Source organism: Trichlorobacter lovleyi (assembly GCF_015239775.1).
Taxonomy (GTDB): domain Bacteria; phylum Desulfobacterota; class Desulfuromonadia; order Geobacterales; family Pseudopelobacteraceae; genus Trichlorobacter; species Trichlorobacter lovleyi_B.
On sequence record NZ_CP058409.1, the window covers coordinates 568,528 to 683,870 of the forward strand.

Sequence of the window (115,343 nt, forward strand, 5' to 3'; positions counted from 1 at the left end):
CTGGGCCGGGCCGCCCTGCACCAGCCCCTCACTCCGCAGCGACTGCATCAGGTCGCGCATGGAGAGCCGTTCCCCCACGTTTTCTTCGTTGTACAGCTCGCCCCGCGGGTCGATCCCCACTGCCCCTTTGGCCACAATCCGTGCTGCCAGCGGGATGTCGGCGGTGATCACCAGGTCCTGGGCGGCGGCCTGTTCCGCAATGTAGTCATCAGCAACATCAGGCCCGTCATCCACCACCACTGAGCTGATCAGCCGAGCGTGGTGCTTGGCAAGCGGCTTGTTGGCCACCAGTATGACCGGCAGGTTCAGTCGTTCCGAGGCCCGGAAGACGATCTCCTTGATCACCCGCGGGCAGGCATCGGCATCAATCCAGATGGTCATAGCTGCAGCTGCCCGTTGTCAATGATTATCTCCTGGCTGCCGTCCGGCATCACCAGGGTCAGAGTGGGCTGGTAAAAGACATAATCCTCATGGAACGGGGCCGCCACTGTGCCGCCAAAGCCGGTGTTGTCCCCCAGGGCCAGGTGGATGGTGCCCAGGATCTTCTCTGCCTCCAGGACGTTATCGGGGCGGCTGGCCTTGTCGTTGGTGCCGATCCCCAGTTCTGCCAGGTTGCGGCAGTTTGGGTTTTCGGCAAACTTGGCCTCCAGGCGCTGCCGCAGTGGATCGTCCCCCTCAATACGTGCCACCGTGCCGTCGGCAATGGTCAGGGTCAGCGGGCTTTGCAGTTTGGCGGTGGGCCCCCATTCAATTACCATGGTGCCGTGGCTTTCCCCTTCCAGCGGTGCCAGGTAGGCCTCGCCGGCCGGCAGGTTGCCAAAGGCACCGTCTGCGGTCAGCAGGCCGTCATCCCCTTCGGCATGGCGCCCTTTTTTGCAGATATGCATTACCGTGCCGTTGGGGCATTCCACATAGACCCACTCGGCCCGGTTGACCGCTTCCACCAGGCGGTTGGTCCGTGTTGCCAGGGCATGCCAGTCCACGGTCATGGAGGTGCCGAACATGTCAGGATCAAAATGGGGCAGAGAGGCAAAGCGCGCTCCGGCATGGCAGGCCAGCTTGCGGAAGTTGGTGTGACTGCTGGAGTTGTTGGACAGGGCAATGATGATATTGGCCACAGCCTCTTTACCGGCTGCCACAATGGTACGGGCCCGCTCCAGCCCGGTAGGGTCAATGCTTTTTTCAAGCAGTGGTCCCATCAGGCCGGTGATCTCAAGCTGTGCGATGATGCCGTCGCCAAAGACGGCAGACCAGAGTGCCAGTGGCGGCTCTGCGCCGGAGGCCGGGGTGGCGGGAAAGTCCACAAAGGAGGCGTTGCCGTACTGCTGCGCGGCAAAATCGGCCAGTTCACGGGCTGTGGCATGCAAACGGGTGCGGCGGTCGCGGTCAGCCTCACTGATGATTTCATTACTGCGGATCAGGTCGCTGAAGACCAGGATTCGTTCATTGCTGCGATAGCCCATGTTGGTGCTGAAGAGTGATCTGAATGACGGGTGGTAGGTTTGCATCGCCGGTTACTCCTTTGAAAAAGTGTGCTGTACTGTACCACAAAATTTGTTTTCAGGAGCGACTGAGGCTGGTCATTCTGATTTTTTTTCCCTTGATTTCAGCGGAACGGTTATGGTAATCAGGCATACTGTATACAATTTGCGGACGAGTTTTTGTCTGTCAAAATAACTACTTAACGTATCGAAAATATTGGGTTTTGACGTAACCCGGAGGTGGCTGTGGCACAGGTCGTTTTTTCAACATGGGGTAGTTCAGTCGTTGACAACAGGAATGTCACCGGTGAACCGGCAGCAGCCAGTTATCGTCTGCCGGTGGCCTTTGACGGGCAGCAGCCGTTGCGGGCCTTTATGGGCTGGGACGGCATCATCGTCTTTGACAAGGATGTGGATGTTCCGGCCATGGCGGCTGAATATATGCAGCGGGTCCAGACCATGTACTGCTGCGGCAAGTGTACCCCCGGGAAAAAAGGGACCAAGGTGCTGGCCGATCTGTTGCAGAAGGTGATCAAGGGTGAGGCCAAGCCCGGTGATCTGGATCAGGTGGCTGACCTGAACGCCCTGCTGCAGAACTGCAAGTGTACGCTCTGCCCCAGCTCAACCAAGCCGGTGCTGGATGCCGTAACCTACTACCGCGCCGATTTTGAGGCGCTCTGTGATGGCAGCCGCAAGCCCAAGAACGAGCGGTACCTGCACAAGATCACTGCGCCCTGTATGGACAAGTGTCCGGCCCATATCGATATCCCCAAGTATGTTGAAGAGATCAAGAACTACCAGTACAGCGATGCACTGGCTACCATCCGTGAGAACATGCCGCTGCCCGCGGTCTGCGGCCGGGTCTGTCCGCACCCCTGCGAGACCGCCTGCCGTCGTAAAAATGTGGATGATGCCATCAATATCATGGTGCTGAAACGCTCTGCCTCCGATTTCGAGTGGATGCACAAGTTGCAGCATCCGGCCAACACGGTGCCGATGAAGGACAAGACCGTCGGTATTGTCGGCGCCGGTCCTGCCGGTCTGGCTGCTGCCTACTACCTGGCACTGCTGGGCTATCGCAGCACCATCTACGAAACCCTGCCGGAAGGCTATGGCGGCGGCATGGTTGCCGTGGGTATCCCGGCCTACCGGATGCCGCGCAATCTGTTGCAGCGTGATATCGACATCATCCAGTCCATGGGGGCTGAGATCGTCTACAACTGCCGTGTTGGCCAGGATATCTCCCTGGCAGAACTTAAAGCAAAGCATGCTGCCGTGTTCCTGGCTCCCGGCGCCCACCGCTCCAAGCCGATGGGGGTTGAAGGGGAGGATGCCGGCTATAAGGGCTTCCTAAAGGGGGGGATCGACTTCCTGCGGGATGCCTACATGCATCGCCCGACCGGTATGGGCAAGAAGGTGGTGGTGGTCGGCGGCGGTAACACGGCCATTGACTGCGTGCGGGTCGCCCTGCGTGAAGGTGCTGAGGCCTCCTATCTGGTCTATCGCCGTTCCCGCAAGGAGATGCCGGCCGATGTCTGGGAAGTTGATGGTGCCGATGAAGAAGGGGTGCAGTTCGAGTTCCAGGTGCTGCCCACCAAGATCATTGCCAATGCCGACAACCAGGTTACCGGTGTTGAGTGCGTGCGGATGGCCCTGGGTGAGCCGGATGCCTCCGGTCGCCGTCGTCCCGAGCCGGTACCGGGCAGTGAGTTCGTGATTGAATGTGATACCGTTATCCCGGCCATTGGCCAGGATATGGACCTGAGCTTTATCCCGCCGGATATGGGGATTGATATCACCAAGTGGAACACCGTGGTCACCAAGTATCTGCCGCTGAAGGATGCAGCTGGCAAGGCCCTGAACGACAGCATGGGCAATCCGCTCTCCCGCACCCTGATGACCGACTGTGACGGCGTGTTTGCCGGTGGTGACGCCGAGATCGGCCCTCTGACCGTGGTGGCCTGCGTCGGCAATGCCCATCGCGCGGCTAACGTGATGGCACGCTGGATCGAAGAAGGTAAGGCCTATCTGACCGAGCTGGAGATCTTTGAAGACCTGCTGACCTATCTGGGGGTGTATGACAAGAATGAGCCGGTTGCCTGGCTTGACTCTGCCGACCGCGCCAACCAGAAAGAGGTGCACGGTCGCGAGCGTGCCTCCAAGGGTAACTATAGCGAGGTTGAGCTCGGTTTTGCCGACTCCGTTGCCCAGGCCGAGGCAGATCGTTGTCTGCGGTGTTACCGCATGGCAATGGTGGCGCTGTAAGGGAAGCGGTTCTTTTCAATAGATTCGGATAAACAAATTTCACCAGCATAGGAAACTAAGTAATGGCACACACTGAATGCTGCGATACCAATAAGACCATCTCCCTGACCATTGACGGCACCGATGTCCAGGTTCCGGCCGGAACCACCATCCTGGATGCCGCCCGGAAGCTGGGGATCAAGATCCCGACGCTCTGCTGGCTGGAAAAGATCTCCACCACCGGTGCCTGCCGTGTCTGTGCCGTGCATGTGGAAGGGGTTGAACGTCCCATGACCGCCTGCAATACGCCGGTCAAGGAAGGGATCAAGGTCACGACCCAGTCTCCTGAGCTGGAGAAGATTCGCAAGAAGACCATGGAGCTGATGCTGGTCAATCACCCGCTGGACTGTCCGATCTGCGATGCGGCTGGTGAGTGCGATCTGCAGGATACCTGCTACGGTCTGGGTGTTGCCAAGCAGGAGTATGCCGCTGATCTGGAGCGCCTGCAGATTCGCTATGACTGGTCCCTGCTGGAGAGTGATCCCAATCGCTGCATTCTGTGTGAGAAGTGTGTCAAGGTCTGCCGTGAGATCACCGGTGTCGGCGCCATTGAGACCCAGTCCTGCGGTGATCGCGCCGTGGTTGAAACCGTCTCCGGTAAGCCGCTGGATTGCGACTTCTGCGGTAACTGCATCGCTGCCTGCCCCACCGGTACCCTGATCAGCAAGCCGTTCAAGTTTGCCGGCCGCCCCTGGTCCTTTGAGGTAAAGAACGGTATCTGCGGTTTCTGCTCATCCGGCTGTCAGATCGAGTATCACCTCCAGAACGGCAAGGTCGCCCGGGTCACCAGTGATGACCGTACCTACAACAACGGTAATCTTTGTATCAATGGCCGTTTTGGTTACAGCGCATTCAATGCCGCAGAGCGTCTGACCCAGCCGCTGATCAAAGGGGTTGATGGCCAGCAGAAACCGGCTTCCTGGGATGCTGCCCTGTCCACGGCCGTATCCGCCACCAAGGAGATCATCGCCAAGTACGGTGCTGCTGCCGTGGCCGGTATCGGTTCACCCCGGGTGACCAATGAAGAGAACTACCTGTTTGCCAAGCTGGTCACACAGGCAATCGGCTCCGCCAACCTGGATTCCGAGGCCCGCCTCGGCTATGCTCAGGCTCAGGAGCTGCAGGCAAAGCTGATCGGCATGACCGGTGCCACCAAACCGATGGATGCCCTGGAACAGGCCGGCTGCATCATTGTGCTGGGGTCTGACCTGAAGGCAGAATCAGCCGGTTTCGGCTATCGTGCCATCAAGGCGGCCACCAAGCGTGATGCCAAGCTGGTAATCGCCTCTGCCCGTCCCACCTCCCTGGATAAGTTTGCCAACAGCTCACTGCGTTACAAGGCCGGCTCTGAAGGCTTTGTTGCCCTTGGTCTGGCCAAGGCAGCCATCAGCCTGAACAAGGCCGTTGCCGCTGAAGGGCTGGAGGCCTTCAAACAGTCCGTGGCAGGCACCAGCTTTGATCAGATACAGGCTGCCACCGGCTTGACCGAGGCTGATTTTGTCGATGCGGTTTCGTTCATCAACGGACAGGTCGCTGTCATGTACGGTTTTGAGTTCATTCGCAGTGTCGATGCCGCTGCCGCCGTTACCGGTGCCCTGAACCTGGCGATCCTGACCGCTGCCGATCTCTATCCGATTGATGAGAAGAATAACACCCAGGGGATGCTTGATATGGGTGTCGTGCCGGGCGCAGGGGGGAAAGACCTGTTCGGCATTATTGACGGGATCGAAAAGGGCGAGATCCGCTGTTTGTACGTCGTGGGCTCTGATCTAATGCAACTGCCCAACCGTTCCAGGGTCGCAGCTGCCCTGCAGAAGCTGGAGTGTCTGGTGGTGCTGGATCTGTTCCCCTCCGCAACGGCCCAGCTGGCTGATGTGCTGCTGCCCGCTGCTGCTGCACCGGAAAAGTCCGGCAGCTTTACCAGTACCGACAACCGCACCCAGAGCTTCACTGCTGCAGCCACAGCACCGGGTGAGGCCCGCCCTGATTACATCATCCTGGGTGACCTCTATGCCCGTTTGAGCGGCGGTGCTGTTCCCAGTCTGGCTGCAGTGCAGCAGGAAATCGCCCCGGTTGTCAAAAAGCAGCTGGAAGCTCCGGTGCTGGCCTTTGCTGCGCCCCAGGCCCATGCTGCCGGTTCCATGACCCTGCTGATTGCACCGTTCCTGCGCCATAACGGCAGCTACACCAGCTGGTCGGCCAACAACCTGTTGGTTGCTGCTGAAGCCACGATCCTTTTGAGTACTGCTGATGCGGCAAAACTGGCTGTTGTTGATGGTGATAAGGTAACGGTATCTGCGTCCGGCGCTTCGGTTACCTTGCCGGTAGTGGTGCAGCAAGCTGTTCCAGCAGGTCTATCAATTGTGCCTAGCCACTTTCCTGGCAGTGGTATTACTGCCCTGATGAGCAAATTAGCGGTAAGTATGACTGTGACAATAGCAAAGGGATAAGATTCCTGAGTAGTGAGGGTTAGGTGTGTTAAGGCGCCGCATGTTACATGCGGCGCCTTTTTGAGTTTAAGAGGTAGTGAAGGTCTCATTCACAACAGGGGCGTGACCTATCTCCTGGTTGTCTGGTTAAGAGTCTTATTTTGTCGGATCAAGTAATAGAAAGTCAGATATAAATTTTGTGTAATAATGATGTGTTAGTGCTTGTGCTGGTGCTGATACGGAATTATTTGCAGCCATGCATTTGCCAGGAGGCAGTTGCTGTGGTATTAAAACATATTAATATTTAGATAAAATCAAGGTCGTAATGTTCAGTTAAAGAGGTGCATCCTATCTAACTGCCTGTCCTCGCCCCTCCTGGGTGAATCACATGGTTGCTAAAGGAGATTATCCATGTCTCACACATCCGGCCTTTTTAGCAAATTCAACCTAGTTACTGTGTTGGTAATTCTGTTTACTGGAATTATACCAGCTTTTGCCATCGATCAGCTGATGGTAAAAGCAGATCAAAAAACTAATCTGGGAATTATCACTACTCCGGTAGAGGCACAAGGGAATGGTACAGCATTAATCTGCATGGCCCGTGTTGCACTGTCTAATACCGGTGTTCGGGTTGTCGCAGCGGGTGGTCCGGCACTGATTACCCAGTTGCATCACCAGGTTGGAGACACGGTTAAGCAGGGTACAGCCCTGATAACGCTTTCAATGCCTGGTCTTGCCGAAGCTCAAAATAATCTAACTCAGGCAGAGCTCAAGGCCCGCCTGGCAGCAAACAACTCTCAGCGGGACGAGAAGCTTTTTAAAGAAGGGCTCATCTCGGAGTCCAGACTGCGCAACACCCAATCAGAGGCGCAATCTACCCAGGCAGGCCTGGTCGCAGCCCAGACTGCACTTGCTATGCTCGGTGCAGGGAAGGTTCATGGCAGTACCATCACACTCACCTCACCGATCAGCGGTGTTATTACCGAAGGTACGGTGGAGCCAGGCCAACGCGTTGATGCAGGAATGGCCCTGATCAAGGTGGCAGATCTGTCGACATTGCTGCTTGAAATCCCTCTGACAGTGACCCAGTCCCAGCAGGTTGCACCTGGGCAACTGGTTAAAATCCAGGGGTGTGCAGCGAGAGGGCGTATCACAACCTTGCTGCCGCACCTGAATAATGCTCAAAGTGTACTTGCGCGGGCCAGAATAACCGATCCCCAGAAAACATTGCGCCCGGGGCAATCGGTTGAGGTTTCAATAGCCGGTAAACAGACAGCTAAAACTGTTTCCGTACCTACAACTGCACTCGTTTGGAAAGGCGCTGCTGCATACGTTTTTGTAGAAAATGAGAATGGTTTTATGGTCGCACCAGTCCAAATAATACGTCGAGGCTCAAGCCACGCTGAGGTGAAAGGCCTGACAGCCGGTAACAAGGTGGCTGTACAGGGGGTCGCAGCACTGAAGGCACAATGGTTGGAGAAATAATATGCTCAAGGCACTTCATACCCTGACCGAATTTGCGCTGGATAGAAGCTGGCTTATACTTGTTTTGACTTTGTTTTTTGTGCTGGGACTTGGTATTTACGCCTTTCGGGAAATACCTATCGATGCCTTTCCCGATGTATCAACAACACAGGTCAAGCTAATTCTGAAGGCGCCAGGTATGACCCCAGAGGAGGTCGAGACCCGCATCACCCAGCCTGTTGAAACAGAGCTACTCGGTATTCCAAAACAAACCATTTTGCGCAGCCTTTCAAAAAACGCTCTTGTTGATATCACTGTCGATTTTGAAGAAGGTACAGACATTTATTGGGCACGCCAGCAAGTGGCCGAGCGTTTCAGTAATGTCAAGGGGGACCTTCCGGCAAGTGTCTCCGGCGGTTTAGCTCCAATTTCAACTCCACTCTCTGAATTGTTTATGTTTACCATTGAGGGCCCCCTCAGTCTGGCGGAAAAACGGTCCTTGCTTGATTGGACGGTGCGTCCGCAACTGCGCTCTCTGCCAGGTGTTGCGGATGTCAACGCCCTTGGCGGAAGGGTGGTAACCTTTTCTGTAACTCCGAAGCCTGCTGCATTGACGGCCCGAGGGGTAACGCTGGAGGAACTGCGCACTGCGCTGGAAAACAATACCCGTAATGATGGCGCCGGCAGGGTGAATGAGGGAGAAGAAACCTGGGTTGTTCGTATCAATGGTGGTGTCTCTACACTAGCCGGGTTACGTAGTATTGGCGTGAAGTCGGTCGGTAGTACGGTTGTTACCGTCGGTGATGTAGCTCAGGTGGAATTTGGAGAAATGACGCGTTATGGTGCTGTCACTCAAAACGGAAAAGGCGAGGCCGTTGAAGGGCTGGTCATAGGGTTAAAGGGGGTAAATGCCGGCAAACTGATTGCTAGCGTTAAGACTAAACTTGCTGAGATACAAACAACGCTGCCCAAAGGAGTGACCATTTCACCGTTTTATGATCGAGCTCAGCTTGTGGATCGCGCCGTTGGTACCGTAAGCAAGGCCCTGCTTGAGGCTGCAGTACTGGTGCTGATCTTACTGCTGCTCTTTTTGGGAAATTGGCGTGCTGCCGTTGTGGTGGCCCTGATATTACCGTTATCCGTTCTTGCTACCTTTGTATTAATGCGCCAGTTTGGGCTTTCGGCTAATTTGATGAGCCTTGGCGGACTGGCTATTGCCATCGGTCTGCTGGTTGACGCCGCCGTTGTCGTGGTAGAAAACGTAGTTGATCATCTTGGGCACCATACCGCTGCTGAGGGCGGCAATGAGAAAACGATGCGCAAGGTGCTCAGGGCCGTTCAGGAGGTATCCAGTCCGGTAACATCAGGCATTATCATCATCGCCATTGTATTTCTGCCGCTTCTTTCCTTGCAGGGGCTTGAAGGCAAACTCTTCAAGCCGGTGGCATTGACCATTGTCTTTGCGCTGGCGGCATCACTCCTGCTGTCTCTTACTGTTATTCCGGTGCTTGCAGCCATGCTGCTGAAACAGGCATCGCACAGCGAGACCTGGCTGATACGCAAGGCTCAGGCCGTGTACACACCTCTTCTCAATCGGGCGCTGGAGCGTCCCTGGCCTGTCTACGCCACGGCGGGGCTGCTTATGGTGGCTGCAGTTGCTATATTCCCGTTTATCGGGAAGACCTTTATGCCCACCATGGATGAAGGAGATATACTGGTGCAGCTTGAAAAGCTGCCATCAATCAGCCTTGAAGCGGCAACTGCACAAGACCTGCGGGTTCAGCAGGCTCTGATTAAAAACATTCCTGAAATCAAACGGATCGTTGCCCGTGCAGGTGCAGACGACCTTGGGCTTGATCCGATGGGGTTGAATGACACTGACTCATTTCTAGTACTCAAGCCGATGAAGGAGTGGCGAAAACGTGATAAACAGTGGCTAATTGGTAAGATTCGTACTGTCGTTGAGGGATTTCCCGGTATAGCCTATAACTTCACCCAGCCAATCGATATGCGAGTCTCCGAGATGCTTACCGGTTCACGTGGTGATGTTGCTATCAAGATCTTTGGCCCTGACTTGCCTACCCTGAACCGCCTGGCATCAGAAATTTTTGCGGTTATTGAAAAGGTCCCCGGCGCCTCCGACGTTTATACTCAGCAGAATTCAGGAGTACAGTACCTACAGGCTGAAATTGATCGTGACGCCATTACCCGTTTTGGTCTGAGTGCTGATAATATCGCGATGCTTTTGAGGACACAGCTTGAAGGCGATGTCATCGGAACGATTCAATATGAGGGGAGACGCGTACCGTTGCAATTGCGCGGACCTGTTGAGTTGCGGAATTCCCCCGACGCTCTGCAGCGAATCCGGCTTGTTTTGCCGGACGGACGCGAGATCAGCCTTGACCAGGTGGCCCACCTTACCCGGACCAACGGGCCGGTGGCGGTAAAGCGGGAAAATGCTGCCCGTTTTACTGTTGTCCAAAGTAATGTTGCCGGACGGGACCTGGTCAGCTTTGTAGGCGATGCTAAACTGGCAGTAGCCTCAAAGGTGAAGCTGCCATCCGGCTACAGCCTGACCTGGGGAGGCCAGTTTGAAAACCAGCAACGGGCCGCCAGGAGATTGATGATCGTTGTGCCGATTGCGTTGATGTTGATCGGAGGGCTTTTGCACGTGACTTTTGGAGATGCACGGCAAGCACTGCTGGTCATGATGAATGTTCCCCTTGCACTGATTGGCGGTATTTTTGCACTTGCGGTCTCTGGTGAATACATGTCGGTGCCGGCATCAGTTGGATTTATTGCCTTGCTTGGGATTGCGGTCTTGAATGGTGTTGTGTTGGTTAGCTATTTCAACCAGCTCCGTGATAACGGAGTAAAGGGTAACGATATCGTACGAGACGGTGCTCTGCGCCGTTTACGGCCTGTGCTTATGACCGCGAGCATTGCAGCCTTTGGCTTGGTTCCTCTGCTTTTTGCCACAGGACCGGGATCCGAAATTCAGCGTCCGCTAGCCATTGTTGTCATCGGTGGTCTGGTCAGTGCTACCTTGCTGACCCTCGTCATGCTACCGCTCTTATACCGTCAATTCATTCTCAAAGGAGATCCAGAATGGATGTCGTCAGACTGATCCTGCTTGTTGTTGCTGCGTTATCATTGGTAACAACGGCACAGGCAGATTACCTGCCTGCCGCAGCAGCGGCAGAGGCAGCACTATTGTCCTCGGCCCCGGTGGTCCAGGCGCGTGGTGAATTGGAAGCGCAGATTTTGAACAGCCAGAGTTTGCAGGGTGGGCGTGAAGAATGGGTGCTGGCGGCAGAGGCAGCTTATCGGCGTCTTCAATTGCCACCGCAAGAGAACCATACTGAAGGAAGCGTAAGTTTGTCACGCCCCTTGCGTCTCCCCTCAAGAGCACGGGCAGACCATAAACTGGCCAAGTCTCTTGTTGATCATAGTAAGGCACAATTAGGTGAGGTGTTGCACGAAAGCGGCAGACGATTGCTCACCCTATGGTTTGAATGGCTGGGTAAATACAGCCAGTCACAGCTCTGGCAAGCTCAGATTAAGTTGGGCGAGCAGCAACTTGAAACCGTCAAGACCCGCATAAAAGTAGGAGAGGCTCCCCGATCAGAACAGGTTAGCGCTGAAGCGGCTTTTGCGCAGATCCGCCTGCAGCAGCAGGTAACAGTCATGCAGGAACTGCAGGCGCGGAGGCAGCTGGGGGCAGAATTCCCTGGGCTGCAAATAGCTGCAGATGAGTTTTTGCCTCTTCCGGCAGACCCGGAGGGAACAGCAGAAAATTATGTAACCTTGGCCTTGGCGCATAACCACGAACTGATGCGTGCGCGTTATAAGGCCGATATGCTGCAGGTAGAGGCGGATCAGTTTGCTACGCGAGACAGTATTGACCCGAGTGTGGGAGCCTTCTACAAAAATGAAGGGAATGGCAGTGAGCATGTGTTTGGGCTGAACCTGGTGCTCACGCTGCCTGGATCTGCACGACGTTCCGATCAGCAAGCCGCATTACGTCTTGCCTCCGCCGCACAAAAGTCAAAATATCTCCTGGAACAGCGACTGCGCAGTGAAGCACTCTCACTTTTTGAGGCAGCAACAGCACAGACTGACAACTGGAGGCAGGCGGAACAGGCTGCCCAGGCACTGGCTGAAGCAGCCCGGTTGTCAGAACGGGCCTACAGTTTGGGCGAGGGAAGCCTTGATCAGGTTTTGCTTAATCGAAGGCTTGCAATTGAAGGGCAGCTGACGGCACTCCAGGCCCGGATCAGCGCCTTGGCAACACTCGCACGTCTTAAGCTTGATGCACATCAGTTGTGGTCACTACATCAGGAGATCGAATATCATTAGCAGATTTACCAGCAATCCTTAAAAAGCCCTGCCGTCTTACTGACGGCAGGGCTTTTTACACACATCTCAACGGGTTTATTCAGCTACTCGGCGTGATAGTATCGAACAGATTTGTTTCTGTTTTAAGTTGTCATATATCATTGGTATTCTTGTCTCAAAGCATGTAGGCTTTCACACTGCAGAAAGCAATGGTCATAAAAATATAGTGTTTCTAGAGTACAGGTAACAGCATACTGAGAGGGTCTCAACCCACAACGGGTACATGGGTAATCGCCGGTTTTCATGTCTGTGCCTTTTTAGCTGGTACAGGCTCATGCGGCTCAGCGTAACAGGTGGAGCGGAGATCCGGAACGATTATGCAAGAAATCAATGGTTGCAGTTGATGAACTGGCAGATCCAGCAAATACTGCGGCGCAGGCGCGGGGCAGAGACAGGGGCGATCCCGGCAGGGCGGGGTGGTGCGTTCTCGGTCTGCCTAGTCTACCCCAATCACTATGCCGTAGCCATGAGCAGTCTGGGTTTCCAAACTGTCTACAAGCTGTTCAATGATCAGCCGGATCTGGTCTGCGAGCGTGCTTTTCTGCCGGACCGGGATGAGCTGGACGCCTATCTGAAATCGGGGGATACGCTGGTGTCGCTGGAGAACGAGCGTCCGCTGTCCGACTTTGATCTGGTGGCCTTTTCAATCTCGTTTGAGCCTGACTTTGTCAACATTCCCCGCATCCTTAAGCTGGCACGCATACCTGCGTGTGCCGTAGACCGCACTGCTGGCGACCCGTTGGTGATTGCCGGTGGTGCCGCTTTTCTGATCAATCCTGAACCTGCGGCCGAGTTTTTTGACTTGATTACCTTTGGTGAGGGAGAGGCGCTGATTCCTCCCCTGGCTGCGCTGTTTGTGCGGCATGGCGCTGCACGAGAGCTGCTGCTGCAAGAGCTTGGCAGACTGCCGGGCAGTTATCTCCCTGCTGCCGGGGATGGTGCAGTGCCTCACCGGGTTATCGCTCCTGCTGCAGCCCCACCGGCCTGCTCGGTGTTGCTGACCGATGAAACCGAGTTCGGGAACATGTTTCTGGTTGAGGTCAGTCGGGGCTGTCCGCGCGGTTGCCGATTCTGTGCTGCTGGTTTTGTGTATCAGCCGTTTCGTCAGCAACCGCTGGAACTGCTCAAGGCAGCGGTGCTGAATGGCCTGCAGCACCGCAGGACGATCGGCCTGGTTGGTGCGGCCGTCTCTGATCACCGCAGTATTGAAGCGCTTTGTGATTTTATTGTTGAGCAGGGCGGTTCTCCCTCATTGTCCTCGCTGCGGGTGGACCGGCTAACGCCTCATATGCTTGAACTGCTGGCCAAATCAGGCCATCGCACGATCTCGCTGGCACCGGAAGGCGGGTCGCAGCGGATGCGTGATATGATCCGCAAGAACCTGACCGCCGACCAGATCCTGGAGGCTGCAGAGGCGGTTGCCCGGGCCGGTATCTTGAACCTGCGGCTGTATTTTATTATCGGCCTGCCGGGTGAGAATGACCAGGACCTGGAGGAACTGGTCAATCTGACAGCGGCTATCAAGGACCGGGTGGTTGAACAGGCCCGTCTGCATAAACGCCTGGGTGAAATCACCCTGTCGGTGAATCCGTTCATTCCGAAACCGTTTACGCCCTTGCAGTGGGCCGGCATGTGTCCGCTGGAGGAGTTGAAACGCAAGGTGACCTGGCTTGAAAAGCGGATCAGACCGCTTGCCAATGTACGTCTGAAGGTGGAAGACCTGCATGGCTGTGTGCTGCAGGCGCTGCTGTCGCGGGGCGGCCGTGAACTGACTCCCCTGCTGCTGCAGATGGCGGAAGGGTTGAACCTCAGGAAGGCTGCAAAGCTCTGCAGGATTGATGTTGAGGCCTGTGTTACCCGGACCCTTGCGCTTGATGACGAACTGGTCTGGGAAGTTGCCCCGGTTGCGGACAGGGAACGGCTGGTAAGCGAGTATCAGGCTGCAATGGAGCGGTTGGAGGAGGAGCTATGAAGCAGTGCAGTATCTGCGGTGCTGAGTATGATGAAACGGTTCCGCTTGACTCGGTTTTTCATGAGGCCGGTGCCTGGCTTGCCGAAGAGGTCTGGCAGGATGCCGGGCAACTCTGTCCTCGCTGTCTGGAAAACCGGGCGCAACTTGCCATGATGTATGCCCATGATTGCAACCAGTAAACTAGTTCTAGCGTAGGGTGCTGTCTCTGTTTTGGGGAGAGGTCGTTGCCTTTGAATTTCCTGTTGTCCTGGCTTCAGCCCTGCTGGCGTTGTTGCATATAACCTGGTCAACCTGCTGTCCCTAGAACAAAAAAAAGCGGCCTTCGAGAGCGAAGGCCGCTTTTTTGTATCTGTTCAGGGAGGTGCTAGTCCACCGATTTTCTCAGAAACGTAGGAATGTCATAGGCGTCTTCGTCATCAAAGGAGACCGACCCGACGTGGCGGGTAGGGCGGGGCCCCTCGGTCTTCTGGCGATCGCGGATGAAGGTCGGCGTATCGATGCTGACAACGGTATTCGGTTTGGCAACAGCGGCAATGCTGCTGAAGTTGCGGTTGCGCTCGGTCTCACCAAACTTGTCGCCAAAGCCGGTTACAATGGCCGTTACCTTGATGGTCTCGCCCAAGGTCTCATCAATCACCACACCGATGATGATATTGGCGTCCTCATGGACTTTTTCATGGACCGTCTTGTTGACCGCATCAAAATCGTCCATGGTCATGCTGGATGAACCGGTGATATTGACCAGTACTCCTTTGGCACCTGAGACGTCAATGTCTTCGAGCAGTGGCGACGAGATCGCCTTGACAGCAGCCTCGATGGCCCGGTTATCACCCTCGGCGATACCGATGCCCATCATGGCCATGCCACGCTCGCTCATGATTGCCTTCACGTCGGCAAAGTCGACGTTGATGAAACCTGAGGTGGTGATCAGGTCTGAGATGCCCTGCACCGCCTGACGCAGGACGTCATCGGAAGGTTTGAATGCGTCAAGGATACCCAGCGAACGCGGGGCGATGCTGATCAGGCGGTCATTGGGGATGATGATCAGTGAGTCGACATGTTGCTTCAGGGCGCGGACACCTTCGTCGGCCTTGGCCATCCGCTGCTTGCCTTCACGGGAAAACGGTTTGGTGACAATACCGACGGTGAGCGCACCGGCTTCACGGGCCGCCTCTGCAATGACCGGCGCTGCACCGGTACCGGTGCCGCCGCCCATGCCGGCTGCGATGAAGATCATGTCGGCACCACGCAGCATGTCAACCAGCTTGTCCTTGTCTTCCAGGGCTGCGTCGCGGCCGACATTGGGGTTGGCCCCGGCGCCAAGTCCCTTGGTCAGCTGACCGCCCAACTGAACTTTTACCGGTGCCTTCGAGGAGCGGAGTGCCTGGGCATCGGTATTGGCAACTATAAATTCCACCTTGTTCATGCCGCTGGTCACCATGGTGTTAACGGCATTGCCGCCTCCACCACCTACTCCGATGACCTTGATGACCGCACTCTGCTCGATGGTCTCGTCAAATTCGAACATCCGCTCCCCCTTGTGTAGTGTCAAGATAAGTTGTCAGGGCTGTCTTATGCTTGTGGTACGATCCCATAGCGCCCGGGTGTGTCTTAGAAAAACTCGCGGAACCAGCTTTTCATCCGCCGTGTGGTGGTGTTGAAGATGCTGTCTTCCGATTTGGCAGCTGGAAACTCGCGCGGTCCCTGGTTGCGGCTGCCGTAGACAATCAGTCCGACTCCGGTTGAATATACTGGTGAATTGACAACGTCGGTGAGCCCTCCGATATGTTGGGGTAGACCGCGTCGGACCGGCAGGTTGAAGATCTGTTCAGCCAGCTCAGGCATGCCTTCAAGTATACTCGATCCACCGGTAATTACAACCCCAGATGCAATGGAGTCTTCCAATCCTGATTTAATAATTTCACGATTCACTAAGGAAAACAGCTCCTCAACCCGGGGACCTAAAATTTCACATAACACGTTACGGGACAGTTCCCGCGGTTTGCGTCCCCCGACACTGGGAACTTCGATCTTTTCGTCCTTGCCCACCAGTGCGGACAGGCAGCAGCCCTGATTGCGTTTGATCTTTTCCGCCTCTGCAAACGGTGTGCGCAGCCCCACCGCAATGTCGTTGGTCAGCTGATTGCCGCCCAAAGAGATGACAGAGGTATATTTGATGGCGCCATCGCCAAAAATAGCGATATCGGTGGTACCGCCGCCGATATCAACCAGACAGACCCCCAGCTCTTTTTCATCGGCGGACAGGACCGCCTCCGATGAGGCCAGCTGTTCAAGCACGATATCGGCAACATCCAAGCCGGCCCGGTTGCAGGATTTGACGATATTCTGGGCGCTGGCAACCGCACCGGTGACGATATGTACCTTGGCCTCCAGTCGCACGCCGCTCATTCCCAGCGGCTCACGGATACCGTCCTGCTCATCAATGATGAACTCCTGCGGCAGGATATGGATCACCTCGCGGTCCATCGGGATGGCGATCGCCTTGGCCGCGTCAATCACCCGCTTGACATCCTCCTGCGACACTTCGCGGTTTTTGATGGCGATGACACCCTGGGAGTTGATCCCTTTGATATGGCCGCCGGCGATACCGGCGTAGACCGATTTGATTTCGCAACCGGCCATCAGCTCGGCCTCTTCAATGGCCTTTTTGATGGAAGCCACGGTGCTTTCGATATTGATGACCACACCCTTGCGCAGGCCACTGGAGGGGCTGGTGCCGATACCGACGATTTCGATGCCGTCTTCGGTATGGTTGCCGACAATGGCACAGATCTTGGTTGTACCGATATCCAGGCCAACGATCAGGTTGTCTCTTTTGGCGGACATGTTATTCCTCCCATGTAAGGACTGAACGAAGCTGTTCAGCCCTTTTTGACCACGATCCGGTCGCTGTAGTCCAGGTCAATGTACTGCAGCCCCGGCCGTTGAGTCATCAGATTCTGGTAAATACGTGCAAAGCGTTGCAGCTTTTTGTCGAAGTCATCGGTTCCGATTTTTACAGGCAGGGCACCGGCAGTGGTATACAGCGTAAAACCGTGGCCCCTATCGTAATGAATCTCGGATACATCCGCAAGGATAAATGATCCATGCTGTTTCAGTGCGGCAATCAGGTCACAGGCAGTTTTGAGCGCCTCTTTGGTGGCAGCCGGATCGCTGTTCAGATCATCTTCGACTATGCCGGTCACCACCGGGAAGTCGAGACTGTCCCCGAAATTAAGCGGTTTGAACGGTTCACCTTTATCATCCAGATAGTACAGCAGCCCCATGTTGATGACCGCTACAGGATGCCGTTCGGTGATGCTGACGGCAACGGTCCCCGGAAAGAAACGCTGGACGCGCACCGAGGCGACCCAGGGGTTGGATGAGACCTGCTGTCCGATGGTCTTGAGGCGCAGCGTCAGCAGATTCTGGCCCGCTGTGACGCCGGTCAGTGCCACAATCTCATCGTGTGTCAGCCGCTGCATGCCCCTGACTTCCACCTTCTGAACCGGGAAGGTGGTGGCCTTTGACAGCGCATGCATCGAGGCTGCCAGCAGACCGCCGATCAAAATCAGGAGACCGGCCCTGCTGCCGACCCGCATGAGCGGCAACAGATACTTGCGCAGGTCAACCGGCTCCTTCTTGACCTTCAGCTTGTTCGACGCCACTTTTTTGCCCTTGTGGCTGCCGATATGCCTCAGATCGGTCATCACCCCGCCTGACCCGTCTTGAGTGCTGCCGAGCAGGCGATCTGCTCCACCAGCGCCTCGAATGAAAGTCCGGCACCTTTTTGTGCAATTTCCGGCAGAAGCGACAGGGCGGTCATGCCGGGCAGGGTGTTGACCTCCAGCAGGTAGCAGTCACCGTTTTCCGTAACCAGAAAATCCACCCGGCAATAGCCGTCGCAGCCCAACGACTGATGCGCCTGCAATCCTTGCTGTTGTACTTTTTGGTAGAGCGGCTCGGCAAGGCGGGCAGGGAAAATATGCTCAGCCATGCCGTCACTGTATTTGGCCTCAAAATCGTAGAACTCGTTCTTTGGTACGATCTCGATGGCGCCGATCGGTTGATTCGCCAGAATGCCGACCTGGACCTCCTGGCCTTTGATGTACTTTTCCACCAGTACCAGCGTGTCATACCGGAAGGCGTCATCCAGGGCAGTCTGGAGATCCTCCGGCCTTTTCACGATGGCGACACCGACTGATGAGCCTTCCTGAACCGGCTTGACCACCACCGGCAGGCTGAACGGCAGCTGTTCAGCGCTGCAGCGATCTCCCTGCCTGACCGTTACGTAGGGTGTGATGGTCAGACCGGCAGCAGCAAAGGCCTGCTTGCTGTAGAGCTTGTGCATGGCAAGGGCACTGGCCAGCACACCGGAGCCGGTGTAGGGGATCTGCATCAGTTCCAGCAGTCCCTGAATACAGCCATCCTCACCGTACCGGCCGTGTAGTGCAATGAAGGCCAGATCGATCTTTTCATCCCGCAGCATGACCGCCACATTATGGCGCACATCCAGGGCCGTGCTGTCATAGCCCATTGCCAGTAAGGCCTGATGGACTGCCATGCCGCTTTTGAGCGAGACATCCCGTTCGGCCGACAGTCCCCCCATCAACACACCGATCCGCTTCTGTTTCAGTTCATCACGCGTCATTGCCCGCACTCCCCGCTGTCAAGCAGCTGCACTTCTTCCTCAAGCTCGATACCAGATGTCGCCTTAACCCGTTCCTTGACCGCTGCCGCCAGTGCCCGAAAATCTGCAGCAGTGGCATTGCCGCGGTTTATCAGGAAGTTGGTGTGTACGTCACTGACCTGGGCATTGCCGATACTGAACCCACGCAAACCGGCCTGATCAATCAGGCGCCAGGCCGACTCGCCGGGCGGGTTTTTAAAAAATGAACCGGCATTGGGAAACTTCACATTTTGTGTGGCCCAGCGCAGCCCCAGCTGTTCTTCCATCCTGCTGCGCACCGCCTGAAGCGAGTCTTCGGTCAGCTGTAACGTGACCGCGATGATCACGCTGTTGCCAGGCATCTCAAAACAACGGTAACCGTAGGTCAGCTGCTCACGCGGCAGTTCTCTGAACTGCCCCTGATCCAGCAGTGTCACGGTTTTCACGACACTGAAGATATCACTGCCGTGGGCGCCGGCGTTCATACGCACCGCCCCCCCCACGCTGCCCGGAATACCGATCAGGAACTCAACTCCGCTCAGGCCGAGCTCTGCCACCGCCCGTGCCAGGGATTGGTTGCTGGCCCCTGCCTCGATGGTTACAACGGTGTTGTCAAGTTGCAGCCGGTTGATCCGCTTCAATGAGATGGCGCAACCGCGGAAACCTGCATCGCTTGGCAACAGGTTAAAGCCGCCGCCCAGTACAAAACGCGGAATCTGCTGCTGATCCAGCAGCGCCACCAGTCGCTGCAACTCCTCCCGTGAATCGGGAATCGCCAGCAGGTCCACCGGTCCCCCCACCTTCAGCGAGACATGTCTGGCAAGTGGTTCATGAAACAGCAGCTCTCCCTTGAACCAGTCCCTGATATGTTCAAGACCGGCCTGCATCAGAGTCTCTTCACCAGCTCTTCACCGGCCTGCCAGATGTTGCCGGCCCCCAGGGTGATCACGATGTCGCCTTCTTTGATGATCCCGGCCAGGTAATCAGGCAGGTCGTTCCGGTCGGCAATGTAGGTCACATCCCGCTGGCCATGACGACGGGTTTCCTCGGCCAGATGCTCGGCTGAGACGCCGGGGATCGGCTGCTCACTGGCAGCGTAGATGTCGGTCAGGATCAACAGATCGGCATCATAGAAGCAGGTCACAAACTCGTTGAACAGCTCCTTGGTGCGGCTGTAGCGGTGGGGCTGGAACGCCACCACCAGGCGCCGCTCCGGCCAGCCGTTGCGGGCCGCCCCCAGGGTGGCCCGGATCTCGGCAGGGTGGTGGCCGTAGTCATCCACCACCATGATTCCGTTTTTCTCCCCCTTGACGGTAAAGCGGCGGCCCACACCGCCAAACTGGGCAAAACCTTCCTGGATCTTGTCGAACGGTACATCCAGCTCCAGCGCCACAGCGGTACAGGCCAGGGCGTTCAGTACATTGTGGGCACCCGGCATGTTGAAGCTGATCTCGCCCAGGCGATAGCCCTTGTAATGAGCGGTAAAGGTGGTTTGAAAACCGTCCAGCTTGACATGGGTGGCGCGCAGGTCGGCCTGGGACGAGAGCCCGTAGGTCATGAAACGCTTCTTGATCCGGGGGATGATCTCGTTAATATTGCGGTCTTCCTGGCACAGCACCGCCAGACCGTAAAACGGCACCTTGTTGATGAATGAGACAAAGGTGTCTTTAATCTGCTCCAGTCCGCCGGTGTAGTAATCCAGATGGTCGGCATCGATGTTAGTTACCACGGCAATGGTGGGAGAAAGGGTCAGGAATGAGCCATCGGACTCATCCGCCTCAGCCACCAGGAATTTGCCCTGTCCCAGCTTGGCATTGCTGCCCAAGGTGTTCAACTTGCCGCCGATCACGATGGTCGGGTCGATCCCGGCATGGGTCAGCACGGTGGCCACCATCGAGGTGGTGGTGGTCTTGCCGTGGGTACCGGCAATGGCGATGCCGTACTTCATCCGCATCAGCTCTGCCAGCATTTCGGCCCGCGGGATGACCGGCACCATGCGGCGCTTGGCCTCGATCACCTCCGGGTTGTCGCCCTGCACCGCCGTTGAGGTGACCACCACATCCACGTTGGTCAGGTTTTCTGCTGCATGGCCGATGCAGATCTCGCCACCCAGGCTGCGCAACCGTTCCGTGGTGTCGCTCTCACGCAGGTCAGATCCGGATACCTTGTACCCCAGGTTCAGCAGCACTTCGGCAATACCGCTCATACCGATGCCGCCGATGCCCACAAAGTGGATTTTTTCTATGTTTCCGTACATGGCTGTACCCCTTCCAGCATCTGGTCAACAATTACCCGGGCCGCATCCAGGCGGGCCAGGGCAGCGGCATTTTCACCAATCAGCTTCAGTGCGTCGCGGTTCTCCATCAGCCTGGCAATGGCGTCTGACAAGCCTTTGCCGCCGATCTCCTGCTCCAACAGCATTTCACAGGCCCCCTGTTTAAGCAGCGCCTCGGCGTTCTTGCGTTGATGGTCGTCGGTGGCATGGGGAAACGGCACAAACAGGCAGGCCTTGCCCAGTGCCGTTACCTCGGCAATGGTGGTGGCCCCTGCACGGCAGATGATCAGATCTGCCTGACGGTAGGCGGCTGCCATGTCGTCAATAAAGGGACGGACATCGGCCTCAAGGCCGTTTGCCTGATAGTCTGACCGGACCTGCAGCAAGTCTGCCTCGCCGGTCTGATGGATGATCTTTAACCGTCTCTGCTGCTCCTGACTCAACTGTGCCACCACCTGGGGCAGCGCGACATTCAGGGCATGGGCCCCCTGGCTGCCGCCAAAGACGAACAGCTGGAACGCTTCGCTCCGCTGTTTTTCCTGTCCGTTTTTGGACAACATCTCCAGGATCTGTCTTCTGAGCGGGTTGCCGGTCAGTAACGTGCACTCCCTGGGAAAGAACTTTGCCGACTCCTCCAATGAGATAAAGACCTTGTTGGCCACCCGTGACAGAACCTTGTTGGACATGCCGGGCAGGGCGTTCTGCTCATGGATATAGCGTGGAATCTCCATCCCCCGCGCTGCCATGACCATCGGCAGGGAGGCATAGCCGCCCACTCCCAGCACCAGATCCGGCTGAAACCGATGCAGGATTTTACGGGACTGGGCGTAGCCGTAGATCATCATGGCCGCCCCCTTCAGCTTGGCCAGGCTGCCTTTGCCGCGAATACCGGCGGCCGAGATCAACTCCAGTTGATAACCCAGACGCGGGATCGTGCGTGCCTCGATACCCCGTTCCGATCCGACAAACAGCACCTGATTGGCTGGATCTCGTGACAGAAATTCCTCCGCCACCGCAATGCCGGGAAAAAGGTGTCCGCCGGTGCCGCCACCGGCCACGATCAGTTTCATTTTGCGTCCTTCCCGGTCAGCGGGGCCAGTTTCAGCCCGGCTGAGATGTTCAGCAGAATCCCCACGGCAAACAGACTGATCAATAACGAACTGCCGCCGTAGCTCAGGAATGGCAACGCCAGTCCCTTGGTCGGAAACAGTCCGGTCACCACCGCCATGTTGACTACAGCCTCAATGGCAAACAGTACGGCAATCCCCAATGCCAAAAACCGGCCAAAGGTGTCCTGGGCTGCCATGGCGATCCGCATCGCCCGTTGCACCAGGATAAAGAACATGCCGATGATTACGATCACACCGATAAACCCCAGCTCCTCACCGATCACTGAGAGGATGAAGTCGGTGTGGGCTTCCGGCAGGTAGAACAGCTTCTGTTTGCCTTCTCCCAGCCCCTGACCAAAGAACCCGCCTGCGCCGAAGGCGTATTTTGACTGGATAATCTGCCAGCCGATGCCGGTCGGATCCTGTTCCGGGTTCAGGAAGGCCTTGATCCGTTTCAGGCGGTAGGCCGAGTGAACCACCAGATAGATCACAAACGGCATCGCCACCATGCCGCTGCCCAGAATGAAAATCAGCCGCGTGCCGGCAGCAAACAGCATGATGATGGTGACTGCGGCCAGGGTCAGGGCAGCTCCCATATCCGGTTGCTTCAACAGCAGACCCAGCAGGACCATCAGAACCACTATGTAGGGCAGAAAGCCTGCTGACAACAGGCGGATCCGGTCCTGCTTCTTGTCGATCGAGTAGGCCATGTACATGATCAGTGCGATCTTGGTGAACTCTGATGGTTGCAGGTTGAAACCGGGCAGCCTGATCCAGCGCGAGGCCCCCTTGACCTTGCCGCCGATGCCGGGGATCAACACCAGCACCAAAAGGATCAGACTGACGAACAGCAGCGGTACTGCCCAGCGCCGCCAGACCTGATAGTCAATCCGCATGGTCACCAGTGCGCCGACGCAGCCCACCAGCGCAAAGAGCAGCTGCCGTTTCAGGAAATAGGCACCGTCATGGAAGTTCTTGGCTGCCATGACCGATGATGCCGAGTAGACCATCACGATCCCGAAGCTGGTCAACGCCACCACCATCAGCAGCAGCACCAGATCATACTCTGCCAGCCTGAATGGTTTGCGCAGGGGCTCAAACATCGCCTAGAGTCTCTTTACCGCTGCAATAAAACGCTGGGCCCGCTCCTCATAATCCTTGAACATATCAAAACTGGAGCAGGCCGGTGATAACAGCACCACCCCACCCGGCGAGGTCAGGCCGGCGCTGAGCTGCACCGCCTCTTCCAGTGTTGCGGCCTTGTGGGTGGCAGTGTAGTCACCAAGCTCCTGTTGCATCCGCTCGGCGGCTTCGCCGATCAGCACCAGGTGTCTGACCCGCTGCTGCACCAGTTCAGCCAGCGGTGCGTAGGACCCACCCTTGTCCTTGCCGCCGGCAATCAGGGTGATGTTCTCAAAGCTCTCCAGTGCCTTGGCAACACTGCCGACATTGGTGGCCTTGCTATCCTCAAAGTAGCGCACATCGGCCACTTCGCGCACAAACTCCATCCGGTGGTGCAGCGCCTCAAAACGGTTCAGCAGTTCCAGACTTGCCTCACTCTGACACCCCAGCAGCAGGCAACAGGCCAGGGCTGCCATGATGTTTTCCAGGTTATGTACCCCCTGCAGCCTGAAACCTGCCACCGGGATACTCAATTCCTGGCCCTTGTGACGGAATATCAGCTCCCCTTCACGGCTGAAGATCCCTTCAGCAAGCTCATGTCTGCGGCTGAACGGAAACAGCTGTGCCTTGAGTGATTGGGCAGCCTGCCAGACCAGCTCATCATCCCGGTTGACCACGGCAAAGTCGTCTGCGCTCTGATTTTCAAAGATCCGCAGCTTGGCGTTAATGTACTCCTGATAGCTCCGGTAGCGGTCGAGGTGGTCTTCAGTAATATTCAACAGGGCCGCTACCCTGGGTTTGAACTGTTCAATCCATTCCAGCTGGAAGGAGCTGATCTCAGCTGCAACCCGCTCGACCGCCTCACCGGAATCAGGCAGGTCAATCAGAGGATCGCCGATGTTGCCACCCACATAGGTGGTGAAGCCGTTGGCCCTGAACAGCTCACCCACCAGGGTGGTGGTGGTGGTCTTGCCGTTGGTGCCGGTGATGGCCACCAGTGGAGCCGTGATAAAACGGCTGGCAAGCTCGATCTCGCTCACTACCGCTACCCCGGCTTCTGTTGCCTTACGTAGCAGGGGGTGCTCCTGTGGCACGCCGGGGGATACCACCACCAGATCCGTTGCCGTGAAGTCGGCCTCATCATGATGTCCCAGCACCAGGCGGATATCCAGCCCTGCCAGTTCAGCCAGCACTGTTGCCAGGGCAGTTGCATCCCTCATGTCAGTGACGGTTACCCGTGCACCCTGCTGTGCCAGAAAACGGGCAGAGGCCACGCCGGTTTTGGCGAGGCCCATGACGGTTGTTTTTTTATTACGTAATTCCATGTCAGCGCATCTTCAGGGTTGAAATGGCCACCAGGGCCAGAATAATGGTGATGATCCAGAACCGGACAATGATCTTGGGCTCTGCCACCCCCTTCAGTTCAAAGTGATGGTGGATCGGCGCCATGCGGAAGATCCGTTTGCCACGGTATTTGTAGGAGCCGACCTGGAAAATCACCGAAAGCGCCTCAATCACAAAGATGCCGCCTACAATCACCAGCAGAATCTCCTGCTTGGTCAGGACCGCAATCACTCCCAGGGTGCCGCCCAGTGAAAGCGACCCCACATCCCCCATAAACACCTCTGCCGGATAGGAGTTGAACCAGAGAAAGCCCAGGCCGGCCCCCACCATGGCCCCGCAGATCACCGCCAGTTCACCGGCGCCAACCACGCGGGGGATCTGCAGATAGGCCGAAAGGGTTGCATGGCCGGCAATATAGGCAAACAGCATGTAGGTGGCCGCATTGATCGCCACCGGTCCGATTGCCAGTCCGTCCAGACCATCGGTCAGGTTGACGGCATTACTGGCACCTACAATCACCAGGGTTACAAACGGGATGAAAAATATCCCCAGGTCCGGGTGGAAGTTTTTGAAAAACGGCACATACAGCATCTCGTTGAAGCCCGGGTTGATGTAGAGGAATGCCGCCACGCCGCCTGCCAGTAACACCTGCCAGAACATCTTCTGTCTGGCCGAGAGCCCTTTGGTGTTCTTTTTTACCACCTTGAGATAGTCATCCATGAAGCCGATCAGGCCGTAGCCCACGATGATGAACAGGGTCAGCCAGACATAGACGTTGGTCAGGTCGGCCCAGAGCAGGGTCGGCAGGATGATGGCCGAGAGGATGATCAGGCCGCCCATGGTGGGGGTACCCTGTTTTTCCAGATGGGACTCCGGTCCGTCGGTCCGGATTACCTGCCGTGCCTGCAGCCCCTCCAGCTTGCGGATGATCCACGGTCCCAGGACAAAGCAGACGATCAGGGCCGTGATCATGGCGTAGATGGTCCTGAAGGTCAGATACTTGAAGATGTTCAGAATCTTCAGGTTGGATGCCAGGGGATAGAACAGGTGAAAGAGCATGGTGTTAGTCCTCCTGGCGCTCTGCTGCCCGAAGCAGTGCGGCTATTTTTTCCATCTTCATCCCCCGTGACCCTTTGAGCATGATCAGGTCGCCGTTGCCTGCATGGGCACACATATCCCTGGCGATCTCTTCGTGGCTTGCTGCAGAGATGATCGCCTCTGAAGCCAAACCGGCCTCTGCTGCAGCACGGGCGGTCTCTTTGGTGAGGCTGCCCAGCAGGTAGAGCCGGTCCGCAACCGAAGCGGCCTGGATGCCCAGCTGGCGATGCAGCTCCAGCTCATCGCTGCCCAGCTCCAGCATGTCCCCCAGTGCCACGAAGGCGCGTCTGCCGCCTTTGATTCCCTGCAGGGTTGTCAGGGCCGCAGCGCAGGAGGCCGGGTTTGCATTGTAGCTGTCGTCAATCAGCAACCTGTTGTTGGACAGCGCTTCCAGATGGAAGCGCCCGGTGTAGGGAACGAATGCCTCGAGCCCTTCGGCAATCGTCTCCAGGCCGACAAGCTCCAGCAGGCCGGCAGCTGCGGCAAGGGCGTTGTAGATGTTGTGCTGTCCCAGGGCCTTGAGCTGCAGCTCGATACTGCCCTTGGGGGTGATCAGCCTGAATGCCTGCCCCTCCGTGCCGATGGTCTGAATATCTTCAGCACGCACCTCACCGCGTTTGATGCCGAAGCTGATCCTGCGTGCGGAGGGGTTCTGGTGGAGCGAGGCGATGCGGGGGTCGTCGGCATTCACGACCGCAAGGCCGCCATCCTGTATCCGCTGCAGCAACTCGCCCTTGGCCTGTGCCACGGCCTCGACACTGCCCATGCTCTGCAGGTGGGCCGGAAAGGCGTTGAGCACGATGCCGATTGAAGGGCAGGCGATCTCTGCCAGCCGATCAATTTCACCCGGCTCACTCATCCCCATCTCCAGCACTGCCCAGCAATGTTCCGGTTTCAGCTGGAACAGCATCTGCGGCAGGCCGATCAGGTTATTCAGGTTGCCGCTGGTCTTCAACCCCTGGTCAACCTGGCCGAGAATGGCAGCCAGCATCTCTTTGGTGGTGGTCTTGCCATTACTGCCGGTGACTCCGATCATGGTCAGGGCAAAGCGCTTCCGGAAGGCGGCGGCAAGATCCCCCAGTGCGCGCAGGGTGTCGCGTACCGCAATGCAGCTCAGGGTTGCCGGAGGTTGCTGCTGGTGCAGCCAGGACTCATTGCACAGACTGACCTGGATCCGTCGTTCTGCAAGCCCGTTGATATAGTCATGACCGTCAAAACGGTCTCCCCGTAACGGTACAAACAGCTCACCGGGCTTGATGGTGCGCGAATCAGTTGAGATACCGCTTACCGGCGCGGCATCAGGCCCGATCAATCGACCATGGGTGATGGTTGTCAGTTGTTCCGGGGTGAACATGTCAGATCCGCTCCCTGAATGCATTGGCTGCTTCCTCACGGTCGTCAAAGTGATGTTTGGTCTGACCGATGATCTGGTAGTCCTCATGCCCCTTGCCTGCCAACAGCAGGATGTCGCCCGGCCGGGCCAGTCGCACAGCGAGTTTGATCGCCTCACGGCGGTTTTCAAGCATGACAAATCCCTTGACGTCAGGGCTGACGTCGAGCTCGTTCAGGCTGTACTCACGCAGTCCCAGCGGGAGAATCCCCTCGCGGATCTGGCGCAGAATATCGTGGGGATCTTCGGTGCGCGGATTGTCGGAGGTGACAATGGCCAGATCGGAGTAGCTGGCCGCAACCCGCCCCATGATCGGCCGTTTGCCGTTGTCCCGGTCGCCACCGCAACCAAATACGGTGATGATTCTGGCGGTGGCCAGCTCCTGCAGGGTACTCAGAACATTTTCAAGGGCATCACCGGTGTGGGCATAGTCAACCAGGCAGGTTATCCCACTGCTGTTTTCCACCCGCTCCAGCCGGCCCGGTACCGTGGTGTGCTGTTCAATCCCCTGCACTATGGCAGTCAGGGGCAGTTTGAGCGCTATTCCGGCTGCAGCGGCAGCCAGGATGTTTGAGAGGTTGAAGCCACCCAGCAGCCGGGAATGAAACCGCTGCCCACCCTGCGGCGTCACCAGCAGTGCGCTGATGCCGTCAACCGATGAGGTCATCTCACGGACCGTCACCTCGGACCCGGGAGCCCGTCCGTAACGGATAACCGGGCAGGCGGCTGCCCGGATGAACTCCTCTGCTGCCGGATCATCGTTGTTAATGACGGCATGACGCAACGGCGTCCGGTCGTCCGGTCTCAACAATTCGCTGAACAGGCGCTGCTTTGCGCTGCCGTAGGCCTGCATGGTGCCATGGTAGTCCAGGTGGTCACGGGTCAGGTTGGTAAAAACGCCGACATCAAAGACCGAACCATCAACCCTGCGTTGCTCAAGGCTGTGGGAGGAGACCTCCATCACAAACGCCCGCGCACCTGCATCGGCCAGCTGGCGGAAGATGCCCTGCAGTTCAGTGGATTCCGGCGTGGTATGGCTGGCTTCGATACAGGTACTGCCAAAGCGGTAGCTGATGGTGCCCAGCACAGCAGCCGGCAGGCCGGCAGCACTGAGGATCCCTTCCAGCAGGTAGCTGGTGGTGGTCTTGCCGTTGGTGCCGGTGATGCCGATCAGCGGCAGGTCACGGGTCGGGTTGCCAAAAAAACCGGCGGCCATCAGTGCCATGGCCTGGCGCCCGTTTGCCACCTGTACCCAGGGAGTCTGCGCAGGTGCATAGCTCGTATCTTCCAGCACCACGGCGGCGGCACCGGCAGCAACCGCCTGGGAGATGAAGCGGTGGCCGTCAACCTTGCTGCCGTGCAGGGCGAAGAAGAGTGTGCCTGATGTCACCTGGCGCGAGTCACAGGTAAGTGCAGAAACCGTGACGCCCAGGTCGCCGTGACTGGCTTGTAGTGGTATCTCATGCAGCAGTTGTTCAAGTCGCATCTTGGTTCCTTATACTGCGGGTGCCAGGCGGACCCAGATTTCGTCCGAACCGTGGATAACCTGTCCAGGCTGTGGATGCTGCTCAATGACGCGTCCGCTGCCGCGCAGCTGCAGGTTGAGCTGGCGTTTTTCCATAATCTGGAGGACGCGGCGCATACTCATGCCCCTGAAGTCAGGCATGGCGGTTCCGGCACCGGCAACCTCGATACTGCCGCCCTCTTCGGCATCCGCTGCTGCCGATGTTTGTGCCGCTGCTATCGGTACTGCCTGCACGGTCGTTGATTTCGGCAGCTCACAGGCCTTGCCCACACCGGCGGCCTTCAGGTAGCACAGGGTATTGAAGGCGATCTCCCGGAATGCCGGGGCCGCAACTACCCCGCCGTAGGGGCTGGTAGCAGGCTCGTCGATTACCACCAGAATAGTCAGAAGCGGTTTCTCCGCCGGTACAAAACCAACAAACGAGGCGGTTCGTTTGGTGGCTGAATAACCGTGGCTGACCGGGTCAACCTTCTGTGCGGTGCCGGTCTTGCCTGCCACCCTGAAGCCGTCTATGGCGGCATTCGTGGCCGTGCCGCCTTTCTGGGTGACCCCTTCCATCATCTGGGTCATGGTCGCGGCGGTCTGGGTTGAGATCACCCGCCGGACCGTTTGAGGCTCAAAACGCTGCAGTTCCAGTCCGGCGCTGTCGGTAACCCGCTCCACGAGGTACGGTTTCATCAACAGACCGCCATTGGCCACTGCTGAGGTGGCAGCCACCAGCTGCAGGGCTGTGGCTGAAACCCCCTGGCCAAAGGAGATGGTCGCTATATCGGTGCCGTACCAGCGACTGACCGGACGCAGGCCGCCGGAGGCCTCTCCGGGCAGATCAATGCCGCTCTTGTCACCAAACCCGAACGCCTTCAGGTAACGGTGCAGACGGTCTTCACCCAGTTTCAGGCCGATCTTGGCTGATCCGATGTTGCTGGAGTATTTCAGGACCTCCGCAACGGAGACCCGCCCGTGCGGGTGGTCATCCCTGATGATCCGGCCGCCGAACGAGTACCTGCCATTCTCGCAGTTGATGCCATCCTGGGGCCTGACCAGCTTTTCTTCCAATGCTGCAGACAGCAGAAAGACCTTGAAGGTTGAGCCGGGCTCAAAACTGTCACTCACACAGCGGTTGCGCAGGTTAAGCGAGGGATACTGCCTGAATGAGTTCGGGTTGAAGGTCGGGTAATTGGCCATGGCCAGCACCTTGCCGGTCCAGGGGTCCATGACCAGGGCCATGCCGCTTTTTGCCCTGCTGCCTTCCACTGCCTTGGCAAGCTCTTTTTCGGTAAAATACTGGATGTTTTTATCCAGCGTCAGATACAGATTTTTCCCCGGGGCCGCATCCTGGACCACGGCGCTTCTGATGGCAACATCCCGTCCCAGGGCATCCCGCTCGGTCAGCAGATAGCCGGTTTTGCCCAGGATGGTGGTGTCGTAGCGGCGTTCAAGCCCTTCCAGGCCGCCTGGGTCCATGCCGGTAAATCCCAGGACATGGGATGCCATCTCAAAGTTGGGGTAAAAGCGTTTGTTCTCTTTGACAAAGCCGATGCCGGCCAGTTTGAGCTGCTTTATTTTTGATGTTGTCTCCGGCGGCAACTGACGGGCAAGCCAGGTGAAACTCTTCTCCGAATCCAGCTTGCGCTGCAGTTCATGCTGGGGGATCTGGATGAACGGAGCAAGTGCTGTTGCCGTTCCTGCCGGGTCAGTGATCCGTTTGGGCTCAGCGTAGAGCGAGTCCATTTCCAGTGAAACGGCCAGGGCTGCGCCGGTCCGGTCAAAGATCCCGCCCCGTGCCGGTGTGATCGGAATGGTGCGGTTGTGCTGCCGTTCTGCCAGTTTGATCAGCTGGTCGTGTTGAACCACCTGCAGATAGAAACTGCGTGCAGTGACTGCCAGGAAGCCGCAGGCAAACAGGCAGGAAACCATGATGATCCTGACCCGTGCCCACTTTTCCCTGTCGTTTTTCATACGCGGCTCCCTGCGCTTGCTGGTACAGCTGTCATTTTACCAGTATCACCTGCTGATCCTGGGGAACGGTCATACCTAAGTCCCGCTTTGCAATTACCTCGATCCTTGCAGGGGTTTTGAGGGACTCCGCCTCCAGTTTCAGCTGTTTCTGCTCCTGTTCCAGATCCTTCAGCTGACGGCTTGCCTCACCGATCTGCAGGTTGAGTTCAATCAGACGGAACCGTGACCAGACATGAAAGATGGATACAACGGTCAACAACAGCATGCAGACCATCAGGAATTTGACAATATCCATCCGGCGTGGCGCCAGATCAGTCCCCAGGTGACTGGGGAAGGTAAGTTTGGTGCTGTCGGTTTTTACCATGCCCATAGTGAGACCTCCTTCGGGAACTAGCCCAATTTTTCAGCTACTCGCAACTTGGCGCTGCGTGCGCGGGGGTTGCGGTCAGTTTCTTCTGGCCCGGCAATCACCGGACGTCCGGTCAGGATGCGTAGTTGCGGCTTTTTGTTGCAGACGCAGTAGGGCATCCTGGGGGGACAGGTGCAGCCGGTTGCTGCCTCACGAAACAGATGCTTCACGATCCGGTCCTCAAGCGAGTGGAAGGAGATCACGGCAATCCGCCCTCCCGCTTTCAGGGCTGCTATCCCTGCCCTGACCCCCTGTTCCACCTGTTCAAGCTCCTGATTGACGGCAATTCTCAGGGCCTGAAAGGTGCGGGTTGCCGGATGAATCCGCTCTTCGTGAAACCGGCGTGGAATCGTACCGGCTACAAGGTCAGCCAGTTGCAATGTGGTGGTAATCGGTGTTTCCTGGCGTGCCTGTACGATCCTCAGGGCTATTTTCTTTGCCCAGCGTTCCTCGCCAAACTCCTTGATGATCTGTTCCAGTTCCCCGGCAGAACAGTCCTGCAGCAGGTCTGCAGCAGAGTCGCCGCAGGAACGGTCCATCCGCATATCCAACGGTCCGTCAAGGCGGAAACTGAAGCCGCGCTCATCGGTGTCCAGTTGGTGTGACGAGACGCCGAGATCAAGCAGTAACCCGTCAAGGGCGCTGATTCCTTCCTGCTGCAACAGCGCAGTCAGATCCCCAAAGCTGCCTTGAAGCGGCCTGAAACAACTCCCAAAACGACGCAGCCGTTCAGATGCAGCGGCCAAGGCCGCCGGGTCGCGGTCAATACCGATCAACAGGCCATCCGGGCCGATCTTTTCCAGAATCAGTTCGCTATGCCCGCCGCCACCCAGGGTGCCATCCAGGTAGATGCCGCCGGGGCGGGGTGCCAGTTGCTCCATGACCTCCCGGGCCAGCACTGACAGGTGGTGAAATTCCTCCATCTATATGCCAAGTGCTGCAAGTGCAGCCGAATCCTGCGGGAAGTTGCGCTCATCCTGGGCATTGACACGTGCGTAGGTCTCGCTGGCCCAGATGTCGAAACGTCGGCCCATGCCAACAAAGTACAGATCTCGTCCAAGGTTGGCATGAATCCGGAGCGCGGGCGGGATCAGTACCCGCCCCAGCTTGTCGGCGGTACATTCCTGGGCCGGTCCCAATACCAGGCGTTTCAGGCTGTTCAGCTGTGCCAGCGGCAGTTCACCCTCATTGGCCTGGATCTTTTTCTCCAGTTCCCGCCATTCGCCCAGCGGATAGACGGAAAGGCCGCGGCCGTAACTGCCATCATCGAAATCCACGGGCGAGGCCTTGGTGACGACAAAACGCTCGTCACCAAACTCCGTAACCAAGACCTCCCGGAATCTGGCCGGGATGCTGGTACGCCCTTTCGCATCGATGGTAGTCAGGCTTTCGCCACCAAACATGGTCACCCTTTCGCTACTGTTTGCCACTAATTTCCACTTTTTTCCACTTTGCGGCAAAACTATACCAGTAGTCAAGCTGCTGTCAAGAATAAAACTTCCATTGTTTTACTTGTTTTGTTCCTGGAACCATAAACTTGTAAATTTCCAATTTTATGGTTCTTTTTGCCATTACAAAGATATGGTTCTCTATGGTGTTAGAAGTTCAATCGGTGTGTTGGATTGTTGTTGATAAACGGTTACTCTTGGCGTAGTTGATATGTAGATATACAACATTGGCCCTTCGGTCACTTTCATCTGGGATGCTGGGTTATTTGACCTCTATCACTACGATTTCAACATCCATGGCCATCACCACAACAACTTGGATCGTAAAGAGGGAGGAAAGCTCACGAAAATGCACCGACTGGTCATGCTTAAGCAGGAGTATAAATCTGTAAATCTGGTTCAGATTTTCGAAAATGCCGGAAGGAGGTGTTGAATCCAAGCCATGAAACGCCCCAAAATTGCACTCTTCGACCTTGACGGTACCCTAGCCGACTATGATGGCCAACTGCTGAAGGATCTCCAGAAGATTGCTTCACCCCATGAACCGCCACCGGTTCTTTATCAGGATATCCCCTACCTTGAAGCCCGCCGCCACGTCATCACCTCGCAGTCCGGCTGGTTCCGCCACCTTCCTAAATTTAAACTGGGCTGGGATGTATTGGAGATAGCCAAAGAGATCGGCTACTCGATCTCCATCCTTACCAAGGCTCCCTCACGGAAGCATGCTGCCTGGTCGGAAAAGGTAGAGTGGTGTGCCAATCACTTGGAAGAATACATTGACGGGGTTACCATCGCCCATGACAAGGGGATGGTCTACGGAGCCTTGCTGGTTGATGACTGGCCCGAATATGTAGAAGCCTGGCTGAAACACCGGCCTCGTGGGTTGGTGATCATGCCGGCGAATGGCTACAACGTCGGATTCAGCCATCCCAATGTAGTGCGGTATGACGGTACCAACCTTGAAGAGGTGAGGCAGCGGATGCAGGAAAGATATAATGCCGCTTGATGCACAATCCACTGTATATGGCTTATATCAATAGATTATTTTGGATTATCCAAAACAAATAATTTAAAGCCAATAATCAGTGGCGGAGCCATTTCGCGCACGACACCAGAGAACAATTATCCTTGCAATTACGGACCGCCATTACGCGATTTGCAAGGACTTTAACAGCATGTTTCGCCATCCTGTTTTCAAGGGGGGGCACATCGAAGTCAAACAGATCAAGCCAGATTTATAGCAATTTATTCGGTATTATACGGTCTAAGGCGTATAAACTGATATAAGTCTGTAAACTGCTTATTTGAGCTACATAACAGACTAATATTACTTTGTTTTCCGTGTGAAAAGCAATTAATGGAAAATATACCGAAAACAATTCGCTTAAACCGTTTCGATAGTGTCGAAATACCTGCTTCGATACTACTGAAGCAGACACTAGGCGATAGCGTCTTTGGTGAGTCCATATGGCAATCATCATATCTGACATACATGGTGACAGCAAAAAAGCCAGAACGTTTCTGGAATACAAGCCGGAAGTCGAGCATGTCATCCTGGGCGACCTCATGGATTCCCGTGACTACGGCGTTACCCTTGACGATGAGCTTGATTGCCTGGAACTGGTTCTCTCTTCCAATGCAGTCCTTCTCTGGGGTAACCACGACCTTGCCTACACCGACAGACCCTGCTGGGAGCCGTACGCACGCTTCAAAGACACCTACGCACCTATCTCTAAACTGATCATCCCCCACCAGAACCGCTTCAAAGCAGCCCACGTTGTAGATGGCTGGCTCTGCACTCACGCCGGCGTATCAACCAAACTGGCCAAGTATCTGCCTGACATGCCGTTGGACAGCGGTGACCCTGAAATGGTTGCGGCATGGCTCAACGATGAGTTCCAGCGACAATGGCCTGTTCCCGGAAAGAAAGCCGGTAAGCAGCAGTATTATGGTACTGGTCCGTTGTTCGCCATACACTGGTCCAGAGGAGGGGATGATCAATATGGCGGGATTTTCTGGTATGACCCGCAGCAGGAATTGGCAAATCCGGATCCGAGAGTAAAGCAGTTGTTCGGCCACACGCCGGTGCCAGGTCCTCTCAAGCGAGACGGGTGGAACAACATCAATATTGAAGGTGGATGCTGGGTGTTTGATACCAGCGAGGATAATTTTGTGATGCTTGGTGAAAACACAGTGAGTTTGACTAAGTCTGCCGCTGCAGAGGGTCACAGCTGTAGATAATGCTCTGACCATTGGCGTCGGTGCGGGAGGTGGGCAGCGGGGTTGCGCCATAGCCGTAGCTGGTGGTTTTGTTCAGGGGATCGGTTTCACTGGTTTGCTGGCCACGGCAGTCGTAGCTGTAGCTGGTGGCATTCCCCGGAGGGATCTGCTTTGGAAAAGCAGTCTGTCAAGCCTGCCCCCATGTGCTCTTCTGGCCCCGTCTCTTTGTCGTATTCCCTGTCTGTGTACGAGTAACTTCAGCTAAAATTGAATTTTGGATATTTGTCTCCCTAGCTGTTCTTTTAGTGTCTGACACCATTATTTATCGCTATATCGTGTTGGGGAATTAGCCTAAGCTCAACAATATACTTAAAATTATTTACATCTTTTGAGTGCCAAAAATTTGTGAATTGATGGATTCTTGCTTCAGCATATTTTATGTCTAACAATTTTGGCTGGCGCCAGCTAATCAACAATCCATCGACGTGATCTGCACGCAGAAGTGCACTTCCCTCCGTAATATTAGCTCCCTTCTTAACAACATATAGCTCATATATAAATGAAGTAGTGGCACCTCCATTAACCTGAACCAAAACTGCATCCACAATAGAATCAGGTGAAGTTGTTCGTTTTAACTCTTCTCTTGATACAGGATTGCATCCAAGTACGACAAAAACGGCTAAAACAATGATTATGAGCTTATCCATTGGTCAAAACCCCTTGTTTTTCATGCATTTATAGTATTCGATTCCTCGCTGAATAAGTTCTTGGTCTGCAGGATCATCACCATATGGTGCGTCTCCTGTCCATGTCCCATATTCTGGTTTTGAAGTCCCTGCCCTTTGTTGTGCCCATCCTGCTCCGCGGAGTAAAATATTCTCTGAAATGCCAAGTGCGGCTCCTGTTGCCCCGAAGTTGAAATTACCGAAATCTTGATATGCTTTGCCTTTTTGTTTGTAATCCCAAGGGCCTCTATTCCGCACTTGCAAATAAAACCAAACAATTGCTCCAGAGCGATTACGCGCTTCACGAATGTTACTATCTATATCGGCTCCGGCCGGAGCAACAGGCACTTCAATGCATCCACATTTTTTCAACCCAAATGGATCTATCCAGTTAATCGGACTATTTGAGACATACCCATAAAGATTAACATCCCCACCAGCAAATCCTACGGGGTCTTTTGAAATGAACCGTCCCTCCATCGGATCATAGTATCTTGCGCGATAGAAATAGAGCCCGGTCTCTTTATCGTACTCCCTGGCGGTGTACTGGTAACTGTTCCTGAAACTTGTCGTTGGCCGTGGCTGCCCAAACACACTGTAGCTGTATCGTTGTACCACAGTTCTGTTCTGATCGCTAATCGCCGTGATACTGCTCAGTCCGTCCTGATGGTAGTAGTAAAACTGTCCGCTCCTCTCCAGCGCCAGCGGCTCATCAATACCAGGTCCGTGGGTGTAGATGGTCTTGGTTGTCCCAGCACTGTTTGTGATCAGTTCAAGAATGATATCCTCATTATCATAGACATAGCTGGTGGTCTCGGTGGTTGTGGTTCCGTTTAAAGTGGTTTCCAACTTCTTCTCAATCCTTTTGCCAAATGGATCGTACTTGAAGGTTACGGTGCGCTTTTCTGCACCCTTGGTTCTTTCTGATTTGATCAGCCGGTTCTCATAATCCCAGCTCTGGGTCCAGCCTTTGGTCTCGTTGATGCTTTTTGCGGTCTGGTTACCGTTGTTGTCGTAGCTGTAGCTGTACTGTCTGCCTTGAAGCATCCGGTTGGCATCGTCATGTATATAACCGGTATCCCGTGGGCCAGGGCCGCTGGTCCGGTTGCCTACATCGTCATAGCTGTATTTTTCTGTACCACGTGGCGTAACCGCCTGGGTGAGACGGTAGAGCTCATCGTAGTTGTAGTTCTCGTTTGTGGTCCCGGTTTTTGTCTTGCGGTTGCCAGCCTGATCGTGGGTGTAGCTGTAGCTGGTGATGGTGCCGGTTGCTGTTGTGTGATTGAGGCTTGTCAGGCGGTTGAAGTCATCATAGCCAAAGTTGGCAACAATCTGATTCGGGTAACTGACTGTCTTGATCCTGCTTAGGTCATCATAGCCGAAATGGAAAAGACCGGCGGCGCTGGTGATGCTGTCCAAACGGTTGGCAGTGTCATACTGGTACTGGATGGTTCTCTGGTCTGCTGTGGACGGGAAATAGACTACGGTCTTGCGCTGGCCGATGTTGTCGTAGAGATCGTAGGTGATGGTGCGACCGTTGCTGTCGCTGACACTCTTGAGCCAGCCATTGTTGTAATAGCTGTAGGTGTAACTGATATTCTGGTTGGAGGCGGTTAGGAGGGCTCCATCCGGGTAATAGGTAAAGCTTGCTTCAGTGCCGTCGGCATAGTGCTTTTTCGTGAGTTGGCCAAGTGTGTTGTAGTAATGGGTAATGAGAACCAGTTCGGTAGTCGGTACGGTGGCATCAATCTTTTCCTTAAGAAGGCCACTGTCGTAGTATGTGTAACGAATAACCTTGCCCAGCGGGTCTGTCTCCCGTTCCAGTCTTCCCTGCGCATCGTACTGGTAGCTTGTCTTCTTGGTGCGGGCATCAATAACGGCGGTCAGTTTGTCGCTGCCTCCGCAAGACGGGCAGCTGTTTGAACCATATTCGTAGAGGGTGTCCTTTAATCTGGCATCAGTTACTTTGGTTACTTGGCGCTGATAGTTGTAGAGGTATTTTGTCTCATTCGATTCTGGATCTTTTACCGAGGTACGATTGCCATTGGCGTCATAGCTGTAGCGGGTGATGTTGTCAGGAAGGCTGGCGCCATACCGTGTAACCGTGCGTAGCCGATTCAGGGCATCGTAAGCATATACGGTACGCAGTTCCCGTTGCGTTGCATCTTTAACTTTGATTTCAAGTGCATTGCCGTTTTTGTCATAACTTGTGTAGTTGGTAACAATGGTGTCAGGGGTTGTGACGGATTGCAGCAAACCGACAATACCTGCCGACCTGTTTTCCGGCGTGTCGGGATAGTAGGTGTAGATTGTTTTTTTCCCGTTGCCATCCTCAACTTCAGACACGGTTCCATTGGCATTGAAACGGGTTATGCTCTGCTTGCCTTCAGGATCGGTAGTTGTGGTGACTTTTTGTCCATTCTCAGTGGTGTATTGGTAGGTATTCGTTCGGAATGGGGTGAAGCGTTCATCGGTGACAGATGCGATCTGGTCGAAATTGGCGGCGTCATAAGTATAGCGAAGCGCCGTTTTGATCGGTGGGCTCAGAGACGCCAGCGTTGCCATATCCACGGTCTGCGGATCAAGGCCGGTATATGCAGAAATGTCTACGGGATCGGTCTGGGTCAGAAGATTGCCGTGGTTGTCGTAGGTGTAGAAGGTGGTCAGATAATTATTGTCAAACGGTTCAGTTTTAGCCCGGAGCGTGGTATCTGCATTGTAATAATACGAAGTCTTTTTGCCGCCTGCCAGCCCCTTTTCCTTGATAAAGCCGGTTTGGATATCATAGGTGTACAGCCATTGGCTCATGTTGTTGTCTGTATAGGTACTGGTCCTAACGTTGCCGGTCTCAGCAGGATAGACAATTCCTCGCGCCTTAAGGTCTGGAGCGATTGAACTGTTTACCTTTTTCCCGCTGTAACCATATTGCGTGGTATTGCCTCCCGGATCTGTTTTGGACTGCAGCAGGTTGTCGGGATTGTAAAGGTACTCCCAATACCCTGCCGGGATGCCGGTATCGGTAACCGGATTGACAACCTTCCAGAGTTTGTCGTTCTGGTAGACAAAATTGTAGGTGTTGTTGTTAGGGTCGCTGACACCGGTCAGGCGATGCGGAACAGCCGGGTCATAGTCGAAGACAATGGATCTTAGGCTATCACTGACAGAGACCAGGTCTGTTCCGTTATAGGTAAAGGTAAGAGTGTTGCCGTATTTGTCGCTAATGGTGTTCAGGGTGCCGTCTGAGGCAAAATGGTATTGCCTGCCATCGACAAAGATCAGGTCGAAAGAATCTCCGTTTTGGATCAGAGAAGAGCTATCTCCTGTTTCGGCACTGTAGGTGCTGCCGTTCCAGGTGAAAACGTGGCGCGTCCCGCCATTATCAAACACTTTGCCGTTGTTGTCACTGCTCTGGAGTCTTATTGCGTAGTTATGCTTCCAGCCAATGCCAAGCGGACCTTGAACAGCATCAAGACTGTTATAGTGCAGGGAGAACAACAGAGGCTGCACACCTCCGTTGACAGAAAGTATATCCTGGCTGAAGGATAGGTTGCCGGTAGCAACGTTGGCGCTTGAGCCTATCGGTACATTCAGTTTGCATTTGTCCGGTGGTTCAATGACTTTTGTCGATACGGATGCTGTTGCCGTACAGGCAGCTGATGTCGCTGTTATACTTGCACTGTAAATGCCGGTAGAAACAGGAATGCCGTTGTTTTTACCATCCCAGGAATAGTTGAGTGAGCCTGACCCGGTATTTGTTGCTCCATTAATCGCTAACGACCAGGCGATTGGGTAGTTTGAGGTAATATTGGCAGATATGTCGGCTTTTTCATCCATTGACGGTTTGAACGACTCAGGGGCGGAAGGGGTTCCCATGGAAAGACAGCAAGGCGATGACGATGGGTTTTGAGGATATTCGAATCTACCGAAGTCAACGGCATTATAGGTAGGCCAATAGGGGTAGCTGTTTAAGATCTTGCCATCCATGTAGCTGCCGGGAATCGTCGCATACGTCCCCATTACGAGAACAAATGAAGCGCCGGATGTGCTTCTGAAGAGCTTCAGGTTGTCGCGGTAGTAGGAATTTAGATACCCGTTATCAACCATCCAGTTGAAGTACCCGGTTATCCAGCTCTGCATCTCATCCGGCGATCGAGGGGTTTGCCCCATGGATTCGTTTATCGCCTGTACACTTCCATTAAGGCAGTTCAAGTCGTATCTGGCATATATTGTTCTGCCTTCGGCAGTGCAGCCTTGAGCAACGTACTGGAAACCAATATTTGCACCTGCGTCGGGAGAGTTGCTTGGGTAGCAGTTTGCAGCTTCAGTGTTTGGGACAGACGTGAGAATTATAGATATGCAGGCAAAAACGATAAACACCAAATGAAACGGGCGAAAGCATCTTAGTATTCCTAGCGTGGCGGCAAGCGTATTCAGCGGTAAACAGGTAAGACCACAAGCCATAGCAAAACCCCTTTGGCAGAATGTGTACGTAGAGATGAACTGCTTTTCCATTTGTGTAGCGATTACCTGATGACCAAGCCGTCGGCAATAACGGTTCCGTCGCTGATGGTGAGTTCGCCGTTCAGGATCGGCTCACCGACTAAACTGGTGTAGCCGCTGTCGTAGCCGCCCTGCAGGGTGGTGGTGATCGGGCGGTTGCAGGTCAGGGATTCGGTGTAGGTGGTGGCCCAGAGTTTCAGGATGTTGTTGTCACCGATGACGTTGTAGGCGGCCTGAATGGATGAGTAGTAGGAGCCGTCACCGGATTTGACCTGATGGGCCGCGTCGTAGGTGTAGTTGGCAGTGATGGAGCTGTTTGCGGTGATGGTCAGCAGGCAGTCGCCGGTACCGCTGCAGGCACCGTTGCTCCAGCCGTCAAAGAAGGAGTAGCGGGGTGTCTGGTGCAGGGTAACGGTGGTGCCTTCAGGAAATGAGCCGCTGCAGTTGGCGTTACAGGCAATACCGGCAGGATCGCTGATGATGGTACCGCTGCCGGTGCCGTTAAAGAGCAGGCTGAGGGTGTAGCTGGGGAGCAGACCAACATCAATAAAGCGAAAGGATTTACCGCCCAGAGCCTGGACATTGCCGTATGCACTGGTGGGGCTCAAGGAGTGGCTGCCGTCATCCTGCGAGATACCTGATCCAAAGTCGGCGGCAGTGGCTGCTGAGAAGGTCTGGTAGTCAAAGCGGATTGTGCCGTCGGGAAAGAGTACGACTTCAAAGGTGTTGGGCAGGAAACCGCCTTCATCACTCCAGGTTTCTGTCTGCCACTCGATAACAATCCGCTCTGGACTGGTCTTGTGCTGGATAAAGACGCCGCCGTAACCGTAGGAGGAGAGGTCGTTGTTCCAGGGGCTGATGACCGGACCTTTACCGGTGATCCCCAGGCTGAAGGCGTAGGTTGAGCTGGTTGTGCTGAACCAAATGGAGCCGTTGGTATCAACGGTGATCTGGTTGTAGGGCTGGCGGTAGAAGGTGAAGCCGGAGAAGGAGGCAGGCAGGGTGTAGGTAAGGACAGTATCGTCGCCGATTAGTGCATCGTAATCGGCAGTGGATGTTTCAGGGAAAACAGCGTCGGTGCCTTCCCAGGTGTAGCTTACTTCCGAGAGTTGGTAGATGCCGTCGGTGGTAGTTGCAGGGGATACAACCGGGATGGCCAGCAGTAGGCATGCTGCGCAGGCCAAGGGCGCATACTTCATCAGGGGCTCCTGCAGGAAAATTGGCGGCTAAGAACGTTCGGCTCGCCTTAGACCTGCATAGCAATTTGTTTGCCACTGTTGTTTTTGAAGGAGATAAAGCAAGGCTGCTTGGAACAGGATGTGCCGCTGTTGGTTAACATAACTAACTGAAGGGGAGGGTTTCATGTCCAGAGACGAGCATCATGTCGTTCCCAATCCTGATAGTGGCTGGGATGTTAAGCGTAACGGTGCCCAAAGGGCTTCAGTGCATACCGACACCAAGCAGGATGCCGTGGATAAGGGTCGTGAGATTAGCCAGAATCAGGGAACGGAACTTGTCATTCACAACAAGGATGGAAAGATTTCAAACTCTGACAGTCATGGAAATGATCCGTGCCCGCCTAAAGACAAAAGATAGACGGGGGATAAAACGACAAACCAAGTGGTAATTTTTTTTACACACGGCAACAGCCACCCCTGCTTGCAACAGCAAAATGTTGTCAAAACAGGTTGTTGCGTAAAGTGTAAAATATTTTTGCACTTTACGTACAAATAGATTGAAGTGCTTGAAATTTGGTTTGATTTATGGAGTGAAATGCTTTTTGCCTGAACCTGGCGACTATGTACTGCTGGTTTTGGGGCACTTCCAATTGCTGTCCGACTCATGCGCATTCTACCAGGTTGGTGTTTTTCTTTGGCGGAGTGGCAGTGTATCATTCTATACGCTTGTTCTAAGCGCGGGTAGGTCGGTCTTGGGTATTGTTTTATCCATCGATGCACCCTATCACCCCAAAATTACCACTCGGATTATCAAGGTAACTGTAATTGTGATTGCCGCTGAATGTTTAGTGTTAATTGCCAAAATCATTGTTTTTTTATATAAAAACCAGCGCTATCAGTATACTCCTGCTCAACAGCTATAAATAGATTGTTATAATATTTGTCAGTGTCATTTTTTGCAACATGCCAGTCTCCTGTTTGTATGAATAAATTCATACACCTTATCAATATAGTAGTCATATCCGCATCATTCAAAGCGCATTCTGCTTTGAATCTTCTAAAAAGATCATCAGGTATATTTCTCAAATTTATTACCCTTGGCATATTAACCTCTTTTGATGTTACATGTGTTACACATGTAACATATGTAACACATTGTTATAATAATACAAATGGTGCACGTGTATTATTTACATGATTAGTATTACATGTAAATAACGTATTAACCGGATCATTCGTCGCAGCTATTCCGGAATACGTATAAAGAGGGTACACGTGCAGAGTAAAAGCCTTGCAGATCGGCCACATGCCAGTTGCGCCAACCCGCTAACAAGCAATATTATCCAACAAATCCGCACATCACCTCCATCACGCCTGGTCAGCGACGGTCGCTCCAACGTCACAGGCCGTTACCCCAGTCTCAAGATGGGACACACCATTCAGTTTGAGAGCCATAAGGTTGAATTGGCTTTCATCAGGGAGTACGAATTTGACGATGGTGTGTTGGAATATTACGACCAGCCCGGACCTATCAAAATATCCTACCGCACTAGCAGCGGGCGCCAGACTACCGCCATGACTACCCCAGATTTTTTTGTCATAAGGAGTGACGGTACGGCTGGCTGGGAAGAATGCAAAACCGAACAAGATTTGGAACAACTATCCGGAAAATCAGAGCGTTTCGTGCGCGACGAAACCGGGAAGTGGCGGTGTCCACCCGGTGAGGAATATGCAGCTCAGTATGGGCTTTACTTTCGAGTCCGGTCATCAGGTGAGATCAACTGGATATGGCAGCGCAACACGGAGTTCCTGACTGACTATCTCCAAAGCCCCAACCATCCCATCGAGCCTGAAGCCGAAACATTTTTCACGGCACTGGTTGCATGCAAGCAAGGCATTCTTCTCTCAGAGCTGACCGAGCACATTGGCCGATACTCTTCCGACGACATCTTCCTGCTGATAGCCAGAAACAAGCTCTATGTAGATCTCCACAGGCATCCACTCGGCGAACCGGATCGTGTTCCGATCTTCACCGGTAAAGAGCACACGTGCATTCATCATCCGCCTGCATACAAACTGACTGGTGCCGCCATCACTATCGAAGCTGGTGCAGAGCTTATCTGGAGCGGCAAGTTGTTCACAATTGTAAATGCCGGCGAGCAAGAACTCTGGTTGCAAGGCGGCGATGCCGGTGGATTGACATCGCTACACTACAAGAATTTTGAAGAGCTGATAAAAGTCGGTTCAATCAGGGGAACGGAAAAAGCCCGGGATACCGACGGAATACTCGAGTTGCTGCGAGGGAAAAGCCCGGAAATTTATGCCGATGCCAATCGTAAGTATGAACTCATAGCCCCCTATCTTTCAGGCGATGCCCAACAACAGGCATCCTCGACCATATATGCATGGTTGGAGAAATATAGAGATGCGGAACTACGCTACGGCTACGGCTATCTGGGGTTGCTCGACAGGAAATCCGAACGGGGCAATCGCCTGCCCAAGCTGCCTGCAAAAACCTACGAATTAATGGAAACCAGCATTGAAGAGCACTATCTCAATCCGACATTGACAAGCCCCATAAGCGTCTATGGCCACTATTGCAATGCGTGCAAAGCGGTTGATGTGATTGCTGCCAGCTTTAAAACCTTCGTTAAGTATCTGAAAAAAAGCGATGCCACTGATACGGAGCAGCGTCGAAAGGGAGCGCGGTCAGCCTATCAGGTTGCCATTTTTTATTGGGAACTCTCACTGACTACACCACGCCATGGTGAGCGGCCTTACGAGGTCGGCCACATTGACCATACCGAGCTTGATATCGAATTGGTCGACTCCCTGACGGGAGCAAATCTGGGAAGGCCGTGGCTGACACTGATGATGGATGCCAACTCCAGGATTGTTTTGGCATTTGTACTTTCATTCGAATCACCCAGTTACAGGTCATGCATGTTGGTCATGCGCGAGTGTGTCCGGCTTCATGGGCGCTTGCCCCAAACGATTGTCGTCGACAGAGGTGCTGAGTTTAAAAGCGTTTACTTTGAACAACTCGTGGCATTTCACTGCATGACAAAAAAGAACCGGCCAGGTGCAAAACCCAGGTTCGGGTCCGTGCTGGAGAGGCTATTCGGCATTACCAACCAACGCTTCATTCATGCCCTGCTTGGCAACACTCAAATCATGACCAATGTCCGCCAGGTTACCAAGTCGGTAAATCCGGCCAACCTGGCTGTCTGGACGCTGCAAAGGTTGAAGGATAAGCTGGAACAGTACTTCACGCAGCTCTACCACGACCTGGACCATCCGGCACTAGGCGAATCACCGCGTAATGCTTTTGAACGGGGGGTTATCAAGCATGGGTGTCGTTCAATGAAGCTGATCCGCTACGATGATGCCTTTGTCTTGAGTACTCTGCCAACCACCCCGAAGGGGTATGCTCGGGTGATCCGTTCACGCGGCATCAAGCTCAACCATATCTACTACTGGCACGGCAACCTGCGTTTAGCTGCAGGTATGGATGTAGCAGTCCGCTATGATCCGTATGACATCGGTACCATCCATGCCTTTGTCAAAGGCGAGTGGATTTGTTGCCATTCCCAGTATCACGCGATACTTCAAGGGCATTCTGAAAAGGAAATCGAACTGATAACTTTGGAAATCAAGAAGCGGTTCAACAATCACAACAGGAATCTGGCAATAAACGCCCAAAAGATCGCAGCATTCATTGCCGAATCCAAGAGGATTGAGCTCGAGCTGAAAGGCCAACGTAAAGCTGCAGAGATGCGGGCTGCTGCCGGTTTTGTAGAGCAGGAAAAGGTTGTTGAACCGGAATGCCGGCCGTTGGAGCTTGGTGAGTTGGAAGGTTTGGATGTCTACGGAGAACTGACCCTATAAAGGAGGCGGTATGCAAAGCACTCAGTCAGTCAATGCATTCAAAGAAACGACACTTAACCATCCCCGTTTGGCCCAGACCATAAAGAAGCTCGGTCTGGCAATTCGTCAGGCCGAGCTAGGAAGTCTGGTGTTTGTGTTCGGGCCGACCGGCGTCGGGAAAAGTACGCTTGCCGGCTATATGCGGGAAAAACTGGATATGGAATTGCGCGCAAACGGCGGATTCGATGCATCGTCGTTACCCGCAGCCATTATTGAAGCCCCCTATCCCGATGCACGGGAATTCAGCTGGAAGGAATTCTACCGTCGTTGCCTGGCCGTGCTGCATGATCCCTGTGCACATAAAAAGGTGGCTGATCCGCGCTGCGCGGCCTTTACCTGGCCAGCCCGCCTCGATTCGCGGGCACCCGGCCATGAATTGCGCATGGCATTCGAGAATGCTCTCTTATACCGAAAGGTTAGGGTGTTGATCATAGATGAAGCACATCATATAGCCAAAGGCACTTCTGCCGCCAGCCTGACGGAGCAACTTACGTATATCAAGTCGCTTGCCAACCTAACCGGTACGGTGTTTGTGATGGTCGGTACGTATGAACTGTTGGCTTTCCGTAACCTGAGCGGCCAGGTGAGCCGACGCAGCCTTGATGTCCACTTTCCCCGTTACCGGCTGGACGATGAGCAGGAAAAGCGCATATTCCACAGCATTGTAAAATCATTCGCACACATTCTGCCGCTACCGTGTGACGTTAATTTGCATGAAATGATGGATGAGCTTTATGTCGGTTCGTTGGGGTGTGTCGGCTTGTTGAGCGGTTGGCTGCTTAAGGCGGTGAAGCTGGCCATTGATGATGGTGACGGTACGCTACGGAAGTGCAATCTGGACGATGCGATGTATTCCCATGATCAGATGAACAAAATGATTGATGAGCTTTTGGAGGGTGAACAACTGCTTACCCCTCCAAAAGATTCACTCAACTTGCTTAAGACACGGTTAGGGGTGGCTGGCGGCATAGGTCCGGCAAAGATGGATGTTTCTACTGAACAGAAAAAGCGGAATCCACCATTCACGAGAAAGCCAGTGAGGGATCCGGTAGGAGTCCCAGCGTGATCGCGTATGAATGTCCAGAATTTGGTGACGGTCTGTATGATTTTATACCAATAGGTATGACTCCACCCCGCAAGACGACATCTCTCTACTCACTTGAGCCGATCGGTGTCGGTACTCCCTTTGTAGAAAGTCTGGCTAGCTATCTTACTCGCTTGGCAGCCGCACATATGTTGCCAATGTCAGCCATGCTGCGCTTGGTAATTGGACCGTGCCTGCCCAGAGACAACCATAACTTCGGTAAAGTGATTGGCCGGCAAGGTATTGTCGTCAATATGAACGGTATTGGTCAGGAAGCATTGGATATGGTGGATGCCCTTGAAATGCTCACCGGTCGTTCAGGTCTTGACCGTCTGACAATGCTGCCCTTCTCAAATTTGCTGGCCAAGTACAAGCTTCAGAAACAAGCGAGTTTCTGGTGCCCATATTGCTTGAATGAACAACGGGCGTCCGGGCAGCTGGTGCATTATCCCTTATTCTGGAGTTTGAAAATGGCAAGTAAATGCCCGATACACAGGTGTTACCTGCAAACGAGATGCCCTCATTGTACATCAGTCCAGCCAGTTATTGGATCAAGGTCAGTGGTGGGTTATTGTAACAGCTGCAAGGAATGGCTTGGTGATGGGGCAAAGAAGAAGACGTGGACTACGCGGGTTGACGAAAATGATTTCTTTCTACGGCTGTTTGAATGGCACAATACGGTTGGCCATAAGCGTGAGCAGCCCACTTTCCCTTCGGTACTTGAATATCTCATAGGCAGTCATATGAAGAAGCATGATGCCAAATCACTAGCCAGACTACTTCATTTGCCGGACTCAATAATTGAGGAGTTGCTTGAGGAAAGAATGCTGCCAGCCCTTGGCGTGGTGTTCTGGATAGGACAGGTTTTTAAGGTTGATCCATTTGATCTTCTGACAAAAAGCGGAGAAGAAATGGCAGCCAAGGATGTCGCTACCGTTGCAAAGGGCAATTATTCAGCATTTGATCAGAATAGGGTTGACTGGAAGCAGTTGGAAGGGGTGCTGAGAGATGTGGCAAGTGGTAAGGCTTCAGCAATGAGGGTGGAGGACATTGCCAGGGTGTACAGATGTCCAACAAGCGAGCTGATAAGAAGATATCCAGAATATTGCTGCGGGATCTAAAAACGCTTTAATCAATTTGCTGTTGCGCCTTCAAGATGTTAGGACATGCCCTGCTTTACCATTCCTCCATCTTAAACAACCAGTCCTGCTCATTTTCATCATTTGGCCAAACTTGCACTTCTGTCTCACCAATGGGCAGTGTCCCTGCCGCATGTGTGTTGTCTGATAAGTTCAAAATATTTGTTCTAAATTCTGATCGCTCTCTGCTAGGCCAGCCACTAAATTTTTGACTGAAAAGCAAGTAACGGCAATCAAGTTTTATGTTAAATTTTAACAAAAAGTAGCCGATTAGAATATGTGGCAACTGTTTAGTAATCAGTTGACAGTCTGCCAGAATTGTGTTACCAACCATCCAGGAGGAAAGAATGCAAGAAACCCTCGGAGACCGCCTCAAAAGTCGGAGAACCGAACTAAATATAGGTTTACGCGCCGCAGCTGCCAAAATAGGGGTGTCACCAACCTATCTTTCTCGGGTGGAAAACAACATGGAGAAAAACCCGACAGAAGAAAAAATTAAGGCACTGGCAGATCTACTGCAGGATGATTTTGACGAACTTATGCAACTGGCTGGTAGGGTCTCGGCTGAAGTTGCTAACTACATCAAAGCCGATCTAAATATGCCAGCCTTTCTGAGGCGCGCCAGAGAAAAAAATATCTCTGCCGAAACATTGATGGGGTGGCTCGAAAAAGAGGATTCAAAAACCAAATGACTATGAATGTACCCTTCAGAAAAAAAATTGAAGTCGAAAGAATGGCGCATGAGATGTTGACCAGATATGCCACCTGGAAAAATCAACCTCTAGTGCTACCGATCGACATTGATGACATCATTGAAGGGTTCTTTAAGCTCCGATTGGAGTTTTGTGACCTTAAGCAGTACCTCTCTATTCCTGATGCCCTCGGCGCCACATGGTTCGACGAAAAGGTAATAAGGATCGATTCCTCTCTGGAGGAACAGGAGGGACGCATGGTCTTCACTATGGCTCATGAAGTTGGGCACTGGTACATGCACCGGCCAATCTATGAAATGAACAAAATGACTGTGCCGCTCTTTGGATTCAAGGATTCAGACCCCACTGCTGCCGTTGTATGCCGAGCAGCTGGTCGGAAGGAACCCGCGGAAGTGCAGGCAGATCAGTTTGCGGCGGCAATACTCGCTCCACCGAAGCTACTGAGAGATGCTGTTAAAGCAATTACAGAAAACGGGCAGATGGTAGTTGAAGATTTCGAGATCTTTAACGAAACGCCAGCAAGAAATCCATACCTGCGCAAGGCGGCAAAAGAGGTTATAGATGCCGGTTTTAACATGTCGATAGAGGCAATGTGTTACAGGCTAATTGATCAAAAGCTGGTAGTCGATGCACGGCCAACGCAAGCCAAATTATTATAAGGCTGTAATACGCCTTTTTTTTAACCATAGTGTTAAGTGTTTAGTTTACAGTACATGAAATAATAAAGGAGGAAGCTATATGACATAAATACAACAAAAACAATGGTCCATTCGAGATGTCAAGCACAGTGCAGTCAACAACACCAAACAGGTGAAAGGAGTAGTAACCCATGCAGAACGAACACTCAGAGGATGCCCCAGGGCAGAACAAAACCACAACCATCATTGTTAATGGTCGGCCACGCGAATTCGTTGGTCACAAAATAACGTATCTGGAAGTTGTCCAGTTGGCTTTCCCCGGCGCCACGATGGGCGAAAGTGTCATTTATACCGTCACCTATACTAACCCCCACGGTAAAGATGGTGAACTTGTTAACGGACAGGATGTCTCTGTCAAGGAAGGGATGGTGTTCATTGTCGGCAAATCAAATCGTTCATAATCCAGATATCCGGCGTCTCCAGGACGAAGGATACGAAGTGGAGGTGTCTAACGGGCACCTCCTTATCCACTCCGTGCCTTATGTTACATCTCAACGGACTGTAGCTCTTGGCACTGTTGTCACGGATCTTAATGGTACTATTGGACAGCTTGGCGCACCCAAAGATCACCAAGTTTGGTTCGTGGGAGAATTTCCCTGTCACCAAACTGGGGCGCCTATCGAGGCAATCAGACATAGTACTGGCAATATGGTGCTATGGGGTGGCTTCACGGCACAGCATCGTTTTTCAAACAAACCAGAAGGAGGCAACTATCAGAACTACTACTCAAAAATGAAGCGGTACGTGACAATTATCTCTAACGAAGCACAGGCTATAGACCCTGCAGCAACTCCTTGCACCTTTAAGCTGATTGTACCAGCTGAAGAGGGCTCAGTATTTAAATATTGGGATTCGGCGTCGAGTCGAGCAAACATCCTTCCTGTATCAGAAAAGTTGGCAATGGATAAAGTAGCTGTCATAGGGCTCGGGGGGACCGGATCCTATGTGCTTGACCTTATAGCCAAAACTCCGGTTAAGGAAATCCATCTCTTCGATGGCGATGTCTTTGAACAGCATAATGCCTTCAGGTCACCAGGTGCAGCCACGGCCGCTATGCTGGAAGCAAAACCGAACAAGGTTGATTACTATGCGCAAATCTATGATTCAATGCGTACTGGTGTCATACCTCACCACGGTTATGTTACTGAGGATAATCTAAACGATCTGGATGGTATCGGCTTTGTTTTCCTCTGCGTAGACAGCGGTCTAGCCAGAAAAACCATAAGCCTTTATCTTCGGAGTCAAGGTATTCCGTTTGTAGATGTGGGAATGGACCTTATGCTTGAACCTGAAAATATGCGGTTACAAGGTTTTTGCCGCTCAACATTGTGTACTCCTGAGAAGTCTGACCATTTCGACAGGTATGCCCACCAGGGGGCCGACAATGATGACGATCTATACAGAACCAATATTCAGGTGGCAGATATTAACGCTCTGAATGCTGCTCTTGCAGTTATCAAGTGGAAACAGTACCGTGGATTTTACAATGACCACTATGTGGCTCATCAGTCTCTCTATACGATAGACTTTCATTCGCTTACCAGAGATGAAACGACAGGAGCAATTATTGCCCATGAAAACTAAAGCCGTTATACCGGCATTCGTGGACATTATTCCAGACCGTCTGGAGGAGGGGGCACTCTATATCTGTGAACGCTACAGCACCGCAATTCACAAGTGCTGCTGCGGATGTGGAGAAGAGGTTGTAACCCCATTGACTCCGGCTGGATGGAGTGTGTCAAAACAAGGTGACAGGGTGTCGCTGAGCCCATCTATTGGTAACTGGGATTACAAATGCCGTTCCCACTATCTGATTATTAATAATCAAGTAATTTGGGCCGGAGCTCTATCACAGCGACAGGTCGAGCAGGTTAAGGCAAGGGATAAGGCGGATAATGAGGCATACATTGCTGCTGTCAATTTGAAGAAAGATCGTGAGGCAAGCTTGTGGTTCAGGTTTACCAAGTTTTTAAGGTATATTTTTAGGAAGTAAAGCAAGTGAGTTTCTGAAACATTGGAGGAGAAGATATTCGTGAAATACAGCGATTGTGAAATTTGCCAACATTGGAATGCTTCCCAGTCAAATGATTTCCCATGTGATGAATGTAATGGAAAGTTTTATTTTGAGTACTCGGAGGGCAGCGATGACAGCCCACATCTGATGATCAAAATATAGCTCGCGGCATTCAAAATAGATTTAAATTAGCTTGAGTTTTTAAAGTATTGCTAAGTGTCAATATTTGAGATGCAGTGTAATATTTTAACTTGCTTAATTTGATAGTTAATAACAATACCTGTAAGGAATATATTATGAAGTATAGTATTGTATCTATTAATGTTGTTAAAAAGTTATTTAAATTTATTGGGTATGCATTTTTGTTTTTTATTATATGCGCGCTTGCTCCTTTGTACGTAAAAGAAATTTCACCATATTATTGGGGAAAGCTTGAATGTTTAACAGGATTTGATATGACAGGATTCCTTTTTACTCCTTGGCATGGCCATGGTAACTGTAGAATAGTTAATTCCCAAAAAGCTTTTGAACAGCCTGGATCAAAAATAGTACTTGGTATGGTAAAACCATTAGATAATAAACAATATCCGCACCTTTGGTCATATTTCAATAATAAAATAATAGATTTAGCCTGTCCTGAGCAACAAGAAAATTGCAAAAACAGAAGGATATTTGCAATTATTGATCCGGTTAAAATAGATGTTACATATAAAAATACAATAAATGAGCTTGACGAGTACCATATAAGATGGGGATTAAAATACCTTTCTGGATTTAAAAGCTCTATATAAAAAAATATATATAATCAGTATTGGTAGCTGTGCAAATCCAATCAAGGCAAGCATTTCTTTTAGTATGTCATATGTATAAAAAGCTGGTTTTAACAATATAAACGTTAATGATAACAAAAAACAAAATATACTGGTTACGATTAAACCTGACATGGTTGCCCTCCAAAGTTGATTTTATCTGTTTTAGCTTTAAAATTAATGAAATCATGATGATTTTGTCTGGTGACTTTTTGATTTATACTCAAGCGTCAGGTTAACCCACGTTGGGGCAAAACAGGGCTCTAAAGTCCCGCCAAGTCATTTGGAGCAGCCCTCTTTTCTGAAACAATTCTTGGAACCATAAACGTGTAATTCCTCGCATCCATCTTTTGTGAACTCCTTCCGCCATTATGCTTTCCTCCTTCAAGTCTACTTACTTTAGTCGTAGCTATGAATTGAACTCAGAGCATTGGTTATGCTTCCAAACTCTACAACATTATGGTTAAAGATACATGTTTGTGCCCGAAGGTTGAGACCGGAAAAGTGCTAGTGGTGATGCATGTTTTTGCACCTGAAGGGATGCCTAAAGAAAGATCTTCTTTGGAGGGCTGGGTTGGTGCTGCAAGCGGAGCCGGGGCAGCTATAACGTTTGCCGGGGTGAAGGGGGGATTGGTCTGCTGCAAACAGCTTGCCGTGTTTCTGCCAGGATTAAAACACACTAAAAAATAGTGGTTTTTGTTGTCAACAGGCGTCGGGTAGACTATATACAGTCCTTCGAGCCCTTTGTCATAAAGGATTTTAACGGGATTCCATCTTCCCGTGATCCAGTTGCCGCCGTTACGGTTCTTTTCTCCATGTGAAGGCAGGGGTAGTCATGCAGACGTCGTACAACCTTGAGGAAAAGCTCAATCGGGCCAATCGGGCACTGCAACTGCTTTCGGCCAGCAACCGGGCACTGCTCCGTGCCCGTGACGAATCTTCCCTGCTGCATGATATCTGCCGGATTGCGACTGAGATCGGCGGTTACTCCCTTAGTTGGATCGGCTACAAAAAACAGGACGCTACGCAATCCATCCGCCCTGTTGCCTACTCCGGTCACGAGGAAGGTTTTCTTTCGGCAGCCAACATGTCATGGGCGGATTGCAATCGCGGTCGCAGTGCCATGAGTACTGCCATCCGTGTCGGAACAACCCAGCTCAGACCTGATATCCTGAATGATCCCCAACTGTCCTACTGGCATGAAGATGCCGGCAAGAGAAATTACCGTTCAGCAGTCGCGCTGCCGCTGCAGGTTGACGGCGATATAATCGGTGCGATTGCCATCTATGCCCCTGAGCCGAACGCGTTCAGCGACGAGGATGTCAAGTTGCTTGAAGAGTTGGCCAGCGACCTCTCCTTTGGTATTGAAACCATACGTCTACGCACGGCCCATGAACATGCCAATGCGCGTATCCACCGGTTGGCGTTTTTTGATACCCTGACCGGCCTGCCCAACCGGAACCATCTTGCTGGTCTGCTTGCCGATTCGATCGCTGCTGCAAAGCAAAACAACAGCCAATTGGCGCTGTTCTTACTGGATCTTGATTATATCCGCGAGATCAATGAAACCTATGGACATGAGACCGGTGACTGGATACTGGTTCAGGTGGCGCAGAAGCTGTGCGGCTTGGTTGATGACAGTGCGCTGGTAGCACGTTTTGGCGGTGATGACTTCATTATCATCCATGAACAGAGCACAGTGCATAAAGTCAGAAACCTGGCAAAACATATTCTGGCAGCAATCAAACAGCCGTTTCTGTTTGATGCACGCTCCTTTTCAATCAGCGGGAGTATAGGTATCGCTTTTTATCCGGACGATGCGGATAACCCGACGGACCTGCTTTCAAGGGCTGATCTGGCAATGTCGAAGGTAAAAGGTGCGGGTGGCGGCTACTGTCTCTACAAAAGGGACATGAGCCGCTTGCTCAGCAGGAAACTGGAGCTGGTTCAGCGCCTTGAATGTGCATTGGCGGAGGGCAACCTGCACCTGTACTATCAACCGAAAGTTGAGTTGTACGCCGGTATGATGGTTGGGGCCGAGGCATTGCTGCGCTGGCAGGATCCGGTGCTGGGGTGGGTGAGTCCGGCAGAGTTTATACCGGTGGCGGAAGGGCGCGGCTTGATGCCTCAAATCGGTGAGTGGGTTCTCAAGACCGCGTGTCAGCATATCAAGCTTTGGAAGAGTAAGGGGCTGAACTGTCGCGGTAAAATTGCCGTTAACGTTTCCGCTCAACAGTTTGGCGACCCCTATTTTCTTGAGCGGGTGGCACGGGTGCTGGAAGAGACCGGCGTGCCGCCATCCAATATTGAACTGGAACTGACGGAAAGCAGTCTGATGGACGACCCGGAGCGGATGTCCGAGATCATGCAGTCACTACGGGGGATGGGATTCAGTATTGCCATCGATGACTTTGGCACCGGCTATTCATCACTGGCTTATCTCAAACGGTTTCCGATCGATACCCTGAAAATAGACCAGACCTTTGTCAAAAATATGCTGGATGACAACAATGACAAGGCAATTATCTCGACCATACTGGCGATTGCCAAACAAATGGGGCTGATGACGGTCGCCGAGGGGGTTGAGACGGAAGAACAACGCTGTGCGCTTCAGGAGCTTGGTTGTGTTTTGGCTCAGGGATATTACTTCTGCCGTCCGGAACCGCTGGCTGATTTTACCGAAAAACGTCTGAACCTTACCTGTCTGCTCCCGAAAGACAACGCTGCAAAACAGACAGTGATGCCCGCCAAGGGTCATGCCAAGGGTCATGCCGTCAGCAGTACGTAGCGGACCCGGCCTGACAAAAAAACGCCCGGTTGCGGGCGTTTAAGGGGGAGGTGGCGAGGGTGTTACTTCTTGCGGCGGTCTGCCAGCGAAACCACCTTCTGGCCTGCATCGGCAGGGGGGGCACTCTTTGCCTCCTTGACCTGTTCTTCCAGCTTGCGCCGTTCTTCCTCAAGGGGGGACATCAGCTTTTCAAGACGGAGCGGGGTGCCTCCCATGGTGAAAGGTGCCTCATCCAGTTGTTCTTCGTCCAGAATCCAGGTGAAAACCTGGAGCGGGAAGGTCAGCACCAGCAGTTTTACCTGCCACCAGCCCGGCTTGACGTCGGGCGTGATCTCTTCCAGGCGGGCATAGAAGCCGGGCTTGTTGTCAACATGTACCAGTACCAGATCAGATTCTAAAATCATGTAGGTTTCCCTTTGAAAATTGAGATATTGGCTGGAGCAGGCCGTAAGCCGGGTTCTGTTTCTGCCGGTAGTTACCCAACGGCAGATGATGATCATTCCTCTAGGATCACCGTTACCGGTGACCTCAAGCAGCCAACCCGGAGGCACGGGCGGGCCACCCTTGACGCCTCCCTATTCGGCCTTGCTCCTGGCGGGGTTTACCTGGCATCCGGTGTCACCACCGGACCCGGTGAGCTCTTACCTCACCCTTTCACCCTTACCCGTCGAAACGGGCGGACTTCTCTCTGTGGCACTTTCCCTGGGGTCGCCCCCGCTGGTAATTACCCAGCGCCCTGCCCTGTGGAGCCCGGACTTTCCTCCCTCTGACCTGAGTCAGACAGCGATCACCTGGCCTACTCCAACCAAACTGCTGAAAAACTGCTGCGTCAACCGTCTGTTCTGGTGCACCGTTCGCTTTCATCCTGACGCTGCAGGTCTGCTCCGTATGCCGCCGTGTAGCCGGTCTTTCTCAGTGCGTTTTTCATTACTACGCTAAACAGGAAATCTTTGTTTCAGCTAGATCTGGTCTGCTACCCTGCCGCTGATGCCGGTTCCTGCTTCAGGACCAGGATCCGCTGGCAATGGGGGCAGAAGTACATCTCGTCTCCTTTAAACAGCATGTTGTACAGCTGGGGCGGCAGTTGCATGTTGCATCCCATGCAGGAGCCTTCCCGTGCCTCGGCCAGGGCCTGTCCGCGCCGCTGATCACGCAGTTGTGTGTAACGGCGCACCAGGCTGCTTGGAAGTTCCTTGACAATGGCGTCCCGCTTGACGGACGCGGCATCGATGGTGCTTTGCAAGGTGGCGATAACCGCCTGCTTTTCTTCGCTGCCGTTCTTTGTGCTGTCAGCAAGGGTGGTAAGCTCTGCCTGGCAGGTATCAATAGTTGTCTGCAACTCTTCGCAGCGGCTGTCAATCTGTAACTGCTGTTCTTCAAGATCACTTACCTGCTTGCGTGCGGCAGTGATCTCACGGCCAACAGCCTGAAACTCCTTGTTGGTTCTGATCTCTTTCATATTGGTTTCTGAACGGCGAATATTCTCCTGCTCAACGTGCAGGGCTGTATCTAATTCTGCCCTTTCACGTTTGAGTTCGGTCATCCGAGCCTGATGTTCTGCAAGGGAGGACTGAACTGCGGCAAGCGATTGTTCAAGTTCAGCTATTCCGGCATTGAGTGCTGCCTGTTCCTTCTTCTTTTCAGTGATGGTCTGGTCAATACCTTGTAGCTCTTCCAATAAGTCGAGTTTCTTTTTCACTTCTGTCTCCTTGGTTAAATGACTTCTGCTGTACGGCTGATAAAGGTTCTGAATGGATCCTGTTCACATTCGGCCCTGATGATTTCAACGGAATGGCCGGCCTGGGCCAGGGCTTTGCCCAGAAAGTCCTGTATGGCAGCCACCATGATGATCTCAGTACCAAAGTGGCCGGCGTCAAGCAGGGCTATCCCTTGTGCCTCTGCGTCGCGGGCTTCGTGGTATTTCAGGTCACCGGTCAGCAGCAGGTCTGCTCCGGCTCGAATCGCATCGGGGAGCAATGATGAGCCGCTACCGCTGCAAAGGGCGATTTTATGGATCATACGGCCAGGGTCACCGACAAAACGGAGTGTTTCGCAATTCAGCTGCTTTGCTACTTCCTTGGCCCAGTCTGCCAGCATTACCGGTTCGGGCAGGCAGCCGATTCGCCCCAGCCCTTTGGCGGCAGTTTCATTTAACAGGGGATAGCAATCAAAGGCCGGCTCTTCATAGGGATGTACGGACAGCAGGGTGCGGATTGCCCTGGCAAGCTGTTCACGTCGCAGCAGTAACTCCAGACGTTGCTCGGCTACCTTTTCCTGTTTGCCTATGGTGCCAATAGTTGGCTGTGCCCCGGCAAGGGGTAGAAAGGTGCCTTCACCGCCGGTACTAAAGGAACAGTCCTGATAGTTACCAATGGACTCTGCATGGGGGAGCAGTGCCGAACGTACCAGGGCAAGCTGTTCTTCCGGCACAAATACGACCAGTTTGACCAGCTCATCCCTGCTGGTAACCCTGAGCGGCCGGGTTTGCAGCAGTCCGATCCTGTCTGCCAGCAGGTCATTCAGCCCGTCGGTGGCAATATCATAGTTGGTATGCATGGCCAGCAGGGCCAGGCCGCCCCGGGCCGCCGACAGCAGGCTGTTACCGGTGCAGGTTGAAGACGTTATCTGGCGGAGAGGAGAGAAGATCAGGGGGTGGTGGGTGACCAGCAGGTTGCAGTTGTGATCAAGTGCGGATGCAATAACGTGTGGTAGCGGATCCAATGCTACCATGATGCGGGTGACCGTCTTGCTTGTGTCACCCAGCTGTAATCCTACGTTGTCCCAGTCTTCAGCCAGGCGAAAGGGGTATTTTTTGTTAATGATTCCGGTTATGTCTGACAGTTTTGGATAGGTCATGTCGTAAAAATGAAAAGAGTGCATCCCTGTGAGATGCACTCTTTTTGACCTATGGTCGTAATTGATCGGTAACTGTCTGACCGCATCCGGTCTAAACCTCTGCTGGGGAAGTTGATATGGTGGGCCCACCAGGACTCGAACCTGGGACCAACCGGTTATGAGCCGGTGGCTCTAGCCAACTGAGCTATAGGCCCGTGCAGTAAAGTGTATTAATACAGGTAATTTTCTTCGTGTGTCAAGGTATTTCAGGTTTAGGCCCGGCTGAGGAAGCGGCCGTCGCGAGTATCCACCTTGATCTTGACGCCGTTTTCCAGGTAGGGCGGGACCTTCAGTTTCAGGCCGGTTTCAAGGATGGCGTCCTTGGTCTCGGCGGTGGCCGTGGCATGTTTGATAATCGGAGCTGTGTCTGTTACGGTCAGTTCCACCACCATTGGCGGCTCTGCCATGACCATGCGGCCCTGGAACAGTCCCAGGGTGACTTCGGTCCCTTCCAGGAGAAAAGGGGATATGGCGGAAAAGGCCTCTTCATCCATCTCGAACTGTTCATAGGTCTCCAGGTCCATGAAGATACCACGCTCACCATCGGCGTAGAGGAACTGTCCCTTGTGGCGCTCATAATCCGCCTCTTCCACTTTGTCGCCGGAGCGAAAGGTGCGGTCCAGCACCTGGCCGGTCAGCAGGTTGCGATAGCGGGTTTTAACCATCGTGTTTGCGCCACGGGCGGAAGGGGACTGGATGGTGACGTCAAGCAGCAGGCAGGGGGCGCCTTCCAACTGGATGACAAGCCCCTTTTTGAAATCAGAGGTGGTATACATGCACAGGCTCCTTAAAAAAGATTGGAGCGGCATCATACTCGGTCGTTATGAAAAATTCCAGTGGCAAGGGATGAAAAACTACCCCTCGCCGGCAGTCATCCGGCGAGGGGGGGAGATGAGTCAGGCATTACCGGCTTTTGAACGCTCGGCCTTCTTGAGAAGTGTGGCAGCAACCGGGTGACTGTTGTTTTCAGCATACAGCACGGCAGTGTTGCCGCATTTGGTTTTTGCACGGGGGTCTGCACCACCTTCAAGCAGGGCCTGTACCGTCAGGTTGCAGCCATAGATGGCGGCCAGCATCAGCGGGGTATGTCCATCACGATCGCGTGCATCAATCTCGGCACCTTTCTCGATCAGCATTCTGACGATCTCGGTGTTGCCGTTGGCGGCGGCATAATGCAGGGCGGTCTTGCCTTTGTCGCTGGAGGCGGTGATGTCGGCACCGCGGTGAAGCAGATCCTTGACACTTTCGATCTGACCTTGCTTGGAGGCGCTGATCAGTAGGGTGTGTCCGTTACGATCTTTGGCGTTTACATTCTCCATTGGTTTTTCCTCCCTTTGCATGTGATTGGTCTGCTGGTTTACACCGGTTCAGGTGATATTGCCGGGTTTGGATGCAAAGCCGGCCGCCTTTCGGAAGTCGGCACGATGAAATAGGGCCTTTGGGTAGAGTAAGCTGATCTGGAGATACGCTGGGATTGAACAAGGGGAAACCGGCATGATGTGACATCCACACAGGCAGTCCAAAAGCCGGAGCCGTGTCGTCGGTCAGCACAAGCTGAGCCGCCGAGGTGGGTAGTGGAATAAGCACCACCAGCACCCTGACGGCAAACTGCGCTATGTCTGCGGCCTGATCCGTCATGGACACCTGCCGTGACACCGTAGTGTGAAGTGGATATCTCTATACCATAAAACTGTCCGGATGGCTACCGCTGAAAAGAAAAAATGGTGACCGTCTGACTGTCCTGTGCTTGCCCTTATCCCGATCTCAAGGTATATGAATACATTATAGGTCAGATGACCTACTCCGCGGGAGGTGCTGGTATGAAAACCCTTTTTTCTGTAGTGGTACTGGTTTTACTCTGGGCAGTTTCCAGTCCGGCAGCAGTGGTTTATTTGAAGGACGGCGGGCAGATTAAGGCCAAGCGGGTCTGGCGGGAAAACGGGAAGGTTGTGGTGTTGGTAAACCATGAATCCATTACCAGTTTTGCAAGCAGTGAAGTAAACCTGAAAAAGACTTTTCCGCCACGCAAGAAACGGGTAAGACCGCAAAAGGCGACGCAGTCTCCTGCCGCTGCGCCGGGATCTCCGGCAACAGGAACCACCGCGGTGCAGGCGCCTGAACAGCCGGCCAAGGGGGGTAAAAAAATCACCCTGCCCAGTCTGCCGAACAAATTGCCGGAGCGTCAGATTCCTACTGCTTCTGAAGAGGGGACTTTGCGCAAACAAAAGCGCGAGATGGACGAGCGGTTAAAAGAGTAGGCGCTTCTTAGTGCGAGATGAGTAGGGGCACCGGTGCTTTGACCAGCAACTCCTGTGTTAACGGGCTTAACACCGGTGCCCTGTTTGATTTGTAGCTGAAACCGCCTACCACAATCAGGTCCACTTTTTTCTGGCGGGCCTGCTCCAGGAGTACCTCTGCCAGGCTGCCTTTCTGGATGGCTATAACTTCTGTGGTAGCCTTTACGTGGTGGCGTGCAAGGTGCTGTTGCAGCAGGGCCATGGTCTGCTCTTCCCGGGCCTGGTCATCGCGGTTTGTGACCATTGCAACAATGCTGCTCTCTGCAGCAGTCTGAAGAAACGGCAGGGCGTCGTTGACTGCCCTGACCGACTCCCTGCCGGCTTTCCATGCCACCAAGACCCTCTCACCAAACTGGAAGATGTCGCCATTGGCAGGGAATACTACAATCGGTCGCCCCGCACCGAGGATCAGACGCTCGTGGAAATCAAGGCTTGTCCTGCGGCTATGCAGTTGGGTCGGTTGTCCAACCAGTATCGTGTCGGCATAATGGCTGTGACGGGTAACAATTTCGGCAAGTGGTGTTCCAACCGTGCTCCAGTCAACCAGCAGCCATTCCGCCTCAACCCCGGCTTTTGAGGTGGCATTGATGAAGAACTCCCTCACTTGGGCAAAGTCGGATAGATAGGATGAACTCGAGGCGTAGTGGGGGTGGGTAATAACGTACAGACCCTTCAGCCGGGCAGCGTGGCGCGAGGCCAGATCAATGGCAGCCATCAATCTGGCTGTACATCCGGCCCCCCTGTCCATATGCACGATGATGTCAGTCAGCATCCCTGCCCCCTGTACTGCGTGTGCTGCATGAGAACCAGAACCTAGATGCTGCCTTTTAGCCAGCGTGCCACATCCTTGGCGTGATAGGTGATGATCAGGTCTGCCCCGGCCCGCTTGAAGCCCAGCATGGTCTCCAGCACCACCCGTTCTTCATCGATCCAGCCGTTTGCCGCCGCGCCCTTGATCATGCTGTATTCGCCAGAGACATTGTAGACAGCCAGTGGCATGGCATATTCATTGCGCAGGTCACGCAGGATGTCCAGGTAGGGGAGTCCCGGTTTGACCATGATGATGTCAGCACCCTCTTCAATATCAGCCTGCGCTTCCCGCAAGGCTTCGAGGCGGTTGGCCGGGTCCATCTGGTAGGAACGCCGGTCGCCGAATTGAGGCGTTGATTCTGCTGCCTCGCGAAACGGTCCGTAATAGCCGGAGGCGTACTTGACTGCATAACTCATGACCGGAATATGGCTGAAGCCGTTATCGTCCAGAATCTGGCGTATGGCGGCCACCCGTCCGTCCATCATATCGGAGGGGGCTACCATGTCGGCGCCGGCCTGGGCGTGGGAAAGGGCCTCCCGGGCCAGCAGTTTGACCGTGGCATCGTTGTCGACATCACCATTCTTGATAATGCCGCAGTGGCCATGGTCGGTGTATTCACACAGGCAGACATCGGTTATGACCGCCAATCCCGGTACCGCTTGCTTGATGGCCCGGATGGTCTCCTGGATAATGCCATGCTCGGCATAGGCGTCGCTTCCAACGGCATCCTTGGTCTCGGGAATGCCGAACAGGATTACTGCCGGTATGCCCAGGTCATGGACCTCTTTGGCCTCGGCAACGATATGCTCAATGGATTGCTGAAAGATACCCGGCATGGAGGTAACCTCTTTGCGGATACCACTGCCAAAGGCTGAAAACATCGGATAGATCAGATCGCTGGTGGAGAGTGTGGTCTCTCGTACCATACGGCGGAATACCTCTTTGCCACGGATCCGGCGAGCCCTGAAGCGGGATGAGAACATTGGCGCTAACCTCCGGTTTTTTCGCTTTTTTATGCTGATGGCATCATACAACGTCTGATTTGACGAATGCAAGGTCAGGAGAGTGGTTGACAAGAAAAAAAAGCGTGGTAAACCGGAATAATACTATGCCGGAAGGTTAGACGCATTTAAAAGTCCTGATTGAGGACAGAACACAGCGAAAGGAGGAATACAGAATATGCGTAAAACGGGAATTGCCGCAGCTTTGCTGCTGTTGGGGTTGAGCCAGGCCGCACTGGCCGAAAATAAGGCGGAAACGGTTACCTTTGCACCCTATGTGGGGGGGTATACTTTCCAGGGCAACCAGCATGTTGAAACATCCCCTGTTTTCGGTTTCAGGTTGGGCTATAACCTCACGGATAACTGGGCACTGGAAGGGGTCGTTGATTACTTGAAGGCTGATCTTGAGGGCGGCGGTGATATGGAGATGCTGCGTTATGGTGGCGACATCCTCTACAATATCATGCCCAAAAGCAGCCTGGTCCCCTATTTGGCTGCCGGCTTCGGCGGGTTTACCATTGATAACAGCAAAACCAGGGGGATCGTTAACTACGGTGGTGGTCTGAAGTGGTTCTTGTCTGATAACTTTGCCTTGCGTGCCGATGTGCGCGGGCTTAACTACAGCATGGGAAAGATCTACACCAATGTTGAGTATACCTTGGGTCTGCATGTTGCCGTAGGCGCCCCCAAACCGGCTCCTGCGCCGGTCGTTGTTGCTGAGCCGGTGGTTGAGGCCGCAGCACCCAAGGCTGCGCCGGTCGTTGTCGCTCCACCACCGCCGCCGCCACCTGCTCCCACCAGCAGCCTGATGGCAGAACCTGCAACACTGGAGAAAGGCAAAACGACAACCCTGACCTGGTCTTCAACCAATACCAGCGGTTGTGACATTCAGCCCGGTATTGGTCCTGTGTCCGCTACAGGTTCCACGGTTATCACTCCTGCAGCAAATACCAAATATACTCTGACCTGTAGCGGTGAGGGGGGCAAGACCACCAGCAGCGCCGGTGTCGAGGTGACGGAGCCGGTTAAGGAGGAGAGTGCGAAAAAGGCCTCTGCTGTTGCCGCAGGTACCCGTCTTTCTCTGAAGGTGAATTTTGATACCGGTAAATCGGTCATCAAGAAGCAGTATTATGATGAGTTGAAGGTTGTGGGCGATGGCCTGAATGAGCAGAAGAACCTGAAAGGGGTCATTGAAGGTCACACCGATAACGTTGGCAGCGATAAGTCAAACCTTGCCTTGTCCCAGCGGCGTGCCAATGCGGTTCGTGATTATATTGTCAAGAACTTCAAGATTGACCGTAAGCGTCTGGCTGCCAAGGGGTACGGGGAGTCCAAGCCAATTGCGGACAATGCCACCGCCGAAGGACGTGAGCAGAATCGTCGTATCGAGGCGGTATTTGAAGAGATTCCAAACTTTAAACCGGATGCTGATGAGCAGCAGCCGGTAAAACCGGCCAAGAAGGCGGTCAAGAAAAAGACAGCCAAGAAAAAGCCCGCAAAACAGTAGCGTTGAGCTGAATGGAAAATGAAAACGGCCCTGCCTCTCTTGGAGACAGGGCCGTTTCTGTTATCGGCCCAATCTGCTGCGCAGACTGGCGGTTGCTAACCTAAATCCAGGCGTCGCCACCGTCATACTGCAGGTCTTCTCCGTTTTTGCAGCTTCCCATTTTGTAGCGTGCCTCCTTGGCGTACTTCTTGATCCGCTTGCCGGCATCTTCCTGAAGATCAACCAGCTTGCGACGGGTTTCGCGGCCCGGCGCCGGTGCAAGCAGGAGTGCGGCTGCGGCTCCGAGCAGGGCCCCTGAGGCCAGAGCAAGCAGTGTGGTGGTGATCGCATTGTCATTGGAACGGGACATGAGGTTCTCCTTCGGCATAAAAAATAGGTATTTCAATGTATCTGACGGTTTGATGATCGTTTTTTCTCTTTTAGCATAGGTCGGCTTTTCAGAGAAAGAAGAAAAACAGCTGGTCTCAAGCGGCCAGCCGTGCCAGATGGCGTCTGACCATCTCCTCAAAGTCATCATCCCGGTTACTGGTGTAGACCAGTGATGCCCCTATTTCTGCCGCCAGAATTGCTGCCAGATATTTGGTTGGCAGTGAGGCGATGCGCCGGCGGAAACGCGCTTCGGTCTGCAGGATGCGAGGCAGATGCCGCAGCAGTGCGGCCTTGAATGGCGGTTGCAGGCACAGTTCCGGACGGCTCGTGAAAAATTGAAACAGACGGTGATAAAAACTGTTGATATTCTGACTGATCAGGTCGGAGATGTCGGTATAGGTCTGGCTGCCTCCCGCTTCCTGCCAGCGGCGCAGGATCAGCCGCGCCTCATCTCCGGCACGTTTTCTGAGGATTTCCAATACGTCCTGCACGTAGCGCTCTTTGTGGGTAAGGAACTCTTTTTCGGTCAAGAGCAGGTTGGCAATGATCTCGTATGAGGAGGAGATAACCCCGCATTTGTTGGCCGATGCATCCCGCATCAGAATGACGCCTGCCTTTTGCATCTGCTGGCGGGCCTGGGGGGTGATGAAAGAGTTGGCCCCTTCAATAATCACCGGCGCCGTGGGGCTGCCGTCAGGTTTCATGAACTCCTGCCAGTTTTGTGCGTCAATGGTTTCTGGCCGTCCGCCGGCTGGGATGAAAAGGTCTGCCTCAACCTTAAAGGTCAGACTGCCGTATTCCCGGTAAAAGTCGTCCAGTGGTACCCAGCTTTCCTGCAGGAGGCCATCCGGCAGGCGTTCTGCCCGGCGATGCAACTCTCGTAAACCTTCCATCCGCTTGCCGGTGCGGAAGATCATCATGCCGCCCGGGCCGAGCCGGGACGGATCAAAACCGTCCAGATCCTGTTGCAGCGTGATCCGTTGCAGTTCCTCACGGTCAAGCCCGTTCGGGTCATATGCGGCTGCCGTACCGTCAAGCACCAGTACAACCCTGGCCTTCGGACAGCTCGCAAGCAGAATCTGAAGACAGTTGCCGGCCACATCACCGCCGGGTCCGCCGGTCAGCTTGATGCTGAACGGATCGTGACGGATGTTGATCCCCTGTTCAGCCATGACCACCTCGGCGAAGGTCATCACGCCGGTGGAGGTAACTCCGTATTCCTTGTGGTTGATGCCGAACCGTTTGCTTGAGATGATTCCTGCGCCCAGCATATAACCCCGCTTGCGGGAAAGGGCCGCAATCGCTTCGATCATGCCGTCGTGCATATTTTCGTCCGGTCCGATCTCAATCGGTTCGTCATCGCCGTAGTAGTCCACCACCCGTTGATCCCGGACCCTGCCGTTGTCGGTGATAAAGATATCCAGAAAGGCGTTGGTGATGCCGTATTGCAGTTTGTAGAGCCGGCTGTTTTCGTGCTCGCGCCCGCCTTGTTCCAGGCCGGATGCATCCATCACCAGAACCATTTTTGAACCGCCTTCGTAGATATCCTTGTTCTTCAAATGCTGGGTATGGGCCAGGACATAGACCTCGCGGAAGAGGGCGTTTGAGGCGGTAATGGCATCATCCTGATTGCGTGCTATGACCGTGCGCCAGCCACCACGTGCAATGTCTGAAAAACCGATATGGTAACCGTGTCCAAAACGGCTGAAGAAGAAGGTGACCCGGAACGGCAGCGTCTCCGGCAGGTCAGCGGTATACTCTGCACCGAGCTGACGCAGATAGGCCGGGTCAAGCCTGAAGGCAAGGGCCTGTTTTTCGATTACAAAGAAGTTGGTCTTCAGGGTGTGGCAGATAAACAGCAGGCAGCAACGGTAGATCGTCTGGCGGATCTCATCCAGCCAGCGGTGACCGGTGTTGTAGTCCTGAATCAACGCGGTCGTTTCCGCCAGCAGGGCCTGGTAGGCCGGCTCACGTTGCTGCAGGGCGGGATCAAAGCGGGTTCTGAAGAGTCGCAACAGCTGCATTGCCATCTCGGGATGGGCATGAAAGGCGCTTTGTATATCTTCCAACCCAAAACGGTCAGGCTGATTATGGGCAAGATTGGTGTGGCAGAATGCGGTAAAGGCATTGACCAGTGCGGCATAGTCACCCGCAATGATGCCCTTTGAGACCCATTCCCGGTAGGTGTAGCAGTTATTGGCAAGGATCTGGGTGTTGCAGAGTTCCTGTTGCAGCTGCCGTGCCAGTGTGGAGTCCGGCTGCAGCTCATGGCCGTCCCGCTGTTGTACAAAAAAAGTACCAAGAAAATAGGGGTGGATGCCGTTGCTGAGGGTCAGGCAGTAGGCCCGCCGGATGCCGATATTCAGACGATTGAACACCTCAGCCAACTGCAGCAGAAAATCCTCCTGTGGTGGATTGCCTACGGCAAATAGCACCCTGGTTTCGGCAATGCCTTTGTGTTCAACCCGGCGTAGGTCCAGATACAGGCCGCCGGTGGCGTTACCCCGCTCAAAGAGCCAGATCAGCCAGGCGGTTCGTGCCGGTGGCGACTGCCTGACCTGTTCAGGGTTGTTCAGCCAGAGCAGGGTCAGCAGGCGATCCGCGGTACGACGTGGAATGGTGGCGGTGATCCGGGTGAGATCTCTGAGGATGGTACGCTTCAGGCTGGCAGGCAATGGTGGTGCAGCAGGGGCAGTGATGGCGCTGTTTGGTTTGCGATCGAATTCGAAGCGTTGGACTTCCAACTCCTGGCTCATGCCGGGCATGGGGCTGTACGAGTGGGAGAACATGGCATAGGAGATCCCTCGGTCCCCTACCCGTTGCAGGCTGTTGAAGAGTGAGCCCGGCTCATCCACGCAGGCCAGGATCAGGCGTTTGTCCCGGTCAGCCAGGATCAGGTGGCGGTTATGCTGCAGCAGCGACATCTCACGGACCAGGGTCCCCAGGGCTTCAGGCTCATCAGCCATGGCCTGAAAGAAGTAAGGGGACATCTGCTCTTGCAGCCAACAGGCGTTTTGTCTGGCAATGGTACTGGCGGTGCGACAGGCATTGCGCATGGCGGTTGAGAGCTGCATGGGGCCTCCAGTGGTTGAATGTGGTGGCCAAGTATACCGTTAATTGCTGATTGGGCAAGGCGGGAAGTGCAGTCTTGACCGTGGACTGATGGCAGGCGTATACTTTGCGCACTAGGTATGAGTGGCAAATTTTGTAGCGGTGACAGGAGTTTGGGGTATGCAGAAAAGACAACACGACGGTCTGGAGCGCGGTTGCGTTCAGGTCTATACCGGCAATGGTAAAGGGAAGACAACGGCAGCATTAGGGCTTTCCTTGCGGGCCCTGGGGCGGGGGTTGCGGGTCTGTTTTTTTCAGTTTATCAAGGGGGGCGGCCCCTATGGAGAACAGCTGGTTGCCGAAAGACTCGGACCCGATTTTACCCTCATTCAGACCGGGCGTCCCGGTTGGGTTAATACCAGGGATATCACTGAAGATCGCCGTCTGGCGCAGGAGGCGTTGCAGCAGGCGCAGGAAGCGCTGCTCTCGGGGGCCTATGACCTCTTTGTCTGCGATGAGATTAACGGGGCGGTCGGATTCGGGCTGCTTGATGTTGAACAGGTGCTGGAGCTGATCCGGGTCAGGCCGGAACGGGTTGAGCTGGTGCTGACCGGCCGCAACGCCGATGAACGGATTATGCAGGCCGCTGATCTGGTAACGGAAATGCGTGAGCTGAAACACTATTACCAGGCGGGGGTGCCGGCACGCACAGGAATCGAGATGTGAGCCGGTGACCTGGCCGGAACCGGAGAATTCGCCGGCAATGCTTGCGTAACAGGATAGATGAGGTATACTGAAGCATATACGACTTTGCCTGTTGAAAGGAGCAACCAGATGTCTCTTGGTGTCATAGCAGCCTTGATAGCGGCCATTGCCGTCGCCGTGCTGGTGATGGTTCTGATTCCCGCAATTCTGAGTATCAAAAAAACTGCTCAGTCAGTTTCAGCGCTGGCTGATCTGTTGACGAATGAGCTGAAACCCACCATCAAGGAGTTGAACGAGGTTCTGGTTGAGCTGAAAACCGTTGGTGGCGGTGTGGCCGAGCATACTGATGATGTCAGGAGGTTTATGTCTGCACTGGGTGAGAGCGGTACTCAGATTTCAACCATAAACCGTTCCGTCGGTGTGGTAACCGGTCTGCTGAGCCAAGCCGGTGCAGTTGCAACCGGTGTTAAGGTTGCCGGCACGTATCTACTGGAAAGTTATCTTAAGCGTAAGATGAAAGGAGTATGACCATGGCACATGATGACAACGGAGTATCCGCAAGCACGGTATTGGTGCCCTTCCTGGCCGGTGCGGCCCTGGGGGCCGGTTTGGCGCTGTTGTATGCACCCAAGAGCGGTCGCGAGGTGCGCGAGCAGATCGGTGATCTGGCTGATGATGCCGTCGACAAGATCAAGGAATATGCCCGTGAAGCCCAGGACAAGATCAAGGCCACGCTGGAAGATGGAAAAGAAACCTTAATGGAGAAAAAGTCGATCCTTTCCTCAGCCATTGAAGCGGGGCGGGAAGCAATCCAGAAGGAAAAGGAAAAGCTCGGAGTCTAAGTGACGGTCAGCTTGACATCCCATTTGACGGGCCTGTTGGAAAACAGGCCCGTTTTTTTTGTTTAAAGTCAGATAGTTGTGTGTATTTGACTTTGGGGGTGGGAACGTCTATAATGCCGCATCTTTTGTTCTGCTATGGGAGAGGTGCCCTCCACACCATGAGAAAGCTGATGCTTGTCATACCGCTACTGGCTGTTGCCGTCGGAACCGCGGCCGGTGGTGAACCAACCCAGTCCCTGCTGAATGAGCTGGTGCAGCCGCATTCAACCGGGAGCAGCAGGCTGGCGGCGAGCGGCAAGGGATTGCCACAGGTCGCGCTTGGTGAATCGCAGGGTGATGATGGTGCAACGCTGTTCACGTTGGAAGAGTTGAAGGACGGGACATCTGCGCTGGCAGATCTGGCGTTGCCTGATGATGAACCTGCTGCCGATGTGCCGCTTGCCCTGAACGACAAGGTTAATTACTTCATTACATTTTTTCAGACCCAGGGGCGTGCGACCTATGCACGCTGGCTTTCCCGTTCAACCCGCTATCTCCCGATGATGAAGGAGATCCTCCGCAAGGAAGGTCTGCCGGACGAATTGGTCTATGTGGCCATGATAGAGAGCGGCTTCCAGCTGAATGCACGCTCATGGGCCAACGCGGTTGGGCCATGGCAGTTTATGTCGGCAACCGGCCGTCGCTACTCGCTGCGGATTGATCAGTGGGTTGATGAACGTAAGGATCCGGTCAAGGCTACCATGGCTGCGGCCATGTACCTGAAGGATCTGTACGGCATGTTCAATAATGACTGGTATCTGGCTGCGGCCGGGTATAATGCCGGTGAAAACAAGATCTTCCGTGCGATTGACAAATATGATACCAACGACTTCTGGGAACTTTCCAAGGGATCATATCTGAAGCGGGAAACCAAGGAGTATGTCCCCAAGCTGCTTGCTGCCGCTATTATTGCCAAGGATCCGGCCAAGTATGGCTTTACGGAGATTGCCACGGTGCCGGTCGTCGAATACGATACCGTAACCGTAAAGGGACGCACTGACCTTGACCTGGTGGCTCGTCTGACCGGTACTACCTACCTGAGCATCAAGGAGTTGAACCCGGCTCTGCGGCACTGGTGTACCCCCCCCAATTATCCCGACTATGAGCTGAAGGTTCCCAAAGGGACCAAGTCCCGCTTTGAGCAAGGGCTCGCAGCAGTGCCGGAAGAGCAGCGTTTCAGCGAAAAGAGCCTTTACAGCCGGTATACCGCGTCCCGCAAAGATAACCTCAAGCAGCTTGCCCGCCGTTTCGGCAGCTCAGCCGGGGAACTGGCCGAGCTTAACGGTTTGAGTGTGAAGGATCGTATTGCCGGGCGTTCTTTGATCATTCCGGTGAAGCAATCCGTTAATTTTGCCCAGGAAGGTCGTCGTGAGGCACCTGCTTCCGATGCGGCCGCGCTTACCTATTACACCGTGCGCAAGGGGGATACTCTCTATTCCCTTGCCCGGCGTTTTAACGTCTCAGTAAAAGTACTGACTGCCTGGAATAATCTGAAGCATGCCGTCGCACTCAAGCCCGGCAAACGTCTGATTGTTGCCAGAGCAACAAAGGCAGCAAGCAGCAAAGGGTGACCGTCACCCCATTTTCTATCCTACAAAGAGGTTTCCCTGCATGTATTCGATTTTGATCTGTGCTGCCCTTGGGGTGGTTGTTTTACTTGTTGCCATGCTGGGGTTCAAGCTGGCTTGGTGGGGCGCCCTGCTGATCGGCCTGGTGGTCTTTTCCCTCGCCTTCTTCTTTCTGTCTCGCTACATCAGCAAGCAGTTGATGGCTATTCTTGAGCAGGCCGGCAAAGACCTGCAGGGACAGCGCTTTGAAAAGGCGATCCGTGAGATGAAGGACGCCTTGCGGTTTGGCTCCTGGCAGCTGTATGTGACCGATCAGATCAACTCCCAGATCGGTATGGCGTACTATGTCAGGCGCGATTTTTCCAACGCCTTTCCCTATCTGGAAAAATCATTTTTCAAAAACTGGATGGCAATGGGAATGCTTGCCATCTGCTATATGAAGCGCCAGAAACGTGACAAGATGGAGCGGACCTTTGAGAAGGCTGTCCAGTGGAACGGCAAGGAGTCGCTACTCTGGAACCTGTATGCCTACTGTCTGGCAGAAGAATGCAGCGAGAAGTCAAAGGCGATTGCCGTGCTTGAAAAGGGGCTTAAAAAAATGCCCGGCGATAGTGCCATAACGGAAAACCTGGAGAACCTGCAGGCGGGCCGCAAGATGAAGATGCGCAGTTTCGGTGACTCCTGGTACCAGTTCCACCTTGAAAGTCTTGGCCAGCTGCAGAAACACCAGATGGCTGCCATGGGTGGGCGTATGCAGAAGCGGATGACGGTGCGCCGATGAGTGCCGCCGGGGGGCAGTCCGAGCAAACCCCTGAACTGTGGCTTATGGGGGTGCGTCCTGACCAGGGCCGGGACGCAATCATTCGGGAGTATCTTGCTGCTGCCGGCTATGGGACCCGCCTGGCAACTGTTGACCAGATCGGGACTGACCGTCCGCTGGGTATTGTGCTGGATATCTCGCCCCATTCATTGGATGGCTGGGGGCTGTTGCTGCAGATCAAAAGTGATCCCGCGTACCGCAATATTCCGGTGCTGCCGGTCTTCCTGAGTGAAAAGGGGAAGGTTGGCGGTGTCTTTCCGGTTGCCGGTTTTTTTACCCTTCCTGTTGAAGAGCAGTACCTGCTTGAACGTCTTGCGGTCTATGGCTTGACTGAAGAGGTTGAGACCTGGGATTTGCAGGCCCTGGTGGTGTCACGCTCCGGAGAAGAAAAACTGTCAAAAATGGTTGAATCGGTCGGCTTTGAGGTGGTTAAGGGCTATACCGGTAAAGAGGCCTTGGCACTGGTCTCGCTTCATCCCAAATACCTTGCCTTCTGCAACCTGATGTTGCCGGATATGTCGGCCTTTGAACTGCTGGAAAAATTCCGCCTGTTTCCCTACAGTCATAACATGCCGGTTTTTGTACTGTTGAAGGATGAGCTGAAGGAGGGGGAAAAGACGGCCATGAGCCGTGAAATTGCCCACTTGGTCAGCAAGAAACAGCTGAGTAAAGAGGAGTTTCTTAAATATCTGCGGAACCGCTCCTGAGATGGTCTGCAGACCGCCCCGCTGAAGAAGAGATCAAGAAAGAAGAAAGCCCCGGCAACCGTTCATGGTTTGCCGGGGCTTTGCTGTTCGGCAGAACTGCAGCGTGCAGCTGTCAAGAACGTCAGATCAGGCCGGTCCCGTCTTTGATTACGATGCTGGCCTTTGTCCGCAGTTCCTTCATCCAGGAGGTAAAGCGGCTATCCTGCTTTTGGCGGTAGAGCAGGTCTGAGATGTCGGCCTTGACGGCCTCAAAGGGCTTGACTTTACCGCTTGAACGCTCATCCAGCTTGACAATGTGCAGTCCTGATGGGGTTGAAACCAGTTCGCCGACCTCGCCCGGTTTGAGCGGCAGGATCGCCTTTTCAAGGTCTGCCAGCATCTCTCCCCGTTTAAACGTTCCCAGGCTGCCGCCATCTTTCTTTGCCGCCGCGTCATCGGAATATTCCCTGGCCAGTTGAGCAAAGTCCTTGCCCTGCCGGGCCTCAAACAGCACCTTCAGGGCCTTGTTCATGGCCTGTTGAATCTGGTCGGCAGGAGCCTTTTCGTCAACCTTGATGAAGATGTGACTGGCCTTGAAGGTCTCCTCTTCGGCATAGCTGCTCAGATGGGACTGATAATACTCTTCCGCTTCCTTTTCGCTGACATAGACCTTTGAGCGGACTTCCATGCTGACCAGGCGCAGCCGCTCCAACTGTTCACGGAGCTGAACCTCATACTGGGCGAAGGTGTAACCCTGGGATTTGAGGGCTGCCTCCAGCTGGCTCTGGGTCATGTTGTTGTTCTGGCGTTTGACATCGTCAATGGCCTGGCGGACTTCGTCATCACCGATCTTGATACCCAGCTCCTTGACCTTCTGCTCGGTCAGGAGTTTCTCAATCAGCCGGTCCAGCACCATGGTGCGCAGGTTATGACGTGCTGCGTCATCCACAAGCCCTTTTTTTTGGGCATCCAGGATGGCCGCCTGTGACTCACGCAGTACCTCCCTGAAGGTAATGATATCGTCGTTGACAATGGCCGCAATGCCGTTAATACGTTTGGCACCGGCTGGAAGCGGTGCGAGTTTGGGCTCTATCAGGGTCGGAGGTTGCTGCTTGGCGGTGTCTGATATGATATCGGGGGTGGTGGATGCACACCCTCCCAGCAGAGCTATACTCAGGAGGGAGGCAAGGGAAAACAGGTGAAGACGATTCATGAAGGCCTCGAAAGCAAGCCGGGCAACCTACTGGCTGCCCGGCTTAGATCTTGTTAGTGACGATTATTTCTTTTCTGGTGCCGGAGCCGGAGTGGCAGGCTTGGCGGCCGTAGCAGCCGGTTGTGTCTCGGTCAGCTCAATCTTGGCACCTTTTTTCAGGTCTTCCTTCAGCTTCATGAATACCTGCTGTTGCTTCTGGGGCATGATGGCGGCCTTGATCTGTTCTTTTACCTCATCCAGGGGACGGGTGCCGGCGGCACGCTTTCCGGTCAGTTTGATGATGTGGTAGCCGAAGTCGCTCTTGACGATACCGGACAGCTGACCCTCTTTCAGGCTAAAGGCAGCTTTTTCAAAGGCCGGTACCATGTTGCCCTTGCCGAACCAGCCCAGGTCGCCGCCTTTGGCAGCAGATGAATCAGCAGATTTAGCCTTGGCCAGCTCCTCGAAGTTGGCCCCTTTCTTGAGTTGCTCCAGGATGGACTGTGCCTCCTGCTCACTCTTGACCAGGATATGGCTGGCACGGATCTGCTCGCCTGACTTGAACTTGTCAAGGTTTTGCTCGTAAAATTTCTTCAGCTCGTCATCGCTGATTTTTGATTCGGCTTCGACCTTTTTCTTGAGGTAGGTGTCGACAATGATCCGCTTCTTCAGTTCGGCAAGTTTTTCTTCAATCTCCTTGCCTTTATCAACGCCGTCTTTGGCAGCCTGCTGGAGGATCAGTTCACGCATGACCAGGGTGTCGATCATCTCCTTTTTGCCCTGTGGGGTGTCTGCCATGGCGCGGATGTACTCTGGCAGGGCCTTGACTTCACGGTCAAAGTCTTCACTGGTGATCTTGGCACCGTTTACGGTGGCAATCACCTTGGCATCCTTGCTGCCGGTTGAGCTGCTGCTTGAACCACCGCCCTGACAGGCAACCAGACCTGCGGTGGCAATGACGGTAACGGTTACGCTAAGCAAAGTACGGATGTTCACGATGGGGACTCCTTTGGATCTAAGAAAGGGTTGATGAAACTTAGTAAATCTACCATAGCTTGCCAACCGGTTGCAAGGCCCTGTTCTGGGCAACGGGTCTGATCATCCGCCAAGCAGCGTGAGTGTGGAAGCCAGGGCCTCCAGGGTGTCGCTATTCGTACTGTTCGTTGGTAAGGCCACCAGCAGGCGGTGGTCCGGGGTAAACTGGTAGGTGGCCGGTGCGGTGCGGATCAGGTTGATCAGGGTTTCCGGGTTGACGGCGGTTCTGGGGTGGAAGGCCAGGCAGAGGCGTTTGGCGTCGGCGTCAACCTTCAGAACCTTCAGCTGCTTGAGCCTGATGCGCAGTTCCATGATCCGGGCCAGGGTCTGGGCCGCCAGCGGGGGGCGGCCATAGCGGTCATGCATTTCACTGACCACCTCAGCCACATCATCGTTTGAGTCGGCCTGCACCAGGCGCTTGTACAGGACCAGCCGCTGGTTGGTATCCGGGATGTAGGTCTCGGGGATAAAGGCGGCAATCGCCAGATTGATCTCCGGCTCACAGCGTTCTTCAAGGTCTTCGCCCTTCAGCCCGGCGATCGCCTCTTCCAGCATCTGGGTGTACAGCTCAAAGCCGATATCAGCCACGGTGCCGGACTGACGCGGGCCCAGCATATCGCCTGCCCCGCGCAGTTCCAGGTCATGGGTGGCAATCCTGAAGCCGGCTCCCAGCTCAGAGATGTCCTGTATGATCTTCAGGCGCTCCCGTGCATCCTGGGTAATGCTTCCTTGGCCGGGGATAAGCAGGTAAGCATAGCTTTTGACCGTGGAACGGCCGATCCGGCCCCGCAGCTGATAAAGCTGAGACAGCCCGAAGGTGTCGGCCCGGTCCACCAACATGGTGTTGGCACGGGGGATATCAAGTCCGGATTCGATGATGGTGGTGGTCAACAGCAGGTCGCTCTGGCCGTGCATGAAGGCGAGCATCACCTTTTCCAGCTCCTTCTCCTCCATCTGGCCGTGGGCCACGCTGATCCGCGCCTGCGGCACCAGCTGCCGCAGCCGTTCCGCCACAATGCCGATGGAGTGGACCCGGTTGTGGACATAAAAGATCTGGCCACCCCGTTCCATTTCCCGTGTGATCGCATCCCTGATCAGGTCGTCGGTGTCCCGTGCCACCACGGTCTTGATCGCCTGGCGGTCAACCGGTGGCGTGTCGATGATCGAGAGGTCGCGGATGCCCAGCATGGAGAGGTGCAGGGTGCGTGGGATCGGCGTGGCGGTCAGGGTCATGATGTCAACACTGGCACGATAGGATTTGAGCCGCTCCTTGTCTTTGACCCCGAAACGCTGTTCCTCATCCACGATCAACAACCCCAGGTCCTTGAAGCTGACATCCTTCTGCAGCAGGCGGTGGGTGCCGATGATGATATCCAGCTTGCCCTCCTTCAACCGCTCCAGGCTGACCTTCTGCTCCTTGGCGCTACGGAAGCGGGAGAGCATCTCGATGGAAACCGGGTACTCCTTCAGGCGGTTGCTGAAGGTCTCGAAATGCTGCTGGGCCAGGATGGTGGTGGGGACCAGTAGGGCCACCTGTTTGCCGTCCAGTACTGCCTTGAAGGCCGCCCGCAGCGCCACTTCCGTCTTGCCGTAGCCGACATCGCCGCAGACCAGACGGTCCATCGGGCGGGAGTGCTGCATGTCCCCCAGCACATCCTGAATGGCAGAAAGCTGGTCAGGGGTCTCCTCCCAGGGAAAGGTGGCCTCAAACTCCCTGAACAGCTCATCAGGGGGAGAAAAACTGTAGCCCTGGCTGGCCTGGCGTTTGGCGTAGACCTCCAGCAGCTCGGCGGCCAGCTCTTCGATATTTTTGCGGGCCTTGCTGCGGGTCTTTTCCCAGCCCGGCCCTCCCAGCCTGGCTGGTGATGGCGTTGCCCCCTCACCGCCTGCATAGCGTTGTACCAGCCCCAGCCGGTCAATCGGCAGATAGAGCTTGTCGTTGCCTGCATACTCCAACAGCAGAAAGTCGCCTTCAACCGCACCGGTCTTCAGGTGCTGCAGGCCGCGGTAGATGCCGATGCCGTGATCGACATGGACCATGGCATCACCCGGTTTGAGCTCTGCCAGTGAGGCCAGGATCTGTTTGGTGCGCAGGGCGGTGACACCGCTCTTGCGGCGGGTCCGTTTCCCGAACAGTTCCTCCTCGGCGATGACTGCCAGTTTTGATTCCGGCAGCCTGAAACCACGGGACAGCTCACCGATTACCAGCAGCAGGTCAGTATGGACGGAGAGCGCTTCCGGGCCGAAGGGGTCGGTGGCGCCAAGGCTGCAGCTGACGCCGTAGGGGGTGAGCAGTTCCTGCAACCGTTCGGCCTGGCTGGGGTGGTGACAGACCACCAGGGTCCGCCAGTTCCCGGCATGCCACTGTTTCAGGCGTTCCGCCAACGGCCCCAGCAGGTGTTGCTGGTCTCGCGCCATGCTGATCCGCAGGTCCGAGTTGTCTTCCGAACTGACCGGAAACAGACCGGCGCTGCTTTCACCGGCAACAGCCAGACGCCTTAGGGCAAGCGGTTGCTGTTGATCAAGCTGCTGGAAAAACTCGTCCGGCGTCAGGTACAACTGGCGCGGGTCGGGATGCAGCCGTTCTTCGGCCTCTGCCCTCTGCACACCGCTTGTAACGTCCAGTTGATGCTGTTGGGCTGACTGATGGAGCTGATCCGGCTCCTGCAGCACCAGCAGCGGCTTGTTCAGGTAGGCGAAAAAAGGCTGCAGGCCGGGATGGAAGAGCGGTTGAAGGAATTCGATACCAGGGGGATAGCCGGCCCCCTGCAGTTCGGAGATCAGCTGGCGACGCCGGTCAGCCGGGATATCAAGCTGGTCGGCGCGTTCCTTCAGGCGCGGGATAAACTCCTGCAGTGCTGCCGGGGAAAGCACCAGCTCCCGTGATGGCAGCAGGTTCAGGCAGGTGAGCGACTCCAGGGAACGTTGACTCAGCGGGTCAAAGCTGCGCAGGGTCTCGACGGTATCGCCAAAGAACTCAACTCGAACCGGTCGTGGCAGGCTGGGGGGAAAGATGTCAAGAATCCCTCCCCGTACGGCAAAGCTGCCCCGTTCTTCCACCAGGGGACAGTTGGTATAGCCCATCCTGACCAGCCCTTCCAGCAGGGCTTCGCGGTCAGGCTCATCACCCGGCTTGATGGCACAGGATGCCCCGGCCAGCAGGGAGCGGGGGATGAGCCGTTGCATCAGGGCTGCCACCGGCGCGACAACGGTGCAGGGGCTGCCCTGCAGCAGACGTTGCAATGTCTCCAGCCGGGCACCGCTGATGTCAGGGTGGGGTGAGGCAGCCTCGAGCGGGCTGACATCCCAGGCCGGGAAGGGGCTGACGTTGACGGCGTTGAAAAACAGCAGCTCGCGGGTCAGTTCATCGGCGGTTGCCTGATCAGCAGCAATGACAACGATCTGGCGCTGGAGAAGCCGGGAAAGCTCCGCAACTGCCAGGGCCGGGGCTGAACCGACCAGACCGGTCAGCGCCGCCGGCTGTGCGCCATGGCTCAGTTGTTCGGCCAGGCGCGTAATGGCCGCCAGGGGGCAGGGGTGTGATGGCGTGGGTTCGGGCATAGTTAGTTGATTGGCAGCGGGTTACTCGTGGGATGCCTTGTGCTTTGTGCCGGCCTTGATCTTGGGCTTGCCCCCCTCGACCACCACCCGGAACTGGATTTCGCTGGTGCCCAATTTCTGCGAGATCAGCGGCCGCTGTTTATCCAGCGTCGCTGCCAGCTGTTCACGGGTTACACCGTCAACCGGCAGTTTGCAGCTACGGCGGGCTTCCAGCAACTCTGCATAAATCCGGTCAAGTTCCTGATCCTGCGGTGCCGGTTGTTGTTCGTCCCTGGCTGCCTTGGTGTGACGGCTGTTTTCGTGCAGTTCTGCCTTGAAACGGTCCCGTGAGTACCGCCCTTCTTCAATCTCCCGCAGGATACGGTTCCAGTGCTGGCGGTAGCTGTTGAAGCGGGCAACCAGATTGTTGTAACGATGCTTGTGCATCGTGTTGTTGATTGGTGTGGTGGCGTAACGGCGGACAAGTTTTTCAACTTCTTCCAGCAGCTTAAGCGGTTCCCGCTTTTCAAGGCCCATGAAGAACTGTTCATAACGGGTGATCAGCTCTTTCAGGCGATTCTCAAATATGAGCAGGTCTTCGGCAATTCCCATAAATCTCTTCGTAAAACAATGGTTTTTAATGTAGCGAAACTATAGGTCGAAAACATAGTGCTGTAAAGCAACTTATGCCGATAAGAACTTGACGCTGGTGGTGCCGACAGCTATAAAACATAGGATAAACCTCACTCTGGAGTGCGTCTATGGCAATAAGCGCAGCGTTAATACTTGCGGCGGGCAAAGGAACCCGGATGAAGTCAGCCCTGGTCAAGGTCCTGCACGAGCTTGCAGGCAGGCCGATGCTGGGCTGGCCGCTGGCTGCCGCCCGTGAGGCCGGGGCCGGGCAGATCGTGATTGTTGCCGGTCACCAGGCCGACCAGGTACAGAAACGTTTTAGGGCAGTCCCGGGCATCAAGATCGCCCTGCAGGAGGAACAGTTGGGCACCGGCCACGCCGTTTCCTGTTCGCTGGATCAGCTGGATGGTCTGAGCGGAGCGGTACTGATCCTGTGTGGTGATACCCCGCTGCTGACGGCGGCAACCCTGCAGCGCCTGGCGGCTGAACATGCCGCATCCGGCGCCGCCGTGACGGTGCTGACCGCAAGACTGGAGAGACCGTTCGGCTATGGCCGGATTGTCAGGGACAGCGAAGGGCGGGTGCGGCGCATTGTCGAACAAAAGGATGCCAGCCCTGATGAACAGGCCATTGACGAGGTCAACAGCGGTATCTATTGCATGGAGCTGGAATTCCTGCGGGCCCATATCGGACGACTGGGTAGCGAGAACGCTCAGAATGAATACTACCTGACGGATCTGGTGGGCATTGCCGTGGCGGAACATGCCGGCTGCAGCGCGGTAGTGGCAGATGACCCCGACGAGATCATGGGGGTGAATGACCGGGTGCAGCTGGCCCATGCCGCCAGAATACTGAGGCAGCGGATCAATCTGCAGTTGATGCTCGCCGGTGTGACCCTGGTTGATCCTGATCAGACCTATATTGATGCCTCGGTACAGGTCGGCAGTGACACGGTGATCTGGCCCGGTTGCGTGCTGCGCGGTGCCACCAGTATCGGTTCCGGCTGCACACTGGAGAATAATGTCCGGGTTAGCGACTGCGTGATCGCCGACCGGGTCCAGCTCAAGGCCGGTAGCGTGCTGTCTGAAGCACAGGTCGCTGAAGATGTCTCGGTTGGTCCGATGGCCCATCTCCGGCCCGGATCGGTGCTGCAGGCCCAGGTCAAGATCGGTAACTTCGTGGAGACGAAGAAGGTGGTGATGGGGACCGGTTCCAAGGCCTCCCACCTGACCTACCTGGGGGATGCCGAGATCGGCAGTGATGTCAACATCGGTTGCGGCACCATCACCTGCAATTACGACGGCAGGCACAAGCATAAGACCGTAATCGGTGATGGGGTTTTTGTGGGCAGTGATGTACAGCTGGTGGCGCCGGTCACGGTAGGGGCCAATGCCTTGATCGCTGCCGGTACCACCGTGACGCAGGATGTACCGCCTGATTCCCTTGCCATAGCCCGCACGCCGCAGGTTAACAAGACGGACTGGTGCCTGAAAAAGAGAGACAATGGCTGATTTTGATGGCCACATAGCCAGCGGGATGATCCTGATTGTTGAGGATAATATCCCTTTTGGTGAGCTGGTTGCCGGCACCCTGCGGGAAGACGGGTATCAATGCCATACCGTCTCCACCGGTGCCGCTGCCCTGATCTGGCTTGCCAGTCATCCGGTCAATCTGCTGTTGCTGGACTATACGCTGGTGGATATGACCGGTGAGGCATTTATTGCCGCCATGGCTGAGCAGGGTAGTCAGGTCCCTTTTGTGGTGGTCACCGGACGGGACGATTCCAATCTGGCCGTACAGATGATCAAACAGGGAGCCAGCGATTTTGTGGTCAAGGATACGGCCCTGTTGGACCGGTTGCCGGTAGTGGTGTCGCGCACTCTGCAGGAGGCTGCGACCATGCAGCGTCTGTGCCATGCAGAACAGGCACTGCGGCAGAGCGAGTTGCGGCTCGCCCGTGCCCAGCGGATCGCCCGGATCGGCAGCTGGGAGTGGGATCTGCAGAGTAACGGCCTCTATTTTTCACCTGAACTGTTTTCGATTCTGGGCTATGACGGGACGCTCCCCCCTGCAGTGTCACTGGAGTGGTTCTACCGTCAGATCAATCCATCCGATACCTGCTTTGTCAGAAAGGCCCTGAGTGCTGCCATAGAGTCCGGCCGCAGCCTGAACCAGACCTTCAGGATCGCAACCTGCTCCGGGGAAGAGATTGTGGTGGCCAGTCAGGCCGAACTGGAATATGACAGCGACGGCCGGCCGGAGCTGCTGGTGGGCACCCTGCTGGATGTTACAGACAGGACCAAGGCCGAGCAGGAGATTCACCACCTCGCCAATTATGATAGCCTGACCGGTCTGCCCAACCGCAACCTGCTGCATGACCGGCTGCAGCAGGCCATTGTGCAGGCGGCACGGGTTCAGGGTAGCGTCGGGGTGCTTTTTCTGGATCTGGACCGTTTCAAAGGGGTGAACGAGTTGCTGGGGCATCGTGCCGGCGATCAACTGTTGCGCACGGTAGCCGAACGGTTGCGGGTCTGTGTCCGGGAGAGCGACACCCTGGCCAGGGCCGGGGGGGACGAGTTTGTCATCATCCTGAGCGTTGTCTCCGATGAAGATGGCATCAGCAGCGCAGCGAGCAAGATCCTGGCGATTATCTCCGAACCGTTTGTGATTGAAGAGCGGGAGCTGTACCTGACTGCCAGCATCGGCGTGGCGGTCTACCCCACCGATGGTGCCGATGTTCAGTCATTGCTCAAGCATGCCGACCTGGCCATGTACCAGGCCAAGGATATGGATCGCAACAACTTCCAGTTTTTCTCCAGCGACCTGAACGTCAAGGTGATGGAGCGGATGGTGCTGGAGAGCTCATTGCGGAGAGCCCTGGAACGGGATGAGTTCAAGCTGCTCTACCAGCCCCAGGTGGATGTCATCAGCGGCAGTGTGGTGGGTTTTGAGGCGTTGCTGCGTTGGCATCATCCCGATCTGGGGACCATCTCGCCGGAAAAGTTCATTCCACTGGCCGAAGAGACCGGCCTGATCCTTTCCATCGGAGAATGGGTGCTGCGTAACGCCTGCCGTCAGGCCAAGGCCTGGCAGGATGCCGGGCTGAAACCGGTCCGAATGGCCGTCAACCTGTCCGGCCGCCAGTTCAGGATGAAGCTGGATCAGGTGGTGGCGGCCATCCTGCTTGAAACCGGTTTCGATCCCCACTGGCTTGAACTGGAACTGACCGAAAGCATCCTGATGCGTAACGCGTCAGAGAACATTGAGCTGTTGCAGGCCTTGACCGCCATGGGCTGCAGCCTCTCCATTGACGACTTCGGCACCGGCTACTCGTCGCTGTCCTATCTCAAGCATTTCCCGTTGGAGCGGCTCAAGATCGATCGCTCCTTTGTGCGGGATGTCACCACCAACCCTGACGATATGGCGATTGCCAAGATCATCATCGACATGGCCCACACCCTCAAGATGGAGGTTACTGCCGAGGGGGTTGAGGAGCGTGAGCAGCTGGAGTTGCTGCAATGCTACGGTTGTCGTGAGATGCAGGGGTTTCTCTTTAGCAGGCCGGTGCCTGCTGAAAAGGCGGAAGAGTTTTTACGTAAAGGGATTTCCTTCTGAGCCATGCACCACGACCAGATCATTATCAAAGGTGCCTGCGAGCACAACCTCAAATGTATTGATGTCACCATCCCCCGTGACCAGTTGGTGGTGATCACCGGTCTGTCCGGTTCCGGCAAGTCCACCCTGGCCTTTGACACCATCTATGCCGAGGGGCAGCGCCGCTACGTGGAGTCGCTCTCCGCCTATGCCCGCCAGTTCCTGGAGCAGATGGAAAAGCCGGACGTAGAGTCGATTGAAGGGCTTTCACCGGCCATCTCGATCGAACAGAAAACCACCTCCAAGAATCCCCGCTCCACGGTCGGCACCGTTACCGAGATCTACGATTACCTGCGTTTGCTGTTTGCCCGGATCGGTCAGCCCCACTGCCACAGCTGCGGCAAGCCGATCACGGCCCAGACCGTGTCCCAGATGGTGGACCGGATCATGGCGCTGCCGGAGGGGACCAAGCTGCTGCTGCTGGCTCCGATGATCCGCGGCCGCAAAGGTGAGTATAAGAAAGAGCTGCAACAGTTGCGCAAGGAAGGCTTTACCCGGGTCGTGGTTGACGGTGTACAGCGGGAGCTGGCCGAAGAGATCGAGCTGGATAAAAAGAAGAAGCACGACATTGACATCGTGGTGGACCGCCTGGTGGTCAAGGAGGGAATTGGCCGCCGCCTGGCCGACTCGCTGGAGACCGCCCTGGGGCATGCCGAAGGGATCGTCAAGGTAGAGGTGGTGGGAGAAAAACAGCCGATCATCTTCTCCGAGAAACTGGCCTGCATCGAGTGCGGTATATCGTATCCAGAAATCGCGCCGCGCATGTTCTCCTTCAACAACCCCTATGGCGCCTGCCCGGACTGTACCGGTCTGGGCACCCGGATGTACTTTGATGCCGAGCTGGTGATTCCCAATCCGCTGCTTTCCATTCGGGAAGGGGCGATTGCGCCGTGGGAAAAGCGGCTGGGTTCCCCCTTTCATCAGATGATCCTTGAGTCCCTGTCCCGTGCCTACCGTTTTGACCTGAATACGCCGTTTCAGGAGCTGCCCGCAGCGGTACAGAAGGTGATCCTGGAAGGGACGGGGGGTGAGCAGCTGGAGTTCTGGTGGGAGGATGACCGGGGCAAGCGTCACACCTACAAGAAGGAGTTTGAAGGGGTTCTGACCAATCTTGAGCGGCGCTACCGCGAGACCGAATCGGAGATGATCCGCGAGGAGCTGGCCCCCTACATGAACGTGATGCCCTGCCCCACCTGCAACGGCGCCCGTTTGAAGCCGGAGGCGCTGCATATCCTGGTGGGGGGGCAGAACATCCAGCAGGTGACGGCCCTGGCAATCCGTGACTGCCAGCAGTTCTTTGATCAGCTGCAGCTGTCCGACAAGGATCAGGAGATCGCCCGCAGGATTCTGAAAGAGATCAGGGAACGGCTCGGTTTTCTGGTTAATGTGGGGCTTGATTATCTGTCGCTGGACCGCACCTCAGGCACCCTGTCCGGTGGCGAGGGGCAGCGAATCCGGCTGGCAACCCAGATCGGCTCCTCCCTGGTGGGTGTGCTGTATATCCTGGATGAACCATCCATCGGGCTGCACCAGCGGGACAACGACCGGCTGCTGACCACCCTGCGCCACCTGCGGGATATCGGCAACACGGTGCTGGTGGTTGAGCATGACGAAGACACCATCCTGGCTGCCGACTATGTGCTGGATATGGGGCCTGGCGCCGGTGTCCACGGCGGTGAGGTGGTTGCCCAGGGTACCCCCAAGGAGATCATGGCCAACCCGGCTTCCCTGACCGGGCGCTACCTGTCCGGCGAACTGACCATTCCGGTGCCCAAGAAACGGCGCACGGCTGAGCGCAGCATCACCATCAAGGGGGCCACGGAGAACAACCTGAAAGGGGTTGATGTGGAGATCCCGCTGGGGGTGATGACCTGCGTGACCGGCGTTTCCGGCTCCGGTAAATCTACCCTGATCATCGACACCCTGCACAAGGTACTGTCCCAGCGGTTGTACCGCAGCCGTGAAAAGGCCGGTGCGGTCAAGGATGTTCTGGGCCTGGAGCATCTGGACAAGGTAATCAATATTGACCAGTCCCCCATCGGCCGTACCCCCCGCAGTAATCCGGCCACCTATACCGGCGTGTTCAGCGACATCCGCGACCTGTTTGCCAACCTGCCTGAATCAAAGGTGCGGGGCTACAAGCCGGGGCGCTACTCCTTTAACGTCAAAGGCGGACGCTGCGAGGCCTGCTCCGGTGACGGTATCCTCAAGATTGAGATGCACTTCCTGCCGGATGTCTATGTGCAGTGCGATGTCTGCAAGGGGGCCCGCTATAACCGTGAGACCCTGGAGGTGCTGTACAAGGGCAAATCGATTGCCGATGTGCTGAACCTGACCGTGGAACAGGCGCTGGAATTTTTGGGGGCGATCCCGCGCATCAAGAACAAGCTCAAGACCCTGGTGGAGGTGGGGTTGGGCTACATCACCCTGGGGCAGTCTGCCACCACCCTCTCCGGCGGCGAGGCCCAGCGGGTCAAGCTGGCCAAAGAACTGTCACGCCGTGCCACCGGACGTACCATCTACATCCTGGATGAACCGACCACCGGCCTGCATTTCGCCGATATCGCCAAACTGCTGGATGTGCTGCACCGGCTGGTGGATACCGGCAACACCATTGTGATCATTGAGCACAACCTGGATGTGATCAAGACCGCTGACTGGATTGTCGATCTTGGGCCTGAAGGGGGCGACCGGGGGGGCGAACTGGTGGCTGCCGGTACGCCGGAACAGGTGGCCAAGGTCACCAGATCCTGGACCGGCCAGTTCCTGCGAAAGATGCTGTAGAGGAGACATTCGCGATGGTCAAGACCGCAACCTTTGAGGCGCTGTTGGAATCAGTTGTTGAGGATGGTGATGGGTATCTCTTTACCCTGGAAGGCAAGACCTACCGGATTGCCGACAGGGATGAGGTGCGCAGGATCGCTGAATCCCACGGCTATATCCTGATTTATTGAAGGCTTCCGACTCTGTGGGCCACGGGGAATGGTTTCAGGTTCAGCTGGCCGGCCTGGGCTTTGCAAACAGGATTTTCATCTGTTCTTCATCCTGAAGCGCCTGAAAAGCGTAAAAGCCCTGCTTGAAAAGTTCTGCCTGACGTTCATAATCACTGCCGCCAACGGTCATCACCCCCTCAGGCAGCATCTGCACAGGCCGCAGGATGTCCTGGAAGAATACAAAGCGCCACAGGTTGCCGTATTTCTTTTTCAGTGCGACTGCGACCATTTTTTGCTGTTCGAACAGCTGGTGAAGGCTGGGGTAGTTGGTCGGTGCCACGGTTGCACACATGTAGCGATAGTTCCTGTCAAGGGCAGTGGTTGCGTTGACCAGCAGCTCACCCAGCCTGAATTGCAGGTGGTTGCCGCGAAACTCCGGATCAATCAGGCAGCGTTCCCAATGGACAACGTTTTCCAGCTCCTGCTCAGGCAGTCCGGCGTCCCTTCCAAGGTTCTCTGCGTCGTCTCCGGGAAAATAGAAACAGACAAAACCAAAGATCCGGCCCTGAATCATCAGGCCGAGGGTCAGCCCTTTCCTGCCCAGTACCGCACGGATCATCTCATCAGGAATAGGTGCGTATAACGTCCTGTCCGTCATTTTTTGGTAGGTGGCCTGTTGAAAATCACACAGTTCGCTGAGGTAGCCCTCATCAAGTACCTGTATCTGATACGGATAGAGCTGCCCGTCAAGTTGGCTTGTCACGCTGCCTTCATCTAAAACCTTCTTCATCGGTCATACCTCGTCAGCACAGCAGGTGAACCGCTGTCAGGGGCGGGTTGCGCCTTCAGGCCGCTACGTTGGATTTTTTCAGCCATGTGGTTACAGCAAACAGCACGATCAACAGGAAATAGGCTGCTCCCACAAGGCCTATTCCGGTATGCGTGCCAAGTATCAAGACCCCGCCAAAGACAATCGGACCCAGTGCCTCACCAATCTTTCTGGTCAAGCGCAGCAGCCCCAGTCCCTTGCCCTCTCCCAGCGTATGGGTTGCCTCAAGATTCAGAAAATAGCCTGTCTGGGCCACAGAGTTTATGGTGTCGGAAAGCCCCAGCAGGAAGATCGCAATCAGGGCGGCGATAAAACTCCCCTGCCAGAAAAAGACCAGCATGGCGGTAACACCGATCGTACCGGCAAGATAGACATAGATGAGGGCATTGCTTTTCCTGGCAATGTGCCTGCCCAGATAGGGACCGAGTACGATAAAGCAGATCCCGTACAGCATGAACGCCCTGCCGGTGTTTGAGGTGGAGATACCGGCATTGTTAGAAAACAACGGGAAAAAGTAGCAGAGAAAACCTACGGTGCAGACCATGGAGGGAAGCGTAATCAAAAGGAAAAAGGTCAACACCTGACGGTTCTGCAGAAAGTAACGTACCTTGCCCTGCTCTGATGTCGCCGGGGCTCCGGCCACAGCGGGGTGTTGGGAGTGGTCCTTTGCAAAACAGAGCGCAAAGACCAGCGGTACCGAGAGCAGGGTGATCTGGATGAAGAAGACGGTGGCATATCCCAGCCGTTCCGCCAGCATGGCGCCCAGGGCCGCTGCACAGAGCTTTCCCGCATACAGTCCGGCATACAGTTGGGAGAACCCTGCCAAACGGCTGTCTTTGGACCGGCTGGTCAACAGGTAGCCTTCCATGGAAACCAGCGTGAACCCGTACCCCGTACCGATAATGGCCCTGGCAATGATAAAGAGCAGGGCGTTCGTTGCCAGGGCGGACATCAGCACCCCCGTACCGACAACCGCCAGACCGAGAAAAAACGGCAGACGCCAGCCTTTTCTGTCAATCAGCAGTCCTGCCAGATATGAGGAAAGGGCAATACAGAACATCTCTGCCGAGATGGGGAGCCCCAGTATAATATCCTTTGGCAGGCCAAGGAACGGCTCATACAGTTTTTTCATGTAGAGCGGGATGAACGAAATGGACATGTCAAAGACAATAAAAAAGAGGAATGCCAGGGGACGAATGATTCTGATCGTCAGGTCTTTTTCAATCGGTGCGGTATTGGCCGAGGCCTTTTGTGCCTGGATGGTCAGAAGAAAGAGCAGAAAGATGATCAGTTCAACCGCAAAGAAAAACGACGTCACAAGGATGGTAAGCACGTCAAGCTGTAAATCTTTTATCCTGGCGTCAATCGATGCCTTGGAAAGCACGATCTGCAGGGTGCCTTTTTCATTGTTCAGGGATGTGTCGAGGGGGAGCGTGTAGGTATAATCCGCTGGAACGGCCCGGCTGTCACTGCCTTGTTTCCCGGATGCCGGGGCGGCGTAGAGCGCTTGCCCTTTGGCATCATGGATGGAGATGCTTCCGGTTTCCTTCATCATCTGCATGATGCTGTCAAACCATGCCTCGACACCTGCCATTTCGGTGTAAGGCACACCTTTGTGCAAGACCTGGTTGATATCCTTTTGGATGATCCTGCCTGACAACTGTATGTTTTTGCGTGCAATATCCAGGTACATGCTTTTGAGCATCGCGACGTTGGAGAGGCCGTAGTAGAGCTGTGCTGCTCCAAGCACGGAAAGGAGCATGGCAAAAATCAGCTTTGTCCTGATAGTGCCGGTCTGGCTGATGATAGGGACGGCGAACAGGAGAACCCCCAGCAGAACGGCCGCCGACACTGCCACCAGCAGCATGTCGCGCATATTTTGCTGCCAAAAGACGTTTACCCTGGCATTGACAAGAGATTCATCAAACACAAGGTTGAGCAAGCCGATGGATCTGCTGTGGCTGTCCTGCAGGGGAAGAAACAGCGCATACTTCCCCTCGTGCCGGATAACAAGATTCCGGTTGAGGTCGGGCCGGAAATCCAGTTCCCTGAGCAGTTTTTCAGGAAGCGTCCCCTCTGCTCTGCCCTTCAGGTCATACAGGAGCTTCCCGTCGGGTGCTACGACCCGTACATCGGTCAGGTCTGCGGCATCTTGCCGTACCTCCTGCAATAGCTCCTTCATGCCGTAGAAATTTTCCAGGGGTTTGCCGTACCTTACCGCATATTCGATCTTTCTCCGGCACTCGCTGCCCGCAACGGTGTAACTGCCGGTCAGGGACGTTACATAATTCTTTTTTAAGGCGGTCATGGAAAGCCATGCATTGAAGGCCAGCACGACGGCCAGGACAAAAAGAGAAGCCAGCAGCGTGGCCAGGCGTATTTTCCCGGTATGCACCGTCAGTCCCCCACGGCCTTTTTTCGTGTTGTCTGTAGCATGTTTGGTGTCTGTTTCATCCTAGGGCCGTTCAATGGTCCGGTAGATCCTGTCCGCAACCAGCAGGATGTCAAAGGGGGGGCGGTAGCCGATCTTCCGGGCAGCCTCAAGGTTGAGCACGATGTACGGAGTGCTTTCGTAGCGTTGGGGCAGATTGCGGGTGGAGCCGTTCTTCAAGGCTGAAACGATCGCTTCGGCACCGAACAGGCCGATCCCCATGAAATCGGCATCCGCAACGCTCATCAGGGCGCCGAACTGCACCTCTCCCTTCAGTTGGGTAAATACCGGGATTTTCTTTGCGTAGAACGGTTCCATCAATGCCGGCAGCATGGCAAACTTTCGTGATCCGGGATAAATCGTCATATACATGGCATCGACTTCGCCGGCCAGCTTCCGGTGTGCAGCAAGCATTTCATTGAAAAACCTGTCTTTATCCTGTTGGTTGTCCTGCACAAACGAACGGATAATCTTGAATTTGCGCTCACGGGCGAGAGCCTCGGCGTCATGCAACGCAGCCAGCGCCCGTCCGGCTGGCGAATCTTCATAGACCATCCCCAGCCGCTTAAAGGCAAAGGTGTCATGGAATACCTCGATCTGGCGTTTGAACCGGTTGGGGTACATGTGGGCCCAGACATGGTCCCGGCCTGATGTATCCACTGCTTTCACGATCCCTGCCGCAACGGCGTTGCTGGTGGAGAAGACCATGACCGGTACGTTGTGCCTGTCGTTGGCAACAAGCTTGCCGGCAACCGTCCCCATCACAATCATCAGGTCAATGTCCTTCTTTTGGTTCAATCGCCTGGTAATCTCGTCTGTCTTCCGTTTTTGCGCCGGCTGGCTGGTGCCGTCATAGCTGTAGTAGGCAGTAGCGGCAAACTCCATATGGGGGCCGACATTGTGTGATGCCAGCCACTCCCACATGGTACGGGTATCTTCCTGGCCGGGGGTGTAGGGGAACTGCTCGGTTCCCTGCAGCCAGCCAAGCGCTGTCAGCCCCCGGACAAGGGCGTACAGATGTTCGGCATAGTTCACGAAGCGGGTGCTTTCGCAATAGCCGATCCGCCACTTTTTCCCCTGCTGCTGCGGTGGAGGGCTGGACAGGTCCTTTCCTGATGCAGCCGCTGCCGTGGCCATGAAAAAAACGGCCAGCATCAGCAGTGGCAGCAGTTTTGCGATAAAACGTCTCAAGGTCTGCGGTCCCCGGTTGTCACGCTGACGGGCTTGCCGGTTTGTTGCCGTTATAGGTGAAGACCAGCAGGGTGATGTCATCGGATTGCGGAGCACCGGCAACAAAACCGTCAATCTCGTCCATCAGGTTTTTGACAATAGCCCGTGTAGATGAAGGCGGGCTTTTCCTGATGGCTGTTTCCAGCCGTTCTTCCGTAAAAAACTCCAGGTTCTTGTTCATGGCTTCTGAAACACCGTCAGTGTACATCACCAGTGCATCACCTTCGGACAGCACGACCATTCCTGTCTGATACGGCATATCCTCCATGCACCCCAGCGCCACACTGTTTGCCGAGGTAATCATCTCAATAGTGCCGTCCTTGCGATAGAGGTAGGGGAAGTTATGTCCGCCGTTGCTGAATGAGAACTCGCCTGTCCTGATGTCCAGAATGCCGCTGAACAGCGTGGTGAACATGCAGGCATCATTCCCCTCACAAAGGTCGTTGTTGGTTTTAAACATGCTTTGATCAATGGTTTTGTTACTGGTGACATGGGATTTCAGCAGTGTCCTGGTAACGGCCATAAACAAGGCCGCCGGCACCCCCTTGCCGGAAACATCACCGATTGCAAAGCAGATATGATCGTTGTCCGTGAAGAAAAAATCGTAAAAATCCCCTCCCACCTCTTTGGCCGGCTTCAACAGGGCGAATACATCAAACTCTGGGACATCGGGAAACGGTGGGAAGGTTTTTGGCACCATGCTCATTTGAATGTTGCTGGCAATCCTGAGTTCGCTTTCGATCTTTTCTTTTGCTTCCACGGTCTGCCGTGCCTCAACGATATTATTGAATATCAATATGAACACCGCGCCGGCAATCATATGGCCGATCGTCATTGGCAGCCTGATACCTTTTTCCAGCTCAAGGGCCTGATGCAGGTCCGGTATCAGAAGCAGGGTCAGCCCGGATGAAAACAGTTCAAGGACTATAACCAGGGCGGCAACCTCAAGCGGGTTGTAGCGTGCGGTTTTTCTCCACAGTGCATAGACACCGGCAAACAGCCCCACCAGGATCACTGACAGTGTCGCCGGAACAACGGAAAATCCCCCCAGTGACCAGCGGTGTAGCGCAATGAGCAGCCCGACGCAGGTTCCCACAAGCGGACCGGCCATTAAGCCGCCGATGATCTGGCCGATATGCCCCAGCGCGACAAAACCGCCTGCGATGGGAATGGCGATCAGGACTCCATACATGGTGAAGGCGGCAAACAGTAAAATCAAAAGAATCTGATGATGGATACTGTGGCTCTTCTCTGTGATGAGGGAGTAAAATCTGGTGCGAACCAGCACATACGCAATGACAGCCATCACGCAGGCAGTATTTAACACCGAAGCAAGTAACTGGATCATGTCGGTACCTCATTGCTGGTAAAAACGCTGCCTCTGACATTCCGGTCCGTAATGCCTGACGTGACCGGAAACAGTGTGGCGGCTTTAACTCATGGAATAGCATGCCGCCGGGAGAGCGTATGTCAAGCGCAGCAGTTGTACAACCTATTTCCTGAAAATTATTGCTGCCTGAACCCGCTGTCGTGAGCCTGGTTCAGGTGCTGCCGCTGCTTGCCGGCTGGCGACGGATCAAGGCAGCTGCACGGCCACGCCGATACCGGGGCCGGGGCTAGCCAGGTCAAACCTGCCGTTCTGATCCAGATAGGGACTGCAGCTGAGCGGACCGTTGATAAAGAAGGTGGTGTCCAGATCAATCACCTCAAAACAGCCCAGGGCAGCGGCAAAATGGGCAGCGGCGGTAATGGCCAGGCTGCTCTCCATCATGGCCCCCAGCATCAGTTTGATGTTGTTGCGGCAGGCCAGCTCGGCAATTTTAACCGCCTCACTGATGCCGCTCTTCATGAACTTGATATTGATGGCATTGACCGCCCTGAGCGCAACGGCCTGCTCTGCCGTTGCCAGTGAGCCGACGCTTTCGTCGGCACAGATCAGCATGCCGCTACCGGCAAACTCCCGTGTAATGGCAGCCAGGCCGTCCCAATCCCCTTTGGGTACCGGTTGCTCCAGCAGGTTGGGGCGGATGCCGTGCTGATCCAGCTGTTGCAGGAAACGCCGCATGCCGGCAGCATCAAAGCCCATGTTGGCATCCAGCACCAGGCTGCTGTCAGGCGCGATCCGTTTGACCGCCAAGACCCGCTGCAGGTCCAGCTCATGGTCTCTGCCGACCTTGATCTTGAAGGCGCTGAAGCCCTGTCCGGCATAGTGGCGGGCGGCGGTCTCCGCCTCTTCCAGGCTGCCGATTACGATGGTGATGTCGCTCTGGAAGCGCGGTTTGGGCGCATACCCCGGCGCAGCACTGAACAAGGCGCCAAACGGTATGCCCCGGCTGCGGCTGACCAGATCGAACAGCGCCATCTCAAAGGCGGCCAGGGCGGCATGGTTGCCGGCAAACTGAGGTCGGAACTCATCGATCAACACGATCGGATCAGAGAAGTCTCGCCCGGCCAGTTGCGTTGCCGCCTTGTGCAGGTTGGCCAGCGTTTGCTCCACGGTTTCGCCGGTGATATGGCTGGCAACCGCGGCCTCGCCGTACCCGCAGGTCCCATCACCAGCCTTCAGCTGGAAAAAGACGTTTTCAAGCTGATCATGCTGGCCGGTGGCGATCCGGAACGGCGTGTTCAGTGGTGCGGTGATGATGGCTGCATGAGCCTGTTGTATCTCTCGTGTCACGATAGTTCCCTGCCTTTGAGGAGTATGAGGCTTTCTCGGATTTTCAAGTGGAATTAGGGGTCAAATACCAGGGACCCCTCAAGGTTGCTGATCCCCTGATTTAAATCCAGTACCGTAGGTTTATAGATTGGTAATGATTTGTACTTGCCTTTGCACAGCGCCTTTAAAGCGCATGTATCAGTTGGATAATAGGAATTGTCAGAAGGGAAGAATTTTCCGGTCTCTGTTAACGATAGGGAGTTGCATGATGCGCCAAAATCCGCTCCGTGAAACTGTAACGAGCCATTATTATCTGAAATGCCATTATTCAGATCAAAGGAGACATCTTTGCCTATGTGGCATTTGGCAGTTTTCAGGTTGCAGTAACAGTGCATATCTTTAAGAGGTGAACATGCTTGCGAGGTCATGCATGTCGCCTTCAAAACAGTCCCTTGCAAATAATAGCTTGTGCAGGTTGTAGAAAAGTCGCGTGCTACTGCCTGATTAACCAAAAGGTGGGAGGCTACTGTTGTTGCCAGCATAACGATGGCAATTAGTTTGCTTTGCATAGTTGTTTCCCTCCTTTTTTGCGGTGCGGTGATATCGGCAAGATGGGTACCATCGCCTTGAAGGCCACGAGCGCCCCGCTGGCCTTATTCCTTGTGAAAATGTAAGGACCGGTTCGTATCACTGCGCCTTATGAACCAGTCCGAACTCCAGCAGGCCGCTGTGCAGCTGATGCCTGAGCCCCAGCTTTCCTTGCCGGTGAGACACCTGGTATACATAGTTGCAGGTGGCCCGTAGTCGCTCTGGCAGGTCCCTTCAAGCCGGGCCGGACAGTGCGGGCCGTTGACCGTAAAGGTATGGGTCGCGCCGGCTGCTATGGTTGCAACCTGGTACGAGTAATCGGGCCGGTAGAGATAGACGGTGCAGGTAGTATGTATGGGTGTCCCGGTGCTGGGCCAGTATTCGACCGCGATGTCGTTTTTTACCTTCACATGGTACTTCAGGATGCCGCCAGCACTCCCTTCAGGTGAGGCGAGTGACGTACATACAACGCATCCCGTCAGCAGCGTCATCTTCAGCCATCGTTTCATGTCAGGTTCCCTCCCTATGCGGGTGTCGTGGTGGTACCGTATTTCGTGAATTGATTTGTGTCCCGGCAGCCATTATGGCTAGAGCGGCTTACCGTTCAGGTAATACACCGCAATGCCGAGCGAGGTACACAGTCTTTCACAAAACTCAGGGTTTCTGTAGGTGTATTCACCGGGGTTCTTGATCCTGCCCGGAGTGGCCAGCTTGACGATGTAGGTATTGCTATTAAAGTTGGTGGTATAGCAGTTCAGGTCGGTCGTGTCGTTCGCAACCTGTTTGCACTCCACCGTTGTCTTCACACTCGGCAGGATCAGTGCGGAAAACGTCATCGTAGCTGCCTTTACAATCATGCTCTTGGTGTCATTGAAGAAATAACTCGACGAGCAGGAAAGTTTAGCGTCCATGCAGCTCCCTGCCTGGGCTGTGCCGATGCTTGCAAGCAGCATGAGCGCTGTTGCCAGGATCACGAGGCATCCCTGTATTTCGCAACGTATCCAGATCTTTTTGCATGTACGGCGCATCTGCGCACCTCCTGTAGAGATTACTCCATCCGGGCATTTCAGTCTGTTACGCTGCCTTTCACAGCTTATACCCAACCATTCTGCCTGCCAGGTCCTGTTTCCTTTGTGGTCGTGTAGCGGCTTTCAATCACCTTTTTTCGGTTTTTTCAGAAGTGAGTTGCTGCCGATTGCATCTGCCGCCAGCATGGCGTTAAGCACCCTGTCAGGCGTGATGCTACCTGCCTCATGGTGAATGCACTCCTCCGGGGCGCAGGCCTTCTGTGCCACCTGCAGCAGACGATCACGCCCGCAGCCGGCCAGGCCGATAGCCGCCAGGGTGGTGGGCAGCCCCACCTCTTCACAGAAACCGTAGACCGTCTCGATCTCCTGAGGGTCTGCGTCGATCAACTGCAGACCGGCCAACAGGCCAAAGGCCACCTTTTCACCGTGGTAGAAGGCATGGGTTTCTGCCAACGCGGTCAGGCCGTTGTGGATGGAGTGGGCGCTGGCCAGGCCGCCGCTTTCAAAGCCGATGCCGGAAAGCAGGGTGTTGGCCTCAATGATATGCTCCAGGGCCGGGGTAATGATCTGCTGCTCCGCTGCGGTCTTGGCGGCCGTGCCGTAGCGCAGCAGGGTATCGTAGCAGAGCCGGGCCAGGTTAAGTCCGGTCAGGGTACTGAGACCGCCGCAGGCGTTTGCCGAACGGCTGGTATGGCAGGAACGGGCCTCAAACCAGGTTGCTAGCGCGTCTCCCATACCGGCCACCAGAAAACGGACCGGCGCCTGAACGATGATGGCGGAGTCTACCAGCACGGCTGCCGGGTTCGAGCGTTGATAGTAGACCGACTCAAAGACACCCTGCGCTGAATACAGTACGGCACAGCCGCTGCAGGGGGCGTCGGTGGAGGCGATGGTGGGCACGATGATGACCGGGATACCGGCCCGGTCGGCTGCAATCTTTGCCGTGTCAATGACCTTGCCGCCACCCACCCCCACCAGGACATCCGCCTGCTTTGCCTTGATGATGGATGCCAGACGGGTCAGCTCCTGTTCGCAACACTCGCCGTGAAAACGTTCAAGTGACAGATTATGTCGCTTTAGGTCAATGCCGCTGTCGGGAAGAATCCTGTCACAGGATGTTGCCGAAGCCAGGACCAGACCCTGTCTGCCAAACAGTTGGACCAGGGCCGGTAACTCGTTCAGAGCCGCTGCGCCTTGCAGGTATTTTCCGGGGAACATTGCTTTGTTTAGCATCCGCTTTCTCCTTGGTAGACGTTGTATAAATAGGCCGTGTGCCGCTGCCGCCTCGATCAGCCCTGTTTCAGGGACACCGTCACCCTGTTGATGCCGTTGTTGCGCTGGTAGTCGATCTGCTCTGCCAGGTGGGTGATGATGTTCAGCCCCAGCTCATCGGGCAGACGGTCTCTATCCAGCAGGTTGACCGCCGCTCCCCGGTTCTCCAGGATGATCTCCAGGCTCTCCTTCTTTTCAGAATAGGCGATGGTCAGGTCAAGGGGCGTCGTGGCCAGCAGCGGGGTATGAATCTGCAGCAGTTCCTCCACCAGCAGCAGCAGGTTGTGCCTGGTCTTTCTGGGCAGGATCTGCCGTTCGCAGAAGATCTCGATCTCCGCATTCATGGCATACAGGTCATAGTCAGCTGAGCTGATGCCGTAGCTGAAGCTGCGGATCCGGTTGATAAAGGCCCTGGTCTTTTCCTGCTGAGGGTTTTCAAAGATCTGCTGCGGAGTGCCTTCTTCATAGATCAGGCCTTCGTCCATGTAGAGCACCCGGCTGGAGACATCACGGGCAAAGTCCATCTCATGGGTGACGATCAGCATGGTCATGCCGTCTTTGGCCAGCCGCCGGATGACCGCCAGTACCTCGCTGACCATGGTGGGGTCAAGGGCCGAAGTCGGTTCGTCAAACAGGATGATCTCCGGGTTCATGGCCAGGCAGCGGGCAATCGCCACCCGCTGTTTCTGACCACCGGACAGTTCATCGGGAAAACTGTCGGCCTTTTCAGCCAGCCCCACCAGTTTGAGGATCTCCAGGGCCTTCTGTTCTGCCTCGCCTTTCGGCATGCCCAGCAGTTTGATCGGGCCGATGGTCAGGTTTTCCAGGGCGGTCAGGTGGGAGAAGAGGTTGAAGGATTGAAAGACCATGTTCATCCGCTGCCGGATTTTGGGAATATCGCTCTTTCTGTCCAGCAGGTCGATTCCGTCCACGGCGATTGAGCCGCCACTGGGTTGTTCCAGCAGGTTGAGGCAGCGCAGGAAGGTGGATTTGCCGGTGCCGGACGGTCCGATGATGGAGATGACTTCTCCCTTGGCAACGCTGAGGGAGATATCTTTCAGTACGGTGACCTCACCGTAGGTCTTTGAGAGGTGTGCGACCCTGATCATGCCCTGCCTGCCTTTCTCTTTTTGTATTTGGGATCGGTGATCCGTTCCAGGTACTCAAGGGATTGCATCAGGGTCCATGAGATCAGGAAGTAGAGGATGGCCACCATGACCAGGGGGAAGAAGGCGTCAAAGGTGCGACTGCGGATGATGTCGCTGGCCTTGGTCAGATCCTGTACGGCGATGTAGCCCACAATGGAGGTCATCTTGACCAGGGAGATGAACTCCCCCTTGTAGACCGGCAGGATTCGCCGCACCATCTGGGGCAATACGATCTGGAAGAAGGTGCTGGTCCTGGTGAATCCCAGTGAAATACCTGCCTCGGTCTGCCCCTTTTCCACCCCTTCGATGCCGGTCCTGAAGATCTCTGCGGTGTAGGCGCCGAAGTTCATGCCAAAGGCGATCACCGCCACAATGACCGGGTTGATGTTGATGGAGGCAAAGACGACATAGAAGATCAGCATCAACAGCACCAGTACCGGTGTGCCGCGCAGGATGGCGATGTAGAGCCTGGCAGGAGCAGAGAGCAGCCTGCTCTTTGCCATCCGCATGAAGCAGATCAGCGCCCCCAGCAGGGTGCCGAAGAGGGTGGCAAAGATCGAGATCACCACCGTGGTCTTGAGACCATCCCAGATCAGCAGATAACGCCGCTCCTGGAGGATGTTGCTCTGAAAGCTGTCCGCTATACCCTTGAAAAACGAAGGGGGGGCAACAGCATGTTCGGTATTGCCCGCAGTGGCTCCGGCAACCCGCTGCTTCAGCACAAACAGACTGGCACCCAGTTCGTAGTACGGGTCTGAAAAGGCGACCTGTTTTTTACGTTCGTCGGTAATCATCAGGGTGCTGAAGATGGCGTCGATCTTGTTACCTGCCGCAGCCGCAATCAGGCTGCCAAACTCCATGTCGCTAAAGACCGGTTCTTTCCCCAGATAGGCGGCAAAGCGTTCAGCCAGTTCAACATCAAAACCAACCATGCGATTGTCTTTGATGATAGTGAACGGCAACCCTTTGTCGCTGACAATCCCGATCACCAGACGCCCGTTGGTTGTTGAACCTTCAATCTTCGGCATCTGGGTGCCCCCCTGCTGGATCCAGCGGGTGACCATATCGTCAAACTGGCCGTTTTGCTTGACCTGTTTCAGGAAGGTATTGAACTTGGTGCACAGGGCAGTGTTTGTCTGATTAAAACCGACCGCGATCGGCACGGAAAAGAGCGGTTTACCCAATAGTGCCAGGGTCGGTTCCTGACGTAGTATCTCCAGTAGGGTTTCATGGGTATACATACCAGCATCAACCTTACCCGACTTGACCGCCAGCACCAGGTCTGACGGCGTCTTATATTGCAGAACCGTGGCCTTGGGATAGGTCTTGGTGACATAGCTGTCATGCACTGACCCCAGGAGTACGCCGATGCGCTTGTCCTGAACATCGTCAACCGAGCTCAAGAGGTCACGCTGCCTGTCTGACGTTGCCGCAGCCGCTGCCTTTCTAACCAGCATGACCTGCGGGTTGGGAAAATAGGGACGTGAAAAATCAACCGACTTTTCCCGTTCTGGTGTGGCGGTCATACCGCTGATGATCAGATCGATCTTATGGGACTGCAGGGCGGGAATTAACGCCATGAACTTCATGTTGAAAAATTCGATCGGACGGTTCAGCTTCATGCTTATGCGACGGGCAAGCTCACTGTCATGACCACTTATTCTGCCATCTTTATCTACAAAGCTGAGCGGTTCCCGTGTCGCACAGACACCTATTTTCAGAGGCGTACCTGCAGTTGGCGTTGTGATGTCGGGTTCCTGGTACGGACTCAAATCCGTTTTGAACCAACGCTTTCTCATGGCAGCCAGGGTACCGTCTGCTTCCAGCTCGCCAATGATGCGGTTCAGGTCCGACAACATCTTCTCCTCCCCTTTTCTCAGGGCAATGGAAGATGCGTCGTTTTTGAGCGGTTCCTGCAGCAAGCCAAACTCGGGATTGAGCTTGGTCACCTGCAGTGCGGTGGGATAGGCGGTGACAATCGCCTCAAGCTGTCCTGACTTCATGGCTGCCACCGCATCCATGACATCATCGAAACTCTGGACCTGGGCCTGGGGAAAACGTTCCCTGGCAATCTGCTCGCCGGTGGTGCCGACCATGACGCCGATCTTGGCAGTCTTGGCATCATCCAGGCGGGTGATCGGCTTTTGCGTCTCGCGGCAGCCTGGTGCCCAGACCAGAGTCAGCAGCAGCATGAGTGTCAGTAAAACCGGTTTCATACAGCAGCCCCTGATCGTGTTTCTGTGGTGGAGACCTGTGGTGGCCGGCAACGGTTTTGCAGCTTGAACGACACGATTGTGCTCCTAAGGATACGTTATCTTCGGCGTCAGATAGAGGGCCGGATGGTAATGGTAGGTGGCAAAGAGGTTCCAGGTATAGGCGGCAGTGCCCTGTGTCATGCTGAAAAAGGCATAGTCGCCGTATTTCCTGTCGCCGTTGGCATCCAGTCCCATGAAGTTACTCATGCCGATGTAGTTGTCAGATCCGCTCAGGACGGCGCTTCGCAGCACCGCCGGACTGGTTGACCATTCGCTGTCAAGCAGCGACGTCACGATGATCCAGAGGGCATCCCAGGCCGGATAGGCGTAAAGGGCGGGGATGCCGCTATAGGCCTCCCGGATGTCATCCCGGATAACCAGCTTTGTAATCGAATTCGGCTGGGGGGCATGCTGGATAAAGACATGCTCGATCGGGCAGGTGAAGCTGCGTGCGGCAGCGTAGGCTGCAGCTGCAGGGGTTGCCGCAAGCCGTTCATTCTGGGCCGATCCGTCGCTGCCATACCACTTTACCGTGGCAAGGGAGGGGTAGGTGGGGGCCTGGAGAAAGATCTCGGTGATTTCGTCAAAAGAGGCCGTCAGCACCGCACTGCTTGACGGAGTGGCCGTGTTCAGGGCGCCGGCAAGGGTGGTCAGCTGGCTGGCAAAGTTTGTGGTGTCCGTCGGGTAGGTGACGCTGGTAATGACCGAGCCGCCCAGCGCCTGAAATTCGCTGCCGGTACGGCTTGCCAGATCGCTGCCCCAGATGTCGTTGCGGGCCATGATCGCCAGGGAACGTACCCCCTGCTCATACATGAGCTTGGCCAGCCCCTGGGCCTCGAGTACGGCGCTCGGCACAAAGCGGATCAGGTTGTCATCAGGTTGCGCCAGCTGAATGGCATTGCTTGAGGGACTGAGCAGGATCACGCCACGGCTGTTGGCTGCCGGGAGCACTCGCTGGCATTCGGAGCTGGTAATCGGGCCGACAATAAACCTGATCCCCTGGTCAGCCAGCGTGGTGAAGCCGTTTAAGGCCTGATCCGCATCAGAGGCGGTGTCGATGATCTCCAGAGCTATCTTGACCGGATAGCCGTGCCGGGTCAGGTAGGTGTTGATGTTGTCGAGCGCCACCAGTAATCCGGCCCTGACCGACTGTCCGTTGTAGGACTGGCTGCCGGTCAGGCTCAACAGGGCACCGATCTTGACCTCGGCAGCAGGAGGAGTGAGCCCCTTCAGGACCGGCTCGGACACATCGACAACCTGCGGGGTTGCAAGCAGTTCGTATTGGTAGGCGGCTTTGAGCTGCCAGGCATAGCTGCTGCCGCTTGCCGCGATGCTGTAGAAGCCGTAGTTGCCCTTGTTCATGTCGCCTGCCGCATTCATCACCAGCGCCCCGTTCAGGCCGACGTTGCTCTTTGCAACCGAGACCAGCCCTGTCTTCAGCGTCTCGCTATCGGCACTGATGCCGCCGGCGGTGTAGGTCTTGGCTGCCAGCCACAGCGCATCCCAGGTGGCAAAGGTGGTGCTGTCGGCCTGCCGTCCGAGCCGTTGTGATAATTTTTCCCGCAGCGCGCGGTCAATCAGTACGGTACCCTTCAAAGGCAGCACCGCATCTTCCCTGCTGAAGATCGGAGACAGCAGGTTTGTCTGTGCCGCAAAGGCGGAGGCGGCTGCAGAAGCGGTAATCAGGGGGGAAAGGGTTGAGGCGTCGCTGCCGAACCAGCCGGCTTGTGCCAGGGCCGGTCTGCCTGCTGCTCCGCTCAACAGGGGCACTGATTCGGTCGGGTAGGAAATCATGGCCACCGCCACCTTGCCGGCCCCGTAGGTGCTCAGGGCTTGCGATACCTGGGCGGCTGCCTGATCAAGTTCCGTGCCATAGGCGCCGGCGTCCGGGGTGTAGCGGACACCGCTCAAAACCGTGCCCCCGCCATTCTGGAAGGCGGTGGTGATGCTTGCCTTGAGATCATCCCCCCAGACATCGCCGCGCCAGATCGGCACAACAGCGCTAAAGCCCTTTTTCAGCATTAAGGCGGCGGTACCGGCCCCCTGGCTGTTGTCGTTGGGCATCAGACGGAAGAGATTGTCACCGGCAATGGCCAGTGAGGTTGCCGTACTGGCCGGACTTATCAGGATCATGCCCAATGAGTTTGCCACCGGCAGGATCGTTGCACACTCGGCACTGCTGACCGGGCCGATGACAAACCTGACTCCCTGGGCCTTGAGCGCCAACAGAGCCATCAAGGCCCCTTGCGGATCGGAGGCCGTATCTTTCACCACGGTTGTAAGCCTGAAATTCTGCCCTTCCAGGGCAAGCCGCCGGTTTACCTGCGGCAGACCGATCTCAAGTGCCACCTGCATCCCTTCCCCGATATGCTTGAGGCTGCCGGTGAGTGGTGCCAGGACACCTATCGATACCGTCTGGGGGGCGTCGGAGGAAGAGGAAGACGATGAGCAGCCTCCCTGTACCAGCAGGGTGCAGAGTAACAACATCTGCAGCAGGAAAAACGGACGGATTTTCATTGTAGCACTCCTTAGATAGGCTGCGGCGCGGCTCCTTTGCGCTACAGGAAAATTGATATCTGATTGCGTTTTGTTATGCAGTGTCCCCGGGGTTGATGATCCGCTGTTTCATGGCCATGATCCTGCGGCAGGCCTGTTCGATCCGCTCCCGGGGGATCCTGCCCTGCTGTACCAGATTCAGCAGCAGCTCAATGGTGCGGGGCATGATGTCGGAGCTGTAGAGCTTGTCATTCGCCACCACCAGCAGGTCAACCCCGGCATTGATCGCCTTCTCCACAGCGGTTTCGTAGCTGTAATGCTGGATAATTGCCCCCATGTAGAGATCGTCGCTGACCACCACGCCATCAAAACCGAGCTGTTTGCGCAGGATGCCGTCAATGGTGGCCCTGGAGAGCGTGGCGGGATAATCCGGGTCAATGGCGGTATTGAAGGTATGGGCGGTCATGACCATGTCGCACAATCCGGCCTGGATCAGATTCCGGTAGGGCAGCAGCTCGGCCTCGCTCCAGTAGCGGGTCACATCCACCAGTCCCAGGTGCGAGTCATCGCGGGAGCTGCCATGGCCGGGGAAATGTTTCAGGCAGGTCAGGATCCGGTGGCGGTGGTGGCTCTTGATGAACTCGGCGGCATGGGCCGCGACCAGGGCAGGATCAGCTGAAAAACTGCGCTCTTTTAAGGCGATTATCGGGTTATCCGGGTTCGTTGCCAGATCAACCACCGGTGCCAGATTCAGGTTGAAACCGTACTCCTCAATGGTTGCTGCAAGGCTGTCGCTGGTGGAACGGGTCAGCTCCAGCCGGTTCTGCTGTCCCAGGTATTGGGCCGACACCGTGGCAGGAAAGCCGTAGCGGTCCTTTAACCGGGCAACCACGCCGCCTTCCTGATCCACCGCAATCAGCAACGGCAGTTCAGATGCCTGCTGCAGGGCCTCAGTCAACTCCTTCAGCTGGGCAGGACTGGTGATGTTGCGGCCGGTTACCCCCAGGTCAATGTTGTTGTCAAACAGCACCACACCACCAACACCGTAGCGGCGGATGGCCTGATCAATCGGGCTGCCCGCTTCCAGCGTCTCGCCGGGAAAGCCCAACAGCAGCATCTGGGCGATCTTGCGTTCCAGCGGCCAGTTCTGCAGGTCCGGCGGCAATGTCTTGACGGCTGTGCGACGGGTGATGGCACAGCCGCCCAACAGGCCGGGCAGCAGCAATGAAGCGCCGGTCAGGGCGCTGTTTTTAAGAAAGATACGTCGTGTGCAGGAAAACATGGTGCCTCGTAGCTATATGAAGTTGGTGGGGTACTGCGGCATTGCCCGGTTTCCGGGGATGCCTGTTTGCGTGGGCCCAAAACAGCTACCCAATAGTGTACCAGAGATTCTGGCAGCGGCACCCTTTGGAGTGACATTTTTGCACTCGCCGGCCGGGGCGCTGGAATCCGCTTAAAATCGGAACTGCGTCTTCATGGTTATGCCGTACTGTTCAGACCAGGCTTTTACCCCGGTCGACCAGTTTGCCGCAGGGGAAAAATCATAACGCAGGGTGTGGGTGCCGCTGGTCTCAAGCCTCAGGTAATCTGCCTCAACGCCAAGATCAACATTTCGGGTGATTCCCCATACTGCTGCCATCGATGCATGCCAGCCGTTGCCGCTGGTCTGTTCTTCAGTGATCCGGTGTCCCGGCTTCAGCAGATGATAATCTCGGTTGTCACCTGCCACATAGCTCCAGTCCAGTTGCGACTGCAGCTTCAGTCGGTGCAGCCACGGCAGGCGTTGCCACTCGTAGCCGAGGCGGATTCCCAGAAAATACTGGTACCAGTTCTGCTCAAAGTCGATTGAGTCACCAACAATGCTTTGCATATCCGGCGGCAATCCCGGTGTCGTGTAGTCATACTGGGTACCGTCATGGGCAACCAGAGCAAGCTGCTGCCAGCGGAACCCAGCCACCGGGCGGAGGTCGAAACCGTGTGGCAAATGCAGCAGATCAGCCACCTGCAGATCGACATCCGCCTCCACCTGATAGCTGGGGTTCAAGCGACAGGAGGTCTCACCATAAATGCTCAAACGGCTTGGGGTGTCGTCGTCGTCCCAGTCGCTGTCTTTGAACCTGCCGGTCTCCTGATCCGACAATGTTGTGAGAAAACCGGCACCGACAGAGACGCGGGAAAACTGCTTGCGAATTTCAACACCACCCCAGACCGAATCCAGCGGGAACTCCAGTCTGCTTAACGGCTGCTGGTACGGCGGTGACGGATTGCCGAATTCGTAGGAGGTGTGGCTGTTCACAAGCGTCTTCTGCTTGATTGCAATCTGCCAGGATGGTTCAGCAGAAACAGGGTCCTCCTGTCCTGCCTGTGCGGTGCCGGAAAGCAGGCAGAGCAGCAGGGCCGTATGCAGCGGATAGCGAAATGCTCTTGGCATAGCGGTCCTTTTGTATGGCGTAGTACCGCACATGGAGCGTGGGAGAACGGGGGATGCCTACCGTTCCGCGCTCTCCAGATCCTTTTCCGTATCCCGTTGAAAGTCGCAGGTCAGATAATCAAAGCTCATCGGCAGTCCCAGCTCAAGGGTGGTCAGGAACTGGATCCCCACGGCGATGCCGTTGGGGCAGCATTCCAGCAGGTGGCCGCCGGTTGTGCGGTCTGCCGAGAGAAAATGCAGATGCAGGCCCGGTACACTCAACGACCCCATGAACGACGGCGTGTAAAAGCCCACCAGGGTCCCCTCGGTATCCAGATACTCAAAGACCGGCTGATCTTTTGCCACCTCTGCCAAGGGGCGGTAGTTCTCCTGACGGGGAACCGAGCGGACCTTGACCCGGCTGAAACGCCCCTCGACCCGGATGGCATAGAAGATGTTGGCTGAGGGCAGCAGACTGTTCAGCCAGTCCAGAAAAACCTGGTACGAACGCTCTCCATCCAGCCGGTCGTGGCTGGCCGGGCGGTAAAAGGTGACGCAGGAGAAGGGGGTCAGGAGATCCTCACTGACCTTGGCGGCAGCGCCGTCGGAGGTGATCTGGTAGACGTTGCCATCCAGCATCACCATCTCGCCGTCAAGGTGGTCAAAGGTGCCCAGCCCGAAGTCGCCGTGTTGTCTGATCTCGCTAAAGGGGATCCTCTGCTGGTAGATCCCTTCCACCAGGGCGTTGACCGGGGCGCAGAAGTAGATGCAGTTGTTGCGGCTGTCCTGCATGTAAGTCTCCTTTCTCAAGCCGGAGCCGGGTGCCGTATCAGGCAAACAGGCGCCCCTTCAGTGCCATGATACGCCGGTAGGATTGATCAATCCGTTGTTCGGATATCCTGCCGCTGTTCACCAGATCAACCACATGATTGATGGTGGTGGGGGTGATCTCGGGGTCGTACTCCAGATTGTTGGAGACCAGGATAATGTCCACCCCGGCCAGGATGCTCTTCTCCACGATAGTCTTGTAATCAAAGAACTGGGTCAGTCCCTGCATCTGCAGGTCATCGGTTACCACCACCCCGCCAAACCCCAGTTGTTCACGCAGCATGCCGGTGATGAACGGTTGTGAGAGGGTGGCTGGAAGCTGGCTGTCAATATGCCGGTTAAAGACATGGGCGGTCATCACCATCCTGGCCTTGTCTTCGTTGATCAGGTTCCGGTACGGCTCAAGTTCAACAGCCGACCAGGTGTCGGTCACATCCACAAACCCCAGATGGGAATCGGCGGTGGCGCTGCCGTGGCCGGGGAAATGTTTGAAGCAGGTGGCAACACGATTGGCATCGTGGGTTTCCACAAAGATCCGGGCATGGTTGGTGACTATGGCCGGATCTGCTGAAAAGCTGCGCTCCAGTGCGCCGATGGCCGGGCTTTGGGGGTTGATGTTCAGATCAACCACCGGTGCAAAGTTCATGTTCAAGCCGTTTGCTGCCAGAGTGGCACCGATGCTGTCGGCATACATCCGGGTAACCGCCGGGTTGTTGAGGGTGCCGAGCTGTTGGGCCGAGACCGTGGGGGGGAAACCGTAGCTCTCCTTCAGCCGCACGATTTTCCCCCCCTCCTGATCAACGGCAATGAAGAGCGGGGTGGCGGAAAGGGCGTGCAGCTGGGCCGTCAGCCCTTGCAACTGCTCCGGCGAGACGATGTTGCGTCCGTAGGTTTTAAGCTTTGCATCCCGGTCAAAGAGGATGGTCCCGCCGATACGGTAGTCGCGGATGTCCCGGACAATGTAGTTGCTGTCATCCAGGGTCAGGCCGCGAAAGCCCACCATCAGCATCTGGGCTATCTTCTGTTCCAGCGGGACATCCCCTGATGAACTGCCGCAACCGGCCATCAGGGGCGGGATGGCCGCAGCCGCGCCAGCCAGAACGGCACCTTTCAGAAAGGTGCGGCGGCTGCAGGGCGGCAGCGGTGTGCTGCCTGATGATGACTGGTCGGACTGTTCCATGATGCTGTGGTCTGTTCCTTTCAGCATAGTGCCGCTTAAAAGAAACCCGCCGGGGTACTTGAGGCCACGGTGACACCACCCTGTTTATCCACGGTAACAACGTAGTCTTTCAGCAGCTTGGGAGCTGGTTCCTGATACTCCTTCAATACTGCCTTGCTGGGATCGGTACCGTCGGTGGTGTTGACCACCTTGATCTGGCTGACCGCTTTTACCGGTGATCCCAGCCCCGGCTTGGAGCTGTTGGGGTTGATGATCTCCGGACTGTTTTTGCTGCCGTCGTTGAATTTGACGCCGACGACGAGTACGAAATTTGAGTTGTTGATGACCTTGACCATACCGGCTTCGGCGCTGCCCAGGCCGCACAGTGCGGTTGCCAGCAGGGTGGCTGCGGTGATGAGGGTTGTCTTTTTCATGGTGATCTCCTTGGTTTAAGTAGGGACGTTCTCAAATTGAATGGGCAACATAGAAGGCAACACCGGTAGGCCGGTTGCTATGCTGCCATTGCCTGACTCCCCCAGAATGCGGCCTGGCAGGCCTGGATGCCGGTTATACCGAGTTTTTTGCAACGAAGTGGCGGGCTCCATCCATCCTGTTGTTACCTTGTTCAGCAACAGCTGTGCCAATGGCTAACATCCTGAATACAGCGCCTTGTATCCCTGTGGCAGCCGCCAACTTGCGCCTGATTAAGCCAACATTGTTGGCGCACACCTCTCCGGCTGTTTCCTATTTTTTTTGAAAATGGTAGCCCGTCCCCTGATTGTTCAGAAACGTGGTCAATTCGTGGGATGAGGACTTGCAGTAGGTATCCCTGAAAGGATCACTGCCGCAATCCGCGCCATAGTCGGAACTCTTGCCGCTTTTGATGCAGTAGTCGAGAATTTTGTGTGTGGTATATCCCTTGACGGTGCCTGAAAGGGATGCCGGACACCGTTTGCCGCTGTGGAAGGTATAGGTTGTATGTGCCGGTATTGTTGCGGTTTTGGGATGTCCCGTAAAATGGGTCAGGGTAACCTCTGCGCTGTAGCTGGTCGTATTGGTTATGTGTGTTTCGTGGTCGATCAGCCCAGCAGACGCACTGTTTGCCCTGAGACATACCATAAGCGCGGCAACGGTGATGAAGGCGATAGCTGAGATTCTTGTGTTCATGACGTTCTCCTTTGTGCGTTTATTGCCAGGCTCCAATGTATGACGGGAGTCCCGGGGCCTTTACCCGTTCGAACGAGCCGACATCAATTCTTTCCGTCCTTGAGCATTTCATTCGAAATAAGGTTGCCATTATCGTTATAGACCTCACAGCGATAAAATTGGCCTGATCCATATATCTTCACCCAACCGTGACCGTAATGCATCCCGGTTTGCCAAGATTGATTGGGAACTGAAACCGTTATCAAGGTCTCGCCACGGCATCAGCTCTCACCGCCGGGAGAGCAGCTTTCATGGTGCTAATTGTTTTCAGCCTGTACTCCCGGATTTTTTCTCCTTATTGTCCGGTTATCCTTCGGTTACCCGGTAGCCGCCATGCTCGTTGGTAATTACCTTGAAGCCCCGGTGCGGCAGCCAGGTACCGGGTACCTTGTAAGGCTTGGCAATGTCGAAGGTATGCGAAAAGTTGGCGCACCCGCTGGGAGCCGCATTGACATAGATGATCCCGATCGACAAGGCATTGCCCAGGTACTGGGTCTTCCCGGTCTCGGCGCACAGGTAGGCAGTGGAGGGGATGCCGAAGGCGTAGGAGTCAACCCGCACCTTGTAGGCATAGGCCCCCTTGGTATTGTCCAGGGTAACGGTACCTGCCAGTGCCGGACCGGTTGCTCCGGCAATCAAGCTAACGGCTGCCATCAACATCAACGCTGTCTTTTTCATCTGCCGCATCCTCCACCACTCCTGTGAGTTCACCCTGTTATGCCTTTTACAGATTACATGCCGAATATTATCTTCGTAATATCAGTATATTAATCACCAACTAGTGCCAACTTCCGTCCGCCACCATCAACTCCGGTGGCGTATGCCGGAGACGGTGCAGGTGAACAGCCCATCTATGTGCAATCCTGGGTTGACCGCTATTTCAGCGTACCGTTCCAGCAAAACCAGCCGCTCTGTGAATCGTACGCCTTGCCGCTGGCGTTCAACTGCGCCTGAAGAGCCGACGTCAGAAGATAGTACTGAATATAGTTGGACTGTACGGTATCGACTTTCAGGAAACTGCCTCCCATGGCGCCGTTCCCGCAGTATTTGGTATTTCCGCTTCCAACGCACAGACAGGTGGTGGTTGCATTGGCCGGTACGCCGGCCAGCAGAGCCGCAAGCAACAGTGATCCGATGATTGTTTTCTTCATGAAAAGTTCCTCCGCAAATTTGCAATTGAAAACGACATTTCTGACTGCCCCTACTTGGCGCTTTGTCAGACACGCTCTGCCCGTTTCAAACCTTCAGTTATTGCTCGTCAAAGTGGTAGGCACCGTCATTTTCATGCTTCTGTATCTTCCACGACGAACTCTTGCAGGCAAATCCGCAGTCACTATGGTTTTTGCCTTCCACATGGCCCGGTCCCAGGCATCTGCTGATGATATCCGTATACTTCACACCTTTGATGATGGATCCCGTCAAATTGGAGGGGCAATGTAGCCCGGTGGCATAGGTGTATGTGTCCCCTGCAGCCAGGTTGATAAATTCGGAATGACCGTTTGCCGTGTACAGATACACAACAGCTTTGTCGGAGGTGCCGTTTGTGACATGGACCTTGTGGTTAATTAAGCCTGCATGGGCCGTTCCCAATGACCCGAGAAAAAACGCAAGCCCTGCTGCCATACAGGCGATAGTCATGCTCCACGATTTTTGCATGTCATCCTCCTTGAAAAGTTACGTGATTACCCACATTTGGTGTGTTGAAAGAACCACCAATTCCCTCTACCCGAATAACCAGATCATAAAACGAGATCATCCCCTTTGTGCTGTTCTGCTATTTTACCATTAACCTCAGGATATAACATTGGCTCTACAAAATTTAATACATGCTCCATACCCAGGTCATGGGACTGTTATCGGATTTCTTGGCATTTGGGTCTACCGGCTTGACTTCAACACTATGGTTCCAACACTGCGCGCCAAGATAGCCGCTCTCCATTGATTGATACACATCAAACTTGGCAGCTCCATTGTTTTTGATCACATAGATGTTCACGCGGGTCGGGCAGTAGGGGAAAATCACTTGATCCAGTAGGCAGTATTCCCCTCTTTCGGAGTACCCATAAGAATATGTACTGCATGCCAACTTTTCTCCCAACCATGTTTGCTGGTACACCTCGTACCGCAAAAAATGACCGGAGCGGTTGATGATTTTCACCTCCCATGCCTGGGCCGAACTGATTATTCCGGCGATCAATACAACTGCTGCCATCAAGGTAAGCGCTGTTTTTTTCATGGTGGTATCCTTTCTGGCTAAATGTTGGTTCGCTCTATCATGTATATTTCAGGTTACATGCCAAATCCTATTAATGTGATATCAGTATATTACATCTTGCAAACCGCCAACTTCCGTCCGTTTGCGCCGCTATTGGTGGCAGACACCAAGGATTCTCACGCTCTCTTTGGCAACCGTGTTTTTTTAAAGCGGCCACTGTTCCGCATGCAAGACGCATGGAGAATAGAGGTCAATTCCGTGGCATCGGCAAATGATAGACTCGTACCGTTGCCGTCCAGTAGTTCCACCTGACCGACAAGCCTGTCCGGATCATCCTCGGCAACCCGGTAAATACGGACAAGAAAACTGGAGGTGGTCATTTGTTCGCTCATAGTATGCCCAGCTTAACGGACAGGCACCCACAGATGACCCACAGATTGGTGGAAAAACGATTGGAAGGATTTTGGGGCCGGTTACACGTGGGAGGTAAGCGAGGTAAAGACAGCGGTTGTTTCTGGAAAGGGGACAGCCAGCTCATGCCCAAGACTACCCGTCCCACAGGGCCTTGAACCTGAATCTCCATGCGGCTGGATGCCGATACCTGCTGGTCAGATATCGGCAATGCCGCAATCGTAAACGGGCAACCGATCCTTGTTGACCGTATGCCTCCCGCATCCGCTCGGCGGATACCAGCCCCAACAACTCACGCGCCACAAGGAACAGCCGGTACATACGCCGAGGCCAGCCATCCTGAATTGCCAATAACCGCTGAACAAAACGCTCCGCCTCCTGGGCAATCAGATCCATCGGCTTGGCCGTGCTTTCCAGCAGCGCTGGGCCAGGGCCAGGCGTTGATTCAGCAGCCAGGCCCCCACGGTGCTGCAGGCCCGCTTTGCCGCAGTGCTGAGTACGGCAGCCTGGTGTGTGGCCATTGCAACCGGCAAGCAGCCTGAGCGGGACAGCATCTATGCCTCCAACCAGCGCGTTTTGAAAGGAGTATAATGCGCCAACGGGCGTCCAAAATCAGGACGCCCGTTGAGGTTTTGCGTGATGCCGTTTACTGAAGCGTTCTTTTACTTGATCGTCAGGTTTTCGATCACAACCGACCCCTTCTTCACGGTCAGGGTACCTTCCAGCAGGGTGTGCTCGCCGCAGGTATTGCAGTCGTAGGGCGCATTGTAGCCTCCCTTCAGCTGTATCGACCGGATCTGATCCAGGATCAGGTTCTCCGTAAAGGTCACCGAGCGGGCCTTGATGGTTGCGCCGCTGGTTGTGGCGGCATAGGCCCCAGTCAGGGTTGCATGGCCATTCGTCCCCACCATGGCCCTGGGGGCCGCGGTCAGGGTGGCCGTAACCGCCTTGTCGACCGTCATGGTCAGTTCACAGTTGCCGGTACTGTTGCTGCAGTCTCCGCTCCAGCCGCCAAAGGTGGAGTTGCTGTCCGGCGCTGCCGTCAGGGTCACGGCGCTTGCATCGTCAAACAGATGTGTACAGGTGCCGCTTGTACAGGCGATGGCGGCAGGAACGCTGTAGACACCGCCTGCGCCGGTACCTGTAAGGGTTACACTTACGTTTCGTTGAAAGACCCACTGGGCATAGAGGATGGTGTTGGCGGTAATGCTGAAGGTTGCACCCGGTGCGTAACTGGTGCCGCTGCCGTTCGCGGCGGTGTTCCAACCGGTAAAACTGTAGCCGCTCTTTACCAGACTGCCGGTATTGCCCAGAACAGTAACGGTGGCGCCGGGCAGATAGGCGGTTGCGTCAGTTGGCGCACTGCCGCTGGTGTTAGCGTTGCCGTCATAGGTGACTACATAGGTGGCGATGATGGTCAGGGTACCGTTGACATAGCTGATGTCGTAGCCGGGATTGAACGAAGCAAGACCGCCCGGTGTCAGGGTGGTGGTACCGACGGAGGCACTGCCCGCCGTGAAGGTCAGGGTGCCGGTCAATGCGGCCATATCAGGGGCTGATGGCGTGTAGGTCACTCCGTTGCCGCTAAAGCTGGTGCCGCCGTTGTACGGTTCAGAATCGTCATTGGCGGTGACGGTGAGCGGCTTGAGGAACGAGCGGAGCAGCGGATAGCTCTGTCCCTCGTAAATCCGCCAGGTTGTACCGTTACCGGCAGTGGCGGAGATATCCCAGCTGCTGAAAGTGGCAAGGGTTTTCATCTCAGCCGTGCTCTTGGCGCTACCCAATCCGTTATCGGTCAGCGCACTGTTGACGCTCGTATCCCAGAAACCGTTGGTGACCGTACCGGCGCCGCTCCCCCCAAGCAAGCCGCCCACATGGGTGCCCGTGGTGGCGCTGACGGCACCGCTGCTGTAGACGTTGGTGTAACTGCCCCAGTTATACCCGGCCAGCCCCCCCACTTCGCTGCTGCCATGGACGGCACCGCTGTTGTAGGAATTGCTGATCGTCACATCGAGATAATTCTCGCCCACCAGCCCGCCGACATACATACCACCGCTTACCGCGCCGGAACTGAAACAGTTGTCGATCCGGCCCGAGTGGTTCCACCCGACGAGGCCGCCGACATAATTGCCGCTGCCGGTCACGCTGCCGGTGGCATAGCTGTTGAGGATCGAGCCGTCGTTTTGTCCCGCCAGGCTGCCGACATAGTACTGGCCGCCGACACTGCCGCCGACCAGCCCCACGTTGCGCAGGGTCGCGCCGGTGGTGTAGCCGAACAGACCAACGTAATTGGTGGTGGCACGGCTGATGGTCAGGCCGCTGATGGTGTGCCCCAGGCCGTCGAAGATACCGGTGAACGGGGTGGTGGCATCCCCCAGCGGGACGAAGTTGGCGATTGATGAGGCGTCGATGGTTGCGCCCATGGCGTAGTTGGTGGCAAGAGCGCTGCCGATGGCCTGGAGCGCGGCGGCGTCAGTGATGACGGTGGTGTCTGCGCCGTTAAGGGTCAGGATGGAACTGCCGCTGCGGTCGAAATCGACCCGGCCGTTACCGGCGGTTTTCACCGTGCCGCTGGTGGCGGTCAGATCAAGGGTGGATGTGCCGGTGGCGCCCATGACCTCGCGGATGTTCAGATCACGGTTGGCCGACAGTTTCAGCTGGTTGGCGCTCCAGGCCAGCGGGGCGTCGATGGTCACGTCGCCATGCTCGGTTCCGAAGCTGCCAGTGCTGACAGTGCTGATGGTAACGCCGATGCCGCTGTTCAACCTGCTCAGGATCTCGCTGGCCGATACGGTCGCGCCGCTGTTGAGGGGAGACCAGACATCTGGCGATCCACCGCTCCAGCCGCCGTTGGCGCTGGCTCCGCTGGTGATGGTGACGTCGTAGAAGCCGGCCAACTGATTGTAGGCAGACTGGATCTCGGTTGCGGACAGGGCACGGTTGTAGATCTGCAGTTCATCGATCCGGCCGTTGAAGGGGGCCTCGCCGGTGGTCTGGCAATCGCCGATGCGTGGTGCAACGGCGTAGTTGGTGTTGGCATGGGTACCGGTGGCAATGGCAACGCCGTTGACATAGATGGCGCTGTCGGCTCCGTTGGTGGAGACCGCGGCCACATGATACCAGATACCGGGAGTCAGGGTATAGGCGGCACTCAGCGAGGTGGTCCCCAGCAGCCTGAAGGTATGTGAGTCGGGAGCGTAATCGAGACGGTAGCCGACATTATTGCCGGACTGGCTCCGGTCGAAGATTGTACCGTAACCGCCCGAGCCGCTGGCGATCCTGACCCAGGCGGAGATGGTGAACGGAGCAGCCGCAAAGGCAAAGGCGCTATCGTCCGGGATGGTGACGGAGCCGCAGGAAGCGGTTGAACTGACACTACAGGCCGAGTTGTCGAAGCTGAAGGCGTTACCGACTTTACCGGCGGCGTAGGTGGTGTTGGCCGGGGTGCCGTCATGGCCGCCCATGCTGTCAACGGCATTGTCCTGCCCCTGCCACCAGGCCACCAGCCCGTCAGTCGACGGCGCGTAGTTGGAGAAGACGGCGCTCACCGTACAGTTGGCTGTTATGGCCCCGGTGGTGTAGATGACGCCGTTGACCGGGTCGGTGAGGGATCCGCTGTACGAACCGTTGCAACCGGTCAGCGTTACAATGTTGTAGCCCGCGTTCGGTTTCACGGTGAAGCTGGTACTGCCGCCGTAAGCGACGGTCTGGGCACTGCCGGGGGAGATGGAGCCGTTGCTGCCGGCAGAGGGGGTGACAGTAAAGGCATCGATGGCAAAGGTGGCGGTCACCGTGCAGTCGCCGGGGAACACACCGGTGGTGTAGGTGCTGCCGGAGAGCGTGCCGTTGCAGCCGGATACCGAGGCGATGTGGTAGTGGGGATCGGGGGTCAGCTTAAACTGGGTGGTACTGCCGTAGGTGACGCTCTGCGGACTGTCCGGAGCGATCGTGCCGTTGGTCACGGCCGCCGGGGTCACGCTGTAGCTGTTCAGGGTAAACGTGGCCGTCACGGTTGCATCCTGGGTGGCGGTGAAGGCGCAGTTCCCGGTGCCGGTACAGGATGTGGCGGCGCCGCTGCCGCCCGACCAGCCGCTGAAGGAGGAACCGGCATCCGGCGTGGCGCTCAGGGTGACGGCGGTGCTGTTTGCAGTCGTACAGGAGCCGGAGCTGCCGCTCCAGTCAAAGGTGCAACTGTCCGCCGCTACCGTGCCGCTGCCGTACCCCGCTTTGGTAACGGTAATCAGCTGCACCGGCCCGTTCAGCGACAGCACCGTGCCGCTGCCGGTGCCGGCATACAGGGCGGCGCCGTCGTCGGATATCCCCATGGCAGTAATCACCCGGTTGCCGAGCCCGGTGGCAAACGGACCCGAGCCGCTCCACTGGTTCACCGCGGCAAAACCGGTCAGCGGTGTCATGAAGACAAACAACAGGATGGTGATCAGGCAGCGTAATCGGTTCATCGGTGCGGTCCTCTTGATACTATTCCTTCTCCCTGAGGGAGAAGGTGGCCGAAGGCCGGATGAGGGGGAAACGGTGATGCACATGGCACCTCTGCCCCCTCACCCTGGCCCTCTCCCTCCAGGGAGAAGAGATTAAAACCCTCTACGGCAGCCCCGCATTCATCGCCACCCAGCTTGTGCAGCCGTCGGCGCTCACAAATACCCCCGCCTCTGTCCCCGCGAAGAGCTTGCCGTTGCCATCCATCACCAGCGACTTCAGCTTCACGTTGGCCGGCTGGGCGCCGCAAGCAGTCCAATCCACGCCGCTGTTCGTGCTCTTGAACACCCCGCCGCCGTACGTCGCGGCGTACAGTATTGCCGTATCGCTCTTGTTGATTACCACTGCCTTGATACGCGTATTCGCCGGCTGGGTCGTCGCCGCCGTCCAGCTTGTCCCGCCGTTGGTGCTCTTGTAGATACCCGCCCCTGCCAGCCCGGCGTAGAGGGTGGTGGAGACGTTCGGATCAATAGCGATACTGTCGGCGGAGACGGTCCCGGTGCCGGTCAGGCTGGTGGTCAGGGTGACGGCGGGCGAGACGGTGGTGACGGTCAGGGTGGCGCTGCGCGTGCCGATGGCGGTGGGGGTGAAGGTGACGATCACGGTGCAGGTCCCAGCGGCGGCCACGTTCCCGCCTGCGGCGCAGGTGCCGCTGCCCAGGCTGAAATCACCGCTGTTGGCGCCGCTCAGGGTGATGGTGCCCAAGGTCAGGGCGCTGGCCATCATGGGGTTGGTGAAGGTGACGGGGACCGATACGCTATCGGTGGCGCCGGTGACGTTGCCGAAATCAAGGGCCGCCGGCGCCAGGGTGGCGGCAAACGTGCAGCATGCGCCGCCATAGCCGTCATCGCAGCGACAACGGGCCTCGCTACCGGCGGTGGTGAATAAGTAGGTCCAAGTGCATGCAGTGGAAGAGACATACGTGCAGGTCCCCGACTGTCCGTTCAGTATGAATGTCACCGACTCGCCATACGCCGGCAGGCCGGTGGTCCCCGTGCATGTTGCGAATATGCCATAGAAGGCAGTGCAGGTCAGACCGTTGCTGGCTGTGCCCGTAAGCGAAGGGATCGTCGCCACGCCGCACACGCCGTGGCCGCCGCAGGTGCTGTCGCAGGCGACCGTGCCGCAGAAGAGGGGAGTCGCGCACTCTTTGCCCTCATAGCCTTCATCGCAGACGCAGTTGTTGAAGCTCTCGCAGGTGCCGTGGCCGCTGCAGCAAATGGAGCCGCTACAGACCTTACCCCAGCAGATCTCGGCCAGGGCGCTTGAGCTGAATAGCGGCAGCATGAGCAGCAGTGCGGTGATCATGGTGATACGGATGGTGAAACAACGGTTGTTGGTCATGATGCAGACTCCATTGATTGAGCCCCTTTGGTCAAAGGGACAGGCTTACCGAACCGGCCCGGCCAGGCGCATGCCGGTGTCGTTGCTGTTGGTCTGGGGGGCGTACCAGATGCGCAGGGGGGTGCGGGTCTGGCGCTTGTCGTCGGCCCAGGTGGAGCCGCGCAGCATGCGCTGGCTACCGCTGGCCGGGCCTGTGGGGTTGTCCCGCGGACTGTCGGCGTAGTACGTTTCCCCATACCGGTCGGCCAGCCAGACGCAGACATTGCCGGCCATATCGAACAGCCCCAGTTCGTTGGGCTTGAAACTCCCCACCGGCGAGGTGTAGGCATAGCCGTCGTCATACCCCCGGTAGAGGGCGGACTCGGGCTTGCTCTTGATGAGGAAGCGCTGCATGGCTGCCTCGTCGTAGACATTGGCGGAAACCGGACCGCTGCCCCAGGCGTATTCGTAGGGCTTGCCGCCGCTACGGGCGGCGTATTCATATTCGGCCTCGGTGGGGAGCCGGTAGGCGATGCCGCTGGCCCTGGCCAGCCAGGCGGCATAGGCGTCGGCATCGTTCCAGGTGACGCAGACCACCGGATGGCGGTCGTCCTGGGGAAAGCCCGGGGCTTGCCAGTTCTTTTTTGGATCGAACCTGACCCGCTCCACCGGTGCAAACGTCCAGATGCCGCAGCCTCCCCTCCGTTCCGCTTCGGTTTTGTAGCCGGTCGCCTTGACAAAGGCGCGAAACTCCCCCACGGTGACCGGGCCCTTGCCCAGGGCAAAGTCGTCCACACAGACCTCGTGCACCGGCAGCTCACCCTCCAGGCCATGGCCGAAGCTGTCTCCCATCCGGTAGCAGCCGCCGGGGATATTGACGAACGCCATGCCCGCCGCCATTGGCTCACGGTAGCCGTTTCCCGGCTTTACGTGAGATACCTTTGCGGCTTGCGGCACCGGGGTTTTGACCGCCAGCGACTTATCGGTCTTGCCGCCCGTAGCGGTCACCGTGCTCCCAACGGATGGAGCGCCGGTGTTGTCCGGGCTGCCGGCACGGGCCGCAAGCGGAGCAAAAGAGATGGCCATTGCAGCGGCAATGATGGCAAAGGTACTGATGCTCCCTGATTTCATGACAACTCCTGTGGTCCGGTCCCCAAACATATCGATAACAATTCAGCCGGCCGCCATAACTCCCTGCTCCCTTCAAACGGCAGGGCTGGAGCTTAAACCAGCCAGCCTGGCATGCCCCCTAAGCTCACTGGACGGAATAGTGTTATGGATAGCTTAACGGACAGACACCCACAGATTACCCACAGATTGGCAAAAAAATGATGAGGGAGTTTTTTTTGGCGGCTATTTCAGTTTCAATTCGAGGATACCAGCAAGGCGGCAATGACGAGCCAACGCAGATAGGGCCTTGCATTGGTACTGGAATTACGCGTGCGAGGTAAGCGAGGTAAAAACGGCGGTTGTTTGTGGTGAAGGGGCAATGCCCAGTTCTGATTGCAGCAAATAGCGGCAGTGTTGGTAGGTGCGCGCGGCTGCGGCATGGTTGCCAAAATGGCATTGGCAGATCATCAGCCTGCGGTAAA

Annotated in this window: 95 protein-coding genes, 1 tRNA gene and 1 other RNA gene (2 of these 97 only partly in view); 32 read left to right on the forward strand and 65 right to left on the reverse strand. The window is 55.4% G+C overall.

Features of this window, described 5'->3' with window-relative positions:
* Together FY034_RS02615 and FY034_RS02620 are read right to left on the reverse strand one after the other, a co-directional pair.
* Positions 1-381: the 5' portion of a YaiI/YqxD family protein gene (locus FY034_RS02615; RefSeq protein ID WP_265553537.1), read on the reverse strand. 84 nt of this gene lie to the left of the window's left edge; the window shows 381 of its 465 coding nt (coding positions 1-381); it begins with the start codon at positions 379-381; the stop codon falls past the left edge of the window.
* Positions 378-1,508 (reverse strand): aminopeptidase, encoded by a 1,131-nt coding sequence (locus FY034_RS02620; RefSeq protein ID WP_265553539.1) that lies wholly within the window; start codon positions 1,506-1,508, stop codon positions 378-380. Before FY034_RS02620 ends, FY034_RS02615 begins: the two co-directional genes overlap by 4 nt.
* Before the next feature lie 219 nt (positions 1,509-1,727).
* Between FY034_RS02620 and FY034_RS02625 the strand changes: the two genes are divergently transcribed.
* The 7 genes from FY034_RS02625 to FY034_RS02655 all read left to right on the forward strand — a co-directional run bounded on the left by FY034_RS02625 (position 1,728) and on the right by FY034_RS02655 (position 14,227).
* A complete protein-coding gene (locus FY034_RS02625; protein ID WP_265553540.1) occupies positions 1,728-3,746 on the forward strand; it encodes an FAD-dependent oxidoreductase in 2,019 nt (672 codons plus the stop codon).
* A gap of 62 nt (positions 3,747-3,808) precedes the next feature.
* Complete coding sequence (locus FY034_RS02630; RefSeq protein WP_265553541.1) at positions 3,809-6,235, forward strand: molybdopterin-dependent oxidoreductase; 2,427 nt, start codon at positions 3,809-3,811, stop codon at positions 6,233-6,235.
* Between the two features lie 390 nt (positions 6,236-6,625).
* Positions 6,626-7,699 (forward strand): efflux RND transporter periplasmic adaptor subunit, encoded by a 1,074-nt coding sequence (locus FY034_RS02635; protein ID WP_265553542.1) that lies wholly within the window; start codon positions 6,626-6,628, stop codon positions 7,697-7,699.
* 1 nt (position 7,700) lies between these two features.
* Positions 7,701-10,805, forward strand: coding sequence for an efflux RND transporter permease subunit (locus FY034_RS02640; protein WP_265553543.1), 3,105 nt, complete (start codon positions 7,701-7,703; stop codon positions 10,803-10,805).
* A 122-nt stretch (positions 10,806-10,927) separates the two neighbouring features.
* Complete coding sequence (locus FY034_RS02645; protein WP_265553544.1) at positions 10,928-12,037, forward strand: TolC family protein; 1,110 nt, start codon at positions 10,928-10,930, stop codon at positions 12,035-12,037.
* Positions 12,038-12,419: 382 nt separating this feature from the next.
* Positions 12,420-14,048, forward strand: coding sequence for a radical SAM protein (locus FY034_RS02650; protein ID WP_265553545.1), 1,629 nt, complete (start codon positions 12,420-12,422; stop codon positions 14,046-14,048).
* Positions 14,045-14,227 carry a hypothetical protein gene (locus FY034_RS02655; protein ID WP_265553546.1) on the forward strand — a complete coding sequence of 61 codons (183 nt, stop codon included), beginning with the start codon at positions 14,045-14,047 and terminating at the stop codon, positions 14,225-14,227. The genes FY034_RS02650 and FY034_RS02655 overlap by 4 nt, the downstream gene beginning before the upstream one ends.
* A 185-nt stretch (positions 14,228-14,412) precedes the next feature.
* Here the strand turns inward: FY034_RS02655 and ftsZ are convergent, their stop codons facing one another.
* The 16 genes from ftsZ to mraZ form a co-directional block, all read right to left on the reverse strand.
* Positions 14,413-15,576, reverse strand: a complete 1,164-nt coding sequence (gene ftsZ, locus FY034_RS02660; protein WP_265553547.1) for a cell division protein FtsZ — start codon at positions 15,574-15,576, stop codon at positions 14,413-14,415.
* Positions 15,577-15,659: 83 nt separating this feature from the next.
* Positions 15,660-16,895 carry a cell division protein FtsA gene (gene ftsA, locus FY034_RS02665; protein ID WP_265553548.1) on the reverse strand — a complete coding sequence of 412 codons (1,236 nt, stop codon included), beginning with the start codon at positions 16,893-16,895 and terminating at the stop codon, positions 15,660-15,662.
* Between the two features lie 35 nt (positions 16,896-16,930).
* Entirely contained in the window at positions 16,931-17,758 is an 828-nt protein-coding gene (locus FY034_RS02670) for a cell division protein FtsQ/DivIB (RefSeq protein WP_265553549.1), read from the reverse strand.
* On the reverse strand, positions 17,758-18,699 hold the full coding sequence (locus tag FY034_RS02675) for a D-alanine--D-alanine ligase (protein ID WP_265553550.1): 942 nt from the start codon (positions 18,697-18,699) through the stop codon (positions 17,758-17,760). The genes FY034_RS02670 and FY034_RS02675 overlap by 1 nt, the downstream gene beginning before the upstream one ends.
* The gene (gene murB / locus FY034_RS02680) at positions 18,696-19,604 is read right to left on the reverse strand and encodes a UDP-N-acetylmuramate dehydrogenase (protein ID WP_265553551.1); all 909 of its coding nucleotides are present in this window, start codon (positions 19,602-19,604) and stop codon (positions 18,696-18,698) included. Before murB ends, FY034_RS02675 begins: the two co-directional genes overlap by 4 nt.
* Positions 19,604-20,974 carry a UDP-N-acetylmuramate--L-alanine ligase gene (gene murC / locus FY034_RS02685; protein ID WP_265553553.1) on the reverse strand — a complete coding sequence of 457 codons (1,371 nt, stop codon included), beginning with the start codon at positions 20,972-20,974 and terminating at the stop codon, positions 19,604-19,606. Before murC ends, murB begins: the two co-directional genes overlap by 1 nt.
* Positions 20,959-22,062 carry an undecaprenyldiphospho-muramoylpentapeptide beta-N-acetylglucosaminyltransferase gene (gene murG, locus FY034_RS02690; RefSeq protein ID WP_265553554.1) on the reverse strand — a complete coding sequence of 368 codons (1,104 nt, stop codon included), beginning with the start codon at positions 22,060-22,062 and terminating at the stop codon, positions 20,959-20,961. The genes murC and murG overlap by 16 nt, the downstream gene beginning before the upstream one ends.
* Positions 22,059-23,204, reverse strand: coding sequence for a putative lipid II flippase FtsW (ftsW, locus tag FY034_RS02695; RefSeq protein WP_265553555.1), 1,146 nt, complete (start codon positions 23,202-23,204; stop codon positions 22,059-22,061). Before ftsW ends, murG begins: the two co-directional genes overlap by 4 nt.
* Before the next feature lie 3 nt (positions 23,205-23,207).
* On the reverse strand, positions 23,208-24,548 hold the full coding sequence (murD, locus tag FY034_RS02700) for a UDP-N-acetylmuramoyl-L-alanine--D-glutamate ligase (RefSeq protein WP_265553556.1): 1,341 nt from the start codon (positions 24,546-24,548) through the stop codon (positions 23,208-23,210).
* Between the two features lies 1 nt (position 24,549).
* Complete coding sequence (mraY, locus tag FY034_RS02705) at positions 24,550-25,626, reverse strand: phospho-N-acetylmuramoyl-pentapeptide-transferase (protein ID WP_265553557.1); 1,077 nt, start codon at positions 25,624-25,626, stop codon at positions 24,550-24,552.
* Between the two features lie 4 nt (positions 25,627-25,630).
* Positions 25,631-27,019, reverse strand: coding sequence for a UDP-N-acetylmuramoyl-tripeptide--D-alanyl-D-alanine ligase (locus tag FY034_RS02710; protein WP_265553558.1), 1,389 nt, complete (start codon positions 27,017-27,019; stop codon positions 25,631-25,633).
* A gap of 1 nt (position 27,020) precedes the next feature.
* Positions 27,021-28,541, reverse strand: a complete 1,521-nt coding sequence (locus FY034_RS02715; RefSeq protein WP_265553559.1) for a UDP-N-acetylmuramoyl-L-alanyl-D-glutamate--2,6-diaminopimelate ligase — start codon at positions 28,539-28,541, stop codon at positions 27,021-27,023.
* Between the two features lie 9 nt (positions 28,542-28,550).
* Positions 28,551-30,539: a penicillin-binding protein gene (locus FY034_RS02720; RefSeq protein WP_265553561.1), complete on the reverse strand. Its 1,989-nt coding sequence runs from the start codon at positions 30,537-30,539 to the stop codon at positions 28,551-28,553.
* A 31-nt stretch (positions 30,540-30,570) separates the two neighbouring features.
* Entirely contained in the window at positions 30,571-30,909 is a 339-nt protein-coding gene (gene ftsL, locus FY034_RS02725; protein ID WP_265553563.1) for a cell division protein FtsL, read from the reverse strand.
* Positions 30,910-30,929: 20 nt separating this feature from the next.
* On the reverse strand, positions 30,930-31,871 hold the full coding sequence (gene rsmH, locus FY034_RS02730; RefSeq protein WP_265553564.1) for a 16S rRNA (cytosine(1402)-N(4))-methyltransferase RsmH: 942 nt from the start codon (positions 31,869-31,871) through the stop codon (positions 30,930-30,932).
* The gene (gene mraZ / locus FY034_RS02735) at positions 31,872-32,351 is read right to left on the reverse strand and encodes a division/cell wall cluster transcriptional repressor MraZ (RefSeq protein WP_265555203.1); all 480 of its coding nucleotides are present in this window, start codon (positions 32,349-32,351) and stop codon (positions 31,872-31,874) included. It lies immediately after the preceding gene.
* Positions 32,352-32,838: 487 nt separating this feature from the next.
* On the opposite strand from mraZ, the gene FY034_RS02740 reads away from it, so the two are divergent.
* Both FY034_RS02740 and FY034_RS02745 read left to right on the forward strand, forming a co-directional pair.
* Positions 32,839-33,402, forward strand: a complete 564-nt coding sequence (locus tag FY034_RS02740; RefSeq protein ID WP_265553566.1) for a 5' nucleotidase, NT5C type — start codon at positions 32,839-32,841, stop codon at positions 33,400-33,402.
* Between the two features lie 461 nt (positions 33,403-33,863).
* Complete coding sequence (locus FY034_RS02745; protein ID WP_265553567.1) at positions 33,864-34,637, forward strand: metallophosphoesterase; 774 nt, start codon at positions 33,864-33,866, stop codon at positions 34,635-34,637.
* Positions 34,638-34,918: 281 nt separating this feature from the next.
* On the opposite strand, the gene FY034_RS02750 is transcribed toward FY034_RS02745, so the two are convergent.
* The 3 genes from FY034_RS02750 to FY034_RS02760 are packed head-to-tail and all read right to left on the reverse strand — an operon-like array spanning position 34,919 to position 41,040.
* Complete coding sequence (locus FY034_RS02750) at positions 34,919-35,323, reverse strand: hypothetical protein (protein ID WP_265553568.1); 405 nt, start codon at positions 35,321-35,323, stop codon at positions 34,919-34,921.
* A gap of 3 nt (positions 35,324-35,326) precedes the next feature.
* Entirely contained in the window at positions 35,327-39,853 is a 4,527-nt protein-coding gene (locus FY034_RS02755; protein ID WP_265553570.1) for an RHS repeat-associated core domain-containing protein, read from the reverse strand.
* An 11-nt stretch (positions 39,854-39,864) separates the two neighbouring features.
* Positions 39,865-41,040 (reverse strand): hypothetical protein, encoded by a 1,176-nt coding sequence (locus FY034_RS02760; RefSeq protein WP_265553571.1) that lies wholly within the window; start codon positions 41,038-41,040, stop codon positions 39,865-39,867.
* 163 nt (positions 41,041-41,203) lie between these two features.
* Here FY034_RS02760 and FY034_RS02765 point away from each other — a divergent pair, with 163 nt between their 5' ends.
* Positions 41,204-41,437: a DUF2188 domain-containing protein gene (locus FY034_RS02765; RefSeq protein WP_265553573.1), complete on the forward strand. Its 234-nt coding sequence runs from the start codon at positions 41,204-41,206 to the stop codon at positions 41,435-41,437.
* Between the two features lie 446 nt (positions 41,438-41,883).
* Here FY034_RS02765 and FY034_RS02770 read toward each other — a convergent pair whose 3' ends face one another.
* Positions 41,884-42,123 (reverse strand): hypothetical protein, encoded by a 240-nt coding sequence (locus FY034_RS02770; RefSeq protein WP_265553575.1) that lies wholly within the window; start codon positions 42,121-42,123, stop codon positions 41,884-41,886.
* Between the two features lie 171 nt (positions 42,124-42,294).
* Between FY034_RS02770 and FY034_RS02775 the strand changes: the two genes are divergently transcribed.
* The 10 genes from FY034_RS02775 to FY034_RS02820 all read left to right on the forward strand — a co-directional run bounded on the left by FY034_RS02775 (position 42,295) and on the right by FY034_RS02820 (position 54,191).
* Positions 42,295-44,907, forward strand: a complete 2,613-nt coding sequence (locus FY034_RS02775) for a Mu transposase C-terminal domain-containing protein (protein ID WP_265553576.1) — start codon at positions 42,295-42,297, stop codon at positions 44,905-44,907.
* A gap of 10 nt (positions 44,908-44,917) precedes the next feature.
* Entirely contained in the window at positions 44,918-46,012 is a 1,095-nt protein-coding gene (locus FY034_RS02780) for an ATP-binding protein (protein WP_265553578.1), read from the forward strand.
* Positions 46,009-47,151 carry a TniQ family protein gene (locus tag FY034_RS02785; RefSeq protein ID WP_265553579.1) on the forward strand — a complete coding sequence of 381 codons (1,143 nt, stop codon included), beginning with the start codon at positions 46,009-46,011 and terminating at the stop codon, positions 47,149-47,151. The genes FY034_RS02780 and FY034_RS02785 overlap by 4 nt, the downstream gene beginning before the upstream one ends.
* Before the next feature lie 365 nt (positions 47,152-47,516).
* Complete coding sequence (locus FY034_RS02790) at positions 47,517-47,861, forward strand: helix-turn-helix domain-containing protein (protein WP_265553582.1); 345 nt, start codon at positions 47,517-47,519, stop codon at positions 47,859-47,861.
* On the forward strand, positions 47,858-48,541 hold the full coding sequence (locus tag FY034_RS02795) for an ImmA/IrrE family metallo-endopeptidase (RefSeq protein ID WP_265553583.1): 684 nt from the start codon (positions 47,858-47,860) through the stop codon (positions 48,539-48,541). Before FY034_RS02790 ends, FY034_RS02795 begins: the two co-directional genes overlap by 4 nt.
* Positions 48,542-48,711: 170 nt before the next feature.
* A complete protein-coding gene (locus tag FY034_RS02800; protein WP_265553584.1) occupies positions 48,712-48,981 on the forward strand; it encodes a multiubiquitin domain-containing protein in 270 nt (89 codons plus the stop codon).
* Positions 48,956-50,164: a ThiF family adenylyltransferase gene (locus tag FY034_RS02805; protein WP_265553585.1), complete on the forward strand. Its 1,209-nt coding sequence runs from the start codon at positions 48,956-48,958 to the stop codon at positions 50,162-50,164. Before FY034_RS02800 ends, FY034_RS02805 begins: the two co-directional genes overlap by 26 nt.
* Positions 50,154-50,573, forward strand: coding sequence for a DUF6527 family protein (locus FY034_RS02810; RefSeq protein ID WP_265553587.1), 420 nt, complete (start codon positions 50,154-50,156; stop codon positions 50,571-50,573). The genes FY034_RS02805 and FY034_RS02810 overlap by 11 nt, the downstream gene beginning before the upstream one ends.
* 317 nt (positions 50,574-50,890) lie before the next feature.
* A complete protein-coding gene (locus FY034_RS02815; protein ID WP_265553589.1) occupies positions 50,891-51,385 on the forward strand; it encodes a hypothetical protein in 495 nt (164 codons plus the stop codon).
* An 853-nt stretch (positions 51,386-52,238) separates the two neighbouring features.
* On the forward strand, positions 52,239-54,191 hold the full coding sequence (locus FY034_RS02820; protein WP_265553591.1) for a putative bifunctional diguanylate cyclase/phosphodiesterase: 1,953 nt from the start codon (positions 52,239-52,241) through the stop codon (positions 54,189-54,191).
* A gap of 62 nt (positions 54,192-54,253) precedes the next feature.
* On the opposite strand, the gene FY034_RS02825 is transcribed toward FY034_RS02820, so the two are convergent.
* The 7 genes from FY034_RS02825 to FY034_RS02855 all read right to left on the reverse strand — a co-directional run bounded on the left by FY034_RS02825 (position 54,254) and on the right by FY034_RS02855 (position 58,405).
* Complete coding sequence (locus FY034_RS02825; RefSeq protein WP_265553593.1) at positions 54,254-54,595, reverse strand: hypothetical protein; 342 nt, start codon at positions 54,593-54,595, stop codon at positions 54,254-54,256.
* 29 nt (positions 54,596-54,624) lie between these two features.
* Positions 54,625-54,994, reverse strand: an RNA gene (rnpB, locus tag FY034_RS02830) — RNase P RNA component class A.
* Between the two features lie 170 nt (positions 54,995-55,164).
* Positions 55,165-55,890 (reverse strand): zinc ribbon domain-containing protein, encoded by a 726-nt coding sequence (locus tag FY034_RS02835; RefSeq protein WP_265553595.1) that lies wholly within the window; start codon positions 55,888-55,890, stop codon positions 55,165-55,167.
* 14 nt (positions 55,891-55,904) lie between these two features.
* Positions 55,905-57,071 (reverse strand): Nif3-like dinuclear metal center hexameric protein, encoded by a 1,167-nt coding sequence (locus tag FY034_RS02840; RefSeq protein ID WP_265553596.1) that lies wholly within the window; start codon positions 57,069-57,071, stop codon positions 55,905-55,907.
* A 93-nt stretch (positions 57,072-57,164) separates the two neighbouring features.
* A tRNA-Ile gene (locus FY034_RS02845) sits at positions 57,165-57,241 on the reverse strand.
* A gap of 57 nt (positions 57,242-57,298) precedes the next feature.
* On the reverse strand, positions 57,299-57,862 hold the full coding sequence (locus FY034_RS02850) for an elongation factor P (RefSeq protein ID WP_265553598.1): 564 nt from the start codon (positions 57,860-57,862) through the stop codon (positions 57,299-57,301).
* A 120-nt stretch (positions 57,863-57,982) separates the two neighbouring features.
* The gene (locus FY034_RS02855) at positions 57,983-58,405 is read right to left on the reverse strand and encodes an ankyrin repeat domain-containing protein (protein ID WP_265553600.1); all 423 of its coding nucleotides are present in this window, start codon (positions 58,403-58,405) and stop codon (positions 57,983-57,985) included.
* 501 nt (positions 58,406-58,906) lie between these two features.
* Between FY034_RS02855 and FY034_RS02860 the strand changes: the two genes are divergently transcribed.
* A complete protein-coding gene (locus FY034_RS02860) occupies positions 58,907-59,344 on the forward strand; it encodes a hypothetical protein (protein WP_265553601.1) in 438 nt (145 codons plus the stop codon).
* A 7-nt stretch (positions 59,345-59,351) separates the two neighbouring features.
* On the opposite strand, the gene FY034_RS02865 is transcribed toward FY034_RS02860, so the two are convergent.
* Together FY034_RS02865 and hemB are read right to left on the reverse strand one after the other, a co-directional pair.
* Positions 59,352-60,155, reverse strand: a complete 804-nt coding sequence (locus tag FY034_RS02865) for a universal stress protein (protein ID WP_265553602.1) — start codon at positions 60,153-60,155, stop codon at positions 59,352-59,354.
* Between the two features lie 41 nt (positions 60,156-60,196).
* Positions 60,197-61,177, reverse strand: coding sequence for a porphobilinogen synthase (hemB, locus tag FY034_RS02870; protein WP_265553603.1), 981 nt, complete (start codon positions 61,175-61,177; stop codon positions 60,197-60,199).
* A 196-nt stretch (positions 61,178-61,373) separates the two neighbouring features.
* Here hemB and FY034_RS02875 point away from each other — a divergent pair, with 196 nt between their 5' ends.
* On the forward strand, positions 61,374-62,702 hold the full coding sequence (locus tag FY034_RS02875) for an OmpA family protein (RefSeq protein ID WP_265553604.1): 1,329 nt from the start codon (positions 61,374-61,376) through the stop codon (positions 62,700-62,702).
* A 100-nt stretch (positions 62,703-62,802) separates the two neighbouring features.
* Here FY034_RS02875 and FY034_RS02880 read toward each other — a convergent pair whose 3' ends face one another.
* Together FY034_RS02880 and FY034_RS02885 are read right to left on the reverse strand one after the other, a co-directional pair.
* Entirely contained in the window at positions 62,803-63,051 is a 249-nt protein-coding gene (locus tag FY034_RS02880; RefSeq protein WP_265553606.1) for a YtxH domain-containing protein, read from the reverse strand.
* Between the two features lie 115 nt (positions 63,052-63,166).
* On the reverse strand, positions 63,167-66,145 hold the full coding sequence (locus FY034_RS02885) for an NAD-glutamate dehydrogenase domain-containing protein (RefSeq protein WP_265553608.1): 2,979 nt from the start codon (positions 66,143-66,145) through the stop codon (positions 63,167-63,169).
* A gap of 157 nt (positions 66,146-66,302) precedes the next feature.
* Here FY034_RS02885 and cobO point away from each other — a divergent pair, with 157 nt between their 5' ends.
* From cobO to FY034_RS02915, 6 genes are all read left to right on the forward strand, one after another.
* Positions 66,303-66,848 carry a cob(I)yrinic acid a,c-diamide adenosyltransferase gene (gene cobO / locus FY034_RS02890; RefSeq protein ID WP_265553610.1) on the forward strand — a complete coding sequence of 182 codons (546 nt, stop codon included), beginning with the start codon at positions 66,303-66,305 and terminating at the stop codon, positions 66,846-66,848.
* A 108-nt stretch (positions 66,849-66,956) separates the two neighbouring features.
* Entirely contained in the window at positions 66,957-67,355 is a 399-nt protein-coding gene (locus FY034_RS02895) for a DUF948 domain-containing protein (protein WP_265553612.1), read from the forward strand.
* Positions 67,356-67,357: 2 nt separating this feature from the next.
* Positions 67,358-67,669: a YtxH domain-containing protein gene (locus tag FY034_RS02900; protein WP_265553614.1), complete on the forward strand. Its 312-nt coding sequence runs from the start codon at positions 67,358-67,360 to the stop codon at positions 67,667-67,669.
* A gap of 158 nt (positions 67,670-67,827) precedes the next feature.
* Positions 67,828-69,279, forward strand: a complete 1,452-nt coding sequence (locus FY034_RS02905; protein WP_265553615.1) for a lytic transglycosylase domain-containing protein — start codon at positions 67,828-67,830, stop codon at positions 69,277-69,279.
* Positions 69,280-69,319: 40 nt separating this feature from the next.
* A complete protein-coding gene (locus FY034_RS02910; protein ID WP_265553616.1) occupies positions 69,320-70,057 on the forward strand; it encodes a tetratricopeptide repeat protein in 738 nt (245 codons plus the stop codon).
* Positions 70,054-70,803 (forward strand): response regulator, encoded by a 750-nt coding sequence (locus FY034_RS02915; RefSeq protein WP_265553618.1) that lies wholly within the window; start codon positions 70,054-70,056, stop codon positions 70,801-70,803. The genes FY034_RS02910 and FY034_RS02915 overlap by 4 nt, the downstream gene beginning before the upstream one ends.
* Before the next feature lie 121 nt (positions 70,804-70,924).
* Here the strand turns inward: FY034_RS02915 and FY034_RS02920 are convergent, their stop codons facing one another.
* From FY034_RS02920 to FY034_RS02935, 4 genes are all read right to left on the reverse strand, one after another.
* Entirely contained in the window at positions 70,925-71,995 is a 1,071-nt protein-coding gene (locus tag FY034_RS02920; RefSeq protein ID WP_265553619.1) for a peptidylprolyl isomerase, read from the reverse strand.
* A 63-nt stretch (positions 71,996-72,058) separates the two neighbouring features.
* Positions 72,059-72,970, reverse strand: coding sequence for a peptidylprolyl isomerase (locus tag FY034_RS02925; RefSeq protein WP_265553620.1), 912 nt, complete (start codon positions 72,968-72,970; stop codon positions 72,059-72,061).
* Positions 72,971-73,072: 102 nt separating this feature from the next.
* On the reverse strand, positions 73,073-76,570 hold the full coding sequence (mfd, locus tag FY034_RS02930) for a transcription-repair coupling factor (protein ID WP_265553621.1): 3,498 nt from the start codon (positions 76,568-76,570) through the stop codon (positions 73,073-73,075).
* 21 nt (positions 76,571-76,591) lie between these two features.
* On the reverse strand, positions 76,592-77,161 hold the full coding sequence (locus FY034_RS02935) for an MXAN_5187 C-terminal domain-containing protein (protein WP_265553622.1): 570 nt from the start codon (positions 77,159-77,161) through the stop codon (positions 76,592-76,594).
* 149 nt (positions 77,162-77,310) lie between these two features.
* Between FY034_RS02935 and glmU the strand changes: the two genes are divergently transcribed.
* Genes glmU through FY034_RS02955 form a run of 4 tightly spaced genes read left to right on the forward strand, consistent with a single transcriptional unit; the run spans position 77,311 to position 83,790 of the window.
* A complete protein-coding gene (gene glmU / locus FY034_RS02940; protein WP_265553624.1) occupies positions 77,311-78,693 on the forward strand; it encodes a bifunctional UDP-N-acetylglucosamine diphosphorylase/glucosamine-1-phosphate N-acetyltransferase GlmU in 1,383 nt (460 codons plus the stop codon).
* On the forward strand, positions 78,686-80,797 hold the full coding sequence (locus tag FY034_RS02945) for an EAL domain-containing protein (RefSeq protein ID WP_265553625.1): 2,112 nt from the start codon (positions 78,686-78,688) through the stop codon (positions 80,795-80,797). Before glmU ends, FY034_RS02945 begins: the two co-directional genes overlap by 8 nt.
* Before the next feature lie 3 nt (positions 80,798-80,800).
* Positions 80,801-83,620 (forward strand): excinuclease ABC subunit UvrA, encoded by a 2,820-nt coding sequence (gene uvrA / locus FY034_RS02950; protein ID WP_265553626.1) that lies wholly within the window; start codon positions 80,801-80,803, stop codon positions 83,618-83,620.
* Between the two features lie 14 nt (positions 83,621-83,634).
* The gene (locus tag FY034_RS02955) at positions 83,635-83,790 is read left to right on the forward strand and encodes a hypothetical protein (protein WP_265553627.1); all 156 of its coding nucleotides are present in this window, start codon (positions 83,635-83,637) and stop codon (positions 83,788-83,790) included.
* A 40-nt stretch (positions 83,791-83,830) separates the two neighbouring features.
* On the opposite strand, the gene FY034_RS02960 is transcribed toward FY034_RS02955, so the two are convergent.
* The 28 genes from FY034_RS02960 to FY034_RS03105 form a co-directional block, all read right to left on the reverse strand.
* Positions 83,831-84,559: a hypothetical protein gene (locus FY034_RS02960; protein ID WP_265553629.1), complete on the reverse strand. Its 729-nt coding sequence runs from the start codon at positions 84,557-84,559 to the stop codon at positions 83,831-83,833.
* Positions 84,560-84,614: 55 nt separating this feature from the next.
* Positions 84,615-86,993 carry an MFS transporter gene (locus FY034_RS02965; protein ID WP_265553630.1) on the reverse strand — a complete coding sequence of 793 codons (2,379 nt, stop codon included), beginning with the start codon at positions 86,991-86,993 and terminating at the stop codon, positions 84,615-84,617.
* A 60-nt stretch (positions 86,994-87,053) separates the two neighbouring features.
* Positions 87,054-88,220, reverse strand: coding sequence for an ABC transporter substrate-binding protein (locus FY034_RS02970; protein WP_265553631.1), 1,167 nt, complete (start codon positions 88,218-88,220; stop codon positions 87,054-87,056).
* 19 nt (positions 88,221-88,239) lie between these two features.
* Positions 88,240-89,607 carry a PP2C family protein-serine/threonine phosphatase gene (locus tag FY034_RS02975; RefSeq protein ID WP_265553633.1) on the reverse strand — a complete coding sequence of 456 codons (1,368 nt, stop codon included), beginning with the start codon at positions 89,605-89,607 and terminating at the stop codon, positions 88,240-88,242.
* A 228-nt stretch (positions 89,608-89,835) separates the two neighbouring features.
* Entirely contained in the window at positions 89,836-90,936 is a 1,101-nt protein-coding gene (locus FY034_RS02980) for a dipeptide epimerase (protein ID WP_265553635.1), read from the reverse strand.
* A 53-nt stretch (positions 90,937-90,989) separates the two neighbouring features.
* Positions 90,990-91,484, reverse strand: coding sequence for a CVNH domain-containing protein (locus tag FY034_RS02985; RefSeq protein ID WP_265553637.1), 495 nt, complete (start codon positions 91,482-91,484; stop codon positions 90,990-90,992).
* Positions 91,485-91,568: 84 nt separating this feature from the next.
* Positions 91,569-92,012, reverse strand: a complete 444-nt coding sequence (locus tag FY034_RS02990) for a hypothetical protein (protein WP_265553639.1) — start codon at positions 92,010-92,012, stop codon at positions 91,569-91,571.
* Between the two features lie 78 nt (positions 92,013-92,090).
* Positions 92,091-92,531, reverse strand: coding sequence for a hypothetical protein (locus tag FY034_RS02995; protein WP_265553641.1), 441 nt, complete (start codon positions 92,529-92,531; stop codon positions 92,091-92,093).
* Between the two features lie 123 nt (positions 92,532-92,654).
* The gene (locus FY034_RS03000; protein WP_265553643.1) at positions 92,655-93,764 is read right to left on the reverse strand and encodes a glycerol dehydrogenase; all 1,110 of its coding nucleotides are present in this window, start codon (positions 93,762-93,764) and stop codon (positions 92,655-92,657) included.
* 56 nt (positions 93,765-93,820) lie between these two features.
* Positions 93,821-94,912 (reverse strand): amino acid ABC transporter ATP-binding protein, encoded by a 1,092-nt coding sequence (locus tag FY034_RS03005; RefSeq protein ID WP_322573234.1) that lies wholly within the window; start codon positions 94,910-94,912, stop codon positions 93,821-93,823.
* Positions 94,909-97,167 carry an ABC transporter permease subunit gene (locus FY034_RS18980; protein WP_322573235.1) on the reverse strand — a complete coding sequence of 753 codons (2,259 nt, stop codon included), beginning with the start codon at positions 97,165-97,167 and terminating at the stop codon, positions 94,909-94,911. Before FY034_RS18980 ends, FY034_RS03005 begins: the two co-directional genes overlap by 4 nt.
* Positions 97,168-97,251: 84 nt before the next feature.
* Positions 97,252-99,723 carry a penicillin-binding protein activator gene (locus FY034_RS03025; RefSeq protein WP_265553644.1) on the reverse strand — a complete coding sequence of 824 codons (2,472 nt, stop codon included), beginning with the start codon at positions 99,721-99,723 and terminating at the stop codon, positions 97,252-97,254.
* Positions 99,724-99,796: 73 nt separating this feature from the next.
* Positions 99,797-100,984 carry a glycoside hydrolase family 3 protein gene (locus tag FY034_RS03030; protein ID WP_265553645.1) on the reverse strand — a complete coding sequence of 396 codons (1,188 nt, stop codon included), beginning with the start codon at positions 100,982-100,984 and terminating at the stop codon, positions 99,797-99,799.
* Positions 100,985-101,155: 171 nt separating this feature from the next.
* Positions 101,156-102,133 (reverse strand): omptin family outer membrane protease, encoded by a 978-nt coding sequence (locus tag FY034_RS03035; RefSeq protein ID WP_265553647.1) that lies wholly within the window; start codon positions 102,131-102,133, stop codon positions 101,156-101,158.
* A gap of 57 nt (positions 102,134-102,190) precedes the next feature.
* Positions 102,191-102,904 carry an acetolactate decarboxylase gene (gene budA, locus FY034_RS03040; protein ID WP_265553649.1) on the reverse strand — a complete coding sequence of 238 codons (714 nt, stop codon included), beginning with the start codon at positions 102,902-102,904 and terminating at the stop codon, positions 102,191-102,193.
* 37 nt (positions 102,905-102,941) lie between these two features.
* Positions 102,942-104,147 (reverse strand): glycoside hydrolase family 3 protein, encoded by a 1,206-nt coding sequence (locus FY034_RS03045; protein WP_265553651.1) that lies wholly within the window; start codon positions 104,145-104,147, stop codon positions 102,942-102,944.
* 8 nt (positions 104,148-104,155) lie between these two features.
* Positions 104,156-104,533 (reverse strand): hypothetical protein, encoded by a 378-nt coding sequence (locus FY034_RS03050; protein ID WP_265553653.1) that lies wholly within the window; start codon positions 104,531-104,533, stop codon positions 104,156-104,158.
* 310 nt (positions 104,534-104,843) lie between these two features.
* On the reverse strand, positions 104,844-105,266 hold the full coding sequence (locus FY034_RS03055) for a hypothetical protein (RefSeq protein WP_265553654.1): 423 nt from the start codon (positions 105,264-105,266) through the stop codon (positions 104,844-104,846).
* Between the two features lie 345 nt (positions 105,267-105,611).
* Positions 105,612-105,983 (reverse strand): hypothetical protein, encoded by a 372-nt coding sequence (locus FY034_RS03060; RefSeq protein ID WP_265553657.1) that lies wholly within the window; start codon positions 105,981-105,983, stop codon positions 105,612-105,614.
* Positions 105,984-106,180: 197 nt separating this feature from the next.
* Entirely contained in the window at positions 106,181-106,456 is a 276-nt protein-coding gene (locus FY034_RS03065; protein WP_265553659.1) for a hypothetical protein, read from the reverse strand.
* Positions 106,457-106,553: 97 nt separating this feature from the next.
* Positions 106,554-106,961, reverse strand: a complete 408-nt coding sequence (locus tag FY034_RS03070; RefSeq protein ID WP_265553661.1) for a hypothetical protein — start codon at positions 106,959-106,961, stop codon at positions 106,554-106,556.
* 163 nt (positions 106,962-107,124) lie between these two features.
* Positions 107,125-107,541, reverse strand: a complete 417-nt coding sequence (locus FY034_RS03075; RefSeq protein WP_265553662.1) for a hypothetical protein — start codon at positions 107,539-107,541, stop codon at positions 107,125-107,127.
* 155 nt (positions 107,542-107,696) lie between these two features.
* A complete protein-coding gene (locus FY034_RS03080) occupies positions 107,697-107,912 on the reverse strand; it encodes a hypothetical protein (RefSeq protein WP_265553663.1) in 216 nt (71 codons plus the stop codon).
* A 405-nt stretch (positions 107,913-108,317) separates the two neighbouring features.
* A complete protein-coding gene (locus FY034_RS03085) occupies positions 108,318-108,485 on the reverse strand; it encodes a hypothetical protein (protein WP_265553665.1) in 168 nt (55 codons plus the stop codon).
* Between the two features lie 108 nt (positions 108,486-108,593).
* Positions 108,594-112,391 (reverse strand): LamG-like jellyroll fold domain-containing protein, encoded by a 3,798-nt coding sequence (locus FY034_RS03090; RefSeq protein WP_265553667.1) that lies wholly within the window; start codon positions 112,389-112,391, stop codon positions 108,594-108,596.
* A gap of 142 nt (positions 112,392-112,533) precedes the next feature.
* Positions 112,534-113,772, reverse strand: coding sequence for a choice-of-anchor D domain-containing protein (locus tag FY034_RS03095; protein WP_265553668.1), 1,239 nt, complete (start codon positions 113,770-113,772; stop codon positions 112,534-112,536).
* A 45-nt stretch (positions 113,773-113,817) separates the two neighbouring features.
* Complete coding sequence (locus FY034_RS03100; RefSeq protein WP_265553669.1) at positions 113,818-114,882, reverse strand: formylglycine-generating enzyme family protein; 1,065 nt, start codon at positions 114,880-114,882, stop codon at positions 113,818-113,820.
* A gap of 303 nt (positions 114,883-115,185) precedes the next feature.
* Positions 115,186-115,343: the end of a BTAD domain-containing putative transcriptional regulator gene (locus FY034_RS03105; protein ID WP_265553670.1), read on the reverse strand. It continues 3,067 nt past the right edge of the window; only the last 158 of its 3,225 coding nucleotides appear in the window; its start codon lies beyond the right edge, outside the window — the gene reads right to left on this strand; the stop codon is at positions 115,186-115,188.

Coding starts and splice junctions, on each gene's coding strand:
- cobO (WP_265553610.1), top strand. CDS start 66,303: ATGCAGAAAAGACAACACGACGGTCTGGAGCGCGGTTGCGTTCAGGTC.
- FY034_RS03000 (WP_265553643.1), bottom strand. CDS start 93,764: ATGCTAAACAAAGCAATGTTCCCCGGAAAATACCTGCAAGGCGCAGCG.
- FY034_RS02670 (WP_265553549.1), bottom strand. CDS start 17,758: ATGACCGATCTGAGGCATATCGGCAGCCACAAGGGCAAAAAAGTGGCG.
- FY034_RS02820 (WP_265553591.1), top strand. CDS start 52,239: ATGCAGACGTCGTACAACCTTGAGGAAAAGCTCAATCGGGCCAATCGG.
- FY034_RS02955 (WP_265553627.1), top strand. CDS start 83,635: ATGGTCAAGACCGCAACCTTTGAGGCGCTGTTGGAATCAGTTGTTGAG.
- FY034_RS03070 (WP_265553661.1), bottom strand. CDS start 106,961: ATGCAAAAATCGTGGAGCATGACTATCGCCTGTATGGCAGCAGGGCTT.
- FY034_RS03055 (WP_265553654.1), bottom strand. CDS start 105,266: ATGAACACAAGAATCTCAGCTATCGCCTTCATCACCGTTGCCGCGCTT.
- FY034_RS02755 (WP_265553570.1), bottom strand. CDS start 39,853: ATGGAAAAGCAGTTCATCTCTACGTACACATTCTGCCAAAGGGGTTTT.
- FY034_RS02790 (WP_265553582.1), top strand. CDS start 47,517: ATGCAAGAAACCCTCGGAGACCGCCTCAAAAGTCGGAGAACCGAACTA.
- FY034_RS02770 (WP_265553575.1), bottom strand. CDS start 42,123: ATGCCAAGGGTAATAAATTTGAGAAATATACCTGATGATCTTTTTAGA.
- FY034_RS02990 (WP_265553639.1), bottom strand. CDS start 92,012: ATGAAACGATGGCTGAAGATGACGCTGCTGACGGGATGCGTTGTATGT.
- FY034_RS02650 (WP_265553545.1), top strand. CDS start 12,420: ATGAACTGGCAGATCCAGCAAATACTGCGGCGCAGGCGCGGGGCAGAG.
- FY034_RS03090 (WP_265553667.1), bottom strand. CDS start 112,391: ATGAACCGATTACGCTGCCTGATCACCATCCTGTTGTTTGTCTTCATG.
- hemB (WP_265553603.1), bottom strand. CDS start 61,177: ATGTTCTCATCCCGCTTCAGGGCTCGCCGGATCCGTGGCAAAGAGGTA.
- FY034_RS03025 (WP_265553644.1), bottom strand. CDS start 99,723: ATGAAAATCCGTCCGTTTTTCCTGCTGCAGATGTTGTTACTCTGCACC.
- FY034_RS02810 (WP_265553587.1), top strand. CDS start 50,154: ATGAAAACTAAAGCCGTTATACCGGCATTCGTGGACATTATTCCAGAC.
- FY034_RS03045 (WP_265553651.1), bottom strand. CDS start 104,147: ATGCTGAAAGGAACAGACCACAGCATCATGGAACAGTCCGACCAGTCA.
- FY034_RS02640 (WP_265553543.1), top strand. CDS start 7,701: ATGCTCAAGGCACTTCATACCCTGACCGAATTTGCGCTGGATAGAAGC.
- FY034_RS03065 (WP_265553659.1), bottom strand. CDS start 106,456: ATGAAGAAAACAATCATCGGATCACTGTTGCTTGCGGCTCTGCTGGCC.
- FY034_RS02620 (WP_265553539.1), bottom strand. CDS start 1,508: ATGCAAACCTACCACCCGTCATTCAGATCACTCTTCAGCACCAACATG.
- FY034_RS02825 (WP_265553593.1), bottom strand. CDS start 54,595: ATGATTTTAGAATCTGATCTGGTACTGGTACATGTTGACAACAAGCCC.
- ftsW (WP_265553555.1), bottom strand. CDS start 23,204: ATGTTTGAGCCCCTGCGCAAACCATTCAGGCTGGCAGAGTATGATCTG.
- murB (WP_265553551.1), bottom strand. CDS start 19,604: ATGCAGGCCGGTCTTGAACATATCAGGGACTGGTTCAAGGGAGAGCTG.
- ftsA (WP_265553548.1), bottom strand. CDS start 16,895: ATGTCCGCCAAAAGAGACAACCTGATCGTTGGCCTGGATATCGGTACA.
- FY034_RS02935 (WP_265553622.1), bottom strand. CDS start 77,161: ATGGGAATTGCCGAAGACCTGCTCATATTTGAGAATCGCCTGAAAGAG.
- FY034_RS03035 (WP_265553647.1), bottom strand. CDS start 102,133: ATGCCAAGAGCATTTCGCTATCCGCTGCATACGGCCCTGCTGCTCTGC.
- FY034_RS02915 (WP_265553618.1), top strand. CDS start 70,054: ATGAGTGCCGCCGGGGGGCAGTCCGAGCAAACCCCTGAACTGTGGCTT.
- mraZ (WP_265555203.1), bottom strand. CDS start 32,351: ATGTTTGGTGGCGAAAGCCTGACTACCATCGATGCGAAAGGGCGTACC.
- FY034_RS02675 (WP_265553550.1), bottom strand. CDS start 18,699: ATGACGCGTGATGAACTGAAACAGAAGCGGATCGGTGTGTTGATGGGG.
- murG (WP_265553554.1), bottom strand. CDS start 22,062: ATGAAACTGATCGTGGCCGGTGGCGGCACCGGCGGACACCTTTTTCCC.
- FY034_RS02655 (WP_265553546.1), top strand. CDS start 14,045: ATGAAGCAGTGCAGTATCTGCGGTGCTGAGTATGATGAAACGGTTCCG.
- FY034_RS02895 (WP_265553612.1), top strand. CDS start 66,957: ATGTCTCTTGGTGTCATAGCAGCCTTGATAGCGGCCATTGCCGTCGCC.
- FY034_RS03030 (WP_265553645.1), bottom strand. CDS start 100,984: ATGTTTTCCTGCACACGACGTATCTTTCTTAAAAACAGCGCCCTGACC.
- FY034_RS02710 (WP_265553558.1), bottom strand. CDS start 27,019: ATGTTCACCCCGGAACAACTGACAACCATCACCCATGGTCGATTGATC.
- FY034_RS02815 (WP_265553589.1), top strand. CDS start 50,891: ATGAAGTATAGTATTGTATCTATTAATGTTGTTAAAAAGTTATTTAAA.
- FY034_RS02740 (WP_265553566.1), top strand. CDS start 32,839: ATGAAACGCCCCAAAATTGCACTCTTCGACCTTGACGGTACCCTAGCC.
- FY034_RS02885 (WP_265553608.1), bottom strand. CDS start 66,145: ATGCAGCTCTCAACCGCCATGCGCAATGCCTGTCGCACCGCCAGTACC.
- FY034_RS02745 (WP_265553567.1), top strand. CDS start 33,864: ATGGCAATCATCATATCTGACATACATGGTGACAGCAAAAAAGCCAGA.
- mraY (WP_265553557.1), bottom strand. CDS start 25,626: ATGCTCTTTCACCTGTTCTATCCCCTGGCATCCAACCTGAAGATTCTG.
- FY034_RS02800 (WP_265553584.1), top strand. CDS start 48,712: ATGCAGAACGAACACTCAGAGGATGCCCCAGGGCAGAACAAAACCACA.
- FY034_RS02720 (WP_265553561.1), bottom strand. CDS start 30,539: ATGAAAAACGACAGGGAAAAGTGGGCACGGGTCAGGATCATCATGGTT.
- FY034_RS02905 (WP_265553615.1), top strand. CDS start 67,828: ATGAGAAAGCTGATGCTTGTCATACCGCTACTGGCTGTTGCCGTCGGA.
- FY034_RS02715 (WP_265553559.1), bottom strand. CDS start 28,541: ATGCGACTTGAACAACTGCTGCATGAGATACCACTACAAGCCAGTCAC.
- FY034_RS02875 (WP_265553604.1), top strand. CDS start 61,374: ATGCGTAAAACGGGAATTGCCGCAGCTTTGCTGCTGTTGGGGTTGAGC.
- FY034_RS02900 (WP_265553614.1), top strand. CDS start 67,358: ATGGCACATGATGACAACGGAGTATCCGCAAGCACGGTATTGGTGCCC.
- FY034_RS02780 (WP_265553578.1), top strand. CDS start 44,918: ATGCAAAGCACTCAGTCAGTCAATGCATTCAAAGAAACGACACTTAAC.
- FY034_RS02840 (WP_265553596.1), bottom strand. CDS start 57,071: ATGCACTCTTTTCATTTTTACGACATGACCTATCCAAAACTGTCAGAC.
- FY034_RS02795 (WP_265553583.1), top strand. CDS start 47,858: ATGACTATGAATGTACCCTTCAGAAAAAAAATTGAAGTCGAAAGAATG.
- FY034_RS02850 (WP_265553598.1), bottom strand. CDS start 57,862: ATGTATACCACCTCTGATTTCAAAAAGGGGCTTGTCATCCAGTTGGAA.
- murD (WP_265553556.1), bottom strand. CDS start 24,548: ATGGAATTACGTAATAAAAAAACAACCGTCATGGGCCTCGCCAAAACC.
- FY034_RS03060 (WP_265553657.1), bottom strand. CDS start 105,983: ATGAAAAAGACAGCGTTGATGTTGATGGCAGCCGTTAGCTTGATTGCC.
- glmU (WP_265553624.1), top strand. CDS start 77,311: ATGGCAATAAGCGCAGCGTTAATACTTGCGGCGGGCAAAGGAACCCGG.
- FY034_RS02995 (WP_265553641.1), bottom strand. CDS start 92,531: ATGCGCCGTACATGCAAAAAGATCTGGATACGTTGCGAAATACAGGGA.
- ftsL (WP_265553563.1), bottom strand. CDS start 30,909: ATGGGCATGGTAAAAACCGACAGCACCAAACTTACCTTCCCCAGTCAC.
- FY034_RS02960 (WP_265553629.1), bottom strand. CDS start 84,559: ATGAAGAAGGTTTTAGATGAAGGCAGCGTGACAAGCCAACTTGACGGG.
- FY034_RS02975 (WP_265553633.1), bottom strand. CDS start 89,607: ATGATCCAGTTACTTGCTTCGGTGTTAAATACTGCCTGCGTGATGGCT.
- uvrA (WP_265553626.1), top strand. CDS start 80,801: ATGCACCACGACCAGATCATTATCAAAGGTGCCTGCGAGCACAACCTC.
- murC (WP_265553553.1), bottom strand. CDS start 20,974: ATGTACGGAAACATAGAAAAAATCCACTTTGTGGGCATCGGCGGCATC.
- FY034_RS03050 (WP_265553653.1), bottom strand. CDS start 104,533: ATGAAAAAGACAACCCTCATCACCGCAGCCACCCTGCTGGCAACCGCA.
- FY034_RS03005 (WP_322573234.1), bottom strand. CDS start 94,912: ATGATCAGGGTCGCACACCTCTCAAAGACCTACGGTGAGGTCACCGTA.
- FY034_RS02760 (WP_265553571.1), bottom strand. CDS start 41,040: ATGAAGTATGCGCCCTTGGCCTGCGCAGCATGCCTACTGCTGGCCATC.
- FY034_RS03085 (WP_265553665.1), bottom strand. CDS start 108,485: ATGCTGTCCCGCTCAGGCTGCTTGCCGGTTGCAATGGCCACACACCAG.
- FY034_RS02630 (WP_265553541.1), top strand. CDS start 3,809: ATGGCACACACTGAATGCTGCGATACCAATAAGACCATCTCCCTGACC.
- mfd (WP_265553621.1), bottom strand. CDS start 76,570: ATGCCCGAACCCACGCCATCACACCCCTGCCCCCTGGCGGCCATTACG.
- ftsZ (WP_265553547.1), bottom strand. CDS start 15,576: ATGTTCGAATTTGACGAGACCATCGAGCAGAGTGCGGTCATCAAGGTC.
- FY034_RS03075 (WP_265553662.1), bottom strand. CDS start 107,541: ATGAAAAAAACAGCGCTTACCTTGATGGCAGCAGTTGTATTGATCGCC.
- FY034_RS02765 (WP_265553573.1), top strand. CDS start 41,204: ATGTCCAGAGACGAGCATCATGTCGTTCCCAATCCTGATAGTGGCTGG.
- FY034_RS02910 (WP_265553616.1), top strand. CDS start 69,320: ATGTATTCGATTTTGATCTGTGCTGCCCTTGGGGTGGTTGTTTTACTT.
- FY034_RS18980 (WP_322573235.1), bottom strand. CDS start 97,167: ATGAAACCGGTTTTACTGACACTCATGCTGCTGCTGACTCTGGTCTGG.
- FY034_RS02860 (WP_265553601.1), top strand. CDS start 58,907: ATGAAAACCCTTTTTTCTGTAGTGGTACTGGTTTTACTCTGGGCAGTT.
- FY034_RS02750 (WP_265553568.1), bottom strand. CDS start 35,323: ATGGATAAGCTCATAATCATTGTTTTAGCCGTTTTTGTCGTACTTGGA.
- FY034_RS02855 (WP_265553600.1), bottom strand. CDS start 58,405: ATGGAGAATGTAAACGCCAAAGATCGTAACGGACACACCCTACTGATC.
- budA (WP_265553649.1), bottom strand. CDS start 102,904: ATGCAGGACAGCCGCAACAACTGCATCTACTTCTGCGCCCCGGTCAAC.
- FY034_RS03100 (WP_265553669.1), bottom strand. CDS start 114,882: ATGAAATCAGGGAGCATCAGTACCTTTGCCATCATTGCCGCTGCAATG.
- FY034_RS02880 (WP_265553606.1), bottom strand. CDS start 63,051: ATGTCCCGTTCCAATGACAATGCGATCACCACCACACTGCTTGCTCTG.
- FY034_RS02635 (WP_265553542.1), top strand. CDS start 6,626: ATGTCTCACACATCCGGCCTTTTTAGCAAATTCAACCTAGTTACTGTG.
- FY034_RS02985 (WP_265553637.1), bottom strand. CDS start 91,484: ATGCAAAGCAAACTAATTGCCATCGTTATGCTGGCAACAACAGTAGCC.
- FY034_RS03080 (WP_265553663.1), bottom strand. CDS start 107,912: ATGAGCGAACAAATGACCACCTCCAGTTTTCTTGTCCGTATTTACCGG.
- FY034_RS02865 (WP_265553602.1), bottom strand. CDS start 60,155: ATGCTGACTGACATCATCGTGCATATGGACAGGGGGGCCGGATGTACA.
- FY034_RS03095 (WP_265553668.1), bottom strand. CDS start 113,772: ATGACCAACAACCGTTGTTTCACCATCCGTATCACCATGATCACCGCA.
- rsmH (WP_265553564.1), bottom strand. CDS start 31,871: ATGGAGGAATTTCACCACCTGTCAGTGCTGGCCCGGGAGGTCATGGAG.
- FY034_RS02920 (WP_265553619.1), bottom strand. CDS start 71,995: ATGAATCGTCTTCACCTGTTTTCCCTTGCCTCCCTCCTGAGTATAGCT.
- FY034_RS02945 (WP_265553625.1), top strand. CDS start 78,686: ATGGCTGATTTTGATGGCCACATAGCCAGCGGGATGATCCTGATTGTT.